Here is a 115,343-nt window from a genome sequence, read left to right as displayed (position 1 = left end):
AAGACTGATCTAAATACAGAAGTTACTATCAAGGGAATATTATAGTAGTTAGTAAGCACATAATACTTTTGGTTCGTTGTGTTTTTCTTACTCAAAATATCATCATACACCTTAATAACATCGTATAGACTTTCTATCAAATTGCTTAATGACTTGATATTTAAACTATTCTCTAACTCTTTTATCTCTTCCTTTAATGAGCAACTATATTTATCACGGAGCTGACTTACCTTAGTTAAAACTCTATTTATGGTCTCATCTCTACACCTATTATTTTCCATACTAGCAAAATCTAACTTAAAATTATTTGCAGCCTTAATAAGTTCCAAAGCCTTACTTGATAAACATAAATAGTTATTTGATTTTAATCCCTCATATTTAGCTCCAGTTAAATTATTATCGAAAGCAACAAGAGTAGACAGTATCTTTTGAATATGCTTATCGTACTCATCTCTTTCACTCTGATACTTTAATACCGCTTCTAATAAGTCAAAACTCTGATCAACTATAGTCTTACAATCCTTACTTAGAGTATCTATAATTTTTTTTGGGAAAAATAAGTAGTTAACAGCGGTTGCACAAGCAGCCCCAATAAGAATTTGTTCTAATCTAGAGTGTACTGTTAGGAATATACTATAACCAGAAATGTTTGGTGCGCCTACAACAGAATCTAACACCACTATTATACAAGTGACATTAGCCATAGTGAAAGCATAAATAAGGTTTATATTTGTAATTGTTGAGGATAAGGTAGCCATGAAAGCTAAATATAGTGCTAAACAACTTAATGCTAATGATGGGTATGGTAAAAATAAACCAAGTATAGAAAAACTAACAACTACAGCAATAGCAGTTATAAGAACTTTTATTGCTGCTTTTTGAGCAATGAAACCAGTTTCTGAACGAGTATGTAAAAATAAAGCCGTAAGAAAAGCCCACAGTGGTTGACCCAAATCAAAAGCCATGGATATGTATATAGCCAGAAAAGATGCTATAAAACCTTTCAATGCATATATTAATGCTTCTTTACTAAAAAAAAGCTCTACCTGTTTCCCAATAGCTACATAGTTCATACTCATTCTACTGTTACGGTAGCATTCATACCAGAACTTAATACAGTGTCTACTGGAACAGAAGTAAGCTTGATATTAACAGGAATCCTTGCTGACAACCTTACCCAGTTATACGTTGGTTGTACAGCTGGAAGAGCCTGTCTATTAGTATCAGTATTTCTATCAGCAACTCCTCGCCCTATACTTTCGACAACACCCGACAACTCTGTACCACTCATAAGGGTTATTCTTACTTTATTGCCAACTTTTATTCTAGGGATTTTTGTCTCTTCAAAATATCCGGTAATATAAAAAGAGTTTGTTTCAATTAACGATAAAATTGGAGCAGATGTTGTTACATAATTACCCTCTGTTAATGTAGTATTAGTAATATATCCATCAGCTGGTGCATAAATTTTTGTTCGATTATAGTTAATTTGTGCAATTTCTTCGGATGATTTAGCTTCATCAAAACTAGCTTTTTTCAAATCAACATTCATTTTTGCATTAGAATAATCCTCTCTACTTATGCCCTTATTAATGACTAAATTCTTTCTTCTATCAAATTGATCTTGAGCTTGATGTAACGCTATTTCTGCTTGAGCAACTCTAGCCTTAGCTCCATCTAACTGTGCTTTGTATCTAGAAGGATCTATTTCAAGAATCAAGTCACCTTTTTTTACAATTTGATTATCTTTAACATTTAATTTCACAATGAAACCTGACACATCTGGAGATATAGTAACAATTTTAGCTCTAACCCTACCATCTCTTGTCCATGGAGAATAAATATAATAGATCCAAACATAATAAAGAGAAAAAAGTGCTACTATAATTATCACTAATCCTAAGATTATTTTTTTTATCTTATCCATAAATTATACTTCCTAAAAATGTAGCTATTGCTAAACAGATAAAAAACAATGAAAAGTTAAACCAAGAGCGATTCAAAAAAACCTTTCCATAAAACGATTTTGGAATAAGTAGCTTTATTATTAACATTATTAACGCCGCGAACACCAATAATTCGACAAAAGGCGGAAAATTTAAACTTCCAAAAGCGACTACAGGCACAAAAAATTACTCAAGATATAACACATTTTTTGATTCTACAATAACTGTTGCCTAATTGTCAATTAACGAAAATAGAGATTAAATATGGAAGTATAATTAAATCTACTTAAAGTACCTTCTCTAGCTGTCAGCTAAAATCTAGTTTATAAAGTTTTGTAAGCTATATTTAGCTTCCAAAAACTCATAAATACCATCATCAGACCCTTCTCTACCAAGGCCTGATTGCTTAACCCCACCAAATGGTGCTTTCTCGTTTGAGATAGCTCCTGAATTTATACCTACCATTCCATAAGCTAAAGCATTTCTCACTCTTCTAATCTGGTTCATATCACTACTGAAGAAATAGCTTGCTAAACCATACTTGGTGTTATTAGCTCTTTGGACAACTTCATCTTCAGACTCAAAACTAAAAATAGCTATAACTGGTCCGAAGGTCTCTTCGCAACTGATGACCATACTATCTTGCATATTATCTAGAATAGTAGGCTCATAAAAGTTGCCTCCTAGCTCTGGATTTATCCTACCACCACAAACTAGCTTTGCTCCGCTATCTAAAGCATTATCAACATGAGACTGTACTTTATCGACAGCTGCGGCATTAATCAAAGGTCCTACTTTAATACCTTCATCTAACCCATTACCTTGTCTAAGATCAAGGACAGCTGACTTCAATCTAGCGATAAAATCTTCTTTTATAGACTGATGAACAAAAACACGATTTGGAGCTACACATACTTGACCAGCATTTCTTATTTTCGATGCTAGCAAACCTTCGATAGCTTTTTCGATATTAGCGCTTTTGAAGACTATAAATGGTGCATTACCTCCCAGCTCTAGAGAAACTTTCTTAACAGTATCCGCTGCTTGCTGCATTAGGAGTTTGCCAACTCTTGTTGATCCTGTGAAAGTGATTTTTCTGACTAAATTACTCTTCTGAAATTCATGACCGATGACCTTTGAATCCCCACAAACTATCTGTAGAAGATTCTCATCAGCTCCAGCCTCAACAAAAAGTTCGCGCGCAGCAAAAGCTGTCAAAGGCGTTAACTCAGCAGGTTTGACAATGACACTACAACCAGCAGCTATTGCAGGGGCTGCCTTACGAGTAATCATCGCAAGAGGAAAATTCCAAGGTGTAATTGCAGCAACCACACCAACAGGATAATAATCCACCCTTCCCTCAGAATTACTAATATTTGGATCAAAAATACGTGAATCTATTCTTTTTGCCTTTTCTGCATACCACTTGATAAAGCTAGCTCCATATCGAACTTCTATTTTTGCTTCAGCGAGAGGCTTACCGCTCTCTAGTGTGATAATCTCTGCTAAATCATCAGAATTTTCTATTATCAAATCAAACCATTTTTCTAATAACTTCGATTTTTCACTTGAAGGAATATTTTTAAATATATTTTGTGCATGTTTAGCTACTAGAATACTATCCTCAACATACTCTGAGGATTTCTCTTCTAAACGACAAATTGACTTATTTGTAGCAGGATTAACTACATTAAAACTTTTTGCACCAGAAAAAGAGTATTTATCTATCACTTTTTTTAGAAGCTTGTTAGACATATTTGCCTCCTAGGTTTATATTGCTTGAATAGCTGTTATCGCAATTGTATAAGTTATATCATCTACAGTTGCACCTCTAGATAGATCATTAACAGGCTTATTTATACCTTGTAGCACAGGACCAATACTTAATACATTTGCACTTCGTTGGACTGCTTTATAGACAGTGTTACCTGTGTTCAAATCAGGGAATATTAGTACAGTAGCTTTACCAGCAACTGGACTATTTGGAGCTTTTTTCTTCGCTACACTCTCGATCATAGCAGCATCATACTGAAGTGGTCCATCTACCAATAAATCAGGAGCACTTTGTTTAAGCAGCTCTGTTGCTTTACGCACCTTTTCAACTTGAACCCCAGAACCTGATGAACCTGTACTATAACTAATCATCGCAACACGAGGCTCAATGCCAAACTTCTTAGCGGATTCAGCACTTTGTATCGCGATGTCAACTAACTGCTCTGCTGTAGGATCTTGATTAACAGCGCAATCTCCGAATACTATCACCTCATCAGGCATACACATAAAAAATACTGATGATACTAGTGATGAATTTGGCTTAGTTTTGACTAATTGTAATGCTGGTCTAAGAACCGCTGCAGTAGTATGTTCAGCACCAGACACTAATCCATCAACCTCACCCAAATAAAGCATAAGTGTTGCTACAACTATTGGATCTTTTAGCGCATCTCTAGCCATACTTTCAGACAACCCTTTATGCTTTCTAAGCTCCACCAATGTTTTTAGGTATTTTGCCTCAGCTTCATCGACAACTGTTACAACTTCGATACTCTCAGGTAAGCTAAAACCATTCATCTCAGCGACTTTAAAGATTTCCTCTCTATCACCGATAAGTACACATTCAGCCAAGCCCTGTTCATGACAGTTTTTGGCTGCCTGCAAAGTTCTTGGCTCATAACTCTCTGGTAAAATGATTCTCTTTTTAGCTTTCCGCGCCATCTTCAAAAGATGATATCTAAATGCTGGAGGCGACATCACCTGATGCTCAGTGACATCTGAAGTAATACAATTAACTATCGCATCTCTATCTAGAGATGAAGATATTACTTCTTTAACTTTTTGAATACGCTCTTTATCATCAATAGGTATTCCCATTAGGTCTATATTTGCAAGTTTTAAAATTGTATTTACACTTTTATTTTTTGTTGTCAGAATTGCTAAACCTGATTTTTTAGCAGTTTCTACACATAACTCCCTGACTTTATCATTAAGATATTCTTCAGCTGTTAAGATAATTCCTGCTATTTTCATACCATTTTTCGCAGCTAAGCAAATTGTAACTAAAATATCAGATCTATCAGCAGCAGTTATAACCAGAGAATTTGGAGTCAAATCACTTATAAAATTATCAACTCCTCTCGAACACATCATTACCCTTTCAACTCGAGCCTCTAAGCCAACCTCTGATATGTGCTTCAGCTTAAGAATATTTTTGATGTCTAACACTCTTGGCGAAGTTCTTTCTTTATCCCACTCAACCACACCCAAAAGAGCTAACCCTTTTTGTTTAAATACTGATAACTCTTTGAGCTCCTCTATACTTACATGCTGTTGTTTGTCATAGCTAATATCTTCTTCAGTCAAACTAAAACTAACTCTTCCGTCATCATCATAAGGTGCGTTTAACTTTGTAATTACAGCACCCATAATGTTAACTTGCTTGGGCAGGCTTCGCATAACATAATCAAGCTCATCATTGATATCCTTTATAGGCTTATTACCATGGTATGAAGCTATTATCACTTCCAAACCAAGAGCTTTTATAATCTCTATATTCAACTCATCAACAACCACATTGATTGGATATAATCTATGGTAGTTATTACCTTGCCTAAATAGGCCCGATATTACAGCAAAATCCGAATCTTGACACTTCTCATAAAACTTACTTATGACTATTTCAACATAGTCTTTTACACGATTATTAAGCAAATACGATTCTATCTGTTCAATGCTCATACCCATATCGTAAATAGGGTGAAATGAGCCAACTTTTAATCCTTTCTGCTGTAGTGCATATAACACACTACTTGCCAAAATTCTAAGACCCGTATGTTTTGATGTTGGAAGGATAAATATTGATTTTTTCATAGCAAACTCTTATATCAAACTTTGTGTTTCTTGAGCTATCATAAGCTCTTCATTAGTTGCAATAACCATTATATTATGACTATTTCCTGTACTTATAAATGTTTCTGATCTCACATTTTTAGCATCATCTATCTCAAAACCTATATTCGCTAACTTAGAAGCTACATTTTTGCGAATATTAATGGCATTCTCACCAATCCCCCCTGTGAAAATCAAACCATCAAAGTCTTTAAAATAGATCATATAGCTACCAACAAATTTGGCAATCCTATGACAAAATATTTCAATAGCTAGCTTAGCTAGTTTATCACCTCTATCAGCAAGCTCAGAAACCTCTCGCATATCACTATGACCACAGATTCCTAATAGACCACTTTTTTTGTTTAGCATATTTGTGATATCTGCGATACTCCAGCCAAGATTATCTGCGATATATGCAAAAACACTAGGATCTATACAGCCAGAACGAGTTCCCATGACAAGCCCATCTAATGGAGTAAGCCCCATACTTGTATCAATGCTTTTACCATTAACAACAGCTGTAATACTGCAACCATTGCCTAAGTGAGCAACTATCACATTAGCAGCATCTTGATTTAATATTTTTGCAGCTTGTTGAGAAACGTATTTATGTGAAGTTCCATGGGCGCCATATTTACGTATATTATGCTCACACGTTAGCTCTCTAGGTATCGCATACTCTGCAACATACTCAGGCATAGTTTGGTGAAATGCTGTATCAAATACTGCTACTTGAGGTAGATTCGGGAAAATCTGCTGACAAAATGTGATACCTTCAATATGCGCTGGATTATGTAGAGGTGCTAAAGGTATACAATCTTTTATCTTCTGTAATGAATCTTTGTCTATAATTACAGATTTTGAAAAATACTGGCCCCCATGAACTACTCTATGACCAATCGCAGAAATTTTTTCTAAATAATTGTTCTCTACCAAAAAATCTTTTAAAAGCTCAAAAATATCTTTGTACTTACCATTTTCTATAAGCTTCTGAACTTTCTGCTGGGCTTTAAAAGTTATCTTACAATTACTAGCTCCGATATTCTCGGCAAGACCTGTAACAAGTGACTCTGATGTTTGGGGATTCATAAGCGCAAATTTGACTGATGAGCTCCCACAATTTAAGACTAATATGTATGACATAAACGAATTGAAGAATAAAATAAGAAGTAACTATATTATATAATAATCTTGTGAGTAGTGACAGTTAGTACACTATATTTCGATATGATTCTATATATGATTAAAATGGTATATCATCATCAAAGTTTGATGAATTAATCTCAGCAAAATCAGGCATTTTATCCTGTTTTGGTGCTGGTTGCTGATTATTTTGAGCAAAACTATTATTAGGCTGTTGGTTAAAGTTGGGATTAGGGTTGTTTTGGTAGTTTGAACTACCCTGAGAATTACCACCACCGACAAACTGGAAATTACTAACAACAACTTCTGTAGTATATTGCATATTACCGTTTTTATCTTGCCACTTGTTAGTACGAAGCCTACCTTCTATAAAAAGTTGTGTACCTTTATTTGCATATCTTTGGATAGCCTCTGCAGACTTACCAAACACAACAACTCTATGCCACTCAGTGGTTATATTCTCACCCATACCATCATTAGTTGCGATACTTAGTGTAGCTACTGTAGTACCGTTTTGAGTAGTTCTAACTTCTGGATCATTACCTAATCTACCTAACAAAATAACCTTATTTACTGTTCCTTTGGCCATCTTTAACTCCTATATTTTTTAATATTTCTAATAATAAAGCTTACAGTAAAAAAGCTTAAGAATAAAACTTATCTACTTAAATTTTCCCACTAATTACAAAATTTATCTCATCAAAATCAAAGCCATTATATAAGAGATAATTAATCGCTTTTTGCTTTAATTTCAAATCTTTTTGTAGCTTACTTAGATCTTTATATTTCTTATGCAAACACTGATGACAAATATCAATCCAGTCGACCTCAGCCTCTTGTAAAAAAACCTCTACTAATTCTTGTGACAAACCTTTTTGGTAAACAGCTGTATTTATAATTCTTCGTTTGCCTCGATACTTAGCAATTTCACTCATTATAAACACTCGCGCAAATCTCTCATCTGATAGCCACTTATTCTTTTCAAACTCATCTAATAGAGCTACTATTTGATCGCATGAAATATTATCACGAGTCGTAAGCTTATCAGAAAGTTGTTTGCGGGAATAATCTTGCTTAGCAAGTAGATATAAAAGATAATTTTTCTCTTTAGATAAGCTCATCTTGTGTAGCTTGTTTCGACTTAGATTGCTTTGCAGGTTTAGACTCTTCTTGAGGTTGTTCTTCTACAGCATATTTATGTGGCAATAAAAGTTCCAAAAGAGCTTTTTCTATCTCATCACGTTCTACTGTATTTTCTTTAAGGTAATCTTTTGATTTTTCTTTACCTTGACCAATCTTTTTACCTTTATAGCTATACCAAGCGCCAGACTTCTCTACAATTCCATGTTTAGCACCAAGGTCAATAAGCTCTGCTTCAAGCGAGATACCTTCTCCATAAATGAGCTCAAACTCAGCTTGCTTAAATGGAGGAGCAACCTTATTTTTAACAATCTTAACTTTTATTTCATTACCATTAACATCTACACCATCTTTAATAGCTCCACCCTTTCTAACTTCTAACCTAACAGAAGCATAAAATTTAAGGGCATTACCACCAGTGGTAGTTTCAGGATTGCCAAACATTACCCCGATTTTCATGCGTATTTGGTTAATGAACATTACCAAAGTATTTGAGCGTTTGATATTTGCTGTTAACTTTCTAAGCGCTTGAGACATTAGTCTTGCCTGAAGGCCCATGTGAGAGTCTCCCATATCACCTTCAATCTCTGCCTTAGGAGTGAGTGCTGCAACAGAGTCTATTACTACAATATCAACTCCCCCAGAACGAACTAACATATCTGCAATCTCTAATGCCTGCTCACCGGTATCTGGCTGAGAAACTATCAGATCATCTACATTTACACCCAAAAGCTTAGCATACTTAGGATCTAGAGCATGTTCTGCATCAACAAAGGCTGCTGTACCACCTTGTTTTTGGCACTGTGCAATTGCTAAGAGAGTAAGCGTAGTCTTACCAGATGATTCATGCCCATATATTTCAATAATACGCCCTTTAGGATATCCTCCTATGCCCAATGCAACATCAAGAGCAATAATACCTGAAGGGATAACATCTATATCATGAGCTGTCTCTTGATCACCCAATCTCATAATAGAGCCTTTACCAAACTGCTTCTCAATCTGTGAGAGCGCTGACTCTAGAGCTTTTTCTTTACTCATAACTAACTCAAACTCCTATTGTAATCTTAGTGTTGCTTATCATCGACAGGCTTTTCTAATGAATCCTGATACATAGCATCAAAATTCACAGCTGATAAACAAAGCTGAGGGAAACCGCCACTACTGACTAAATCAGAAATAGCTTCACGTGCATAATGGTACAAAATATTTGGGCAAAATGCTTTTTTTGCATGCTCAATTTGAGCCTCTTGCATATTTGATACTGTAAAAATACCTGCTTGCTTAACCTCTGCCTCAAAAGCAACCATACCTTCATTTTCAACCTTCACTTCAAGAGTTAAAACACTTTCATAAGTATTTTCTTCTGGTAGCTGTGTCGCTTCGATTTTCAGATCTGTATGCAACTCTGGCTTCCATGCTGTAGTCCAGATTTTATCAGAATTAGGAATAGAGAAAGACATATCCTTTACATAAACTTTTTGAATTTGAAACTGTGGTTGTGCTTGCTGATCCATTCTATGATCCTTAATATTTTTATTTTGATAATGATTTAACAGGGTAACTTGCCTGTAGCCATGCTGATAGACCACCTTTAAGTACAAAAACTTGTTCAAAGCCTTCCTTGCGTAACTCATGCATTGCTTTTTCGGCACCATCTCCATATATAACTATAGGCTTAGACTTGTACTTAGCTAACTTTTTATGCTTTTGAGCAATTTCTTCTAACTTGATATTATGAGCCCCAATTATATGAGCACTCGCAAAACTCTCTTGATCTCTTGTATCTAGATATACGCCTTTACCTCTATTTACAGTAATAACAGCATCCGCAACAGACAAAGTATATTGAGCTTTTTTAGTTTGAGTCAGCTCAAAAATTATATAAATTGCTAACAGAAGTATAAAAGACAAACAAAACAATAAGTTTTGCGATACAAAATAGCCTAAATTTTCCATAATTTGAATTTTCTTTTTTATTTAAATATTATTGACATCTAAGCTAAGATTATACATAGCTTTATAGTTAAAAAAAAGCGACTTTTAATTGTTATAAGTTTAAAAGAGATACTAGAAAAAATATATTAGAATTATATTACAGAGACTAAATTATTGCATTTTAGCAATAACATCTTTAGTCACATCAATACTATCAACATTATATAGGCTCATCTCAGCAGGTAAGATAGCATCTAATTGCTTATCTTTAGCAACTTGCGCAGAAGCTTTAGTCAAAGCATCTTTGAATGCATCAGCATCATCAGAAGCCATTTTTTGAACTTGATTCATTAGATCTTGGTACTCTCTCATTGCTTTCTCAAGATCAGCCTGAGCTTGTTGTTTATCTTGACCTTCTACCTTATCAGCTGCTTGAGCATCTTTAGTATCACCTTTAGAATCATCTGCTTGAACATCATCTTTTTCTTCAGTATAAGCATTTACTTTTTGTTGTAAAGATGTGATGTTTTGCTTAAGTTGATCCATTTGTGGTTTCAATTTCTTCTCATCAGCAGTAACTTTTGCTTTACCTAAAGGTGAAGTCTCAAAGATATCTTGAACATTAGCAAAACCTACTCCACCAGCCATAGCAGTAGTTGCAGATACCATTAGACCACCAGCGATCATTGCACCTAATATAGTCTTTTTCATAATTTCCATTCCTTAGTTATGTTTAGTTTTGAAAACTTAGTATAATATCGATTATAATCATGGTTATTATATGTTTCAACACTTAATGTATTTATTTTAGACTAAAGCTTGATTCTGAAAGCGCCTTATAATAAACACTATTTCCTAACTTATTTGACACTGCTGTCAAAAAGTCTAATGGCTGTGTATAGTCAACAATATCTATATTGTTAAACTTATCACGTTTAATTTGATTGACTGACGCAAAACCATCGATCAGCCCTATATTTTTTGCTTGAATACCACTAAAAGGCTCTCCTGAAAATGTTGTATTCATAGCTTTATCTTTCAATCTGTCACCTCTTGATTGCTCAACAGCCTCTATAAATACTTGATGCGTTTCATCCAAGAGCTTATTAAATTGTGCTGTTTGCTCTGGTCTTTTTGGAGAAAAAGGATCTAGAAAGTCCTTATTAGAGCCTGATGTGTATGTTCTACGTTCTATGCCTAGTTTATCCATAAGCCCAGTAAAGCCAAAACCACTACCTATAACACCTATTGAGCCAACAATTGTCATTTTATTAGCATAGATATCTTTTGCACCGGCAGCAATATAGTATCCTCCACTTGCACAAACATCTGTACATACAGCATACATAGGGATATTTGGGTATTTTTTCTGCAGATATCTCATATGAGAATATATCTCGTCAGATTGTACAGGTGAGCCTCCAGGACTATTTATTTCAACGATAACACCTTTAACCGCCTTACTAGCATAGGCATCATCTAAACTTTTATTAATCCTTTCTGCATTTGCCTCGGCATCTTCGGCTATTACACCATCAACTTTGACTAACCCTATGTGAGATGTAAGCTCTTTTGATGAGCTAAATAAGCCAGGTATAATCATAACTAAAACAACCAAAATAATTAGAGCTCTAGTAAAAAACTTCCAACGTCTCTTACTTTTGATATCTTTTAGATAAGCTTGAGCTAACTTTTCTAGCGTCTCTTTAGAAATGTTATTTTCCATTTTATCTCCATATTTGTTAATATTTTCTCAACAATTTTAAATCTATTTGTAATAAAATTATACTGTTTAAATTTAAGGGTAACTAAAATGTCAGTATCACTTGAAACCAAAGCAAAAAAACTAGGCTTAGACAATATTGAAAAACATATATTCCTATGTTGTGATCAAGAAAGACAAAAATGCTGTGCCGGCGATATTTCACTGAAATCTTGGGAATTCCTAAAGAAGAGGCTCCAAGAGCTAAAATTATCACAAAACGGTCATATTTATAGATCAAAGACATACTGCCTGAGAGTTTGTCAAAATGGCCCAATAGCAGTAGTACAACCTGATAATGTCTGGTATCACTCCTGTACTCCAGAGGTTCTAGAAAAAATCATTCAAAAACATCTAATTGGTGACAAAATAGTCAAAAAATACGCTTTTGCAAAAAGAGAGTCTTAAAGTACTAGGCTCGGTTTTTGACAACACATTGTACAAAAATCTCTCTAAAATGACTTTTTGGTTTAAATTATCTTTTTTAAAAAATATAGTTATCAAATTATTGCTATACATATAAGCAAAAGATATGCTGAAAGTAATTTCAAAATTTGTTTTAACTAAAAGAGGGGTTTATGAGTAAGAATATTAATGGTAAAAAAGTTTTCGATACTGCTAAAGATGCTACTAATGTGGCTGAATATGTAGTATCTAGATTAGTCGATTTGGGAATAGATCATTCATTCTCCGTACCTGGTGATTTTGCGTTTGCACTAGACCACGCACTTATCAATAATCCAAAACTTAATAATATCGTAAATGCTAACGAGCTTAATGCTAGCTATGCTGCAGATGGTTTTGCCAGAGTTAATGGAGCCGCTATCTTATGTACTACTTATGCTGTTGGTGAATTGAGCGCTCTAAATGGTGTCATGGGCTCAAAAGCAGAGAACTTAGTTGTTTTTCACTTAGTTGGTAGTCCAAATGATGCAGCGGTTGGAAAGAAAAAGCAAGTTCACCATACATTGGGAGATGGCGTTTTTGGAAACTTCTTTGACTTATCAGCTTCTGCAGCCTGTGTCTCAGCGGTCATCACCCCTGAAAACGCTCGCAGAGAAATGAATAGAATCATAGCAGAAGCATTCAAATACCGTAAACCAGCCTATATAAGTGTTTCATTAGATGGTGGCAATCGTCCTGTCACAGACATAACACCAGATAATATAGACTGCAGTTATCTAAAGACCAACCCTCAGCAGCTTGAGCTAGCTGTAAACCTAGTGTTAGAGCGCCTAAATAAGGCTAAAAAAGTTGTTGCTATCCCTGCTATTAAACTAGACAGATTTGGTGTAACCGAGAAAGCTATCAAACTCATAGAAAAGTTAAACATTCCTTTTGCTATTATGCCTCATGATAAGAGCGTGATATCTGAAACACATCCTAACTATATAGGATTCTATGCTGGTTTATTATCAGACACAAATACAGCAGAGATAGTTGAAGACGCTGATCTTGTAATTAATTTAGGCGACGCACTATGGTCTGACTTTAACACTGCTGGATTTACTAATAATTTGGACTTAGATAAGGTTCTGAATTTAGGACCTTTATTTGTCGAAGATAAAAAGACTTATCTAACTGATATCTATTTATCAGAGCTCCTTGATGCTTTATTAGAAAAAGCTGATAGCATAAACTATCGCCCTAAATACTCCAGAATGACAATACAGGATACCCCAACAACACAAGAAAACCTAACGCTTAGCGTGCTATACACTCAAGTTTTAAAATTCTTAAAAAACACAGATACTCTTGTGGTAGAAACGGGCTCATCTTCTCTTAATATGCCAAAATTACCTTTACCTGAAGGTGTAAAATATCATAATCAAACGTTATGGGGCTCTATTGGTTGGGCAACGCCAGCTACTCTTGGCGTAGCACTAGCTAATCCTGATTCTAAAACAGTATTAATTACAGGTGAGGGATCTCATCAACTAACACTTAATGAAATAGGAGTAATGGGAAGATATAAAATAAACCCTATTATATTATGCATAAACAATGATGGCTTTATGGTCGAAAGAGCATTAGAGTTAGACCCTAATCCAAGCTATGATGATCTCGCTCAATTAAACTATAAAGATTTACCTAAAGCTTTTGGCTGTAGTGATTGGCTAACAATCAAAGTGAAAACAGGTGAAGAGTTAGCGCAAGCACTGAAAAAAGCCAGAGAGCATAAGAGCGGTGTATATATAGAAGTCATTACAGGCAAATATGATTACTCAGATTCTTTAGAATTTTATAATAAACACCTTAAAGAAATGTACAGCTAAATCAACTACGATTATCTATTTCTTAGCATAAGCTTTCTCTAAAACTTTCCTGAAAGAAACTCCCTGTATAAATATTGATAACAATACTGCCACATAAATAATTGATGAGGTATGACTGTATCTATGCTCAAGAGGTATACTTAAAACCAATGCGATCGACACACCTCCTCTTAAACCAGCCCACGTCATCACAAGATTATTTCGCCAAAAATTATCTTGAGTTGTCTTATACACCATCAACATCGAAACAAAAATACTCAAATATCTAGCTACAAGTACAATAACGAACAAGATACAACCCGCGATCATAACCTCATTTGAGAAAGTCATCTTTAAGGCTTCTATACCTATCAAAACAAACAAAAATGTATTTAGAAGCTCATCAATAACTGCCCAGAAACTTGATAATACTTTTTTTGACTCCTCAGAAACTATACCTCTAGGTTTAGAGTTGCCAATAACTATGCCACAAACTACCATTGCCAAAGGCTCAGATACCTCAACTCTAGTTGCAATCCAAGATCCTACACTAACTATTGCTATTGATATAATTATAAGTGTATGTGGATCATCAGAGTTAGACATAAATTTAACTCCAATATAACCTAGCACCAGTCCCAAGCCAACACCTCCGACACCCTCTTGTAATAGCATCATCACAAAATTACTCAAGCTAATATCCTGATTACCACGAATTATTGATGATAGTAAAATCAAAAATAAAACTATCGAAAATACGTCATTGAATATAGCTTCTCCCGAAAGGATAGCTTTAACCTTCTCTGGAACATTTTTTGTAGTTTTAAATACAGCAAACACAGTCACCGGGTCTGTTGGCGATAAAATTGCTCCTACCATTAAACAATGAATATAACTAAGATTTACACCTATAATAACAGGAGCTAACAACCAGATTAAAGTACCGATAATAAAAGTTGAAATTACAACTCCTAAACTTGACAAAATACCTATATCAAGGGAGAAACCCCTAATCTTAGAAAAATCTAAGTGCATTGCTGATGCAAAAAGAAGGTAACCTAAAAGTATCTTTAAGACCAAAGTCTCGAAATTAACACTCTCCAGCATATCATATACAGGTGAAAAGAAATTTGGCTCTAATTTTATTAGCACCAATAATGATAATGATATAAAAGCACTAAGAGCTGTAAGACCTATGGCTTTAGGTAAGCCTAAAAACCTTAAATTAAAATAACTTGAATATGCTGCTATAACACAAAGTAAAACAAACAATGAATATAAACTCAAAATTAAATAACCTCTCCAATCAAACAGCTAAATTCCTAAGGCTTAATTATACTCACTTATAAGGTCTATATCTATATATACATAATCCCCAAACTATTCTCTAGCATAATATAACGGTACGTAAATTAATAAAACTTTACAAAAACATTGATTAAATAATACTTATCTAAAAACTTTCTTACTATATAAAGCTTAGAAGTGTTATAATTTCAAAATAATCTTCAGGGCAGGGCGAAATTCCCTACCGGCGGTAACTGTCTAACCACAGAAGCCCGCGAGCGCTTTTTAGATACTAAAAAGGTCAAGCAGATTTGGTGTAACTCCAAAGCCGACAGTATAGTCTGGATGAAAGAAGATTGAAGAAATTCATAAGTAGAACTTAGTAATAGCAACTGCTTTGTTGGCTGTTTGTGTATTATTTCGTTTTGCTATCCCTGCCCTAAGTGTAACTAACAATTTTAACTGGGCAAATGAAAAATATTGAAAACTATTATATGCAACAAGCTCTAACGCTAGCGAATAGAGGTAAGCTATCAGTATCTCCAAATCCTATGGTTGGATGCATAATAGTAAAAAATGGAGCCATTATTTCAGAAGGTTGGCACGAAGCTATAGGAGAGGCTCATGCAGAAATTCATGCACTGAAAAAAGCTGGAGACAAAGCAAAAGGTGCTACTGCATACGTAACCTTAGAGCCATGTTGCCATCACGGAAAAACTCCACCATGTACAGATGCCTTAATTAAAGCAGGCATACAAAAGGTAGTGGTCGCGACACTTGACCCTAACCCATTAGTTGCCGGCAAAGGCATACAAAAACTCAAAGATGCTGGAATAGAAGTCAAAGTTGGAGTCTTAGAAAAACAAGTTCAAGATCAAAATAAAATATTTTTCCACTATCAAAAAACTCAAAGACCTTTTGTATATGCAAAATGGGCAATGTCTCTTGATGGCAAAATAGCTGTAAATGGTAATGATTCAAAAAAAATCAGCTCTAACGAAGCATTTGTAGATACTCACCAGCTACGTAATATTTGTGATGCGATACTTATAGGAAAGCAAACTCTAATTGAAGACAACCCAAGTCTTGATGTAAGAATACAGCTAAACAAAAAGAAACACCCTACTAGATTTATTATATCCAACAACCTCTTAGAAATAGATAAGCGTTGGAAAGTTTTAGACCAAAATCATGTAAAAACTATTTTTGTTTGTTCAAAGATTTCTGCTCAAGTTGCCAGTGAACTAGATAATCTTGGTATTGAATACTGGCTACTGCCAACATTCCAGAATCAGGTTTGCTTAGACAGCCTTCTAAACAAAATGGGACAAACAGGGATAACAAGCCTTTTGGTTGAAGGTGGTAAAAAAACTCTAGAAAATTTTATAAATCAAAAACTAATTAATGAACTTGTAACATATTTATCGCCTGTTGTAATTGCAGGGTGCAATCCTAAAGAGAAGCTCATATTTCAAGATGTATCTTTTTTAGGCGAAGATTTACTAATAAATTCATATTTTAAGGAAACTACCAATGTTTAGTGGCATTGTCCAAGAACTAGGAACAATAGAAAGTATAATAGATAAAAGTAATATAAAAACCTTTTGTATAAAGTTTAATAATAGTACAAATTGCAATATTGGTGACAGCGTTGCTATCAATGGCACTTGTCTTACAGTAACTGAAATCGATAAACAAAATTTAACTGCGAATTTTGACGCAGTTCCAGAAACCCTACAAAGAACTAATCTAAATAGCCTAGTAGAAAATCAGTTAGTGAATACTGAGCTTGCTATGCGCTATGGCGATCATGTCGGTGGGCACATGGTACAAGGTCATATTGATGAAACTGGACAAATCATAAATATCACAGATGCCAGTGGAGCATGGCTAGTTGAGATTTCAGCATCCAAAGAATTACTTAAATATCTAGTCACAAAAGGATTTGTGACTATAGATGGCATGAGTATAACTGTAATCGATACTCTTGAAGACTCTTTTACAGTAACTTTGATACCGCATACTATTGAGGTCACTATTGCAAAGAACTATACTAAGGGCTCTATTGTAAATCTTGAAGCTGATGCAACAGGTAAGTATATCTACAAATATATACAAGGATTTAAAGAAAATGTTTAGACAAATAAAAGAAAATATTGAAAACGCAATACAAGCTCTCAAGCAAGGTACGCCTGTGGTTGTGCTCGATGATTATGATAGAGAAAATGAAGGAGACCTAATTCTACCAGGTGAGAAAGCCACAGAAGCAAATATTGCTTTTATGCTTGAATACACAAGTGGTATCGTTTGCTTAGCAATGGATTCAAAAAAAGCAAAGCAGTTAAATCTAACACCAATGGTAGCAGCTGATCAAAATAATAGTACATTTACAACCCCATTTACTATAACTATAGAAGCCAAAGAAGGTGTGACTACCGGAGTATCTGCAAAAGACAGAGCCCACACAATACAAGTAGCATCAAAAGCTGATGCAAAAGCCGAGGAGCTAGCTCGACCAGGACATATTTTCCCACTCATAGCAAACGATAAAGGTGTACTTGGTAGAAATGGTCATACTGAAGCAACCGTTGATCTTATGAAGCTAAGTGGCTTCAATAGTGCAGGTGTCCTATGTGAACTGATGAACAAAGATGGCACAATGATGAAAGCACCTGAATTAGAAGCATTTGCCAAAAAGTATAACTTACCTCTTTTAACTATTGCTGAACTTTATCAGTACCGTTTAGCAACTGAAATTTTTGTTAGTCGCTTAGTCGGAACAACTATACCTTTTAAGAATATAGGTGAGCTTGAGATGAGTGTTTATAGGGATAACTTTTCTAATGAAGAAGTTGTGGTCTTGTCAAAAGCCTATCAGGGTGAAACCCCTTTTGTTAGAATGCATTCCTCTTGTTTGACTGGTGATATCTTTGGATCACTACGCTGTGACTGCCAAGATCAACTTCAAAAAGGTATTGAGATGATTGCTCAAGAAGGTGGCTTCTTTATTTACCTTAATCAAGAAGGTAGAGGCATTGGCCTAACAAACAAGCTCAAAGCATATAACTTACAAATGCATGAAAATATGGATACTATAGAAGCCAATTTAGCTCTAGGTTTGCCAAGTGATGCAAGAAAATATGACTTAGCTATACAAGTCCTAAAGTATAATAAAGTAAATAAGTGTAAGCTTATCTCAAATAACCCTGAGAAATTAGCAGCCCTTAGAAATGTTGATATAGATGCAGAGCCTGTATATTGTGAAGCATTTGTAAATTCACATAACAGAAACTACTTAATAACCAAGAAAAATAAAGCAAAACATACAATCAAAGGAATATAGAGCATGAGAAAACTAGCTATTGTCGTAAGTGAATTTAACTCATTGATAACGGATAAGATGCTTGAAGGAGCCCTAGAAGAAGCATATGCTCAAGGTCTAAAAGATAGTCAAATATATATCAAAAAAGTTCCTGGTGCAGTAGAGTTGCCTTATGCTGCTAAACTTTTAGCAGAGACTAACCAAGTTGATGCGATTGTACTTCTTGGTTGTGTAATTAGGGGCGAGACAGATCACTATGATTATGTTTGTGATCAAGTAAGCTATGGTACGCAAAGAGTTATGCATGAGTATAACCTTCCAGTAATCTTTGGTATATTGACTACACACAATAAAGAACAAGCATTAGAAAGAGTTGGTGGCAAAAAAGGACACAAAGGCAAATACTGTGTTCAAACAGCCCTAACTATGACAAAAATGAAAAAAGATATATTAGAACAAGGAGTATAAAATATGTCTTTAGAGATCCTAAAGTATCCTCACCCAATACTCAAAGAGGTGGCACAAGAAGTTACACCAGAAGAAATCAATGATGATTTCCGAGCAACAATAGCAGAGATGCGCGATTTAATGATAGAAGCAAATGGTGTTGGCTTAGCTGCAGTACAAGTTGGTATCAAAAAAAGATTCTTTATCATGTATGATAACTTAGAGAGTGAGACTCCCGAAACAATTACAATCATCAATCCTGAGATAATCGACCAGAGTGGTAAGATAATTGATGAAGAAGGTTGTTTATCATTTCCTGGAGTTTCTGCTAAGGTTAATAGAGCAACAAGAGTTAGGATAAAAGCACTTAATGAGTTTGGGGAGGAGATTGAAATTGAAAAAGATGATTTCCTAGCAAGATGTATCCAACATGAAATAGATCATCTAAATGGTGTTACCTTTTTTGACCATCTTGGTTCACTTAAACGTAAAATGATAGAGAAAAAATATAAAAAACTGATGCAAGAAAATGCCAAAACTTAATTTTTAGTATTTTCCTGTAATCAAAGCTTTACTTTTTAGCGTCACTAAGCAAAAATTATGTCTTGAAATTGTTGTTAAATTATGGAATTTGAAATATGCGCAAGATATTAAGCAAAATATCACTATTACTACTAATTTTAACTGTTACTTCATGCGGAATGCTATCAAATGACCAGTTTGTTTATCTTGGTCATGGTGATAATACTCCTGATTACCAACTATACTACGATAAAACCAGAAAACTTTTTGTACTAATTGACAAAAGAAATGGTTGTTTCCAAAAAGATGATACTGGAACTTGTCTTGCATTTACTTTAAAGCAAACTAGAGAGTTTAGAGAGAAAGTACTTGCTAAGATGATTGAGATTGATCTTAAGTTAGCTAAAGACAATTATGGTAATCGTGCTATGGCAGAACTTCAAAAAGCCGGAATAACAACTGTTAACAAGCCTATAAAGACTGAAAGTGTATACGCAACTCCTGTCAGACAAATAGTACTAGATAGAAAACAACAGTATCACCTAGTTAGAAAACAGTATCCTATAGATTCAGATCTTGTTGCAATGTTAATAACTGATAGGGATGGTACAAAGCGCATAAAAGTAGCTTATACTGTTGATTTCCCTGAGCTAGAAAAAGAGTACAACACGTCCCTCAGACCATATATTATTGATCCAGAGTTTTTATATACTCATATGACTATTGATACAGTGCATGAAGCGCAATTTATGCAAAGAGACGTTTTGAAAAGCCAAAAAGATGTCAAAAAAGAAGTCGGTGTCTACTTGAATGATGTGGTTGATACATCTACTAAGAAGTCTAGTTATACTCGTCAAGAAATATCTAGTGATGCGGCAACCCTAGATCATGAGTTAATTACAAAAGCTGATCAAGATAATGATGATATTATTGCAAATAGCGGTAGTGCTATAGAAATAGCTACAAACGGTAGCTCTAATACTAGCCCATCCCAAGAAAAACAGACTGACTCAACAGATAATCAGAAAACCACATTAGCAAGTGATAATAATTAACATATAAATATTAACAAAAATCTAAATAATTATCCCTCCTCCTAAACAAATCTCACCATCATAAAAGACTACAGATTGTCCTGGAGTTATTGCTCTTTGTGACTCATCAAAAACCACATTAACTGAACCATCTTCATTTATTTGCACATTACAAGACTGATCTTTTTGCCTATAGCGAACTTTTGCACTACATCTAAAACTATCTGCTGGAGCAGATCCAGCTACCCAACTAAGGTCTATAGCTTGTAATGTATCTTTGAATAGCATTGGATGATCATGACCTTGAACAGCAACTAAAACATTATTTTCTAAATCCTTTTGGGCTGCGAACCATGGTATTTCAGGGCGATTTTTTACACCACCTATACCTAAACCTTGCCTTTGACCAATTGTGTAATACATAAGCCCATCATGCATACCAATTTTGATACCGTTTTCATCATGTATCTCGCCTCTTTGAGCTGGCAAAAACTTCGATAAAAAGTCTTTGAACTTACGCTCACCTATGAAACATATCCCTGTACTATCTTTCTTATCAAATGTTACTAGTTTATTCTCTTTAGCAACCTCACGTACTTTAGATTTTTCAATATCACCAATAGGAAACATTGTCTGCTTTAACTGCTCCTGACCAAGTGTGTATAAGAAATATGTTTGATCTTTACTATCATCAAGACCTTTGACTAACTGCACTGAACCATCTTCAGCCACTTTAGTACGAGCATAGTGTCCTGTAGCAATATAGTCACCTCCTAACAAATGCACATAGCTCAAAAAAGCTTTAAACTTGATTTCCTTGTTGCATAAAATATCTGGATTAGGTGTCCTACCAGCCTTATACTCTGTTAGAAAGTGCTCGAATACATTATCCCAATATTCAGCTGCGAAATTAATCTTTTTGAAAGGTATCCCAATAGAGTCACATACTGCTTGAGCATCAGCAATATCTTGTTCTGCTGAGCAAAAATCATCAGTATCATCTTCTTCCCAGTTTTTCATAAATACACCGGTTACATCATAGCCTTGCTGTTTTAACAACAAAGCAGAAACAGATGAATCAACTCCTCCTGATATACCTACTATTATTTTTTTATTTTGCATATTTAAATATTTTATACCCTTTTGTAGTGACAGCACAGTGTGCTGTCTTATGATAGATTAATATAGGCTAACAGATCAATGATCTGTCACTACAAATAGTAATAACTATAGAGACTATTTCTTCAAAACTGACAAGAAAGCTTCTTGAGGAATTTCAACAGAACCAATATTTTTCATTCTCTTTTTACCCTCTTTTTGCTTTTCTAGTAATTTTTTCTTACGCGAAACATCACCACCGTAGCATTTTGCCAGTACATTCTTACGCAGAGCTTTAACGGTACTTCTAGCTACAATAGTCCCACCTATAGCTGCTTGAATTGCTACTTCAAACATTTGTCTTGGAATTAGTTCTTTAAGGCGCTCAACAAGTTCTCTACCTTTGTACTTTGCTTGATCTTTATGAACTATACTTGCTAATGCGTCAACTTTATCTCCATTTATAAGCACATCTAGTCTAACCATATTTGCTGCTTCATAGCGAATTAGCTCGTAGTCTAATGAACCATAACCCTTCGTAACAGATTTGAGAGTATCAAAGAAGTCTGATACCACTTCAATCATTGGTAAATCGTAAGTTATAGACACTTGGTTACCAACATAGTTAAGATCGACTTGCACTCCTCTTTTTTCAACACATATTGTAATTACGCTACCAACATAGTCTTTTGGCACAAGAATATTCGCTCTTACAATTGGCTCATGTATTTCTGCTATAGCACCTGGTTCAGGGAGTTTTGATGGATTATCTACTTCTATAGTTTCACCATCTTTCTTGATTGCCTTATAGACAACTGTTGGTGCTGAAGTAATTAAATCAAGATTATATTCTCTTTCAAGCCTTTCTTGAATAATTTCCATATGTAGCATTCCTAGGAAGCCACATCTAAAGCCAAATCCTAATGCTTGTGAAACTTCTGGCTCGAAAAACAGTGAAGCGTCATTTAAACTTAGCTTATCCAAAGCTTCTCTAAAATCAGGATAATCATCAGAGCTTATAGTAAACATCCCTGCATAAACTTGTGGCTGGACTTTTTTAAATCCTGGAACAGGCTTATCAGTTGGATTATGCGTATGAGTTAGAGTATCACCTACAGGAGCTCCATGAATATCTTTAATACCTGCGATAATAAAACCAACCTCACCAGCTTTCAAGTGATCTAGATCTTTCATCTTTGGAGTAAATACCCCAACTCTATCAGCTTGATAAGAAACTCCCGTTGACATAACTTTAAATCTCTCACCTTTCTTGAGAGTTCCGTTTTTAATCCTCACAAGAGAAACAACACCTAGATAATTATCAAACCATGAATCTATTATTAAAGCTTGTAGTTTTGCATTAACATCGCCCTCTGGTGCTGGGACTTTAGCAACAATTGTCTCTAAAACATCTTCAACACCTATACCTGTTTTAGCACTACATGTAGTTGCTCCAGTAGCATCGATACCTATTATTTCTTCAATCTCTTCTGCGACTCTATCAGGCTCTGCAGATGGTAAATCAATTTTATTTAAAATTGGTATAACCTCTAAATCCTGATCAATAGCTGTGTAACAGTTAGCTACTGTCTGAGCTTCAACACCTTGTGCTGCATCCACCACCAGCAAGGCACCTTCACAGGCAGCTAATGAACGCGATACCTCATAAGAGAAATCAACATGTCCAGGAGTATCAATAAAGTTAAGCTGATATGTTTGACCATCTCTAGCTACATAATCTAAAGTTACAGATTGTGCCTTGATAGTGATTCCACGCTCTCTTTCTATATCCATAGAGTCTAGGACTTGCTCTTTCATTTCACGCTCAGTCAAACCATTACACACCTGTATAAATCTATCTGAAAGAGTAGACTTACCATGATCAATATGTGCAATTATCGAAAAGTTTCTGATATTTTTCATAATATTTAAGCTCTGTTGCTACTAAGAAGTAATTTTTTATTTAATAAATCTAGATACCTATTATGCTATAAAATAACTTTAAAATGTAGTGATTGCCATATTTAAATAACGAAATAATCATTAATAATATTACAAATTCTGTTGACAAAAATGTACAATGTATGCAAAATACTTTAGCTATTAAATTTATATATTTGTGTTTCTCACGTATCCCCCTAGAGAAGCCTAAGGTTATAAAAGTTAAAAAATTAAAACTGGAGAATTAAATTGGCTAACTCAAAACAAGCAAAAAAGAGAATTATTCAAGCTGAAAGAAATCGTCAACACAACGTTGCACGTCGTTCTATGATGAGAACTTTCTTAAAGAAAGCTGCTTATGCGATCGAGAAAGGTGATGTTGAAGCTGCTAAAGAGAACTTCGCAAAAGTAGTTCCTATTTTAGATAAATACGCTTCTAAAGGTCTAATCCATAAGAACAAAGCTGCTAGACATAAGTCTCGTCTAAGTGCTAAGATCAAAGCTCTTTCTACAGCTGCTTAATTATCTCTTTTTATCAAGTTTCTTCTATAAACATATTCCTTTCATTTATGTTACTATTTTCTGTATTAGCAGAAGATTGGTTATTTTGTGCCTACAATTAAAATTCACTATACAGATAATATTAAAATCTCGAATAAATTAGATGGCTTTTGTAGAAACCTACACTCTACACTTGTTGAAGTGATTAAAACAGACATTGATACATGTAGAACTCTTATCTACCCATGCAAAAGTTATGTAGTTGGCGACAGTTCGAGTAACTTTGATGGCTTTATTCAACTTGAGATTAACATTCTACCAGGTAGAAGTCCTAAACTAAGGAAATTATTAGGAAATATTTTATTGACTGACTTGAAATCCTTGTGTAATGACTCTGATATCTCTATAGATTATCGTGTAATCGTAAATGAAACAGATACTGAGTTTTATTTTGGTTTATAACTTATCTCTTTAATACAACACTATCAAAACCATAGTAATTAGCAAAGCCCTTATTTCTCCAATCATTTTTATTAAAAGTAATATCATCAAAGTAGACAAATCTATAATTTTTATCTAAATAGAGCCTATAATCTACCGGAAAAGATGCAGATTTGACATCATGCTCATGATAATAGTGTATTAGTTGCTGTCTTTGCGATTCATAATCATGTAACGAATCGTAAACTGAGAAAAGCATCCATAACTGAAATAAAAGTAAAATCAACAGCAGCCAGGATAACCTACAAAGAATTTCAATAAACCTTATAATAAAAACATTTTTAGAATTATATAATAATCCAAAAATAATCATAAAAAATAGTACATAATAAATCATTAAAACTCTTTGGTTTAATCCTCCATACTGGCCAACAATCGGAGTCAAAACGAACAAAGAACTAATCAATGCAGCAAAATAAATAAACTTTGTTTTAAACCTAATATCCTTATCTAGCATTAAAAGCAGCCCTATAAAAGCCAACATATAATGCAAAAGCTTCGCATAAGGATGATAAATCAATAGTTGCCACATAAACTTTATATTCTGTAACAAATCAATATTTCTCGAACCTGCTAAAACATCTAGTCTTTTATAATTACCAGGAGCTACTGCCAATACAATACCTCCTATTATAAGGGCGATAAAAAAGTAAACTACATTTCTATTGATACTCTTATTGTCCAACTTACAGTCAAGGAAATATGCTAATAAAAGGATAGTTAAAACTCCTACATATATTTCATTATATAAACCTATAAAAATTCCTACAAGAATACTAAAAGTTATAGAGTTTTTTTGCCTTATAAAAATAAAATAGTAATACCCTACCAACAATACAATTCCCCAGAAGTACTGAATTGCCGCTGTTTTCCATAAAGCATTACCTATCACCCCAGAGTATAAAAAAATAAAACTCAAGAAAAAGAAAAAAATCACAAAGCGTTTGGAGCTAAGTTCATATTGATCCTTACTTACAATTTTAAAACTGAGAATGATAAATATACTAAAAAGTATAGAGTTTGATATATCTATAATAAAGAGGCTTATAACAAGGTGATCTTTATTGAAAAGCAAGTAAGCCAAATACTCTGCAGATACCCTGCCTGTCCAGTTCAAATATTGGTTATATACTATACTTATCAAATTGCCTTTGGTTAAAGCTGAAGCAGATAATCTACCAAAATCATCTGCAAAGATAGGTTGACAAAAGTTGAAGAATAAAAATCCTACAGCAATAGCACTAATAATTAGGATATTAAATATATTTTGTTTTTTCATATTTTTATTAATTTAGAAAACTGGTTCATCAGTTGGTGGAGCATAATTACCTGATATACCTATCAATCTATCTTGATTATTAAAAGTTAGTATTAGTTTTGACTCACTATAATCAGTATCAGTCATATGTTTTTTATATGTATTTATATAAATATACTGGTTTGGATTAAATGTATCGATAATATCCGGCGAGCCTAATATATAAACAACCTCTCCTTTAGTCATATTAGGCTTGATATCAAAAAGTTTTTTATTCTTAATCTCTTTACCTTGAGGAACAGGAGCCGTATAAGGCTCAATAACTCCACAAGCTGATAAGCTTAAAAAGAACAAAACAATACATACACTCTTTAATATAGTTTTAAATGTCATTATATTAATCTTCTAAGCCTACAAATAATTTCTGGTCTATAATATCACACAAACAATGAATTATAAGAAAATGGTTCTCTTGAATATTTGCCATATTGTCAGAAGGAACCCTTAATTCGATATCATCTGCATTGTACATATCTTGTAATCTACCACCGCTTGCACCAGTCAATGCAACAACTTTCATATCTAAGTCATGTGCTTCTTCAACAGCATTGATAATATTTTGTGAGTCACCATTTGCAGATACAACTAATAAAATATCGTCTTCATTGCCTAATGCTGCTACTTGCTTAGAGAAAATATGGGCAAATCCATAGTGATCTCCAACAGCTGTAATTGTTGCAACATCCGCTGTTAAGGCTACTGCTGGTAAAGGAGGTCTCTCCATATCAAAATGATTTAGAAGCTTAGAGGTGAAATGCTGCGCTATAGCTGCTGATCCGCCATTACCACATACTAGAATTTTACCACCATTTTCTAAACAAGACACCATCGCTTTTGCAGCCTGTGCAATAGCTGGAGGTAAAATATTTGCTGTCTCAATCTTTGCTTGAATACTTGCTTCAAAAAAACCATTTACCCTTTCTAAAGATGACATATTAACGCAAAAAAGTAATTAATTGATATGGCTATGATTTTACTATATATAAAAACCTATAGCTAGGATATTACCAAGATTATTCCTTAGCAAAACCTTTTAGAAACAAAAAGAAAAATGCAGTAACTGACACCACTAAACAAATAACAACAAAACTATATATATAATCTAAGCTTATATAGCCCATGATGCTTACCGATAAAACTGCAACTGCCATGTTTATAAAATTCATCATTGCAGAAGCACTCGCTTTGTCATCAGCTAAAGCATTGGATGCTATATGTGATGCCGCCGGATATATAAAACTTGTAATAAAATACATCAGCGTAATAATACCAAAAAATATAATCGGCGTAATAATATCAAAATATGCCATAGAAGCTATAATCATAAAACTAACCAACAAAGTAGCAATTGCAATTTTCAAAACTAGAACATTATCATAACTATTGATAATTTTTGCTGCGCCAAATGAGCCCGCTATGATACCTACTATAGTCATAGCATTATAAGTACCTAATTCAGCACTATTAAAATCAAAAAGTTGCTGAGTAATAAATGGCGCAGCTGTCGTATAGCAATAACTAAATGTTGACATTACACCAATTATAAAAGCAAAAATCAAAAGTTTTGGACTTGATAATGCATTTATATACCCTGAAAAAATATTGCCAACATTAATCTTTGAAATACTAGGTGTTTCATTTTGATATAAATAAGTAAATAAATACATCGCAACCCCATGAGCTAATAGAACATAAAAGCAGTAGTTCCAATGTGAATAGTAATTAACAAAGCCACCTATCATGATAGCTAAAGTTACAGACAATGCAAAAGATATACTAGCAAATGACAGTGCTGTCTTTGCTCTAGATGGCTCTACAGAGTGATTCAAAATAATAAACGTACAAACCAATCCAACAGATGATCCTAAAGCCGTAATCAATCTACCTAAAAGCAATAACTCAAAAGATAAGTGAACCCCACCAAATATACAAACTATAATACCTATCAAATTAATAACTAAGCCTATTCGTAATGTACTTACACTACCAAACCTACGGGCAATTGGGCCATATATAAGTTGTCCAACAACATACCCTACCAGAAAAATACTCACAATCCACTCTACTTGCCCATTTGCAAGATTTAATTCACTACTGATGTGAGGTAAAGCCGGATTTAGTATCACAGCTGATGCGCTCGCTATACTTATATAACTAAGTAAGAGTATGATTTTATAATTTTTCATAGCCATTCCTTTTTTATCAAAAAATTTAACTATTGCTATAGTAAATTAAAAAATATATTTTACAATATCATCATTAATAAACTTATGTTTAGTAAAATTTGACAATTAAAAATAAAAAAAATATACCTATTAATTTTTTTGAAATTTTTTATAAATTAGTAACTTATGGAAGCTTTACAAATACTGCAGATGCTCTTGGTATAACAAAAGCTGCTGTAAGTCACACTATTAAGCAATTAGAAAAGGAACTCAAAGTTGACTTGCTAATTAGGACAACACGTAGACTTTCATTGACGCATGAAGGCAAGCTTTTATTTGAGTATTGTAAAACATTACAAAATGAAATTGAAAACATTCGTGATCTAGCAGAATCTTTTCATAGCGAACCATCAGGCATCCTAAAAGTAAATATTTCCTCATTTTTTGCCAAGAGTGTTCTGATAGGTCTGATCAAAGAATACTCCAAGAAATTTAGCAAGGTTAAAATTGAAGTAAATATTGAAGAGAGAATGCCTAATTTTAAAACTCAAGAAACAGATATAATTCTAGGAGTTAACTGGACTCCTCCTGAAGATATTATTGCTCGTAAAATAGCTACAACAAGATACATATTATGTGCAAGCCCTGTATATCTAGAACTTTATGGCATCCCCTCTAGCCTATCTGATCTAGTAAACCATAAGTATATTCGTCATAGTTCTAGAGCTACTGCTCTTGTAAATATTAGAGAAAGCAAAGTAAACGCTCAAATGCCTCCTTCTGATTTATCTGCGAATAACATGGAGTTTATGAAAGAATGTGTCTTAAATGATCTTGGAATTGCTCAGTTTCATGAATATATTGTAAAAGATGAAATACAGAGTGGTAAACTTGTAGAATTGCTTAAAGACGAGTTTTTAGATCATCAAGATATTTATATTTACTATCCTAAAAATAAATTTGTTCAACCCAAAGTTAAAGAGTTTGTAAAACTTGTTATGAATAGTCAAATTTTCACTTGATACAAGAAATGTGTATTTATATATTTTGTTATATCAATTATCCTTATCGTACTTTTCTAACGAAATAATAACCATGAAATCACATACAACATTAAAGCTAATAGTGCGTGAAAAAATAATTATAGAGTCTTTTTTATTGACAATACTGTTAGGTTTAGTTGCCCTCATAAGCTATCTTCTTCTACCTAAGGCCTTTGTTAATAGCCTAGTAGGTATTACAGCCTTGTGTACTGCTTCAATCCATGGAGTATATAGGAAAAGTTATCTATATATCATTATCACTGTTATCTCTATAAGTGCCGCTATGATTATTGGAACCGTTGCATCACAACTACCTATAGTTGTACCTTTTTGTACACTCATAATGGGTGGCTTGACTTTTTATCTACCAACAAAGTTTAGGATAATGCCAGAGATACTTACGAAGTTTTGTTTTATTGGATATGTCTCAAGTGCTTTCGGATATAGCCATGTAAGTATAGGTATAACTCTAGCTTGTGTAATAGTAGTAATGGTATTGCTTGTATTCTATTATGCTTTGATAAATATACTGCTATATAGAGATCAGCCATACTCTAACCGCGAGAGGATTCAAGACAAGTATCATCATGTGATGATTATTGCTCTTGCGTCACTTGCTATAGGATACTTGGTAACGAAATTTATGACTATATACCTACCAAATACTAATCCATGGTGGATTATGATGACTATAGTTTTGGTTCTTGGCTACTCTTATGAAAAAGTAAAGATAACTGCTCTTAAAAGAGGTTTTGCCAATATACTAGGTCCTCTCATAATCGCGATACTAATGATTCCATTAGAAAATCATTACTATTTACAAATAGCTCTACTACTGGCTCTTTTTTTCTTAGTTAACTGCTCTATATCATATTATCTACTACTGAATCTTTTTGTGTCATGTATGATTATTAGTTGGGATATAATTACCTTATCGTCAGCGACATCATACACAATAGCACTAGACAGAGCCTTTGAAACATTTGTAGCTGTATTTATAGTTTTAATAATTAATGAGATATATAAAAAACTACTTTCTAAATATATAAAGAAAATAATAGGCTAAGCCTCTCTAGTACCAAAAAGGCTACTTCCTATCCTAACATCTGTACTGCCATACTGTATAGCTAATTTATAATCAGCGCTCATCCCCATTGACAGTCTCGATAATTTTAACTCATTAGCTAAACTAGCATTAATAGTGTCAAAAAACATCTTCATTTTTGCAAAGCTTCTTTCTGGAGAGTTTGTTTTTGCAGGTATGCACATTAGTCCAACCACTTCTAGATTACTGAAGTTTTTCGCTTTATTTACAGCTTCAACAACACCCTCTAATTGAGTTGATTTAAAACCAGATTTATTAATATCATCATCTATATTTATTTGTAAAAAAACATCTATATGCTTATTTTCATTAATAGCGGCTTTATTTATTTTCTCAAGATGCTCTATTTTCTCTACACTTTGAATTGAATCAGCATACTTAACAATATGCTTTATTTTACGAGATTGCAGTGAACCAATAAAGTGCCATTTCAGATCTGGTAACTGCTTAGCTTTTTCTTCCAATTCTTGAAAATAATTCTCACCAAAATCTAACTGTCCAAGACTTGCTAAATATTCTATTTTGTCGATAGACTGATACTTACTGACAGCCAGAAGCCTAGCCTTTGAGTTTATATTTTTGATGATACTAGTATATGAGCTTTGAATAAATTCTTTATCAATCATTATTTTTTCTCATTACAATAAGGTTTCTCTCAGCATTCAAGAAAGGAACTTTTATGCTATGCTTTTCAATATCCAATGGCAAAGATGCTAAGTTCTGCTCCTCAAGATCTGGACCTTTCATGGCTAGCATTTGATTATCTTTAGTTAAGAAATGCTTACATAATTCATAAAACGTATCAACTGAGCTAAATGCACGCGAGATAATATTATCAAAGCTACCACCTAAGTTTTCAATGCGTATATTTAATGGATTAATGTTATCCAAGCCCAAGCTTTTTTTAACATTTTTGAGAAACATGATTTTTTTGCCAACACTATCAACCAGAGTAAACTGATGTTGCGGATATAGTATCGCCAAAACCACTCCTGGCAAACCTCCTCCAGTACCAACATCGACAGTTGAGCTACCTTTGATATACTTAGCTACAGCGAGACTATCAAATAAGTGCTTGACTAGCATATCATCAATCTTCTTAATAGCAGTCATATTATAAACTTTATTCCATTTCTCAAGAAGTTTTAAATACTCTAGCCATTGTTCAACCTGCTCTTCTGTTGCTAGAATATCAAGCTCAACCAAAGCTTGCCTAATTTTATCCTTCATACTATCCATTTTGTAGAAATAACAATCTTATCGGCTATAATAAATATATTATAAGCTTTAAATGGTAGAGTTGGGATTTAAAATTCCAGTTTTTTATACAATCTAATATGTTTTTATCAAGAAAATTTGGCGCAGCAATGATTATATCTGGCACATGTATTGGTGCTGGGATGTTAGCAATTCCTGCAACTGTAGCGAGCTGTGGCTTTTTTATAGGTTCTATTTTAATTATCAGTATATGGGCTTTGATGACATTTACAGCTCTGATATTAGCAGAAGTTAACCTAAAAATGGAAGATGGCGCTAATTTTGTAGAAATGACAAAACAGACCTTAGGTCCTGTTGGTGTTGGTATAGTTTGGATTTGTTATGTTCTTTTACTCTACTCTTTAGTAGCCGCATATACTGTCGGTGGTGGATACTTAATTTCAACAACACTAGGAAGTCTTGGTTTTAATATCTCAGAAAAACTCACAGGCATTATTTTTATACTGATACTAGGGGTTTTTATATATATCAGTACAAGGCTAGTTGATCATGTTAACAAAATTATGTTTACAGGCAAACTTTTAGCATTTCTACTACTAGTTGCTGTTCTTATCCCACACATTTCTACTGATCATCTAAATTATCAAATCAAGAATCCTAATTTTATTTGGGCAGCATTTCCCATACTTCTAACCTCATTTGGATTTCATCATATAATCCCCACATTAAGAACCTATGTGGGATCGAATAGAAAATCTCTACGCCAAGCTATTGTAATTGGTAGCACAATACCGCTGATAGTTTATATATTATGGATTTTTGCAACTCTTGGTTCACTTCCAGTTGCAACACCCACTGGCATCTTAGGTAAGCAATCTGGTGAAATCACATCAGTGATTATTGATCACTTCAGTACTAGCTCTGGATATATCTCGACAATATCTTTTCTATTTGGCTTCTTTGCCTTAGCAACATCTTTTCTTGGTGTTGCACTAGGGCTTTTTGATTTTAATAGGAATACTTATAAAATAGCTAAGAACTTACACAAACATAAAACGCTTGCTTTTGTAATAACATTCTTGCCGGCTTATATTTATGCGATTGCCTACCCAGATGGCTTTAAAACAGCTCTTGGCTATGCAAGTATTTTTGTAGCGATACTTCAGGTTGCTTTACCTGTTATGATGCTATGGGTTATAAACTACCGTAAACAAAAAGCTCTAGCTAGCTCTTCTCTAATAACTATGCTAATTGTGGTTATTGCAATTATTATTATTGCTCTCCAGATTCTAAACTCTTTTGGCTTACTACCGACTTTAAACTAGAGACTATGATTTTTAACCTTCATATTATAGGTTAGTAGAATCACGATACCAACAAAAATTGGTAATATGACTGATGGGAATAACATCAGGGTGAAGTAATCTCCCGTAATCTCAACCCAAATCACACCTACAGCATTACCAACGACAAACATTGTCATACATACAGCAAAAAATGGTATTTTCCATAAATTATCTGTTTTGCCTCGTAAGGCTCTACCAATTTCTATTCCCAGATCAGTAGTTGTACCCGTCATATGAGTTGTTCGGGCAAAACCTCCAAAAAATAGTGTAGTAAAACTATTTTGCATACCCATTGCCATAGCTAAAAATAAATCATCAATAACACGATGATTACTAAAGATATCTATCAATAAAGTACCTGTAAGCATTACAGCACTTTGTAGGACTAGTGTCTTAGTATGATCCTCTGAGATAACATAGGCATCTGTTTTCATAATGACCCCATTGACAGCAGCACCTACAACAAAGCCAAAAACAAGCACAGCTACTTTATACATAAATACCCAGTCACCACCAGCAATACTGTGTCCTAAAATCCTCAAGTTACCAGACATAACTGCCACACTGGCACCAAAAGAATTATATAAGACTATACTATCAATCCAGCCAGAATTAAAAATCAATATAACTGTAATAAAATAGGTGAAAGCCATTTTTTTAGTAAACACTTTCTTATCTCCTTTTCTAGTGTTTAGAAACTATTATATAGCTTTGATAGTAAAAATCATTTTTTAATTTTCTTTTCTTCAGCATTCTTTGTACTAGCTTGAAAACCTTGTGGTTTCGAGCTAAGAGTTTTCGCTAGAGAAACTTTTTTTGTAAATACTCGCGCTAACTTCATACTTACCCTCCTTTTTATATACATTCATTGCCTTTTTCAGATTTGAAAATAGGGAACCAATCAATATATCAAATAATAATTTCTTTTGTCAAGTGTTTACAATAGTATCCTGCCTAACAACATTTGACTTTTTAGGTATTAAAAAATAAAGTATCATCAATGCTTATGGTCTAAATTATAGATATAACAATTAATAGGTAAAACTTATGCAAATATCTGAAGCTATAAAGAATCGTAAGTGCGTTAGAGAGTTTCTTGATAAGCCTATAGACAAGAAAATACTAGAAAATCTTTTTGATACCACAAGGTGGACACCATCAAGTAAAAACACTCAACCATGGAAAATTGCTATAGTAAGCGGTGAAAAGAAGATTGCCCTGATGAGTAAGATACTATCTGCATGTGATAATCGCGAACCTCCAAGAATGGAGTATGATTATGATAGCGATATTCCATTAGATGGAGAACTTAAAGAACGTGCTGTTAAGTGTGGTCATGACTTATATAATGCGTTAAATATAGCGAGAGAAGATAAAGAAAGACGTATTGAGCAATGGAAAAAAAACTATTTATCGTTTAACTCACCTTCAGCCATATTCATATTTAAGCACACCAATACAGGAATTAGTGGCTATATGGACTGTGGTATGCTTATCCAATCAATAATGCTAGCTGCTCTAGACTTAGGACTTGCAACATGTCCTCAAGCCTCTCTAGGACACTATCCAGATATAGTCAAAAAAGAGCTACAAGGATTTGACGACTATACTTTGCTATGTGGTATAGCAATTGGTTATGAAGATACTAACGCTGCTGTAAATAACTATCGTACCGAAAGAGAGTCTATAGATAGTTTTGTTACATTCTTTTAGTGCTTTTGTAATACTTCTCATAATGATATTATAAATAGTAGGATTGACAAGTTTTTCTAATAAGATGAGTGGTATTAACAAAGATATTATTGAGGCTACACGCTACTTTCTAAAGTTAGTGGAATTAGGGTCTTATAGCTCAGTTAAAAAGTGCTACTCTGTAGAACTGAATACTATAAAAAATAAGATAGATGTACTAGAAAAATACTTAGATCTAAAACTTATTAGAAATGTACAAAATCGTATATCTCCAACTAGTGATGGCATGAAATATTTTCACTCTTGCAATAAAATTGTGACAGATCTGGAAAATACTATCCAAAATGTAAAACAAAGTGGCTTTAGGCAACGCCAGTCTATAAAAGTACTTGGTACTCCCCTATTTATCAAAATCATTATTGATTTAGCCTTACCACAGATACAACAGATTAATAATGATGCATTTAACTTCTCTCTAGATAGCTATCTAGCCGATAATATTAATGGTAGTCAGTTCCAGTTTGATTCATACAATGTCATACAAATATTTAACAAGCATCTTGAGTTTCTTGATTTAGATGATTGGATAGTTTGTACATCTGTAGATGCCGTTAAGCTTCCTGCACACTTATACGGAAACAAAGAGTTTGTAAAAGATCTACATAATAACCCTGAAAAAGTTCTTGAAGCTCCTCTAGTATTTAACAGATATGACTTTTCTCAAGGCACAAATGAGTTTAAACACGATAATAAAAGCTACAAATTTAATCTTGATAAAATTAAATTTACGGTTGATAACGAGATTCAAAAAGCTAACTTATTGATGAGTGAAAATACTATAGGATTTATGCCAAAATTTTATTATGATGCTGTCCTCAAGGAGTGTGAGGATGTTGTCAAAATAGAAGGCTTTGAAATAGATTTTCCATTAGAGTCTCACTTAATACTTATATACAAGCACTCTAAATATAAAGACGAGCTTCTAAAAATTGTTAGAGAAGGTATCAAAAAAATACAAGTCCAATATCAGTAGCTTTTAAGCTCTTCTACTACGAATGATATAATACTCAGTAATTGCTACTATTGCATGTATAAATATTACAGCTAGTCCAACATATGCAAAAACTTCATGGATTTCTTTGAGTCTGACGATACTAGCTCTTGAGAGCACATCCGTAATAGCTGGTAAACCAAAAGGAATAACATAAGTTCCTTTTGCACTTATCAAGCACCAACCTAATATTGGCATAGTAATTAACCAAAAATATAAAAATATGTGTACCAAATTAGCGACCATAGTCCTAAATTTATTATACTCAAGTCGTTGCCCTATAAATGGAAAACTTACAAACTTTCTTATAGCCAACCTTAGAATAGTAATAAACAGAATCAAAAAACCAATATATAAATGAGATGTTTTCATTACATCGTGAAATAATGAATGTTTACCAAATATACTTCTAAACTCTATTGATATAAAAGCTAGAAATATCAAGATAACCGTGGCCCAATGAAGATAAACCATAAACTTATTGATCTTTGTTTGCATTTAAGTATTAGGTAGTAAATTTAATTGCTTTGAATTATAGGCTTTTTATTTATTAAAAAAAGAGATTTATAGTAATTAACTTTTAGAAAGTACCAAAAATTTTGAAAAGAATAGTATATATAACACTAGTAACAACGATACATGCTGGAATTGTCAAAACCCATGCTGTTACCATTTTCTTAACAACTTTCCAGTTTACACCGGAATCGGCATAACCTGCCCCCATAATAGAACCCGATGCGACTTGAGTAGTACTAACGGGCAAACCTATGTGTGAAGCTCCTAAAACCAATATACCTGAACTTAATTCTGCAGAAACAGCATTAACCGGCTCTAGTTTTGATAGCTTTGCACTTAAAGTTTTAATTATCTTTTTACCTCCTGATAATGTCCCTAGCCCCATTGCAACACCACATAAAACGATAACCCAATCAGGAACCTGAGTAGTTTGCACAACTCCTGCACTTAGTAGCGCAAGTGTTATTATTGACATTGTTTTTTGAGCATCATTAGAACCGTGAGAAAAAGACAATAAGCTAGTAGATAGCACCTGCATTTCTCTTATGTATTTATTTGTAGTTCTAACCATAAAGAACCTCATAAAAATATTAAGCAGAATAATACATATTATAAGTGCTAAGAAGAATGCCATAATAGGTGAGCTTATCATTGGTATAATGACCTTATGAATTACGGTCACATAGTTAACATCTTGGTAACTAGAGCTAATAATCACAGCACCAACTAATGATCCGATCAGAGCATGTGATGAGCTCGACGGTATTCCAAAACTCCAAGTAAAAAAGTTCCAGCTAATAGCTCCTAATAAAGCAGATATTAGAACAATATCGGTAACAACACTTGTATCTACTAAGCCTTTTGATATTGTTGCAGCAACAGCTGTTCCAAAGAAAGCACCCAAAAAGTTAAAAAATGCTGCCAGACCAATAGCTTGATATGGTGTTAGAGATTTGGTTGCGATAGGTGTTGCAACTACATTTGCAGCATCGTGGAAACCATTTGTAAACTCAAAAAACAACGCTACTACAATGATGGCTATAAGCACTGATGTAATCATCTTTATTTACCTTGTTCGTTAAACTTCTTTTACATACAATCTCATAATTGATTCTGCTACAGATGTACACGTAGAGATAGCACTCTCTATAGCCTTATAAATATCTTTAACTTTCATGATAAATACTACATCCCCCTCATCATAGTGAGAGAATTTCTTAAGCGCATGACCTAGTTCTTCAAGTACATTCTCATCTAACGCTGTAATTCTAATATAGAAATTTTTAAGTTCTTTATTATCCCCTTTGACAAATGCTTTCATCATATCATCAAGTACTTTTGTCATTTTACGTAAAGTCTCGACACTAGTTGCTAGATATATATTTACGTTGCCACGCTCTTCTTCCATCAGTATCTGCATATATCTGTGGATTTTAACGATTCTTCTATTTAACTTTAGAAGTAAAGTAGTAATGTTATGTAACTCTACCCTATCAACAGGGGTTACAAAATAGCGAGCTAACTCATGATCCATTTTATTAGCTACTTCAACTGTTACAGTTCTTGTTAATCTTAGCTCTTCTGATAGCTCAGATATCGTTAGGTTATCTTCCTCTTTAACAAGTTTGTCAAGAATTCTAGCCGAATCTTCTACCGACTCAGTTGCTTCTATCATTAAATCAAAAAAAATTTTATCCTGACTTGGTATTAAAGTTTTAACCAGTTTACGTAGCATTTATGTGATCTCCCTAACTACAATGTTTCAACATCTATTTTAACATCACAAAGTCTACAATAAAAAAACAAAGAATAGCAATAAGAAATCACTTTAAAAAATATATCTAAATAAACATTGCTTTTATAATTAACTACATATATATTATCGTGCCTTTAATTACAAAACCCGCTATTTTGAGAAAAATAGCGAATACTATATAACAAGAGCTCTTAAAAATAAACATTTTTTTACAAAAAAAAATAACTGACTTTTTTATTAATTATTTTTTTTAGTTTTTATTATTATTGCTACTGAATTACACAACTCAAACAGATGGAGCAATAATGAAACGGAATAAGATTACCCTAGGAATTTTAAGCATAAGTATAATAACGACAGCTTTTGCATCAGGGGTAAATAATAGCAAACCAAATGATTATGGAAATCTTGTAAAAGTAGAACAAAAGTTATTCAACAACGCAAATACTCTAAAAACTACTACTCCAATAAAGCACTTAGTAATAATATTTCAAGAGAACAACTCCTTTGATAGATATTTTGGTATGTATCCTAATGCCAAGAATCCAGAGGGTGAACCAAAATTCATAGCTAAAGAAGACACTCCTAGTGTTAACGGTTTGACAAAACAACTATTAGAGAATAATCCAAATACAAAAAATCCTTATCGTTTAGATAGAAACTTCCAACCTTGTTCACAAAACCATGAGTACCATGAAGAGATCTCTTCTTTTAATGGTGGCTTAATGAACAAATTTGTTGAACATGGCGGTCATGATAATGATACCTATAAACAAAATTGCGATGGTCAAGTTATGGGATATTATGATGGTAATACTGTCACAGCATTATGGAATTACGCACAAAATTTCGCCCTAAATGATAATACATTTGGTACAACTTTTGGTCCATCAACACCTGGAGCACTTAACCTTGTAGCTGGTGCAAATGGTCCAGCAATGAGCCCAAGTGGTAATTTAGAAAATATTGAAAACAGCTATATCATTGATGATCCTAACCCATACTACGATGATTGCTCTTATGGCACAAGTAAATCTGGAGACACAAATACAGCTGTAGCAAAAATCACAGATGGTAAAAATATAGGGCACTATCTAACTCAAAAAGGTATTACTTGGGGCTGGTTCCAAGGTGGATTCAAACCAACAAGCTACTCCGGTAAAACAGCAATATGTGATGCCATGAGTACTAATAAATTCGGTGTAAAATCAAGAGACTATATACCTCACCATGAGCCTTTTAACTACTGGAAAGAGACATCAAATCCTCATCATCTAGCACCAAGTGATGAAAAATATATAGGTAGTAATGACCAGGCTAACCACCAATATGATATAAGTGAATTCTGGAAGGCTCTTGATCAAAGCAATATGCCAGCTGTAAGTTATTTAAAAGCCCCTGGATACCAAGATGGTCATGGAGGTTATTCAAATCCTCTAGATGAACAGGAGTGGTTAGTGAATACTATCAATAGAATTGAACAATCAAAAGACTGGGATAGTACAGCAATTATAATCATTTATGATGACTCTGATGGTGATTATGATCATGTTTATAGTCCAAAGTCACAGTTTAATGATATCAAAGGAAGGCAGGGTTATGGTCCAAGATTACCAATGCTTGTTATTTCTCCTTATGCTAAAGCAAACTATGTTGATCATTCACTACTTAATCAAGCATCTGTACTTAAGTTTGTAGAGTATAACTGGGGCATTGGCTCAGTTAGCAAGTATAGTAACGATAAATACTCAAACAATATCCTAAGCATGTTTGATTTTGGTAAAAAACAAAAAACTCCTAAACTGATATTAGACCCAAAAACAGGTACAGAAATTAAGTAGTTTTTTATATCAACATTAATTCTTGAGAAATTTTTATGAAAAAGTTTTTATTTGCTACTGCTATTGCTAGTTTTTTTTATAGCAGTATCGTTATAGCTGCATCAACTACAAATCAGACACCATCAGATGATGATAGATATGCGGCAATGCAACGTCAGATAGATATGCTAAGCAAAGAATTAAAAAACCTAAAAAAAAGTAACAACTCTAACACCGATGATACTACCGATGATTTCGCTACTTATAGCTCAAAAGTTGCTAGAACTAACAATATAACTTTTGATACTAAAAGTGCTAGCGTATTATCTTCTGATGAGATTGCAAATTTCTCATCAAGCAATCTTGATGGAGATATAACTAGCATCGGTGGAATAATAGATAGCCACGGAGGTATTGATATTGGAAATGCTGCTCCCATCACAACACAAGGTCAAATAACCTATATAGGAGGATACTCTGGTAACAACACCATACCTATAGCGCAGATATCATCAAACCTTTTTGCTTCAACACTTATGGGCCAAAGAGCTAAGTTCGATGATTATTCTGTATTTTTCGGTGGGTTTATTGAAGCTGATGCTCAGGCATGGTTAGGTACTAGAATAACTAATGCTGATAAAACAATTAGAGCAAATGGTGGTCAAAACATATATCTAACTAATGCTAAACTATACTTTCTATCAAACTTAGGGCACTATGTTACAGCCCAGTTTGACTTTGATACAGATGAGACTAATGGATTCAAACTAGGTAATGCCTTTGCAATCTTCGGTAATATGGACATATCTCCATTTTTTATGACAGTTGGTAGAAACAAACTATCTGTAGGTGCATTTGGTGGAGGTGGTCCTTGGACTCCTGGTGTTACTAAAGCACTATTTTCTCCAGGAAGTGTAACAAATGTATCTGTAAATTATAAGGATGCTACTTCAAACTTCAATATAGCTGTTTTTGGTGCTAATAATGAGAACGCAAGTTTTTCAACGGCCTACTTTTATGCTGCTCCAATTAATGATAGTACATCCCTTGGTTTTAATGTCGGCTATATATTCGATGCTAAGGGTGCAAACAAGAACTTTGCAACAATAACTGCCCTAAATCGAGTTGGCATGATTAACGCAGATGCAAACTTATCTTTCACCAATATCCTCCCAGGAATATGGCAAGTTGGAGCTGGCTGGGGTCAAACAACCAACAAAAGTAGTCAATATAGTGGAATATCAAATAATTATGCTGGTGCATTTACAATTCAGACATCTTATGGAGATGTTATTGCGGGTCGTAAAACGAACTTTAACTTTAGTTATGGCTCGTCGTATAATGCTAATAAAATCCCTATGGCGTTATCATCACCTGCAATTGGACCTAAAGCAGCAGCAGGAATTTCAAATCAATTCATAGCTTCTGCTCAACGAGCATATTTTGATAGCAACGTACTATTTGGTCCTGAATACTCATATCAAAAACTTTATGATAATCAGCACATGAATACTTTTACGCTCGATATGGTTGTTTATGTATAATTTATGGAGAATTTTATGTTAAGAATATACAGTTATTTAATACTTATAATTATATCTTTAGGCTTATGCTCTTGTCGCTCATTATCTGATGATAAATTTGTTTACTTAGGTCACGGTCCTGAATTCCCTAAGTATCAACTATATTATGATAACACTAGAGAATTATTTATCCTGGTAGACAAACAAAATGGATGCTACGCTAAAGATAATTCTGGGACATGTATGGCATTTACCACAGAAGAGGCTGAAAAATTTAGAAAAAATGTATTAGAAAAAATGATTGAAATTCAATCTAAAGTAGCTGATGATCATCATGGACAGGATAAAGTCAATAGTATAACCAAAACTGGAACTTCAGTAATTAATAAACAGATGCAAATAGAAGAAACAAAAGTCACTCCAGTAAAACAAGTATTTTCAGATCATAAACAACAATATTTGCTAGTAAACCAAGAATACAAAATCTCTGCAAATATAATAGCAAAAGTAGTAAATGATAATAAAAATCATATAAAACTTTATTTCACAGTTAATATACCTTCTATGGATAAAATGTCGATTACAAAGCCTTTTATAATTGAACCCGAATTTCTATACAATGCAATGAGACCTGAAAACAAAACATTTGCTCTAGAAACTCAAAAAAACATACAAAAAAATAATGAGGAAATGAATAAAGAAATTTCTGACTACCTTGATAAAATTAAGTACTAATAATTACCAATCAAAAAATTCAAATAAATAATCATAATCCAAACAATTAGCTCTATTACAAAAGATACAAAAACCAAAGCAGAACCTGCATCTTTAGCTTGCTTTGCTAATATATGATAGTCAGTTGTCACTAAATCAACTACCCTTTCAATAGCACTATTTATAATCTCTGCATAAATTGGCAACATTGATACAATCTGTAAAACAAACTTTGAAACTATACTAAAAGGCAGTACCCAAATAGTCACTGTCAAAATTATAAAAAGGAGTAACTGAAGACGAAAAGATTTTTCATTTTTAAAAATATCTACTAAGCCATTTAGTGCATATGAAGTATTTTTAAAAAGCGTATATTTAGGCTTATTTAACATCTAATCTACCCAGCGTTTCGACAATTTGCAAAAATATCTAGTTTTGGACTATATGCAGCTGTCTTGATATTCATAAGTCCTAAGAATGAGTCAAAAACATTGTCTTGAGAGAAAGTGTCTTCCCTCTTAGCTTCTTTAACTAAACAAGCTTTATTAAGCTTATTATCTTTTAAAAAATCTTTAGAGAACCACATAATCCACGGCACTCTTTTTTGATATAGTGGAGCTATACCATAAGGTGCAGCATGAAGGTATAAGCCGTCCTCTCCTAAAGACTCTCCATGATCAGATATGTAGACCATTGCACTGTCATATTTAGTAGTTACTTCTTTGCTATCTAAAGTATCAATAACTTTTGATAATATATAGTCAGTATAACGTATAGTATTGTCATAAGTATTTACTAGTTTTTCTCTGCTACATGCATTTATATCACCCTGGTCACATGTTGGAGTAAATTTCTTGAACTCTGCAGGATAACGCTGATAATAAGTTGGTCCATGACTTCCAACTAGATGTAAAACAATTACCTTACTTTTACCATCATCATTTTTTGCAAGATTCTCTTTTAGCTCTTTTAGTAACACTGAGTCATGACAAAATCCACCTGCACTATTACCCTTACAGTCACTAGTATTTATATAGATATTTTCTATTCGCTTACATACCCCAGTATATCTACAATCATAACCATTATTATTATACCAAGTGACATCTAAACCTGCTTTTTTCATAATATCTAAGACATTATCTCTAGCAGCAGCTTGCCTTGCATTGTAGTCAACTCTTGGCATATTAGATAGCATACAAGGTACTGACAATGCCGTATAAGTACCACATGATGCTACATCTTGTAACGCAATAACTCCAAGATTTTTAGTATAAGGATTTGTGTCTCTATCATATCCATTATACTGATAATTCTGCATTCTCGCTGTCTCGCCTAAGACAAATACCATTAGATTTGGCTTATCAGTATTTCTAACTTCTTTTGCACCATCACCAATTGGCTGGTACGGTAAAGGTGGAATAAACTTCTCTGCAATAATTGCTGAAGTGATACCTACGTAAATTATTGGATTAGGATAATCTCCTAATTCATTATGATTTCTAAAGAATGGGAAAATAGTTTTTACATTTGTAATTAAAATCATTACAACTAATATTAAAGTCCCTATGATATTAGCGATTCTAATCAAAGCGCTTTTACTAAATTTTGGATATACTATTTTAACTCTGAGAAGTATAACAATTGGTAAAACACCAAAAAATATAAAACTAGCAACACTCCCAATAGATAAATAGGATAGTGCCTCATGTGTATTTGTATCAAAAATACTCTCTACCACACCATAGGTAAAAGTAATTCCCAAGAACATCTCCGAGTAAAAAACAATTGCTCCAATTGCAATCAAAACAATCATTAATGGCTTAAATATATAACGAAAATTAATCAGATTAAAAATCAGAAAAAAAGCTAAGAAACAAACTGCAAAACAGCTAATTACAAACCACAAACTAAATGTACTATCTTGAGCAACATCTTGGAAAAATTTTATAATAAGTGGGATATTATATACATAGCCAAAAAGAATACTTAGTATAATTGTTGCTTTATAGACACCCACTTGTTTCGGGAATATTTTTTTTATCACGAGCACAGTACCTTACATTTTTTGATTTCTCTAAGAATAATATACTTAAATATAGAGTCTTTAAAGGTTACTATATCAGTTTATACCTTACTAATAAGGTCTTTGAGAATATTATTTACTTCACAAGCCTCTTCTAAACTAACCAACTTAAACCTTACCTTAGATCCAGGAGCATACTGTGATAATTTATTAATATCTGCTTCAATAACAGTTGCAATCCGCGGATATCCCCCCACTGTTTGTCGGTGTCGTAACAATACTATCGGACCACTTGGGGCTAGCTGTATTGTACCATCTGTTACAGGCTGGGATATCATTTCAATTTTTTGTGTATCAAGAAAAACTCCATCTAAAGGTAGCCCCATCTGACTTGAGTTTGTTGAAATAGTCCAACTACTCTCAAAAAAAGCACAATCTTTTAAAATATCACACTCAGGTCCCTTGATTACCCTTATGAAGCTATGACGATAATTTTGACTTATATAATCTTCTAATTCTAACGATCTCTGTTTGCGAACTAACCCAATAGTTTGAGATTGTTTTTTTACGGCAAAAACTATTGTGCGAAAGCCTTTTTTTGAACCTTTAAACTCTAACTTTTGACCTCTATTAAGCTCAAAAACTTGATTATAGTTTGCACAGGTATTTTCATCAATAAAAGTATTTGGATAGCTAGCCCCACATAAATAAACCAATATATCATCAGTAGCTACAATCTCGCTGGGATAAATCATTTCAATAGCTTGAAAATCTGTAGGTTGGTTAAAGATATTATAAGCTGTCATAAAGCTTAATTGATCTTGAGCCCCTTTAGGAGATACTCCTTTATCTTGCTTACCATATTCCCGCAATGAAATTGGAAAAAGTAACCCTCCTTTAGTCGAAAAGATATTCTCCATAATTTTAGCCTCTAATATCGTACATCTGTTGTGCTAACTCTAAAGCTATCTTACTATCAGAATGTATACATACAGTTTGTGACTCAAATAAGATATCTTGATCATCTATCTTAATAAATCCTTGTTTAAGCTGATTATATTGACCAACTGCCTCCATTACATTATGTATTTCAGCATTTGGTTGGCCTCGTGGTATTAGCATAGGGTTATTAACGCTATCAAGCATGTAGCCTCTCTCTGCAAAACTCTCTTTAACAATTTTTATACCATTTTCTTTGGCATACTCAGCAACTATACCAAAAGGGCTAACAACCAACTCTTGAATATCATTTTTAATACACCAGTCTATAAAAACTTTTGCTAGCTCTTGATTAACATTTAGCTCATTATATAAGGCTCCATGCGGTTTAACAGCCTTGATATCTTTATCAAAAAGTGCAAACTGCTCATCAAAAGATGAACATAAAATATCATTATCAATGCTTATTACCTTTCTACCAAAGTTTTCTTTATCTGGGTAGGAAATATGTGCTGTAATTTTGACATTGTGATCTCGACATAGATTCACATAGTAATCAACGCTTTCTTTATTACCTGCATGACCACCACAAGCAATATTAGCAATATCTATATATTCAACTAACTTATCATCAATAGGATGAGCAACACCCCTCTCTCCTAAATCACAGTTTATCAAAAGCATCACTTCTCCCTAAAAATTATCTTATCACCAGCACTAAAGTTAGAGAAATCTCTAAAATTAGATACTCCTATAATATTCCAACCACTCGGTGACTGCTCAGGAAAAATAGTTGTTTGAGAACCTCCAATTGCAACAGATCCAGCAGGTATTCTATTTCGTGGTGTTGCTAAGCGAGGTGCACTTAAACTTTTGTCTAAACCAAGTAGATATGGAAAATATGGCTTAAAACCTAACATCGCAATATGGTATTCAACCTGAGTATGTCTTTTTATAATCTCAGATATTTCTATTCCTAAAATCTCAGATATTTTGGGTAAATCCTCACCACTGTAGTCAACCGCTATATAATGTGTTTTTGAATCAATAATGGCACTAAAATCTATAGATTCCGTTTTGGCTAGAATAGCTTCCTGCAAGCAATCAAAATCTTTATAATCAAAATGAAACGCTATTGAATTATAAGATGGAACAATATCATAAATACCAAACTTTTGACAAAATGCTCTATCTCTAATAAAAGACTTATAGATATTTAAAATTTTGAGATTATAATCTAAAGATAATTTATTACTGATATTGTAAATAAAGCAGTTTTCACTCAAAAAATAATAACTCATTAGCAACTACCTTAAAGAAACTCTTTGAGTACTAGTTATCGTTTATTATAGACTTTTCAAGATTTTCTGGCTCGAATTTATATAGCGTTATCAAACCAACAAGCGCACTTATACAAATCATGCCCACAGCCATATAATCAGATATAGAGTAAGCTAAGAAGAAACATAAGAATGGCAATAAACCACCAAACACACCAAAACCAATATTATAAGCTAAAGCAAATCCAGTGTAACGAATCTCTCTAGGCAAGCACTCTGTAAACAACACCATGATATTACCATAGAATATTCCAAATATTGCTCCCATAGTCACAAAGAAGACTATCAATAAGTCACTATTAGCCTTATATAGCGCATACATTGGTAATGACAATATAAGCATCAAAACAAGACCAAATGCAGTAATCGTTTTTATTTTAAAATACTTAGTAAGTCTAGCAGCAATATTACATGTAACGATAAACATAATAATACTAATAGTTGTCAATACTGCGACATTAACATCTGCATGACCTAATATTTTCTTAATGATATTAGGCAGAATTGTAATCTGGAAATATGCAACAACTGCACCAGGAAAGCATAATAAAATCATATATATTAAGCTTTTATAATTTTTGAGTATCACTTTAGTTAGACTCACATTTGATTTTTCAGGCTCTTTTTCATCACCACTATGCTTAATGAAAAACGACAGAACAACCAATATAATTGCTATACCAAAAAGTATCCGCCAACCACCATTTGCCATAGTCTCATCTGGAATTAGATATCTAATAACTTGGAAAGTTACAATCGCTAACAATATCCCTCCAAAAGCACTAGTTATAACATTTACACCAGCTTTAGCTTTACCAAATAGAGTTGACTCAGCTTCGACAAGAATAACAACTGAACCGCTATACTGACCACCTATGGCTATACCTTGTAAAATTCTAAAAGCAACTAAAAGTAAAGGAGCCAAAATACCTATAGTTGCATACGGTGGTAATAGTGCCATCCCAACAGTAGGTACCCCCATAAAAAATGCCGCTAATGCTAAAGCTGTAGAGCGACTTTTTTTGTCCCCAATATAGCCAAATATTATTCCTCCTAGAGGTCTCGCTAAAAATCCTGCAGCAAATGCCCCGAAGGCAGCTAAAAATTTTATAAAATGATCACCTGGGAAAAATGCTGCACCAATATATCCCGCACAGAATGAATATACAGTAAACTCATACCACTCTGCTGAGCTTGCTAAAAGTACTAATAATTTTTTCATAAAAAGTATTTATTTTTTTGTCCGATTCTTTTATTTAAATATATTTTTCAAAACAAATACACTTTTTTGAGTCTTTTTATGAGTTTTTTTAGAATTTAATTATTATGAAAAAAGAGAAAAACGGTAATTACTTAAGTCTTACAACTAAGACATCAACATTAGCTTCATGTAAGATACTATTTGCTGTAGAGCCTAAGAAAAATCTACCAATAGCACTTCTTCTGTGACTTCCCACAACTATCAAATCATTTTTATTTTCAGCTGCTTTTTCTAATAAACTGTTAGCGATACCACCAATCATCACAGACTTCTCTCCAGTGATACCATTTTTATCTGCAAACTTCTCTATTGCATGCTCAACCTTCTCTGTTTCATATGTCATCAAAGAGATACTATCATTTGGTATAACAAACGCAGTATCAATTTTTGAACCATACAGCTTTGCAACATCTTTTGCCTTTTCAACAACGGAACATGAGTCATTTTCAAGATCAGTAGGTACAAGAAGTCTTTGATAGTTATGCGCTTTACTTGCTTCTTTTTCATTCTCACTAACTCTTACAGTTAGCACGTCACATTTTGCTTTATGTAGAACAGCATTCGCTACTGAACCTAGAAGTAAATTTATACCATGAGTTGCATGAGAACCTAAAACTATCACATCACAGCTGCTCTCTTCAGCATAATCAACGATTTCAACTGCAGGGTTACCAACAAGTACTTCATGCTCAACCTTGATACCTGAAATCTTAGCTACAAGCTTATCTAAAGCTTCTTTTGCTTCTTGCTCTATAGAGTGTTGAAAATCAACTATAGATGGTGCAAATGGAGCTACACAATCAATAACTGTAACAACCTTTAAAACTTCTGTATTATTCTTTTTAGCGAAGTCTACTGCAGAGTTAATAACGATGTCTGCATTTTCATAAACATTCACAGCTAATAAAACTTTTTTGTATGCCATTAGGATTCTCCAAATTTGTTCTTCCTTCAATTTCCATTATAACAAACAAAAATAAAAAATCATTTAATTAAGCATCAAATCTTGGTTTTATAAACAGCCTTAAAATACTGCCAGATTTCTTTTGTTAAAGGCTTTTCTAATTCAAAGATATATTCAACAAACTTTTTTTCAGCCATTATTTCTTTAGCAACTAGACACTTGGCAACTATACCAAGATAAATATAACTATTATCTTTGTTTACTCGTGCAAAAACATAGCTTTCATATCGATTTTGGCTAAGAGCACTTTCTAAACGATCACCAAGAGTCTTACCTTTTTTTGAGTAATATGAAAAGGTCTGTTTTGAGAGAAACTTATTATCATATGTATCAATTTTTTTATTCTCATCAAATGTCATAAACAGTAGTACTTTATCTTCAAAAGATCTATATCCAGCAAGATTAACTCCTCCATTGGCATAATCTTGATTAAATAGATGGGCAATTTCTTTTTTAGAGTATTTTGCATATAACGATAATCCATGAGACTTATTGAGACTATATTTTTCAAAAAAAACTTTTTTATTATAGTCTATTAAATCTTTAACTTGCTCATACAAGAATCCGCTTTCATCAATAATATCTGATATCAGTAGCCTAATCTCTTGTCCATCCACAGATATTAGAGGCTCATAATCTGCTCTACCGGCATTTACTGTAAATATTTTTAGAGACAAATGCTCTAGTGCATTTGCAAAACTTATAATATCAAAATCATCTAAACTATCACGTAACACTGCTTCTAAATAAGCTTTATTAATAGTTTTGGATTTCAAAAGCTCCTCTAAAATTAAAATTTCATAAAGCCTTTTTGCAGGAGTAAACTCCTTAGAAATAAACTTTATAATATTGTATTGTCGTTGATTTAAACTCACTACACTTTCTTTAAAAGCTTGCAAAATATCATAGTAAGTATCTTTAGTCGATAGAATAACCTCTGGTGAGATAAAGTTATATTCCTGAAAGTCTACTAATCTAGGAATTCTACCTAGTTCTTTCTTTAACTGAACATAATCTTTTTTTATATTTTTTAGTTGCGAGAAGTTTGTCCTTTGAATATTTTTATAGATTATTTCCTTAGCAATATTACTAAAGGTAACTGTGCTTTCACCAGCTAAATAATTATTTGGTGAGACTACAAACTTTTTAAGCTCGTCCTTGTCATAACTATTATCTCCACTTAATGCCACAGGAATGAGAAAATTGTTATTATAATTTGCGATAAAGTCCAAAATCACAACAAAGTCTTTAGACTTATACTTACGCAGTCCACGCCCTAATTGCTGTATATAGACTATAGCGCTTTGAGTAGGCCTTAGAAGGATAACCTGATTAACACATGGAATATCAATACCCTCATTAAAAATATCTACTGTAACAATAATCTCAAGTAACCCACTCTCAAGTTCACCAATAGTTTCTTGTCTTATACGCTCTGAGTCTTGACTTGATAAAGCTTTAGCTTTGATACCTCTTTGACTGAGCTTAGTCGCAAGCTGTACTGCCTCATCAACATTACTAACAAACATTAAAGCTGATCGCGATTTGCCACTATAACCATAAAAATTAGCCTTATCAATAATATGCTCAACCCGTTGGTCACTAATTAATTTAGAAAAATCTTTCGCAAAAACCTGTTCTGATTCTAAATAAAAATCCTCTATAGCAAAATAGTGAAATGGACAAAGAAAATTATATTCTAATGCCTTATGAAGCCTAATTTCATAAGCAATGTTATAATCAAAAAGCTTAAAGATATCAGCATTATCACTCCGCTCTGGAGTAGCAGTCATCCCAAGTAAAAATTTTGGCTTAAAGTGTGATAAAACTTTTTTATAACTTTGTGCTTCTGCATGATGAACTTCATCAACTATAATATAGTCAAACTCATTTGTCTCAAAGCTTGCTAATGTTTTAGGATTTTTTAGCGTTTGTACCGTAGCAAATAGATAATCTGCAGGATCTTTAACTTCTCCTGTATACAAACCAAGTGTTTTATCTTTTACTACTTTTTCAAAAGTCTCTTTTGACTTTATTGCGATATTTGTACGATGTACTATAAACAAACACCTTTTCGGCTTTACTTTTGCTACATCAAAGGCACTCAAAAAAGTTTTTCCAGTCCCAGTGGCACTAATTATTAATGCTTTATTTTTGCTTTGCTGTCTTAATCGATCTAAATTCTGAAGTGCATCTTGTTGAACCTTATTGGGAGATATTTTAGTGTCGATAAACCTATAGCTAGCAATATCACTACTTATTTGTTGATATATTTGACTATATTCCTGAATGATATCTCTAGCATACTCTGCTTTAGCAAAAAGATAATCAAATTCTGCTAAAATTTGCTTCGTTGTTGAGTCATTATTAGAAGTTTCAAAAAGCAGATTCCATTCATTATTTACTGTAAGTGCTGACTGAGTAAGGTTTGAGCTACCAAGAATTATTCGCCAACTATCCTTATTACGAAAAAAGAAACCTTTGGCATGGAAGTTATCATCACTAAGAACTTTTAGCTCGATGTTATCAAACTCCATGAGCTTCTCAAGAGCTTTAGGTTCTGTAAAATTCAGATAACATCCTGTTAAGACTTTGCCCTTTACCCCTTGAGTGTTTAATTGACGCAAAGTCTCTAAAATACAAATAACCCCACCTAAAGTCACAAAAGCAACACTTATAACAAACTCTTCACAATCTTCAAGTTGATTAATAATTTCAGTAAGTATCTTAGAACTTTTAGAATTTGTAAGAAATCGCTTTGTATCGTGAGGCATTTGTGGCTACATTTTTACAGGTACAGTTGAATCAAGATTTTTTTGACCATTTTGACTTTTACCCCAACAATATAGATCATTTGTATCTTTTTCAATACCACAGGTATAAGTAGTCGCCATGCTTAATCTGCTAAATTCGATATCTGTCTGGACTTTCTGTGGTTTATCAAAAAGACCTTTTTTACCATTACCAACCTCACCATTACTTCCATCACCCCAACAATATGCATGACCCTCTTCATCTAAAGCGCACGCATAGTGAGCTTTTGTATACACCTTCTTGAAGTTAATACTATTATCTATGTCTACTCTTAGAGGCTTTTTAACTTTTTTCGCACCAGTATCACTTCCTAGCTGTCCTCTCTTATTATCACCCCAACAGTAAACATCGTTATTATCATCAAGGGCACAGTTAAAGTCATCACCCTTACTCACACCTTTGACATCCTGAAGTTTTTTATAATGTCGAGATATCTTTTTAGCCATATCTTTGTCTTTAAGTTTAGGAGTTTTAATCTGATAATCTCCGCACCTTACTTCTCCAGAGCTGGTAAAAGCACAATTATAATTTTCTGAATCATCCTTACTAAAATCATGATTATATATTTTTATTTTCGCATCATTTCGATAGCCATGATTCTTGACCGCAAAGTTTCCTTCAGTCGAGTAATCATGGTCATCAAAAAAAGTTTGAGTAAAGGTAGGATTAGAAAACCCAACACCCCAAAAGAGCATTGAAGCCAACCAGAAAATTCTTTTTGTCATAAGTAAATTTTAATTTAAAGCTACTAATATAATATTAAGTAATAATCAAACAAAATACTAGTGATTACGGTTTAGGTGGAAATATTTTTTGCTCGCAATAGCGAAGAAAACCAAAGAATCTCTCTTCTTTTGTGTAATTATCTCTATCAACATAGGGAGTAGTTACCAGTATCGGATAACAACCTGCTATCAAGCAAGCAAGACATCCTGTTAACAACCTATCATCAACAAGCGCTAACTCACCAGGCTGGCAACCAACCAATTCTAGTATTTTATTAAGTCCATCTGGATAAGGTTTTTTTGCAACACCAGATATAAATCTTATCTGAGGAAAATGTTTGTCAAAATATTTTAGTCGTTCTTGAGTAGGCTTATTAGAAAGAATAAAAACTCTATCTTCTGAAAATTTAGCAACAAATTTCGTAAGCCAACCCATAACTTCAGGATGCATTTCAGGCTTACCGTGACTTGCTAAAACTCCATCAAAATCTAAAGCAAGATATTTTACTTGATTCTTAACTAGCATCTCAGGAGTTAAATTTATTATAGTCTCCAAATGATTAGTATCTGATAGCCTAAGAGCTTTTCGCCATTTAAACATCTGACCTAAAGTATAAAACACGCGCTGTAGCATAATATTTTATTTTTATAGTTTTATATTTATAGTATAGCAACAAAACAATCTATTAGCACAAATGTGTTTTTGAATTTATGCTAACCAAAATTCTTAAAAATTTATATATATATCTAATTTGTATACTAAGCGTCTCCTTAGGTATCAGCTCACAAATAGAAAATACAAGCTCTCAAAATTATTTCAATAACGCTGTCAGTCTTGCAAAAGAGCTCAAAGATAAAAACATCTGTGGTACGTATAAAAAATACTCTTTAGAGGAGTTCTATAAAGGTCTAAGAGATAAAATAAATAATCAAGATAGTATTTACTTAAAAGATTATGATACAGAAGAAGTTAGTTTCTCGATGGGGTATAGAACTGGTGAAAGTAGCCTTAAAAAAGGCTTCCTGTTTACTCCCAAACCGAAAAGTGATCTATACAATCCACAAGCAGTTATAGCTGGAATATCTGATCATTATAATAGCGCTAAACCAAAATTTAAGCTTATAGAAAACACAAAACTCAGAGAAATACTGAAAAGCAATACTCAAGCTCTTCCTAAAGATATCAGCAAAGATCAATTTAGCTATAGCTTAGGTTTTAATTTGTTTAAAATACCCAAAAACCATAATCCATCAACTCTAGATGAAAAATCATTTATTAGTGGCATGAAAGCAGGTTTAAATAACAAAAAATATACCCTTTCAAAACAACAAGTCGCTGAGTTTAGTTATATCATGGGCGCATTCTATAGCGCTAATCTAGAAAACCAGCAAGATAAAGACTCTTTTTTAAAAGGCTTTGAAAGCCAGCTCCCTAAGAATATTCAGAGTCAATATGCTAAGAGTACAAATACAGAGATTCAAAACTAGTAAATAAACTAACCAGTTACTTCTTTTTTTATGACTAATGCCCTTTCGTATATATCGTTCTTTTTTGCACCAGTTAGTTTAACTACCAGCTTCACTGCTTTTTTGACAGGAATATATTCAAGCAAATCTTTTAATAGGTCATCGATATCAACTTTTAAATTGTTTTGCTCGTCAACTTCGCCATTATTACAATCAATAATAACGACAAACTCACCTCTTACGACATCTTGATTATCCTTAAAAAACTTATGCACCTCTTCTACTGAACCACCAACAAATTTTTCAAACTGCTTAGTAAGTTCCTTAGCAACAACGATATTATTATGAGGCATTATCTCCAACAAATCATTCAAAAGATATGTAATTCTATGTACAGACTCATATATTACTACTGTTGTATTTGCTTGTTGGAAGTCACGGATTTGCTGCTGCCTTTTAGCTTGTTTTGCTGACAAAAATCCTTTAAACATAAAACTATCAGACGGTATGCCTGCAGCAGATAGTGCTGTGATAACAGCACTAACACCTGGTATTGGAATTACTTTATAACCGTCCTTGCGTAAGCTCGCAACTATTTTATAACCAGGATCTGAAATTAATGGTGTACCTGCATCACTTACCAAAGCTATGCTATTATCATTACCTAAAAGCTCTTTGACATACTCAACTCGTGACCCTTCATTAAAATCATGGCAAGAAATTAACTTCTGATTACCACGAATATTAAGGCTAGCCAATAGTTTAGCTGTCATTCGTGTATCTTCTGCTAGAATCACATCAACATCACTCAGAATGTTCATAGCTCTGTAAGTTATATCTTGTAAATTACCAATAGGCGTTGATACAACATAAAGAGTTCCTTTTTCTATACTATTCACCTATCATACCCACCAAATTTGTAATATCTCCCGCTCCTTGAATTAGCACAACCGTATTATCATCCACAAGCTTCTCTAAGAGAGAAAGCACATGATCAAAACTATCAGCCATAAGCGCTTTGGGGATATTTCTGATAAGATCTTGGCTCTCAGCTCCCTGTATAACCTGCTCTCCCGCTGAATATGTTGGAAGTATTATTAGCTGATCGGCTAAAGATAAGGCTTTTGACCAGTCCGTTAACAAATCCCTATTACGCGTATATCTATGTGGCTGAAAGACATGTATTATTTTTTTATCCGGATACCTATCTCTCACAGCTCCAATGCTACTTACAACTTCTACAGGATGGTGTCCATAATCATCAACAACAGGAGTCTCATAACCCAATATTCGCTTAGTATATATATCAAATCTTCTCACAACACCTTTCACAGTAATTAATGCTTTATAAATATCCTCATATCTAAACCCCAAGTCTAGACATGTTATTACACATGCTGCAGCATTTTGAACATTATATTTGCCAGGCAACTCTAATTTAAAATCATATTTGCTAGACTTATATTTAATAGAGAACGAGGTTAAGCTTCCATTTACCCTGTAGTCATATATTTGAGCGCTTGCGTTTGTAGCAAACCCATAAGATACAATATTTCCTATTACTTGCGAACGATACTTCTCTAGCAAATCATTGCAGCCACAATCATCAACACACAAATATATATTTTCGATACTTTCTTTCATCAAAAAATTTGCAAAGTTCTCAAGTAAGTTGTCATAGCTATTTTTATATGTCGACATATGATCAAGATCAATATTCGTAACTATTGCGACATTTGGGTTTAGATATAAAAATGAAGCATCACTTTCATCTGCTTCTATAACTAATCTGTCGGTACCATTAACCTGAATATTAGAGTCAGCATATTTAACTACACCACCAACAACAAAACTACTAGTTATATCAAGCTTACATAGCAATGTAGCTAAAATACTTGATGTTGTAGTCTTACCATGAGTTCCTGTGACTGCGATACTATACCTAAAATCTTTCATTAATAACGCTAAAAACATGGCTCTTTGTAAACACTGCACCCCTAAAGCACGTGCCTTTGACAACAATGGATGGCTATCAAGAATTGCACTTGAGTATACTACAGTATCATAGACTGAAACATCAATACTAGTGGGACTTGAAAATATTGAAATACCTGAAGATTCTAACTTAGCAGTTAGCTTATTCGGTACACTATCATAACCAGCAACATCTGCACCTAACCTTTTAGCTGCAATAGCCAGCGCTGAAACTCCAATACCACCGACTCCAAGGAATAATATCTTTTTTTTCAACTTAACCTTCAGAAGCAGTTATGCTAGTAGATACTACATAGAAATATTTTAGCACAATGACTACATTAGTCATAATCCTCGCCAATACTTAAATACTGCAAGACTAAGCTCTTTTAACATTCCTTTACCATCTGCAGCCTTAATACCGTTATCTTCGCACCATTTTGTAAAAATAGTCCCACCATCTGAACTATACATCAAATCATAAGCAAATGCGTTTCTATTAAAATTTGTTTTCTGTAAAGGAAGCAATTCACCATAAATACTTGATGATGTTGAATTAATCACGATATCAAATGATTCTTTGATATCATCAAAATCAATCACATCTATTTTATCATCTAGCCCGAATAGACCTTTTACTGCATCTGCCTTTACTTTGGTTCTATTAGTAATACTCACAGATAATGGGAACTCTTTGATAACTGCTGCAATAACTGCTTTGGCAGCTCCTCCAGCACCTACAACAAGAACCTTTTTACCTACAAAACCTATTTTGTAGTTATTCTTAATATCATTAACTATACCCAAACCATCATAGTTTAGAGCTATCATTTTACGATCTTTGGTAAAAACAACATTACTAGCAGCTTTAACAGCCTTAGCAGTATCATCTGCATCATCTGCCAGATCGTATACTTTTTCCTTATGTGGTACAGTTACACTTAACCCTTTAATTTGAGAATTATCACGGAACTCTTGAATCTTTGTTTCTAGATTCTCTGGCTTAATTTCAACAGCTGTAAAAAGTATATCTTGATGATATTGCTCAGCCAATTCCATCTGAATTTTGGGAGATAAACTATGTTTAACCGGATAACCAATTACATGATACAAATCTTGCATAAAATAAAAAACCTTGTAAATTTTGTACGAATTATATCATAGCAAGAATCATTAACTTGAATACTGGAAAGAAAATAAATATTATATGGGTTATATAAATTGACATACTTGTTATAAGAAAATGAAAAAAATATGTACTTTCTTTGTGGCTGCGCTGTATGTTTCTATTGGTTTTTCTGCAAATGCCACAATAGACAACAGCTTAGCTAGTAGTGGCTCCAATGTTAACGTTAATCCTGCCCTAACGGAAGCTAACTCAGTCAAACCCAATGATCATGCAACACCTATGGCAATGAATGCTACACCATCTCCTTTAAGTAAGGAAGCTAAAGAGGGTAACATACCAGCCATAGACCAACCTAAGCAACAAGAACAACTAGTTGGCTCAAACTCCGCAACTTGGACACCTGCATACCTCAGCGTCAAAAAGTTCAAAAAATGTTTAGAGGTTGAAAACTATAGAGGGTGGCAAGGTTACTGCTTCCCCTCTGAAAAACCTAAAAACTGTCCTGATAAATCTTGGAAACAATTATCAGAGATGAATCTAATACCATGCTCCAACTCTAGCAATTAGTATTTGACTAACTAAGGTTTTTTCTATAGAATACCGAAACTATTTCTGTAATGTATTAAATAAAGATTAGAATTTTAAAGAGGAAATTAAAATGAAAAGAACATTCCAACCTTCAAACTTAAAAAGAAAAAGAACTCATGGCTTCCGTGCTCGCATGAAAACATTAAGCGGAAGAAAAGTTATTAGAAACAGAAGAGCTAAAGGTAGAGCAAAGCTTGCAGCGTAACTTTTGCCTAACAAAGCAAAATATACTCGATAAAAGTGAGATTAAACAAGCCTTTGGTAATGTAGATAAAAAACTCAGCACACTACATTTCACATTCCTTTTAAGTCACAGAACTCATAAAGAGCCAGGTATTTGTGCAATCTTACCAAAAAAAAGCATCAAAAAGGCTACTAAAAGAAATCTTTGTAGAAGACTTATTAAAGAATCTTTTCGTTTACACAAAGATATCTTAGAACACAAATGCTTGATAGTTTTAAGTAAAAAACCAGCTGCTCAAGCGACTAAGGAAGAATTGTGGCACTCGATAAAAAATTTCGAAAATTTTTTAAAAGAATTACACTAGTTCCTTTTATAGCTCTAATCAATTTATACCGCTATTGTATAAGCCCCTTTATACCTGCTAGATGCAGATATTATCCTACTTGTTCAGAATATGCTCTAGAAGCTCTAAAAACTCATGGTATACTAAAGGGATTATATTTAAGTACCCGTAGGCTCTTAAGATGTCACCCGTTTGCAAAAAGAGACTACTACGATCCGGTTCCTTGTAAAAATAAAAAGGTTAATAATAAACAATGAAAGCTAATCATATAAGAATACTACTATTAGTCACGATAGCTATAATGCTTATCTCATTGATGGGTAGATGGGAGCAAACTTTCCCATCAAAAAGCAGTCAATCACAAACGACTCAAACTCAACAAGACAATAGTCACTATAATAGTGATACTCCTGCCACAACGAACGTGTCAACATCTGATGCAAAAGCATCATTAACGAAAACTACAAGTTTCTCAAAATATGATGATGCTAAAAGCGTAACTATTAACACAGATGTATTCAAAAATCTTAAGGTCAGCTTACTTGATGGTGCTATTATTTCAGCATCATTAGAAGATTATAGCATTAGTCTTGATGATAAAACCCCAATGTCTCTGCTTACAAATAAGCAAGGTTCAGAATATATTGCCAAAAGTACTATTGTTATCAACAAAAAGCCTACTGATGTCAATTTTGAAAGCCAGGGAATCAAAAAAGAAAATGGAAAACAGGTACTAACTCTTACTGGAAATGTTGATGGGTTAGAAATAACTAGAACATATACTTTTGATGATGCTAAATACAATATATCTGTATCTCAGAATATTAAAAATACAACTTCAGCACCTGTAAATGTTATTATTGATGACTCATTAGCTAGAGACTTTAATCCAGCGGGCGATAGCTTTAGCCTATTAAATGCTCACAGCTATACTTTTACTGGTGTCGCTTACTCAACAGCTAATGACTCTTTCAGAAAAGAATCTTTCAAAGACATTTCAAAAACTAACGGTCAGCCAACGGTTATAAGTAGTCAAGGTCTAGGTTGGGTTGCTTTCATACAACATTACTTTATGAGCGCTTGGATTCCACAATCAAATGACTCAAAAATTTACTATAAAAACCTAAATAATGATGTATTTGAAGCAGGTGCTTACACTGGACTTTCGATCGCACCTGGTCAATCAGAAAATATAGACTCAGTACTATATAGTGGACCAATTATTAAAGCCAACTTAGTGGATTTAGCTCCTAACCTAGAAAAAACTCTAGATTACGGAATGTTATCATTCTTCTCAGAAATAATTTTCTGGGTGATGAATCACATACATTCACTAGTAGGTAACTGGGGCTTAGCTATTATCCTTGTAACCTGCCTGATTAAGCTCATATTCTATCCTCTTTCTGCTAAGAGTTATCGCTCTATGGCAAAAATGAGAATGTTACAACCTAGAATCAAACGCTTACAAGAAACATATAAAGATGATCGTCAGGCTCTAGGTAAGAAAATGATGGAAATGTATAAAGAAGAGAAGGTAAACCCTCTAAGTGGTTGTTTACCAATGCTTATACAAATCCCAATATTCATTTCACTGTACTGGGTATTGCTAGAATCCGTAGAGTTAAGACAAGCTCCTTTTATCTTCTGGATTCATGACTTATCAATGAAAGATCCTTACTTTGTATTACCTATACTTATGGGTATATCAATGTTCTTACAGCAAAAACTATCACCAGCTCCTGCAGATCCTATGCAAGCTAAGATAATGATGTTCTTACCTGTGATATTTACATTCTTATTTGCTTCATTCCCATCTGGTCTAGTACTATACTGGTTAACTAACAACGTAATTAGTATCTTACAACAGTGGATTATTACAAGACATTACCAAGCTACTCATAAAAAGTAATATGGATAAATCTCTACTTAAACCAAAATATTGGGGTTTATGGATTATAATCTGGATTGCTAAGGTTTTAGTAAACACACTTCCTTACAGTGTGTTAATGCGAATTGCGTTAGGTATAGGTTTTTTGGCAAAACCTCTATTAAAAAAACGTCAACAGATTGCTATAACAAATCTTAAAATCGCATTCCCCGACAAATCGGATCAAGAGATAGAGAAGCTGGCTAATGAGAGTTACAAATCTGCAAGTATGGCAGGGTTTGAAAGTCTAATATCCTGGTTTATGTCTAAAAAAAACTTTAACAAAATTCCTTTTGACAATGACCTAAAAACATTTGATCAAATTCATTATGATAAAGATAAAACATTGCTAGTACTGGGTTTTCACTTCCATTGTCTTGAAATAGCTGGTAGATATATTGGTGAACACTATAGTCCATTTACCGTAATGTACCAATATCACAAAAATCCCCTAATGGAACACATAATCACCTCTTCCCGAAAGAGATATGTAACTGAATGCTTCCAAAGGAAAAATATTATTTCTGTCATAAAGAGTTTGAAGAGAAAAGTATCAATGTGGTATGCACCAGATCAAGACTTTAAGGAGCATGTGGTTTTTGCTCCATTTTTTGGTAAACTTTGCACCACTCTAACTGTAACACCGTGGTTAGCAAAAAAGACTGGCTCAACAGTAATCCCTGCATACTATATCAGAAAGCCAAATTTCTCTGGCTACAGTATTATAACAGGTGACCCAATCACATTTACTGGTGATGACTTTGAAGATGCAAAGCTGACAAATAAAATTCTTGAAGATATCATAAAAAAACATCCTGAGCAGTATCTATGGCAACATCGTCGCTATAAGACAAGACCTCCAGGAGAAGAAAAGATTTATTAATGTTTATGATTAAAAAAGTGTATGTTAAAATAGGTTTAAGATATTAATTTAAAGATACTGATGAATAGTAACAAGCTTAAACCGAAGAACTGGGGTATTTGGGTTATTGTAGGTATAATGAACTTTGGCTCCAAGTTACCTCTTTTCACTCATAAATATATAGTGCTTGCTATTGGTATTGTTATTAAACCATTCTTAAAAGGTAGGAATGAAATTGCAAGAGAGAATCTCAAGATTGCGTTCCCAGAAAAGTCTTTGAAAGAAATAAATAAACTAGTTAATAAAAGTTATTACTCAATGGTTTTATCAGGAGCTGAAACTACTGCTGCTTGGTTTTTATCAAAAAAAAGGTTCAGTAAAATAGAGTTTGAATGGGAAGAAAACTCATTAGAGATTTTTAAAAGATATCATGAAAACCCGAATACAAATGTTATATTCCTAGGTTTTCACTTTCACTGTATAGAAATAGTTGGACGTCATGTAGCAGAAAATCATCCCCCTCTTACAGTTATGTACCAAAAGAACACCAATGATCTTCTTGAAGAGCTAATCAAAAAATACCGTGAAAAAAATATCTATAGATGTCTAGATAGTAAAAACTTAATAAGTGTCATTAAAAGCTTAAAAAGAGGCTACTCTATGTGGTACGCTCCAGATCAAGACTTTGGCTTAGAAAGCACTGGACTTGAAAACTCTATTTTTGCTCCATTTTTTGGAACTTTATGTTCAACTTTGACAGTAACTCCATGGTTAGCTGAAAAAACAGACTCTGTAGTGTTACCTGTATATTATGTTAGGGAAAAGTGCCTAAAAAAATATAAAATTGTTACAGGTGAACCTCTAGAGTTCACAGGAGATGCGTATAAAGATGCTGAAATAACAAATAAGTTTTTAGAGGATGCTATAAGAAAATATCCAGAGCAATACTTATGGCAACATCGTCGCTATAGAACTAGACCAAATGGCGAACCTCAAATATATTAGAGTAGTGTTGATATGCCAATAAATAATAAAAAAAAAGGATTTTCATTAGTTGAGTTGATGGTTGTAATCGCGATAATAGCAATTCTCGCATCAATTGGCATACCAATGTATAACAACTATATACTGAGAAATCACCGAACTGAAGCAACCTCTGAGCTGCTTTCAGCAGCTAGTGCGGCTGATAATTTTGAAATCCGTTTTGGGTCTTTTCCTTCTGGTAGTACGATAAGTAGCTTTTATCATGAAAATACTCAAAATAATTACTATCGCCTTACATACTGCTCTGGTGAGCCGGAGTGCCCAGAAGTTAGCTATGTATTAACGGCAATTGCTCAGAATTCACAAACAGCTGATACTCCATGCAGAAATATAGAACTTGAAGTTGATGGGGGTATTGTAAATAAGACTCCTCAAGAATGTTGGAATTAGAATCTTACTAAACTAAATAAGGATTTAAAAATGGCTAGTTATAGTACTAATGAGTTTAAGGGTGGCCTGAAAGTTTTAATCGATGGCAACCCAATGGTTATTATTGAAAATGAATTTGTAAAACCGGGTAAAGGACAGGCATTTAATAGGGTTAAACTAAAAAACCTATTAAATGACAGAGTAGTTGAAAAAACTTTTAAATCTGGCGAATCTGTTGAGGCTGCAGATGTTGAAGAATTATCTGCTGTTTACTCATACTTTGATGGTGAGTGCTATGTCTTTATGCATCCAGAAACTTTTGAGCAATATATGGTTTCTCAAGATGCTCTTGGTGAAACAAAAAAATGGCTCAAGGATCAAGATGAATATCAAGTAATTCTTTTTAATGGCCAACCCATCTCCATCATCCCTCCGAACTTTGTTAACTTAGAAATTATTGAGACAGATCCTGGTCTTAAAGGTGATACTGCAGGCACAGGTGGCAAACCAGCAACACTATCTACTGGTGCGGTAGTTAGAGTGCCTCTTTTTGTACAAACTGGTGAAATCATAAAAGTTGACACTAGAACTTCGACCTATGTATCAAGAGTAAAGGATTAAGTAAATGCAATCTACAGATAACTTGATCTGGATTGACCTTGAAATGACGGGGTTAGATGTTGATAGTTGCGCAATTATTGAAATAGCTACAATTATTACAGATAAAGACCTAAATATCATTGCAGAAGCAGAGCCAATAGCAATCCATCAATCAGATGAAATTCTAAATACAATGAATGAGTGGTGTATAAAGGTTCATGGAGAAACAGGTCTAACTCAGAGAGTAAGAGATAGTAAGACTTCATTAAAAGAAGCTGAGCGAAAAACCTTAGATTTTATAAAGCAATATGTCCCTTATCAAAGTTCTCCTCTATGTGGTAATTCAATATGGCAGGATAGAAGATTCTTAGCAAAATATATGCCTGATATAGATGACTATTGCCATTATAGAATGCTTGATGTTACAAGCTTAAAGCTTCTCAATGAATATTGGGGGGATGGCGAGAGCTTCTATAAAAAATCTACACACCAAGCTCTAGATGACATTAGAGAGTCTATTTCTGAGTTAAAGTTCTATAGACAAAAACTTTTATCTGTTTAATAGTCCATTACTGAATTTCTAAAAGTTTTTTAAATACATCACAAAAAATCTTTAACCTAGCTCAGCAAATGTGCTATGATGAAGATTAGGTATACTTGAGAGTATGCTTAGTTTCAAATTAATTTTATGAAAAACTTGAGAGGAGTTTTTATGTCGAAATTTGTCTATGCCTTTAGCGAAGGTAATAAGTCTATGCGTGATTTGTTAGGTGGTAAAGGAGCTAATCTTAGTGAGATGCTTAATAGTGGATTGCCTGTACCAGATGGCTTTACAGTAACTACAGAAGCATGCCTAAAATACTATGATGACCGTCAAAAACTAAATGATCAGGTTAAAGAACAAATTTTTGCAAATGTTGCAGATTTAGAAAAAAGAACAGGCAAAACTTTTGGTGGAGGAAGTAATCCACTACTTGTATCCGTGCGTTCTGGTGCTAGAGTTTCTATGCCAGGTATGATGGACACAGTTCTAAACCTTGGTCTAAATGATGAAGTTGCAAGAGCTATGGTAGCAAAGACAAATAACGAGCAGTTTGTTTATGACAGCTACAGAAGATTCATAATGATGTTTGCAGATGTTGTTATGGACTGTGAGAAAAAACCTTTCGATAAAATACTTGATGATAAAAAAGAAAAGAGAAATGTCAAAAATGACTGCGATCTAAGTGCTCAAGACTATAAAGATATTGTTGCAGAATATAAGAAAGTCTACAAAGATCTAGTTGGTAAAGAATTCCCGACAGATCCTGTTGAACAACTTCTAGCAGCTGTAGAGGCTGTATTTAGATCTTGGAATGCTGAAAGAGCCATCATATACAGAGAAATCAATAATATCTCGAATAACTGGGGTACGGCTGTTAATGTCCAAGAAATGGTCTATGGTAACTCTGGAAATAACTCTGGTACAGGTGTTGCTTTTACAAGAAACCCTTCCACTGGAGAGAATGAACTTTTTGGTGAATATTTGATCAATGCTCAAGGTGAAGATGTAGTTGCAGGTACCAGAACTCCTGCACATATTTCAACTTTGAAAGACAAAATGCCAGAAGTATTTAATGACTTTGTAAAAATTGCTAAAAATTTAGAAAATGTCTACAAAGATATGCAGGATATGGAGTTCACTATCGAAGATGGTAAGCTTTTCATGCTGCAAACAAGAAACGGTAAAAGAACTGCAAAAGCAGCTTTGAAAATAGCTGTTGATATGGCTAAAGAAGGCCTAATCACAAACGAAGAGGCTGTGATGATGGTTGAACCTCACTTGCTAGAGCAACTACTACATCCTAAATTTGATGAAAAAGCTCTTGCTTCTAAGCGCCCTCTTGGTTCTGCACTAGGTGCTTCACCAGGTGCTGCAAGTGGTAGAATATATTTTGATGTTGAATCTTTGCTAGCAGCTAAAGCTCGTGGTGAGGAAAAAACTATCCTAGTTAGAGTTGAAACTTCTCCTGAAGATATAGCAGGTATGAATGCTTGTAATGGTATCTTAACTCTACGTGGTGGTATGACATCTCACGCTGCTGTAGTAGCTCGTGGAATGGGTAAATGTTGCGTATCTGGATTAGAAGCAGCTAGAATCGATGAAGATAAAAAAACTATTACTTTTGAGAGAGGTCAAGTTTTCTCTGAGGGTGATTATTTATCTCTTGACGGTACAAAAGGTACTGTATACAGAGGTATTATCAAAACTGTTGATCCTGAAGTTACTCAAGACTTTGAAGAGTTTATGAAATTTGTTGACAATGTTCGTAAGCTTCGTGTTAGATGTAATGCTGATACATTCAAAGATGCTTCTGTTGCTAGAGCGTATGGTGCTGAAGGTATCGGACTATGCCGTACAGAACACATGTTTTTTGAAGAGGATCGCATATCTTATGTTAGACAAATGATCTTAGCTAAAGATAAAAAAGAAAGACAAAAGGCTTTGGATAAGTTGCTTCCAGTACAGCAACAAGACTTTGAAGAGCTTTTTGAAGCTATGGATAATCTAGCTGTAACTATCAGATTTATAGATCCTCCTCTACATGAATTTTTACCTCATGAAGTTGATGAGATTGATGACCTAGCCCGCGAATTTAATATTAGCTACAGTGAGTTAGAAGCTCGTATAGAAGCTTTAAATGAAATGAATCCTATGATGGGTCATAGAGGCTGTAGACTCGCTGTGACATATCCAGAAATCATCGAGATGCAAACTAAAGCTATCATCTATGCGGCAATATCAAGCAAACGTATGGGAATTGAAGTTAAACCTGAGCTTATGATTCCATTAGTTAGCACTCTTGGAGAGTTCAAATTACTAAGCGGTATAGTTAGAGAAGTTGCTAACACAATTCTTAAACGTGAAAAAATAGATATCGACTATAAAGTTGGGGTAATGCTAGAAACTCCTCGTGGAGCTATTGGTGCAGGCCTGCTTGCTGAAGCTGGCAGTGAGTTCTTCTCATTCGGTACAAATGATTTAACTCAGATGACTTTTGGCTTTAGTAGAGACGATGCTAATAAATTCATTAAAGACTACCTTGAAAAGGGTATTTTAAGCTTCGATCCATTTGCTAGACTAGATCCCAAAGGTGTAGGTAAACTAATGGAAATAGCTAAAGAAGGTGTCAAAGCTGTTAACCCAAATGCTAAAATGGGTATATGTGGCGAGCATGGTGGTGAACCATACTCTGTTGGTTTCTGTCATGATTTGGATCTTGACTATGTATCTTGCTCTCCTTTTAGAGTTCCTATAGCAAGATTATCAGCTGCTCAAGCAAAAATTTATGCTGATCGCAGATAATTAACAATCTTTTAAATTCTTCCCTTTCAAAAAATTTCACTAGTTAAGCTAAATCAAGGTTTACTCTAAAATATTATATGGCTACAATAACTATATTGAGTTTTATATAGTGGTATTTTAAATAAAATATCCTTTAATCAAAAGCTAAGGGAAAATGCATAAAAAAGTAGATTCATGTATGCAGATACGAAGACAAAAAGGGAGTAATTTCTCTATAGTCGAAGCAATTGGTAGTGGTAAAACAGCCACTGCTATGTTTTCTCAAAAAATCAAATCTCAAAGTAACTCTTCTCAAGCACTCCTCTCCCTCAGCACAAAACTCCTCTGTCTATAATTTTAGACATTGTTGCATAAAAATATATTTTAAATAATTACAAAATATCGAGGGTCAATATGATAGATAAAATTTGGAAAAATGGCGAGATAATCTCCTATGAAAAAGCAAAAGTTGGTATAGATACTCACTCTTTGCATTACGGGTCATCTGTATTTGAAGGTATAAGAGCCTATGATACTCCTAATGGTGTAGGTGTTTTAAAACTAAAAGAGCATATGCAAAGATTTATGTACTCGATGAGTGTCCTAGGCATGACGTGTAAATATACCCTTGATGAACTATGCCAAGCTGTATTAGATACTATCAGAGCTAGTGGCAAAAAATCTTGCTATATAAGACCGTTGGCATATTTTGCTGAAGGAGGGGTTAGTGTTCTACCAGCGAAAGATCACCCTGTTGATATCACTATCTATTGCATAGATATGGGTAAATATATGGCTGCTGATAAAGTAGATATCAAAGTTAGTAAATATATAAGAATTCACCCTCGCTCTACTGTCTGTGATGCGAAAATTGGTGGTCACTATGTCAACAGTATATTAGCTTCTAGAGAGACTCTTGGTACGCATTACCATGAATCTCTGCTTCTAGATGTTGATGGCAATGTGGCTGAAGGTGCTGCTATGAATGTATTTTTTGTCAAAGATAATGAAGTTATAACAACTCCATTAGGAACTATACTAGATGGGATAACTCGTAAGCTTATAATCCAAATTGCTAAAGATTTGGGCTATAAAGTTACAGAGCGCTTGTTTAAAGTTGATGAGCTAATAAATGCAGATGAGGCTTTCTTCTGTGGAACTGCTGCTGAAATCACTCCTGTGGCAAGTATAGATGATAATAAGTTAAAAAGTAATGACCACACAATAACCAATCAAATAAAAGAAGTCTTTGAAAAACTTAAAAAAGGCGAAGCTTATAAAGATGCTTTAACTTATGTATAGGAGCCAGTGAAATGGATAAAAAGAAAATTTATATTTTTGATACAACTCTTAGAGATGGGCAACAGTCTCCTGGAGCTGGAATGTCTTTTGAAGATAATATTGCGTATGCAGATCTTGCAGATAAGCTAAATATCGATGTCCTAGAAGCAGGCTTCCCTTCAGCAAGTAATACAGATTTTGAAATAGTAAATACTATCTCAAAAAGAATGGCTGAGAAAAACTCTAATATGGTTATTGCTGGACTATGTCAGTTAAGAAAAAACCAAGTAGAGATCACAATGGATGCATTACGTCCATCATTAGCAATAGGTAAAGCTAGAGTTCATATGTATTTGCCTGTAGATCCAAATCTAGCTCAAGCTAGTCTTGGTAGCAAAAATGATAACGAGCAGAATATCAAAAATGTTTATGAGTTGATTAAGCTAGCTAGTGATCAAGGCTTTGAAGTCGAGTTTAGCGCAGAAGGATATTCAAGACTAGGTGATACTTTTGACTATGTTACTGATGTTTTTAGGGCTGCAGTATCTGCTGGTGTTACAGTTATCAACTGTCCTGACACTATTGGTGGAGCTTGTGAGCGTGAAAATGATAACTACTTTGTCAAAAATATGACTAAACATGCTGAAATCATCAAAAAAGAATTCCCTGATAAAAATATAATCTGGTCAGCACATTGTCATAATGATTTGGGATTAGCATTAGAGAACTCTATGAACGCTGTATTTGATGGTCCTGCAACACAAGTAGAGGGCTGTATCAATGGTGTTGGTGAAAGAGCTGGTAACGCATCATTAGAACAATGTGTGATGTTTATAAACCTTTTTGGTGAACAAAAAGATTGTCATTATTATAATGATATTAATATTGCTAATTTTAAAACTATTTCAGATTTTATTGGCAAAAGAATGTTATCAAGACAACCTCACCACCCTATCACAGGTCTAAACTCAGCACGACACACTTCTGGTGGGCACACCAATGCGATACTAAAAAACCCTCTAGCATATCAGCCATTCCACCCAGAATCTGTCGGTAATGAAATTAGCTTTATTTTTGGTCCATTATCAGGTGGTAACCATGCTAAGAAAATTATCGAAGAAAATGGTTATATTTGTGATGATAAAGAAAAAGCAGCTATAGCTCAGCAAATAAAAGATATTTATCATGAGCGTAGAAAAGGTATCACAGATGAAGAACTAATACAGGCTTATAAACAGATTAAATCTCCTATTAATGTATCAGCTATAGACTACGGTAAATCTAATGGTGAAACCTATGTTGAGCTTAAAGGAAAATTCTTTGGTAATACAGATTATAGAATTACTGATAATGGCGATAACTCAGCTCTTTCAGCACTATTAAAAGGTATACAGGAGCATATACCAGAGATAAATATTTCAGATTACTTCTCTAGGTCATTAAAAGATGCTGGGATTAACTCCAAATCTGAAACCACCATTATAATCAAAACTGGTGAAAATAGTCCGGTCGTTGAAGGGATTGCTGTAGATCAAGATATTGAGATATCCTCACTTAAAGCATTAATAACAGCGACTAATAAGCTATATATAGAAACAAACTATAGGAAATAAAATGGCAAAAAATATTATTGATAAAATCTGGGATGCTCACGTTGTAAAACATATACCTGACTTTCCTGATATTTTATATATAGATAGAATGCTAATGCATGAAGTAACATCTGCTCAAGCTTTTGATAAAATTAGAGAGTTAAATATACCTATCAATAACCCGAAATCGATTATTGCGACTGTAGATCATAGTATATCAACATCACCAATCAATAGATTAGAGATGAAAGATAAAACTGCTCAAGCTCAAGTTGAGAAATTACGAAGCAATGTTAAAGAATTTGGTATTGATTTTTATGATTTTGAAAGCCAACACCAAGGGATTGTCCATGTCATAGGTCCAGAGCTTGGCTTTACATTACCAGGTATAACTCTTGTATGTGGTGACTCTCATACTTCAACTCATGGTGCATTTGGAGCTTTAGCATTTGGTGTTGGAACATCTGAAGTTGGACATGTACTTGCTACTAACTGTATTTTGCAATATAGACCAAAGACAATGAAAGTAGAGTTTGTTGGTAAGCCGTCAAAGTCAGCTACTGCTAAAGATATTATCATGAAGCTAATCGCTAATATTGGTATTGGTGGTGCTGGTGGTTATGTCATCGAGTATGTTGGCCAAGCAATCAAAGATATGACTATGGAAGAGCGTATGACGTTATGTAATATGTCGATAGAATGTGGTGCAAGAGCGGGTTTGGTTTCTCCTGATGAGAAAACTTTTAGTTATCTAAAAGGTAAAAAATATGCGCCTCAAGGTAAGGATTTTGACAAATCTGTAGAATATTGGAATAGCTTTATCAGTGATGAAAACGCTCACTATGACAAAACTATCAAAGTCGATATTGAAGGACTTGAGCCAATGGTTACATGGGGAATAAACCCTCAACATGCTATCAGTATCTCAGCTAAGATTCCAAGCTTGAAGGATATACCTACTCATCAACACAAACTGGCTCAACAAGCTTATGACTATACTAAATTTAATGCCGATGAAGATATCTTTGGTAAAGAAATACAGTGGGCATTTGTTGGTAGCTGTACTAATGGTCGTATAGAAGATATGCGCGCTGTGGCTAATGTTTTAAAAGGCAAACAGGTTGCTAAAAATGTAACTATGTATATAGTTCCTGGGTCAGAGCAAGTACGAAATATTGCAATAGCAGAAGGTTTAGATAAGATCTTTGCGGATGCTGGTGCTGAATTTAGAATGCCTGGTTGCTCAATGTGTTTAGCAATGAATGATGATAAGGTTCCAGAAGGTCAAAGATGTATTAGTACCTCAAATAGAAACTTTATAGGCCGTCAAGGTAAAGGAAGTATAACTCATCTTGCTTCACCACAAACAGTTGCTGCTAGTGCTGTTATGGGTAAGATTTGTAGTGTTGATAAATTAGATAAGGAGCTATAAGAATGCAAGCTTTTAAAAAACTAACATCTAGCGCAATTCCTTTATGGCTAAGTGATATTGATACAGATATGATTATTCCTGCAAACTTTCTAACTCAAACAACAAAAGATGGTTATGGTAAAAGTTTATTTCATAACTTAAAGGAAAAAGATAGTGGTTTTGTTTTTAATAACCCTGACTACTCTAATTCTGAAATATTGATTGCTGGAGATAATTTTGGCTGTGGTTCATCAAGAGAGCATGCTGTTTGGGCATTAACTCAAGCAGGTATCAAAGTTATAATTGCACCATCATTTTCTGACATATTCTTCAATAATGCTGCTAAAAATGGCTTATTGTTAATCTCATTAGACAAAGATACTGTCAAAGAATTATGTGATAAGGCTGAAGATCCAAAATTTAGTATAACTATTGACTTACAAGAGCAAACGGTTAGTGCAGATGGTGATACTTATAATTTTGATTATGACCCTTTCCGTAAAGATTGCCTGATTAGAGGACTTGATGACATGACTTATCTTATTGAACATCTAGATATAATCAAACAATTTGAACAATCACAAAGAGGCTAAAATGGAAAAAAATATTGCTATATTAGCAGGTGATGGAATCGGACCTGAAGTAATGGAATCAGCAATCAAAGTTCTTGATTCTATTGCTAAAAAATATAATCATAAATTTAACTATATAGAAGCTCTTGTTGGTGGTGCTGCTTATGATAAATATAGAAGCCACTGTCCAGAAGAAACATTAGAGATATGTAAAAACTCTGATGCAATACTTTTTGGCTCTGTTGGCGGACCTGTTGAAGCTCAAAATGAAGAAAAATGGCAAGGCTGTGAGGCTAATAGTATCCTAGCTCTTAGAAAACACTTTGGTTTTAATATAAACATCCGTCCTAGCCAGATTTTTCCAGCACTCAAAGAAGCTTGTCCACTAAAGGATAGTTGTATTGCAAATGGTGCAGATATTGAAATCTTTAGAGAACTATCTAGAGATATCTACTTTGGTGAGCATAGAACTTTTACAGATGAACATGGTGTAAGATGTGCAACTGATATTGCTGAGTATGATGAACATACGATTAGAAATATTGTCGTACAAGCATTTGAAAGAGCCACTCAACGCTCAAATAGACTTACATCTGTAGATAAGGCTAATGTCTTAGATACATCAAGGCTGTGGAGAAATATTGTCAATGAAGTGGCTAAAAATTATCCAAATGTAAATGTTAATCATATGTATGTTGATAATTGTGCAATGCAAATGGTACTTAATCCTAGTCAATTTGATGTAATGGTTACTGGTAACCTTTTTGGTGATATTATTTCTGATTTAGCATCTGTATTACCTGGTTCTATTGGCTTAGTACCATCTATAAGCTTAAATAAAGATGGTTTTGGACTATATGAGCCTTCTGGTGGTTCTGCTTATGATATCAAAGGTCAGGGCAAAGCAAACCCAATTGCGCAGATTTTATCTGCATCATTAATGCTTTCTTATTCATTTGGCTTAGTAACAGAGGCAGAAGCCATTGCAAGTGCTATCAATAAGACTCTTGAAGATGGCTTTAGAACTTCAGATATATACACTCAAGGAACTAAACTAGCCTCAACAATAGAGTTTACCGATGAGATTATAAATAGACTATAAAACTCTTATTATATTATCCTAAAGAAATGTTATTCTTCTTGGCTATACTAGTAGCTAGTCTAGCTACCAAAGCATATACGATACCTAAAATGATAGTTATTACACCTAGCCATAAAAAGTAATTTTGATAGATATTTAAACTCATAATAGGATCAATCTTACCTTCTGGCATAGCTACAAGCTGACCTAGTTTACCAGATAATGCGCCGCCAAAAGCTAATGCAAGCATAAAAAAGCCCATGCCTAGCGTAACTATCTCTTTTCTAAAATAAATCGCTATCAAAGAAAAACCTAAAGCAGCAACCAACAATTCTGCTAATGCTCCAAAGAAGAAATAGATAATCATCCAATTACCATCAATAAAGCCATTTTTCTGCGTTAGCATAATCACTAAGTATAATGTTAATGGAGCTATCCCAGCTATCACTGTACCTATAGAATATTTATAAGGAATTGATAAATGACTCACACTCTTCTTATACAGTATTGCCAAAATAGGACTTAGAACCACTAACCAAAAAGAGTCTAGTGCCGCATAAGTTGCTGGAGAAACGTTGAACCCAATCAAATTAAGATTTACATTATGATCAGCAAATAAAACTAGTGTAGAAAACATCTGGTTATAAATAATAAAATAGATAACTGCTTCAATTACTAAAATCACACCTATTATCTGTAGTATTTTTTCTTTTTTACTCGAAGTATTTTTTGCGTCATTCAGCATGTACAAAAAAGTTAATAAACAGACAACTATTATCAAATACAGAGATATATCTGTCATCTGAAATAAAGCATAACAAATGACTATTTGTAATAAACATACCAATGAGACTAGAGCTTTAGTTTTATTGGTTATTTTTTTATTTTCAGGTTCAATATCTTTTAATAATCTTGCACGCCAAGCATAATTTGATAGTGCTAAAATCATACCTATAACACAAATTATAAAAGCATATGAATAACTAGTATATTTTGCAATAATAGGAGTAAATGCTATTGCTAAAAAGCTCCCTATATTTACACCCATATAATAAAGTGTAAATGCTGAATGTGACTGTGCAGGATTGTCATTAAAAATCTTTGAAATTAACGCTGTTGGAGCAGGCTTAAATAAACCATTACCAACAATAATTAATGATAACGCCCAGCTAATATGCTTAAGATCATTAGACATTGCTAATACAACATAGCCTAATAACAGTAGAATTGCACCAGTAACTAAAGCATTTTTTATACCGATAACTTTATCAGATATATATCCACCTATGGTTGGCGTAATATAAATTAATGAAGCAAATATCCCAAAAATTAGATATCCTTGTGACTCACTAATATGACTAGCTGTTATAAAAAGCATAAATAAAGCTTGGAAGCTATAAAAAGCATATCTCTCCCATAACTCTATAAACCACAATACCGAAAACTGCCTTACCTTTATATCTTTTATCAAAATCAATTCTCTTTACTAAATTTATAACAATATAATCTATAACACATTATGCAAAATAGTAAGCCTAATTTTGTTTTAATGATTATAAATTGACTATAGATATTTAGTCACTTAAACTTTTCTTATATACTTCTTTATTGTTTTGAAAATGCTTATAACAAAACTCAATGAAAATTCTTTTAGCCTAAGTGTCAAAACTAACTGTGTAATATCTTTTGACTATAATACCAATCAGCATGGGCAATTTAAGCTCTATCACAATGATATAGTTGTAGAATGTCACCCAATCCAAACAACTACATTAAAAACTAAGTATTATCATATTGAGTGGTTACTAGAAGCTAATAAGGAATATATCCTAAAAATTGTTTGTGATACCCAAAATGTAAGTATAGAGAACGGTTGGCTGTATGATGATTCTTTGCTTGAACAGGGAGGTATCTGCTTTAGCCTAAAACATGGTAAATGGCAGTCATGTCATTCTCATGATAATTCAAATATAAGAAATACTGAACGTCTACAATATCACTTCACTGCAAAAGAAGCTTGGTTAAATGATCCAAATGGCTTAGTTTACTTCAAGGGTAAATATCACATGTTTTACCAGCATTATCCTTATGGCAAGCATACACCAATGCTACACTGGGGACATGCTGTATCTGAAGATATGGTACACTGGCAACATCTACCTATTGCTATTTACCCACAAAACGATCTTGATGATAGATATATTGGTGGCGCCTTCTCAGGAAGTGCTACAGTTGTCAATAATGAGCTTTTTCTAACTTATACAGAGCATTTTGAAGATTTAGACAATACTCCAAATATCTTTATAGAAAAACAAAATCTCATCAAAAGCAAAGATGGTATTCACTTCTCAAAACCCAAAACCGTAATAAATCGTAAGCCAGATTTTTGTTCTTATGATTTTAGAGATACTAAAGTATGGTTTGATGAAAAATTTGGCTGTTACTACCTAATTATTGGCACCTATGCAAATGGATACCCAAGCGTTGTACTGTATAGATCTGATGATGCTGAGAGCTGGATTTATCATAGTATCTTATTTCAAGAAAAAACTCTCTCAGGTAGAACATTAGAGTGTCCAGATCTATTTTACCTTGATGGTAAATATGTTCTTATTTTGTCAATATTTGAAACTAAAGATAAAAAAGATTTTAATTATCAATCGTATTACTATATTGGTGATTTTGATGGTAAACATTTTATACCTAAGACTCCCCTTAGATACATAGATTCAGCGAAGGAATTTTATGCTCCACAAACTTTCGAAGCTAATGGTAATAGGTATGCTATAGGCTGGATGAACTGTTGGGAAGATTTTAAAAATCGCGCAAAAGAAGATTCTGCAGGTGCTATGAGCTTAATGAGACAGCTTAGAATGAACGAAGATAAACTTTTATCTTATCCTGTAGATAATTATAAAAACCTTAGAAATAAAACTATAGAACTCAGAAGCTTCGATCAAGATATTGCTCTGCTTTCAAATCTAATAGAACTAAATTTAGATTTTAGCTCTAAAGAGCAATGGCAACTAAATCTTCTTAAAACTAATCAAAATCATATCTTTAATATTAGCTATCAAAATAATCAGTTAATTGTAAAAAATAACTTCTCGGAAGTCATGACAGAGGCTTCTATAGTAGATATATCATCTCAAAATGTAAGTGTAGATATTTTCTTAGATACAACTAGTATAGAGCTTTTTGTTAATAAAGGTGAAGAGTCTATTACGATGCGATTTGATCCTTCTAATATAATAGAAAATACATTACAGATAAATGTAGCTAATAAAAATGATATAACTGTCAAGCTACATGAGCTTAGTTTAATATGGAAATGATTTAATCCTATAATGTTTAAGAGTATCTACCTCTTTTCATTGCAGTGAAGTTCGATTGATATTTTAATTAAATATTATTAGAATCATAAGTGTATATTAAAAAACTTAGGATGAAAGTTATGAAAAAATTTTTGATTCTTGGTGTACTTATCGCATCATATAGTGTCGCAAATGCTGAGAGTTTTCATATAAATGCTGCAAAGGAAAAGATTAATAGTATTTGTATTATCAATAATCCTAAAGTGACAGTCGATGGATTTGTTGATGAGACAACCTCTGTTCTAGAGAAACAAGGTGTAAAAGTTTACAATGGAGAAAGCAAAGATTGTCAAGCAAATTTAGAGTATGTTGCAGATATGCATTGGATGGGTGTTAAACACTTATCAAAAGTTGATTATAAACTTTCTGATGCTAAAACAAAAGAAATCCTCGCTACTGCTGAGTATGACTGTGGTAACTTTAGTTTAGATAAATATCACGCTAAAGTTGATGTTGTTGTACCTGAACTAATAGCAAAATTACTACCACAAAATAAGTAGTTTAATAAAAGACTCTATCATCTAATCTTACATTTGGTGTTTTTTGTTTGAAACTCATCTAGCAAAGATTAATAAATTTAATAAACAACTATAGAGACTCAAAATGGCATCAATTAATACAAGTAATCAATTATCAACTTTTATAGTCCCAGAAAACTTAAAAATAAAAGCCGTAAGTATTTGTTTCATAGCTGCTTTTATTACAGGTGGTTTTGGAGCTATATTAGGACTAGTATCACCTCAAATTTCTAGTCATTATCATGTAAATGTATCACATATTGTCTATATTGATGTGTTGAATATATTAGGTCTCTTGATAGGTAACGCCTTAAGCTCAAAAACAATGAGCTCTTTAGGTTGCAGAAATACCTTATTAATTGCCTTGATAATAGGCCTTATCGCTCAATTTACTATAGCAGCAGGATTTCCTTTATATATCTACGCTTTGTGTGCTCTTTTAAATGGTACTTGTGTAGGCTTTTTAGTTCCTGCTGTTAGTCAGACTATTCATGCAGCATACGCTAAAAGTGGCAAAAGTGAATCACGCCTAAATGTTCTAAATTTCTTCTTTGGCGCAGGATCTGCATTTGTACCCTTTATTGGTGGTCATATAGTTGAACACTTCTCATGGCGTGCAGTATTTATAGGCATGGGATGCTTATACTTAGTGTTATTAGTAATTATATTTTTGACTAAATTTGAAGATAAAAGTTCAATCAAAATTGATAACGTAGATAACAAGCTCGAATCATCTAAACCAAAACTTCTAAATCTTAGTGTAGTGCTGATTGCATTAGCGATAATGATTTATGTATATATCGAATATATTGTTTCATATTGGTTCTCACCATATTTACAAGAAGCTAAGCACCTAAAAGTCACCGATGTCGGTCTTATTATCGGCTTATTTTGGGGTATTATTGCTATTTCAAGATTGATTGTAGGACTATTCGTACTTACAAGAATTAAGCCTGCTGTTTATATTATGATAAGTTCATTTATTACTTTGATAGGATTTATAATATTCTTGATTGCTGAGAGTCTTTATGGATTTATATTAGGTGGTGTAGTATTAGGATTTGGATGTGCGGCGATGTTTCCTACACTTCTAGGCTATGGTATAAATAATGCTAATTACTCAAGTCCTAAAGTGTCTTCTTTCTTGATAATGTCTGGCTCAATCGGCGCTTCAATCTGCTTATTTATTTCTGGATTCTTAGGTCAACATATAGACAAACAGGTTCCCATTATACTTGGACCAGTTTTATGTGTAATTATTATAGTTATAATTTTTATGGCACATATAAGAAAGTCTACTTCTCAACAAAATAGAATGTAAAAGGTTTCTCTTGAGGTTTTATTTTATCTGTTAATTGTACATTTTGGCAAGTCTTATAAATAACCTTATAGCCGAGTGTTTTGATATCATTATCTATATAACCATATTCACCACCACAGCCAGGGAAAACCATAACCATAGTAGAGCCTTTAGAGCTTAACTTGTACCACTCTCTTACAAAGTTAGGGTGTTTACTCATAAATGCTGTCAGATAAAGTCCATAATCCCAGCTTCCTGATGCATACTCTGGGTAAGCTAAGTGATTATCTTTAATTAAATTATCGGCTACTACGGCAATACCATTGCCAATGTTATTATGCTCTATTCTATTATTTGTGAAAGTATTTATATTAAACACAATAAAATAAACCAGATTCACAATCAAACCGAACATCACTATTTTATATATAGAAATATTAGAAACTTTCAGCTTTAATAACACATATATAGCAGGAATAAATAATGCTGTAGCACACACTAACCACTCTGTTGGTAATGCTCCATTAAACACTTCTAATAAACAAAAAATTATATATGGAACAACTCCTATATAAACTATAGCCTTTTGGTTATTGACTAATTTAGAGTCACTTCTCACTAAATTCTTTCTAAAAGCTAAATATACAAGAATAACTATAGCAACAGCAAAATTAAGTAGCTGAAATATACTATCAAATAAACCATTAAATATATTAAAAAGCATACTAGAATTAGGCTCAGCAACTCTAGCTGCGGCATAATGTATAGTGATAAAGTTAAGCTCATACAAAGAAACCATACCTGGTATTAGTAATACAAAACCAAATATAGCTGATAACAAAATATTCTTAGTGTAACAAGCTTTATAATTAAATATTAAATACGCCAGCATTGCTACTGCTACTATAGCTATTTGAAACTTAGCATACACTGCTAAAGCAACTATTAAAGCAGTTAAAAGCCAATAGATAGTTCTATTAGAATCTATAGCTTTTATAAAAAAATAAGCACTTGCTGTCCAAAATGGTAGCAGTATTATATTTTGATTATATTGAAGAAAAAATTCTCCCATATAAAAAAAGCTTAATAATGATAGTAAGGTAACAAAAATAGCTTCTTTATGCTCAAAATATAGCCTCATTATCTTGTATACATAGAGCCATGTAACAACTATACAAATAGATGTTGCCAGTAGATTCGCTAATAATGGTGAAAAAAGTAATACAAATGACTTAAGGAATAGTGCTCCTAAACCAGGATGCTTATCATACATTAAACTTGGATGCATGCCCCACATAATATTTTCTGCAGTATCAGGAGAAATACTATAAGGCGAATGAATCAAGAGAGTTAGCCCATCCCATATCAAAAGATACAAAATGACAAAAAGAACCAAGGGAAATATTTTTTTCATTTAGAGATTTTATTTAGCAAATATTTTTGTAAGAGTATACAGATGTTTTTGATACAATTTAAGGATTGATTTAACAAAAACAATATATTGATATGCTTAGTATCATACAAAGAGTAAACTGCGCAAATGTAGTAGTTGATGGTCAAAAAGTTGCTGATATAGATAAAGGTATCTTAGCACTAGTCTGTGTTGAGAAAGAAGACACCCACCAAAACTTCGAAAAAATGACTGATAAAATCATCAAGTATCGTATATTTGAAGATGATGTAGGCAAGATGAACTTATCACTAGCAGATATTGATGGAGGGATAATTCTTGTACCACAATTTACACTTGCTGCTGATACAAAGAAAGGTAATAGGCCAAGCTTTAGTAGTGGTTGTCCTCCGGAAATTGCAAAAGAAAAATTCAAAGAGTTTGTAGATATATTCAAGAATAAATATGATAAAGTCCAAACAGGAATATTTGGTGCTGATATGAAAGTGTCTTTGACAAATGATGGTCCTGTAACTTTTACTTTTAAGGTATAAACATGCAAAAAAGAATTTGTATAGTTGGTGGTAATGGTGAAATGGGTCAAATGACTCAAAATATCTTTAGTAAATTCCTACCTGAGTATGCACTAACTATTTTTGATGAAAGTGATTGGGAAACGCCCGAGCAAAAACTTGCTAATCAAGACATTGTTATATTATCTGTACCAATATATTTAACTGATGAAATTATCAAAAAAACAATACCCTATCTTTCTGAAGGCACTATATTAGCTGACTATACTAGTATCAAAAAAGAACCTTTAGATAGTATGTTAGCTAATTATGATGGTCCTGTAGTGGGTCTACATCCCATATTTGGTCCAACTATTAGCTCTCCAGATAATCAGGTAATTGTAGTCTGTGCTGGTAAACAGCAAGATAAGTATCAATACTTTATCGATGATCTAGCGAGAATTGGCTTTAGTATCGAAAAGATGACTGCCGAAGAGCATGATGAAGCTATGACTTTTATCCAAGGTATTGAGCATTTTAGTGTCTACTGTCTAGGTCTATTTCTTAAACATAAGAATGTTGATATCCAAAAAATGCTAAAGCTAGCAAGCCCTGTATATAAAATGGAACTCAATATTGTTGGTAGACTTTTTAGCCAAGGTCCAGGCTTATATGCTGATATTATTATGTCAGATAAGCAAAGACAACAAACTATCGCCGAATTTGCTGAATTTGTAAACTCTAATGCTGAGAAAGTATCAGATGGCGATAAACAAACATTTATCGAGAACTTCAAAGCAGTTAAAGAATGGATGGGAGATTTTGCCCCTCAGTCTTATAAAAATACAGATAAGCTACTACTTAAAAAGAAAGGCTACTAACTTCTTACATAAGACTAATACTAGATAATTTAAGGCGCACATTAGCGATTAGTAGTGCTAGGCAGTTTTGCATACTTTTTTTGCCATGAAAAAAATAAGTAGCTAAATCAAATAATAAAGGCTTTTAAAAATTAATCTAACCAAAATTTTTAACAATCTCTTTAACTAATTTTTTACCCTTAATAGGATTAAACATTATAGAGCTTAGCGATAAATGATCCGCTCCAGTCTCGATATATTTCTTGGCATCATCTAGCGTGTAAATGCCACCACCGCCAATAATAGTGATACAATCGCCGAACTCTTCTCTAGCTTTTTTGATAGCAGGCAAACTATATTCATGTAAAGGATAACCTGAGATACCACCCTTAGCTGTAGGTATAGTATTACATAAATGAAAAGTTGTAATACCTACTGCAAGATACTCTCTAATCTTAGCATTATGATCTACAGTTGGTGGCATTTTGATACTGATATTTCTATCAGCAAATATCGAAGCTAATTCAGCTGGAAAATCAACAATACTAGCATTAGGACAACCTATATTTATCTCAATATTCTTATGATTGGCAAACTTTGGTAACTTTAAAGTCTCTGCAAAACTATTCCAGTCTGACATCTCTAATGCAGCCAAAGATATAATATCTTGCGACCTTTTCGGTGGCTTTGCATTTGCCAACCCTGGGTTACGCAAACCAATCTTATTACGCCAAGCATTTTTATCTATTTTACGGATAGTTTTAAGAGCTTGTTTGATAAGCCCCCAGCGTCTATTAACTGTAAAAGAACCATAAACATTAGAGGTTTCGGTAAATTTAAGATATTTGCCAAACGGTGGCGAGATTATTATTCTTTTAAGATCTTGATTTTGCATCTTAACACTCAAATTCTTTTAGCTTCTCAACAATATCATCTGCACGTAGAAGAGGTCTACCTACGATAATGTAGTCAACACCTAGCTCTTTAGCTTTTTTAGGTGTCAAAGCATTAAAGTGATCATCACTTAAGTCACTTTCAAGTCGTACACCGGGTACATACAATTTAATTTTATCCCCAAATTTTGCTCTAACATCTGCAACTAAATGTGGATGACATATAAAGTTTTCCACACCTAAATCCACACATCTCTGAAATTTTGCTAGACTATCTGCCTTATCAAAATTAGCATCACTACTAAGAGTAATCACAGCTAATGGTATTGCTTGAGTATCTGCTGTAAGTGCTGCTTTGACCATTTCATCACTAGCAGTACCGTGAAATGTGAAGTATTTAAAATTTGGGATAGCTTTTGAGTAGTTTTCTATTGCAGTTTTAACTGTATTAGGAATATCGTGTAATTTAAAATCCAAAAAAATATCTTTATCGCCAACTAATTGATGAATTTCTTTAAATGATAGAGTTGAACATAAAATATGACCAATTTTAACACAGTCAACATACTTTGAAACAGAGGCTGTTTTCTCTAAATCTGATTTAGAGATACCATCTGCTGAGAACATTATTTTCATTAAATTTCTCAAATGATTAATCGATGTTGAAACTATATATTAGTTTAATTTACGGTGATAGTAAACCATATTTTTACTTTGTTATTTCGACATATATCCAATCATGACAATTGAATATGAAAGCTTATAGTAAATTAGGTTTTCATATTTTTTATTTTGATACTATCTATTTTTTTTTATCTCTAGAAATCAACTTACTTTTCATAAAATCCTTAAAATTATGTATTATTAGATTATATAGATGATTATTTTTATCTATGTATCTCATTACAGAAGCATAAAAGGTAGGTTTATTATGGCTTTAAAAGTAGTTATTTCTCATAAAACTCAATATAAGTACGATAAGAAAATTTCATTATCTCCTCATATAATAAGATTAAGACCAGCTCCGCATAGCAGAACACCGATAGAATCTTACTCGCTTAAAATTAAGCCAAATAGCCATTTTATTAATTGGCAACAAGACCCTTTTGGAAACTATCTAGCAAGATTAGTCTTTCCTGAACGAACTGATGAGTTTAGTATTGATGTTGAGATTATTGCTGACATGATTACCATTAATCCTTTTGATTTCTTTGTTGAAGAAGGAGCAAAGGACTACCCTTTCCAGTACAAAAAAGATTTGAAAAAAGAGTTAGCACCATATCTAGAGTTAGAAGATGATTCAAAAGAATTAAGAGACTTTGTTGCATCAGTAGATAAGTCTAAGAAACCTATAATAGACTTCTTAGTGGAAATAAATCAAAAAATATACGACACTCTTGATTATACTATCCGCCTTGAGCCAGGTGTACAAACACCTAAAGAAACACTTGATAAGAAACTAGGTAGCTGTCGAGACTTCTCTTGGTTATTTGTACAGGTTCTAAGACATCTTGGACTTGCAGCAAGATTTGTATCTGGCTATTTAGTACAACTAAAAGCTGATGTTGATTCATTAGATGGACCTAATGGCCCAGAAGAAGATTTTACAGACTTACATGCTTGGACTGAAGTTTATGTACCTGGAGCAGGCTGGATTGGTCTAGACTCTACTAGTGGGCTTTTTGCTGGAGAAGGCCATATCCCTCTAGCGTGTACCCCTCACTATAATAGTGCTCATGCTATCGAGGGTGCTACTGATGTCTGTGAAACAGAGTTCTTCTACGAGAACAAGGTCACAAGAATATTTGAGTCTCCAAGAGTTACCAAACCATATACAGAAAACCAATGGCAAGATATTTACAATTTAGGCTTCAAAGTTGATAGGGACCTGGTTGAAAATGATGTGCGATTAACAATGGGAGGTGAGCCAACTTTCGTATCTATAGATGATATGGAATCAGCTCAGTGGAATACAGAAGCTGATGGTCCACACAAAAGAGAGCTGGCGAATAAACTATCTAGAAAACTATTATCATCTACAACCAACGGTGGATTATTACATCATGCTCAAGGTAAATGGTACCCAGGAGAGCCTCTTCCAAGATGGCAAACTACTGTCTATTGGCGAAAAGATGGCAATCCAGTATGGAAAAATCCTGAACTATTGGCAGATATGAGCAAATCATATCCATATAAAACTACTGATGCTAAAAAATTTCTATCTACACTATCTTTGATTTTGGGAGTTAGCGATCAAAATATCATAGCTGCTTATGAAGATCCTATCTACTACATAATGAAAGAAGCTGAGCTTCCTGTAGATGTCGATCCAATGAAATATAGTCTCAAAGATTCTTTAGAAAGACGTACTATAGCTGAGAAGTTGAGTTTTGGATTAGATGAAGAAGTTGGTTATGCCTTACCCTTAGATTTTGGTAAAACAAAATGGATAGGCTCCAAATGGGAGTTTAGAAGAGGAAATATGTTTTTATTAGCAGGTAATTCTCCGCTTGGCTTTAGACTTCCTTTAGACTCATTAATCCTTAAACCTCATGTCGAAATTGAAAAATCTGTCGAAACAGACTTGTTTGCATCATACCCTAACCTTGGCGACTATATAACTCCGGTTGAGCAAAGAGCAAAAGAGATTAACTCAAATACTACACCTCATAACACTTATAGTGCATTTGTAAGAACTGCTATTTCTACAGAAATTAGAAATAATAAGCTATGTATATTCTTACCACCGATAAATGATACTGAAGCATTCTTAGATCTGATAGCCTCTATAGAAGCAACTGCTAAGAAACTAAATATGGCAGTTATTATAGAGGGTTATGAGCCACCTCAAGATAATAGAACAGATAGAATAAAAGTAACTCCAGATCCAGGTGTTATAGAAGTAAACATCCAACCAGCACACTCATGGAAAGAGCTAAGTGATAATATACTTAGCTTATATGAAGATGCTAGACAGTGTAGACTTGGTACTGAGAAATTTGCAATTGATGGCAAACACACTGGTACTGGTGGCGGTAACCATGTTACTCTAGGTGCTGCCAAACCAAGTGATTCGCCACTTTTAAGAAGACCTAATTTACTTAGAAGTCTAATAACATTTTGGCAACATCACCCTGGTTTATCATACTTATTTAGTGGTGCATTTATTGGTCCTACTTCTCAAGCACCAAGAGTCGATGAAGGCAGATTAGAAAATCTATACGAATTAGAAATAGCCTTCTCACAAATACCAGATGATGATACAAATGTACCATTCTGGTTAGTTGATAGATTATTTAGACATATGCTGACTGATATTACTGGTAACACACACAGAAGTGAGTTTTGTATCGACAAACTTTACTCACCAGATAGTAGCTCAGGTAGGCTAGGTATTTTAGAGCTTAGAGCCTTTGATATGCCTCCTCATTCTCAGATGGCACTATTGCAAATGCTATTAGTAAGAGCATTGGTATCTTGTTTTTGGAAAAAACCATACAAGCATGACTTAGTACGCTGGGGGACAAGATTACATGATAAGTTCTTATTAGAGCATTATGTAAAAGAAGATATTAGAGAAGTTGTACAGTTTCTAAATGATGAAGGCTATGAGTTTAAACTTGAATGGTTTGATCCATTCTTTGAGTTTAGATTCCCTCTATATGGTATGACTACTATCAACAATATGCACTGCGAGATAAGAGCTGCTATAGAACCATGGCATGTATTAGGTGAAGAATCTAGCTCTCAAGGAACCGCAAGATATGTTGACTCTTCTGTAGAGAGATTACAGCTGAAAATCCAAAACTTTAACGATGAAAGATATGCTGTAACATGTAATGGTGTACAAATCCCATTATCAAAGACAAATATTGAAGGAGAGTATGTCAGTGGTGTTCGATACAAAGCATGGCAGCCGTGGTCAGCATTACATCCAACTATTGGTGTTGATACTCCATTAACTTTTGATATCGTTGATAAATGGAATAATAGATCTATAGGTGGCTTTAACTACTTTGTTTCTCATCCGGGTGGCAGAAGTTATGAGACATTCCCTGTTAACTCATACGAAGCGGAATCACGTAGAATTAACAGATACTGGGATTTCAATCATTCTCAAGGCGATCTTGTTGAAAATGATCCTGTTGTATCAGCTACTGGCAATACTACCTATAATAATGAAACCAATAGGGTTATTGTAGATAAAAAAGGTAGTTCTAAACAGTTTAACTACCATAAAATGCCTAAAAACAAAGAATATCCATTTACTTTAGACTTAAGACAAAAATGGATAAAAAATAATTAATAGCTTAAAGTTTTTTCTTTTAAATTATTCAAGTCAACTTATTGATCTACTTTGATACTTTGCAAACTATTTGCTAATAATTCTAGATAGCTTGGATCTTGAGGGATACCTTTAATATTTTGTTTTTTCACAAGCTCACTAAGCTTTTTAGTTAAGTCTTTATCTTTATTAATTTCGCTGATGTTTTGACTTATTGCCGGATAGAGTTGTTCATCAACTTTTTTAATCTTATCTCGATATATAGACAAACAATCTGAGCTTTGTTGCTCAAGCTGTTGCTGAGTTGCATTTTTCGCATAATAATCTTCTATTTGCTTAGATAAATCCATTTGTAATTGGATAAAAATCAGAAACGAGCTAGATTCTAAATGATTCTTTTTTGCTAAAGCTTGAGCATTTTGTAGTACTCTAAGCTCTTGATCTGCATCATATAGAGGACTATTAAGCTTATGCTTACATATTCCGACACCTTGCATCAAAGAAGCTCTTTCGACCAAAAGATTAAGAGGCTTTTCAACCGAAGCGTAAGAGGCTCCTACCATAACAGCAAGGAGCGCTATTATCTTGAGTAATTTAGTCATATTTAAACCTTATTTTATTTAAGTTTTGCACAGTTATAACAACGTAACCTTACAAAACTTTAACTCTTAGATAACCATATTGTGATTTATAATGACAAGTATAGATATCTTTTACAGCAAATTCTAAGGATTGTAAGATATGTTAAAAAAATCTTTATCGGTACTATCCGCTTTAGCATTATCATCTTGTAGCATAGTTGGAATTAATAATACTCCTCAAGCTAAATATACAAACATTAAAAAAGATGATGATTTTTCTGTTAGAGTTTATGCTCCTCTTACTGAAGCTCAAGTAACTGTCGAAGACTCTGACTATAAGTCTGCTGTCAACAAAGGTTTTGGCTACTTGTTTAGATACATAACTGGTGCAAACATTGCTAAACAAGATATACAAATGACTGCTCCTGTCAAAATAGAACAATCTTCACAAAAAATTCAGATGACAGCTCCAGTAATGATAGCTGGAGACGATAAATCATGGACTATAGCTTTTGTACTACCGGCTCAATATACTCTACAAAATGCTCCAAAACCAACTAGTGATAAAATCAAATTGGTTGAGAAACCTGAAACTAAAATGGCGGTAGTTACATTTAGTGGTTTCTTAAATAAAGACTCTATAGATAGCAATACGACTAAACTTAAAACATGGATAAAAGCCAACAACTACGAGATAGATGGTCAACCTGAGGCAGCTGGGTATAATCCGCCATGGACAATACCATTCTTACGTACTAATGAAGTTATGATACCGATAAAATAATACTAAGCTTAGAGAATATCTACATTCTCAAGCAAATATTCTGCAAGAATACGTCTCTTATCTTGTTTTGATGTTTGTAAAAAATAGCAATACAACTTAACATCTTCTTGAGCTTCATCCATCTTAATTTCTATCAGCTCTCCAGAATTAACCTCTTGTCTAACTAAGGGGTCAATCGACCAAATAATTCCCAGTCCGTGTATGGCTGCATTTTTTAATTCATCTGTTGAGCTAGATAAATAATCATAGTTCAGATTTACAGCTGATTTACCAAACTGCCAACCTTTGGGGTGAGTGAGGGTATTTACTAAAGTATTATGATGAGACAGTTCTGATAAAGATCTAGGGATTCCTTTTTTCTCAAGATATCTAGGTGATGCATACAATTTACGCTTAAACGAACAAAAAACATATTTAACCAGTCTAGGGTCAGCAACATCTATAGAACTTATGGAGACATCACATGTACCTTCTAATACTGTAAGTGGGGAATTAATATTATGTATATTGAGCTTTACTTGATCATATTTTGATAAAAAATTAGCAAAATGCTCAATAAAAAAAGCCACATTGAGTCCTGCTGTTATTGAGACTGCTATCTCACCTCTTGGCTGTATATCTCTATTCTCAATATCATTTTGTGCATCTTCGACACGCTTTACAATATCTTGTGCGTAGTCAAGAAATGCTTCTCCTTTGGCTGTTAACTCTACTTTTCTTGTAGTACGTATAAAAAGTGATGATGATAACCATTCTTCAAGAAAATTAATCTGTTTACTAACTTTTGCCAATCCAAAACCTTGTTTTCTAGCTGCTACCGTAAAACTACGATTCTTAGCTACTAGAATGAAACTTTTCATGCAATCAAACCTATCCACACTATTTCCAATTTGGAAATACATAATTATTATTTTATATGTTTTTCAAAGATAATTTTAGTGTGAAAATATATATTAGAAATTTTTTATAAAAATCTGCGATATATAGGAAATTACATTATGAAGAACTACTCCAAATCATTCCTAAGAATAACTCTAATAATACTCATAACTGTCATGAATACAAGCTGTGTCTCGATTGATGATACTGAGTATGAAAATGGATACTACATTACAGAACTTAATTATAATTTTGACAAAGTCTATCAGATGACAATCAATAGTATCAAGACAGGTATTACTTATAATGAGAATGGTCATCCTTACCATTTAGTAGAAAATAGTCAAACTAATGACAAAGCAACTATAGTAGCTATAGACAATAATGACCCTAGTGATCGACTAAAAATAATTATCTACAGAATCTCAAAAAATGTCACAAAGATTATGATCAAATATGATAGTAACGGAGACTCTATTAGATCTTCAGCTCTGCTAAATACTCTTAAAGAAGGGTTAGCCGTATAACAAATAATAATTCTTCATAAGATTTGCACCTGAAGCTGCTGTAATTCAATCAAAATTAAGTAAAAGAGTTTTACGATGAAAATATCTAAACTAATGGCTGCTGTAATAATATTATTTATTATTATTTTTCTTATATGTATTTTTTTATACTTTGATGCTAGCTTCGAGAGAGATGCTTATTTATATGCTAATTTTACCAGAGTAAATAGTGTAGAAAATGGACAGGTTCAGAAGATATACATCAAAAAAGGATCATATGTAAATAAAGGTGATACATTATTTGAGCTAGACTGTAGATACATAACAAAAGAGCTCAATATACTACAATCACAAGAAAAGAAAATAACTCTAGAACTTAAAGATGTTGTTATAAAAATAAAACTTGCTGAAAAGCAAAGAGATTTAGCCAGAGAAAGCCTAGTTGTTGAGAAAAGAAATTTTGAGAGATATAAGCGTCTAATAAGAGATGGTGCCGTATCTGATCAGCAAAAAGACTTAGCTGAAAAGAACTTAATATCTAGTGAGTCTCAATTTGTCAAAGCGTGTCAGAATGTAGATAACCTAAAAATCAGACAAAATGATCTTCTATCTGATGAAAAAATAACTCAATCAAAGATTGATCAAAAAAAGTACTCTTTGAGTAGATGTTCTATCAAAGCTACAACAAATGGATATATTTCAAACTTTATATTACAAAAAGGCGATTTCATTAATAAAGGAGAAGACTTATTTTCTATCGTTGATACTCATAAATGGTATGTTGTGGCAAATGTCAAAGAAAGTAATATTAGATACTTATCTGTTGGCCAGACTGTCAGTATGACTACAAGCCTAACAGGGTTTAAGAAATATACAGGTAGAATAGTTGATATCGAAAAAGGAATCACAAGACCGGAATATGACAACTTCTCAGCTCTCTACCATATTGAAAGAAATATAGACTGGGTTAGATTAGATTATAGATTTCCTGTACTCATAGAAGTTTTATCTAAAGATACAAAAGAGTTTAGACTTGGTGGAGATGTCCATGTATGGTTCTAAATTCTATGATATCAAAAAAGAAGAATCTCTAGAAATACTGCTAATATCTATAGTAATTTCTATATGTGGTGTAGTAGCAATTATCATTAATGATGCTCTAAATTTTGATTATCCTTTTTGGGCTGCTACAGCTGCCATCGTAATATTCTCAACAGGATCCTCTCTTACTATCTATAAGTCGTGGAGAAGAGTTGTTGCTACAATTATTGGCTCTATTATAGGTTTATACTTAAGTATACTTTTTGTTGAATTTTCATTTGTAGGCATACTTATTATTTTTATAGTAGGAGCTATATTCTTATTTTTTTCAAAAATCTATCCTCAAGAGGGCTATTTTCTACTGTTCATTGGTTTACATATATCTTTTATCGGGGCTGGTTGTATCGTAGAGCCTACCAATGCTTTTTATTTGACAGAGTATAGAATACTCACCAATATTCTTGGTGTTTTATGCGCCTTAATATTTGTACTTATATTACCCATTAAAAAAGGAAAAAGCTTCTCACCAGCAACCCCATTATCAGATCAAGACGCTCTATTAAATACCACTAGAATATTTATTGCAATGAGTTTGGCTGTACTATTTTGGATGTTTGTAAATGTCCCTGGTGGCTCAATCAATATGATTATAACTATCGTAATTATATCCGGAGTTGAGATAAATAAAACTGTCCTTGTATTTCATCGAAGATTCTTTGGGTGTTTACTAGGAGTATCATGCGGTATTGCTTGTATTGTAATATCAAGCTATTTACCAATTGTTATATTTCCATTATTTATACTTTTCTCAACAATCTTTACGTACTTTGCATTACAACATCCATTGTATGGATATGCTTATGAGCAAGCAAATAGAGCATTTATGATAGTCTGTTTCCCAACAAAACTTGAGTTTTTTAGTTTCTCTGATGGTGCATATAGAGCTTTAGGAATCTTTATCGCACTATTTATACTATTGTTGATTGAAGTTGGAGAAAGAGTTCTTAACATAATATCTGAGTCACTGGGCGATTATATTATTAGACAAATATTGGTATAAAAATCAGTAACTATAAGTTAATTAGCCAGCAGACTTTTCGCCTCAGATATCAAAACATGATTTCAACAAAGCTTTAACTTTATCTATTCCAAGCTTATTCATTAAGTCAATATTTCTTTGAGGAATATCATCAGGGTTTGGATAGTTTGCTATTGCTCTCTCAAGAGACTCTTCACGAATCAAATGCAACATCGGATAAGGCGAACGGTTTGTATAGTTCTCAACATCATCTAAGTCTACACCATCAAACTGATAATCAGGATGAAAACTTGCTATCTGATAAACTCCTTCTAATGACAGATCAATCAAAAGATTATCTGTATCATACAGAAAGTCATTGTAGTCGTAGAAGTCTTGTAAAATATACGGATGAATAACTAGAGTTGTCTCAATATTCGTGTCACTCTCTAATAGCTTAAGTTCTGCTTGTACTTCTGCTAATAATTGCTCTGTATTTGTTGCTTGTGAGACAAAATAGCGAACTCTATTTTTAACAACTTCACGTTTAGCGAATGGACAAAGATTCATTTCGACAACAAATGTCTTGACCCAATTTTGTGTAGCAGTAATTATTTGCTGTTTATCCATGTTCAATGTCAATAATAAGATTTACTTACACCTAGTATACTCTTTTGTCATAATAAGTTTGTATATAAAAATCTCTTCTACAAGTTACCACTCTTAATTTCTGCTAAAATAAAGTTACACAAGTATATAAACTAACAACTAGAAGAAATATGGAAAAAGTAAACTTCACATCTCATGGGTGTAATATATCAGCACAGCTATATAAACCTGAAAACTTTGATCAAAACAATAAATATCCCGCGATAATTTTATGTCATGGTTTTGCTGGGTTTAAAGAGGTATTGTTACCGGCATATGCAGAAGCTTTTGCAAAGGCTGGGTATGTTGTACTTAACTTTGACTATAGAGGCTTTGGCGAGAGCGAAGGCGAAAGAGGTCGACTAGTACCAAAACTACAAATTGAAGATATTCATTCTGCGATTGATTATGTTGCTGGTTTAGATTTTGTTGACTCCAATAAAATTGGACTTTGGGGTACTTCTTATGGTGGTGCTAACGCTATCACAGCAGCTGCACAAAATGATCTCATCAAATGTCTATCTGTTCAGCTAACTTTTGCTAATGGTGAGAGAGTAATCACAGGCGACATGTCAGATGAAGAAAAAGAGAAATTCCTTGGCATGATTGAAAAAATGTTAGCTAAAAAAGAAAAAACTGGTAAAGAGATGATGGTACCTTTACATAAGGTGCTAACAGATGAGCAGTCTAAAGGCTTTTATGAAAGATATAGTAAAGAGTATGATGCTTTTGATATTAAGATTCCATTTCTTACAGTTAATGAAACTATATCGCATAAACCTGAGAACTATATTGGTGATTTAAAAATCCCTGTACTAATAGTTGCTTCTGATACTGACTCTGTAAACCCAGTTGAAGAGTCACATATATTATATGAAAAAGCTAATGAGCCAAAAGAGCTAATGATTCTAGAAGGTATTAGTCACTATGAATGTTATGAAGGTGAGCCTTTAAAGAAAATACTAGCTAAGCAAATTGCTTGGTTTGATGAATTTATTAAATAATTCAGCTCTATAACAAACTTGCAACTAATTAAGAGTTAAATATAAGTGTTGATGTATAAATTTGATATTTTTATTTTATACAGTATAAAGTAGGAAGGAAATTAAGGGTTATAAGATGAAAAGGTTAGTTTTTTTAATCACTTCGGTCACATTTTGGGGTTCTGTTTTTGCAGATCAGTGCCATCCACAAATAGATAGTTCTCAACTAAATTTTATTGTTGGTTACGGTAGTTTAATGAATGATAGTTCAAGAATGAGAACAAATCCCCAGGCAAAAAATGTATACCCTGTGGAGGTTAAAAATTTTGAGAGAGTTTGGGGATTAAGAGCTGGTGGAAGCTATCGTACCACAGGCTTATTAGTAGTTCCTAAACCTGGTGAACATCTAAATGCTGTGTATTACCCTGTAGATTATAAGGGTGTAAAACAGGCAGATGAGAGAGAAAATTTTTACTGTAGGTATAAGATTCCTTCTAGTGATATTAAATCTTTAGGTCTGAAAAACCTTCAGAAGGGTGATTATTGGATATATGCAAAACAGCCTAAAGATATTCAAAAACCTACTACAGAGTTTCCGATCATTCAGTCATATGTTGATCTTTTTATAACTGGTTGCATGCAAATTCAAGACCGATACTTGATAAAAGGTTTTGTTAAAGAGTGTATTGCAACTACGAAATATTGGAACAATAATACTTGGATTAACGACCGAGTCAATCCTCGTAGACCTACAGATTCTACTCCAGAAGCATTACAGGTTGACAAGTATTTGGGTAAAGCTTTAGGAAGTAAGTATTATGACCACAAATATGAGTAGATAAGTTAGATATTAGTAGCAGTTTTAACTGCTCTTGACACACTGTTAAATGATTTAAAATTGACTCTGTAAATCCAGTTGAAGAGTCTCATATACTGTATAAAAACTAATAAGCCTAATAAACTATGAGTGTTACCTTTAAAGAAAATACTAGCTAAGCAAATTTCTTGGTTTGATGAGTATATAAAATAACTCGCTTTGTCATTCTAAGACTCGATCGTAGAATCTATTTCTTATCTTTAGTTTAAACCCTCTATGGATCCTATGGTCAAGCCATAGGATGACTAAAAACTACCCCATCTTGCTTCGCAAGCCACCCCTTCAATATTTGAAGGGGAATCAGCACATTAGCGGTTAGTAGTTTCAAAAGCAAATGATAAGAAAATAAAACTGTATGAACGAAGTGAGTTTTTTATTTTCCATTTGGTTTTGACTACGATAGCGTAGTGCTAGGCAGTTTTGCATACTTTTTCTGCCATGAAAAAAGTATGTCGCTATAACTTACGAAGTAAGTAGCGAAACTATTACTTAAAACTCATGATTAAACTCTAAGCATTGCCCTCTTTGATCGCTTACTACTTTACCTTTGTGATACTTAACTACACCATTGACAATAGTTGTTTGAACTTTTGATTTGAAAGTGCGTCCCGCAAATGGAGTCCAACCACACTTATAGTGACTAAGTTCATCCGTACGAGTATGAGGCTCATCTAAATTCACAAGTACTAAATCAGCAGCATAACCTTCGCGGATGAAGCCACGATCTTTTACCTTATATACTATAGCTGGAGCGTGAGCAGTTTTTTGAACAACTTGCTCTAGAGTTAAGAAACCATTGTGATAATGCTCTAATACAGATATAAGAGCTTCTTCAACTAACGGTAAGCCTGCTGGAGCTTTAAAGTAAGTTCCTTGCTTCTCTTCCCAAGTATGTGGGGCATGATCTGTCGCAATTACATCAATTGTGTCATTTGCAACACATTCTAGTAACTTCAAGCGATCAGATTCTTCTTTGATAGCTGGGTTACATTTGATTAGAGCACCTTTCTCTGCATAGTCTTTACGCGAGAAGAATAAATGATGAGCACACACCTCAGCTGTAATTCGCTTCTCTTCCAATGGAATAGAATTATCAAAATGTACCATCTCTTCTGCCGTAGTCAGATGAAGTACATGTAACCTTGAGTTGTACTTCTTAGCAAGACCTACTGCAAGCTCTGATGATTTAAAACAAGCTTCACGCGAGCGAATCTCTGGATGTAAATCAAAAGGTACATTTTCACCATATTTCTCACGAGCTTTATTCTCAAGCTCTGTAATCATAGGAGTATCTTCGCAATGAGTTACGATAAGAAGTGGACTATCTCTAAAGAAACCTTCTAAAGTCTCAGGATTGTTCACTAGCATATTACCAGTCGATGCTCCCATAAAGATTTTGATAGCACAAGCATCATTTGGTTTCAGGCGCTTTAGCTCTTCAACATTATCATTTGTCGCTCCAAGATAAAAAGCATAGTTAGCATGAGATCTAGCAGCAGCGCGTTCTTTTTTCTCAGCTAAACGCTCTACAACTGTAGTCGCTGGGTTTACATTTGGCATCTCCATATATGAAGTAATACCACCCATTACAGCGGCTTTTGATTCTGTCTCGATTTCACCCTTATGCATAAGACCAGGCTCTCTGAAATGCACCTGATCATCTATCATACCTGGTAGTAGATGTAGGCCTGTAGCATCTATAACTTTATCTGCGGGTTTGTCTATATTTGCAGCAACCTGTGCAATCTTGCCATTTTCAACCAAAACATCAGATTTAAATGTTTTGCCTTCATTTACAACTGTAGCATTTTTGATAAGTAAACTTTGATTTTGCATTTTTTCCTCCTTTATAATCTATCGAAATTATAAAGAACCATTATATAAATCGCCATATTTAAAAGTAATATTTATCTAATCACTCATGTTAATATTTCTTAATAGATTAAATAAATTACCAATTAAAGATAATATGAGCAAAGTCGAGATAAACCATAACCAATACTGGTTAGATAGATGGCAAAACAATGATGTCGATTTCTGTCAAGAGTCGCCAAATGAATTTCTAGTTAAGCATTTTTCTAAATTAAATATAAACAGCTCTTCAGTATGTTTAGTGCCAATGTGTGGAAGTAGTATAGATATGCTGTACTTTTTATCTAACGGCGTTAAGGTAGTTGGTATCGAATTATCAGAAAAAGCTGTTTTATCATTTTTTAGCCTAAATAATATCAAATATAAGGTTGTAGATGGCAATAACTATAGACTCTATAAAGGCGATGACATCGAGATATATGTAACAGATATCTTTAACTTACCTAAAATAGCCAAAAACCTACCTGCTTTTGATATTTGGTATGATAGAGGAGCTTATATTGCTTTGCCAGAAGATATAAGAGCTAGGTATGCAAAGATGATGCTACAAGTATGCTCTGATAATACTCAAATACTACTACTCGTTATGGAGCATGACAAAAAATCTCAGACTCCTCCATATAGTGTTACCCAAGCTGAGCTGATAAAGAACTTCTCTCCAAATATTGAGTTTGAACTAATTGATAGTAAGCAAAGAGAAAATATTCCAGACTACCGAAAGGCTGAGGGAATGACTGAGCAATATTACACCGCTTATCTAAGAAAATAATTAGAACTTATTTTTGAAATTTTTTATTAATACCCTGCATATATTTATTTAGAGCATCTAGTGTACAGCTGTCATCATCATCCATAATTGGTAATTTGACATACTTCCCATCATACCTAAGCTTAACCTTATAAGTATCGCTATCTTTGAAAAGCTCAAATTGCATATTACTTGCATAGCCTGGTGCTTCAGCTAGAGGTACTCCTAATGTCCCCATTACTTCCAAAATAGTCAAATCATGACCTGAGTAATAAGTCATTTTATATTTGGATTTACCTTCAGCAGCATTATTTAAATCTTGTATTATTCTATTAGTAAGTTCGCCACCCATAATATAGGCAACTTTTTGTGATTTGAATTGTTGTGCTAAGCCCCAATCTGTAAGAGCTATTATCTGATCAGCATCTTCTTGAGATAGCCCTTTTGGTAGAGGCTTACCATGTGCCTTAGCAACTATCAAAACATCGCCTACAGTGATCACATCATTTAACCCTGATATTTTATTACCTAATATTTGCTGCCATTTTGCAAAGTTAGGCTCTGCTTCTTTAGTCTTATCTTGCCATATTTTAGAGTTATAGACATACTCTCTCAACACAGCCAAATACTGCTCATAAGGAAATTGTATAAGCTTAGAATCTGCTGACAGAGTCATAATAGGAATTGGTTGAAAGCCTCCATTAATGGCGCGCTGTCCATTAGCCAAAACAGGTCCCGTACCTGCTGGATATAGCCCCATTAATAAACTCTGTGCACTCTCTACAGTACGATTAGTATGACTAGATAGTACAAAAATACTCTGATTCTTATATTTACATGAAAGTAACTTAAAGTTTTTGATATATCTTTGTCTTAATTTACTTCCTAGTATAAATTCTTGATGCATACCTATAGGAGTAAGCTCAGATAATTCTGTTCCCCAGTCATAGTCAGCATTTTTGATATTTGCAAATGGTGCTCTATCACCATGGCGTGTAATCATAGATACAAAAACTAGCTTACCTTCAGAGTATCCTAGCGGTATCAACAAAAATAGTAATGTGAATGTCGCAATAATTTTTTTCATAACTTGGTTTAGCAATATTACTAAATAATTCACATATATTATCATTTTAAAAAATGAAAACTATGATTTTATAACCTTATATTATTACTATGCTCACTAATCCCTACCAAATATCAATAAAATTTATATACAAAATAAAAATAACATATTTTTATTTATAAGCAATCTCTGCAATAATACTCACATCTCGATACAGAACATAATAAAAAAGGTAATCAAAATGAAAAAAGCAATATTAGTAATCACAATTAGTTTAGCAACTCTAAATTTTGGATTTAGTTTATATCAAGTAGGTGGTACAAGTTCTAACTCTTTTCCACCTCCCGTTATGCAATTAGCATAATCAGCATACTATACACCAAAAACTTATCTCTACTTATATTTAATACCTTATCTAAAACCAATATCATCATAGATAAATCATAAAAGATTAAATATTAATTTTTGTAGAAAAAAATGGATTTTTTTTGAAGAGATAAAAGTTAATTGTAGTATAAAAATAGCTTTAAAACTAGACCAAAATCAACTTTAGTCAAAACTTAAGAAAACAGTCTTTACATATAGGTCTCGAATGCCTACAATACTTTCAATTTGCCTATTAACTTTGTAAAAAGTAATGACAGAAAAAACTTTCAAACTCTTTTTTTCTTCCAATTCAATTTATCACAAAAAGGTTGTTTTATTATGATATTAGCTAACGATATGACTAATGCTATATTGGTTTTCCCAGATGGTACATACTATCTTGGTAGATCAATAGGAGTTCGTGGTTGGACAGACGGCGAAATTTGTTTCAACACTTCAATGACTGGTTACCAAGAAACATTAACAGATCCTTCTTATGCTGGTCAAATTATCACATTTACATTTCCACATATTGGTAATGTAGGTATCAATAACGAAGATAATGAATCACTTGGTGTATTTGCCAAAGGTCTAATTGTTAGAGAAAACCTAACTAGCCCATCAAATTTCAGATCAAAAAAACATATTGATACATGGTTAAAAAATAGAAATATCGTTGGTATATGTGGTGTGGACACTCGTGCAATTGTGCGTAAGATTCGCAAAGAAGGTGCCGTAAGGGTTGCTATACTGTCTGTAAAACCTGGTGAGTTTCTAGATGCTAACTATGTAAGATCACGTATCAAAAATAAATCTAACCTAAGTGGTAGAGATTTAGCAATAAGTGTAACTACTAATAGAGAATATGAGTGGGATGAGCATACCTTTGAACTGGGACAACAATCATATCGCCACCAACAAGAATACAAGTATAATGTTGTAGTCATCGACTATGGTGTTAAATATAACATCTTAAGAAATCTTGTAGATGCAGGGTTTAAAGTAACTGTAGTACCAGCTGATAGTACTTATGAAGATATTATGAAGCATAACCCTGATGGAGTATTCTTATCAAATGGTCCTGGAGATCCATTCGCTACTTCAGACTACACTATGCCAGTCATCAAAAAACTTCTAGAAATCAAAATGCCAATATTTGGTATCTGTCTAGGTAACCAGCTATTAGCGCTAGCAGCTGGCTTAAAAACTAAAAAAATGCACCAAGGTCATCGTGGTGTAAACCAACCTGTACTAGATGCTGATACTAAAAAAGTTCTCATTACCAGCCAAAACCATGGTTTTGTAGTATGTGATGATGTAGTTCCAGATAATATCGAGATTCATATGAGCTCACTTTTTGATGGCACTGTTGAAGGCTTGAGATTCAAAGATAAACCAGCTTTTGCAGTACAATATCACCCAGAGAGCTCGCCTGGCCCACATGACTGTAAGTATTTATTTAATGAATTTGCTGAGATGATAGCAGAAAGTAAGAAAGGGAATTAATAAAATGCCAAAAAGAACAGATATAAAAAGTATTTTAGTTTTAGGTGCGGGTCCAATTGTTATCGGTCAAGCATGTGAGTTTGACTACTCAGGAACTCAAGCATGTAAGGTTTTGAAAGAAGATGGCTACACAGTCTATCTGGTAAACTCAAACCCTGCAACTATCATGACAGACCCCACAACAGCAGATAAGATCTTCATTGAGCCAATTACAGTTGAGAGTGTTGGCAAAATTATTGCTAGAGAAAAACCAGATGCAATCTTACCTACAGTAGGTGGTCAAACTGCTCTTAACTGTGCGTTAGAGCTAGATGCTGCTGGTATACTAGAGAAGTATAGCGTTGAAATGCTAGGAGCAAAAGCTGACTCTATCGACAAAGCAGAGAATAGAGAGCGTTTTAACAAAGCCATGGCAAAAATTGGTCTTGATGTGCCAAGAAATGTCGTAGTGCAATCTATGGAGGAAGCTCGCAAAGCACTAGAAGATATTGGTTTGCCAGCTATTGTTAGACCATCATTTACACTTGGTGGAAGTGGTGGTGGTATCGCTTATACAAAAGAAGAGTTTGAATCAATTGTCAAAAATGGTCTAAGCCTATCACCAACAAATGAAGTGTTAATTGATGAGTCTATCCTAGGCTGGAAAGAGTATGAAATGGAGGTTATCCGTGATAAGGCTGATAACTCTATTATTATATGCTCAATTGAGAATATCGACCCAATGGGTATCCATACAGGTGATAGTATCACAGTAGCTCCAGCACTAACTCTAACAGATAAAGAATACCAAATCATGCGTGATGCTTCGATTGCTGTACTTAGAGAGATAGGTGTAGAGACTGGTGGATCAAATGTACAGTTTGCAGTAAACCCAGAGACTGGAAAGCTTGTAGTGATCGAGATGAATCCAAGAGTATCTCGCTCATCTGCACTAGCATCAAAAGCTACTGGCTACCCTATTGCAAAAGTTGCTGCTAGACTAGCTGTTGGCTATACTCTTGATGAGATTGATAATGACATAACAAAAGTTACTCCAGCATCATTTGAACCAACTATTGATTATATAGTTACTAAAATTCCTAGATTTACATTTGAGAAATTCCCTACTACACCGTCAAACTTATCTTCACAAATGAAATCAGTTGGCGAAGCTATGGCGATTGGTAGATCTTTTACAGAAAGTTTACAAAAAGCTCTAGTATCACTTGAGACAGATTTAAAGGGTCTAGATCAAGTTGAAATACCAGGTGTTAGTGAGTCAAACTCAACAGAAGAAAATAAAGTAGCTATTCTAAAATCATTAGAAGAGTTATCTCCTATGAGAATTCTAAGAGTAGCTCAAGCGCTCAGATTTGGTATATCTGAAGAAGATATTCATAATGCTTGTAAAATAGATCCTTGGTTTATTGAACAAATTGCAATTATTGTAGATGCTGAAGAAAAGCTTAAAAAAACAGGTTTGCCAAATAGCAAAGAAGAGTTCTCTGTTTATAAGAATCTAGGATTTTCTGATGCAAAAATTGCTGAGATTGTTGGTAGAACTGAAAGATATATTAGAAACTTCCGTTTCGGTAAAGAGATCTACCCTACTTTTAAGAGAGTAGATACTTGTGCTGCTGAATTTGAGTCTAAATCATCTTATCTATACTCGACTTATGAGCACTATAGCTATGAAGAAATCGTACGTGACTGTGAGTCAGAAATATCTGATAAGAAAAAAGTTATAATTTTAGGTGGTGGGCCTAACCGAATTGGTCAAGGTATTGAGTTTGATTATGCTTGTGTTCACGCTGCTAAATCTCTCAAAGAGGAAGGTATCGAAACTATCATGATTAACTGTAACCCTGAGACAGTTTCTACGGATTACGACACTTCTGATAAATTATACTTTGAACCTCTTTGCGCTGAGAATGTTCTTGATATTATCAAAAATGAAATGCGTAAAGGTGAAGTACTAGGAGTAATTGTACAGTTTGGTGGTCAGACACCTTTGAAACTTGTATCTGCCCTGCATGAGAATAATATTCCTATACTAGGTACAGATCCTGATAAGATTGATCTAGCAGAAGATAGAGAGAGATTCAAAGAACTATTAGATAAGGTTGGTTTAAAACAACCATTAAACACTATCGCATATACCATTAATGAACTTAAGAAAAAGATTGTTAATGTCGGCTATCCTGTTGTTGTAAGGCCATCTAATGTGCTAGGTGGCAGAGCTATGGAAATAGTTCACTCAAAAGAAGAATTAGATACATATATTGAAACAAATGCTAAATGTATTCTGGAAGGTCCTATTCTAATTGATAAATTCCTAGAAGATGCGATAGAACTAGACGTTGATGCTCTAGCTGATGGTGGTGATCGTGTATTTGTCGCAGGTATTATGGAACATATCGAGGAAGCGGGTATTCACTCTGGTGACTCGGCTTGCTCTATACCAACTCGTTCGCTATCTGATGAGCAAATCGAAGAGGTTAAACAAGCAACTATCAGACTAGCTAGAGAGTTAAATGTTATTGGTCTAATGAATATCCAATTTGCATATCAAAAGGATCAATTATATGTAATCGAGGTAAATCCAAGAGCATCGAGAACTGTACCATTTGTAGCAAAAGCTACTGGTAATAGTATCGCAAATATTGCTACTAAACTTATGCTTGGTAAAAAGCTATCAGAGTTTATCTTAAATAACCCTATACCTAGACATTTCTCTGTCAAAGAAGCGGTATTCCCATTTGGAAGATTTGCTGATGTAGACTGCTATTTAGGCCCTGAGATGAAATCTACAGGTGAAGCAATGGGTATGGATAGATCTTTTGGCGTAGCTTTTTATAAGGCTCAAGAGATGTCTTTTAATAAACTACCTCTAAAAGGAAATATTTTAATATCTGTAAGTAATGCTGATAAGCCTAAGATAATAGAGCCTGTTAAAGAGCTGATAGAACTAGGTTTTAATATATTTGCTACTAAGGGTACAGAAAGCTTCTTAAGAGAACATGGTATTGCTTGTAAGCTATTTGATAAAGCTTCGGACAATATTGGTAACAGCCAGGTTCATAGTACAGTTAATGCTATCGAAGCCGGCGAGGTTGATCTACTTGTTAATACATCAATTAGACAAGAGTTAAATATCAGCTTAGCTCTTAGAAGAGCTGCTATTATGAGTAGAGTACCATATGTGACGACGGCAGGTGCTTTTGAGGCTTTTGTTATTGCAGCTAAAGATATGCGCAAAATCAATAATGATTTTGATGTTAAAACTGTTAAAGAGTGGATTAATAGTTAAATTTTGGCTTATTAGAATACCTATCATTTAGGTAATAATTGATTAATATACTTAATGGATTTTTTTTGAATGAATTTAATTTTCGATATTGATGGAACAATTTGTAATAATGGAAAGCATATAGCAGAAAATATACAAGAAGAAATAAAATCTCTATATAACAAACACAATGTTATTTTTGCTTCTGCTCGACCAATAAGAGACATGTTACCAATCCTTAATAAAGAATTTCACTCATCTTTACTAATAGGATGTAATGGTGGTATTCATTATAAAAATAATGATTTTGGAAAAACCCATCACTTTAAAACTAACATAATAAAAGATGTGGTAAACTTTCTTAAAAAGGGAAATATCCCCTATGTACTAGATGGTGACTGGTATTATTCTCTATCTGAAGTCACACATCCATTCCACGATTATATTAAATCATTAAGTAATTATGAGTATCTAGAGAACGATTTAATAGAAAAAGGAATAACTAAACTACTCATATTAGATAATACAAAAGAGTTTGAAGTAGCTGATATTTTTGCTTCCTTTGATGAAAAGTTTAATTTAAATAAACACTCAAAAGATAACTTTTTTGATATAACACCCAACCATAATAATAAATATGTTGCACTTAAAGAGTGTAATATCAACATGCAAGAATCTATCTGTTTTGGTAATGATCATAATGATTTTATGATGCTAGATAATGCCCACATATCTGTTTTTGTTGGTGGTGAGAATACTTATAATGATGCAGATATTTATACTGACTTTGATGGTGTTCATAATGTCATAAGAAAACTTAAAAGTACTGGTGTACTATAGTAATTTAACTATACAAAAGGTATTAAAATGCTATCATTTCAAAAGCTTCTACGAGGCAATCAAATTACCAGAGATGACTTATATAAACTATTTCATCAAGCTGATATTTATAAAAATAAACTAGCTAATTCAGAACCCATCAAAGATTTAGAAGGCAAAATACTAGCGTCTCTTTTCTTTGAACCAAGTACTAGAACAAGATTCTCTTTTGAATCTGCCATGAATAGACTTGGTGGTAAGGTTATATCACTAGAAAACGGTGCTTCTAGCTCTACTCAAAAAGGCGAAACCCTTGATGACACAGGTAGAATGATGGATCAATATGCTGACATCATAGTTATGCGTCATCCTAAGCCTCACAGTGTTGAAGAGTTCTCAAAATATGTTTACTCACCTGTGATAAATGCTGGTGACGGTGAAAATGAGCACCCTACCCAGTCATTAGTTGATTTATATACTATCTATTCCGAGAAAGGCTCTCTTGATAACCTAAAAATTGGTTTCTTAGGAGATCTGAAATATGGTCGTACAGTTCATTCATTAACTAATATCTTAGCTAAATATAATGCTACATTTAAATTTATATCTTCAAAAGAACTGCAAATCCCTGAGAAACTTAGAGATTTTGTTGAGAAAAATGGTAATTCTTTTAGTGAACTAGAAGAGGTAAGCGCTGAAGCTCTGAAAGATTTAGATGTACTATATGTAACTCGTGTTCAAAGAGAGAGATTTCCAAATGAAGAGAGTTATTTAGAGAATAAAGATTTATGCTACTTAGATAGAAAACATATTTCCGCTACTAGCAACTTCATAATCCTTCATCCTCTACCAAGAGTTGATGAGATGGATAGATCTATAGATGAGCTTGAGTGTGCAAAATATTTTGATCAAATCAAATATAGTGTTCCTATTAGAATGTCTCTGCTATCATTACTTCTAAAATCACAAAACTAAATTTAATTAGATATTTATAGCTTTGTTTTTTTGACAATCTCTTCTTTTTACATTAAATTTTATTAACTAATTTTGAACCTGGCTTATAGATTGCTGATTATTAGCTTTCTGTAAGTACTTTTATTTTTAACTAGATATATATTTACTATGAAAAGAAATGAAGACTTTATGTGGTCTCTTAGCCTCTTTGGTACAGCTATTGGGGCTGGCATACTTTTTTTACCAATTCAAACTGGAATTTCAGGAATTATACCAATACTTGTAGTATTAGTTTTTATCTTTCCAATGGTGTTTTTGTCTCATCGTGCATTGTGTAGGTTTGTGATATCTAACCCAAATACTGACTCTGATATTACTGCCGTAGCAGATGACTACTTTGGTAAATTCGGTGGTATTATTTTTAATATTCTGTATTTATTTGCAATATTACCGATACTGTTGGTTTATAGTGTTGGTATTACAAATACTCTAGCTAGTTTTTTCAAATATCAGCTTCACTATGAGATACATAATAGATTTCTTTTGAGCTTCTTTACCATACTCTTATTAGTATTTATCATCAATTTTGGTCAGAAACTAATTATTCGCGTGATGAGCTTTTTGGTTTTCCCATTCATCATAGCATTATTAGTGCTTTCACTATGGATGATTCCATACTGGGACATAAATATACTACATAATAGCTTTGAATATAATCATACTTTTTCTGGTGTTTTATTAGCTATTTGGATAATTATGCCAATACTTATATTTTCATTTAACCACTCACCAATTATTTCATCTTTAGCTGTTTATACGAAAAGTAAATATAAGCAAAATGCTGATGAAAAAGCATCGAGAATTATTGCTTTTAGTAATATATTAATGATTGTTACAGTAGTCATATTTGTATTTAGCTCAATGCTAACTCTGTCTCCAGATGATTTAATGGCTGCCAAAGAAGAGAATGTTTCTATATTATCTTATCTAGCAAGTCATTTTGATAATTATTCTTTGGACTATATTGCTCCTCTGGTTGCTCTAGTTGCTATGAGTAAATCTTTTTTTGGACATTACTTAGGATCAAAAGAAGGTATAGATGGTATAGTTTGCAAAATTTCAAAAAACTCAATTAGTCAAAAAGCTATAAAACCCATTACCTTATCAGTGGTATTTTTATCATGTTGGTTAGTTGCTTACTTAAATCCAAATATATTAGATATGATATCTAGTATTGGTGGTCTTGTTTTGGCTGTAATACTATTTATTATGCCTATCTATAGTATCTATAAAATCAAATATTTAAAGCAATATAAAAATCTACTAGCTGATGGTTTCATACTTTTTGTTGGTATTGTTGCACTATCGTCAGCTATCTATGTTTTATTTTAGAGTCATACTTAACATTTGACATTTATCATAATAAAGTATAAATTGTATCCACCCAAATGGGGGCGAATATGGTTTCGACATGAATGTCAAAATCTAAGGTGCATGTCGAGGAAGTACCGTAACCTCGTTAATAACAGTACAAATGCCAATAATAACTGGCAACAAAAAAGCAAACCGCGTAGCGGCTAACGACAGCAACTTTGTTGCTGTTGCTAAAGCTGCCTAGTCTAGCTTAATAACCTAGAGACGCACGGATATGATAGTCTTTCTTATGACACTATCTTTACATCCGTTCATATTCCGCATAAGACGGTCTTTGCTTTTTGTCTGGGAGTTAAGGCTGTATTTAACAGACTCGCTAACTATTACCCTGGCTAGTTGGGGAATAGCTAAGCTAAACTCAAATAGATTAGCCTAAGCATGTAGATCCAAAGATGGAGAGTTTGTGGACGCGGGTTCAAGTCCCGCCGCCTCCACCAGTTGCATTCAAAAATTTTTTGAATAATAACTTTTAAATAGTTATCATTTAGCTATAGATATTTAGGTATAGATATATCATGAAAAAAACACTTATCACTACTCTTATAATTGTGTTCTTAAGCAGCTGTACCTTAATGAATCGCGGTGATGTAACTTCTAGCACAACACCTCTTGTTCAAAGACAATACAAATCATTACTTACAAATAAAACTCAAGGCAATAAAGACTTCTTTAACTTTTCTGAATATAATATTTATTAATTTTGGTCTTTATATGCATTAAAAAGCTGTTGTGATTGCTTGGATACTTGTTGCTTATTTTCATTATTATTTTGGTTAGTATTCTGATTTGCGTTTTGGATATTTTGTTGCATAAGCTCTAAGTTTTTTGCGTATATCGAATTAAATAACAATACAACTGCAAGACCGAGTAAAAACTTTTTCATAACTCTTCCTTTCTAATAAAACTATAATTAACAACTCTAACTAAGAAGATATAAACATGCAACTGATATTTTTTACAATAAAAAGTTTATGCTTTGTGAAAATATTTTATAGAATAATCATCAATTATTAATTTAAGATATTTATAAAAATGATTAAAAAATATTCTTTACTATTTGCCATAGGACTTATTTGGGGCTCACAATTTATCTTTCAAAAAGAAGCTATCGAACATTTTCCACCAATTTTGATTGCTTTTGCTAGATCATTTATTGGTTGTTTGATTCTTTGTTTTGTTTGTTATTTTTTAGGTTTAAAATCTAAATCATTCAAAAAAGATTTTGCTATTTACTCCTTAATAGCTTTTCTTGAAGCTACAATGCCTTTTATGCTAATACCATGGGGTCAAAAATTCACTAGTCCATCCATTACTGCTATTCTTACTGGAACAGTGCCTTTTTTTGTTGTTTTACTTGGACCATTAGTAGTTAATTCTAGAATAACTTTTGCTAATATTTTAAGTATTTCAGTCGGATTTATTGGTTTATTAATATTATTTTATCCAAATTTAGTAGCTGACAATCATTCAATAAATATATATGGGATATTAGCAATACTATTAGCAACTACATCCTTTGCGCTAGCTTTATTGCTTTTAAGTAAATCTTGTTTCCACGATAATCCCATTATTGTTTCAAGAAATATTCTTATTGCTTCAACTTTACAGTTATCTATCTTACTGATTATATTTAAGCCAAGCTATGCCAGCATTCATTCTTCTACTTTTGCACTGTCTTCTTTAGTATATTTAGGTATATTTTGTGCTGGTATTGTATATTTTCTTTATGCTTCTTTGATAAAAGTCGCTGGTCCAGTTTTTACCTCTTTTACTAACTACTTAGTACCTTTGTTTGGAGTTATCTTTGGTATATTAATCAACCATGATCCTTCTAACATAACTGTTTGGATATCTTTAATCATCATCCTATCTGCTGTTAGTCTTAACTATATAACTAAACATTAAACTAAATTTCTAACTTATTATTTACTATGATAGATCACTACTTCTTTGATAAAATATAAATGTCATTAAAAATCTTAGGAGAATACAAATGAAATGTCCATTTAAAGAAAATGATTCTTGCTGTAAGCAGTTTTGGTTTTGTGCGTTAGCTGTCTTTTTAACGGTATTGGGAGTTGCTGTCGCATTGAAAATTATAACGCTGATTTTATGTATATTTCCTGGTTCTGTGCACGAAAATACATGGCTTGTAGTTATATCTATCGTTTTAGTACTATTTGCCGCTAAATACCATAAAAAAGGCCACTGTGGCTGTGGTCCTAAATGTGACTGTCCTTGTAACAAAAATCAAGCTAGTAAATGTTGTGATTCAAATAAGGAAAACTCTGCTGAATAAATCTTCGGACATCTATTTTTCATAACTAATTACTATATTTATGTCTTATAATATCTATATATTCAAATTCTTTTTTCTAAAATTTCTCAATGCAATATTTAGAACAAAACTGTAAATTAACATTACACGAGAGTCTAGAAGAATATAATAAAAATTATTCTTTTCTAAACTCAAACAATGGACATGATGAAGCTAGCAAATGGTTTAGAAATCATGATATCACCCATATTTTATTTGGAACTGTTCCCTTTGAAATTAGAGGTGAAGCTATAAATGATACTTGGACTTTATTAGGTAGTAATGTCACAGTCAAGGGTTACAAAAAGTTTTTTAATTTTGTTGATTATAAAACTGTTATAGATAGTTATCTCAAAAAATATAAATATAAACTTATTGTCTATTTGGTAATGCTTAGGTATATTCCTATATGTTTATTAACTGTTTTTAGAGCTTCTAAAATGTCAAAAAAATGGGATTGGTATAATTATGATGAATATCTAAATATACCTCTTTCAGAAATTAGAAAAGAGTTTAATATAAAAATTATAAAGCCTTAATTTGTAACATTCGTATAACTTTTTTGATTTATCAATAAAACATATAAAGCAGCAGATATAACTACAAATACTAGCGTAAATAAGTTATAAGAAGATATATTTTCATATATATATCCAAATACTAATTCAGATACTAAGTATGCAAAAATAACCCATGATGAAGCAAATGCTTTTAAGATTTTAGAAAAATCTCCTTTGCTATCTATATATGCATATATTATAAAAAATACTATATGTAGAACTAGAGCAACCGCTAAATTAAGCACTCCTGCAATCATCAATAAATATGTCAAAAACATATATACTAAAAAAGCTATAGTTCTAGAAAAAGGTAGATAACTCAAAGGTAAAGGATCAGCTTTATTAGCTTTGAGTTTTGCGTATGCAATAGGTAGAGCTATACATGATACTAGTATAAAAGTCGTTGTTAAAGAAGCTATCATCTGCCAGTTTCTAAAGAAAAATATTAAAATAATCGAGCAGATAAATGAAAAAATTAACGAAGTACGCGAAACGTTTACACCCTCAGTTACTCTAGCAAAATAACCAGGCATTTGTTTTGCTTTTGACATTTCATTTAACATACGAGTACTAGCACCTAGATAGATAATACCTGTTCCTGATGGGCTAAGCAGAGCATCTGCATAAAGTACCAAAGCTAAAGCATTTAAACCTAATATTCCTGTTAATTGAGCTAAAGGAGATTCAAAATTTAAGCCACCCCAACCATTCTCTAGCATTTTTTCAGGTACGCCACCAATAAATGATATTTGTAATAATAAATATATGAATAATACTATCAATACACTACTAACTAATGCTATTGGAATATTTTTTCTAGGATTATCTAGCTCTGCTGAGAAACTAGCTGCCATCTGAAATCCAAAAAATGAATAAAATATACCACAAGTAACAATAGCATTAAAAATACCACTAACTCCATCTGGCATAAATTTAACATTTTCACCACCAAAATTACTTGAATGAAATGCTGCTATCATTATTATCACAGATGTAGCTATAGGTATTATTATCTTTAGAGATGTCAGTGAGTTATTGATTTTTGATAGAGATTTGATACCCCAATAGTTTATCAATGTATACAATAGCATAAATACTGCAACTACCAAAACACCTACAAAAGTAAGTTCACCATTGCTAAATACATAAGGAGTAATAGGCTCATATATAGAAGAAATATATTGTGTTGTAGCCATAGCTTCTGACGGTACAATTATAAGCCCTAGCATCCAGTTTGATAATCCTGTTACAAAACCAAAATGCTGATTATGTGATATAGTTACTAATCGCGTAAATAATCCATTTGTAGGATATTTCACAGCTAGTTCTGATAATAAGAAAGCCATTAAAAGAACTACAAAAGCTCCAATAATCCATGAGAAAATTGATGCTGCTCCTGCTGCTTGTGATGCATAATAAGAAGCATATAACCATCCACTACCAAGCATAGTACCAACGCTTAATGCTATAGCAGTAAATAAGCTAGGTTTTTTTGTATTTTTCATAATTTTATTTCACCTATTTTTTAAGATTTGTATCCAAAAACAAATATATTATTCTTAATAAATAGATTTTAATCAATAAAATTATTCAGTGACGATACGATAGTAAAAAATTAAGAAGATTAGTAAAATCTAGATTTTCATTGGCATTATGATGAACAAGCTATTATCTTTTTCATCCTTAACCAAAGCACTCATATTTGGATTATCAAGATAAATAGTCATAGTTTCTTCACTTAGAACATTTATAATATCTAGAATATACTTATAGTTAAAGCATATTTCCATATCATTATCATTATATTGAACTTCTACTTTATCTTCTGCTTTTTCATTATCAGGGTTATTTGCAGATAAAAGCACTTGTCCTTGAGATATATTCAAACGTACACCTTTGTATTTATCATTAGCTAAGATAGATGTTCTTAACAATGAATTTTTCAAAACTTGCTTATCTACAGCAAGAAGCTTAGTGTTATTTTTAGGAATTACTTTTTGATAATCTGGATAACGACCATCTATAAGTTTTGATATAAATGCATAATTACCAAATTCTGCTTTAAGATAGTTCTTACCTAAACATATTTTGATATTTTCTTCTGTTTTGCCAACTATTTTCTTGAGTTCTAAAATAGCCTTTTTAGGAATTATTGACTGCGAATCACTATCTAAAACTTTACTATCTACTATAGACTCTGTAATAGACATTCTGTGTCCATCTGTAGATACTGCTCTTAATAAATTTGAGTTAATTTCCCAAAACATCCCATTTAAGAAATATCTAGTATCATCATTAGCCATAGAAAAATCTACTTTTGAGATAATGTGATGAAAGTCTTGTTGAGAAAGATCAAAGCTTGCTTGCTCATTAATATTACTGTCAATTAAAGGATAATTATCAGCATTTAGTGATATAAGGTTAAATGTACTATTATTAGAAATAATTGTAACTTTATTATCATCTATTCTAAAGTCGATCATAGAGTTATCATTTAAACTTCTAACAATATTGTATATTTTGTCAGCATTTAACGCTAATTTTATGTTTGTATTACAACTAACAGCTATATTACATGATATTTCTGTATCAAGATCTGAAGCAGTAATTTTAAGATTATTGTTATCTATATCAAACAATATGCATGATAATAAAGGCATTGTACTTTTACTATTAGCCACTGATAACATTGACTGTAAAGGCTTTAGTAAGTCATCTCTATTTAGTACAAAATTCATTTTTAAAAACCCCTTTGATAATAGTTCCTATTTTTATTTAACGAGAAATCTTGTCTAAAAGCAACTCATAATCATCAGATATTGAAGTATTGCTTTGTCTTAATTTAGTTATAGCTTTGACTGCGTGCATAACAGTAGTGTGATCTCTACCTCCAAAAGCATTACCAATTTCTGGTAAACTATGAGATGTTAGTTCACGTGCTAAACTCATTGCTATTTGTCTTGGTCTAGCTATATTTCTACTTCTTTGATTAGAAGTTAAGTCTTTTACCCTTATTCTATAAAAATCAGCAACCACTTTTTGGATATTATCTATTTTCACTTTCTTTTCTTGTATTTTTATAACATCTCTTAAGCAAGCTTGTGCCACTTCTATAGTAGGATCTTTATGATTAAATTTAGAAGTCGTAAGTACTCTATTTAAAGCACCTTCTAACTCTCTAACATTCGTACGTACATTCTCAGCAATAAATGCTGCTGTTTCATTAGGTAGTTTTTGACCTAAATCATGTGCTTTTTTAAGCAAAATAGCTATTCTAGTTTCTAAATCTGGCATATCTACAGAAACTGTTAGACCATATCCAAAACGTGAAACTAATCTTTCTTCCAAACCTTCTATTTCATTTGGATACTTATCACTAGTCAAAATAATCTGTTTGCCACTCTCATATAATGCATTGAAAGTATGGAAAAACTCTTGAGCGGTACCTTCCTTACCTGCTATGAACTGAATATCATCTATAAGAAGAATATCTGCAGATCTATACACTCTCTGAAACTCATCTTGATCTTGTAATCTAATTGAATTTACATAATCTTTAATAAATTGTTCAGAGTTTGTGTATATGATTCGAGCATTTGGATTAACCTCTCTAGCATGATTACCAATAGCCTGCATCAAGTGAGTTTTACCAAGTCCACTGCCACCATATATAAATAATGGGTTATGCAATTTACCAGGATTAATAGATACTTGCATAGCTGCTGCTCTAGCTATTTTGTTTGCATCACCAACGACAAAATTATCAAAAACATATTTTTCTTTTAATGGTAAACCAAAAAAATATTCTTGATCATCTTTATCCGTGATAAGCATCGCTTCATCAAAACCAAATAATTCTTGGGAGGCAGATTTTTTGGAAGATAATTTCTTTTGATTCTTCTTAGGCTCTTGGTTTGAACTAACTTCTTCAGAATCATCTTTTATTTCAACACTTTTTTGATTGAAAAAATTAGCTTGTGGACCAACTGAAGTAACTTCTGGAGATTTTTCTCCAGAGAATTTTTTATTAGAATATTCTATAAGCAAATCACCACTATGGAACTCTTCTATTGTTGATAAAATAAGTGCTCCATACTTAGATTTTATATGTTTTTTAAAATATTCATTATTACAATAAATTGTGAATAAGTTACTATTTTGCTCTACATGAATAGGTTTAATCCACGTTTTGTATTCAAACGTAGAAAGGTTTTTTTTTATTTTTTTTAAACACTTATTCCATGTAGTCATAACAAAAAAATGTCCCAATAACCTTTAATTTATAAAGGATAACCAATAGTAGGCATAATAGATTAATTGAATGTGTTAGATTTTATTGCAATAAAAAAAAATAAGCAAACATAATTACTCAGACCTGTGGATAATCATGTTAATTAATTTGTTTATTTTTTGTCAAAACAGTTGTTAAATAACTTATTCACAAATATGTTAATAATTTTGTTGATAAATTTGATGATTAATTATCCACATTTTTATTCAGGCTCTTTCATCCACTTTTTTACATACTTATACATCTTTTGTAAAATACCCAAATCTATTGATATATTTGTGTTTTAAAGAGTTATCAACAAGAAAATATCCACATAATAAATAATAATATAAAGAAAAAGAAATTAAGTTATATATAAATAAGTAAAAGAAAAATGATCAAAAATATAAAAAAAAAATTTTTTCTTTATAATTGATGTTAATAAGATAAAAAACTTTTTTCTAATGTCATTAAATACTGAAATATTTTTAAACATAAATAAATATGAACAAAGAATAGCTATAAAAGAAAATAATATTCTTAAAGAAATTTTAATTGAAAGAGATAACCAAAAAAGAATAGTAGGAAATATTTATAAAGGTAAAATAATAAGAGTACTTCCTGGTATGCAAGCAGCATTTGTAGATATAGGATTAGAAAAAGCAGGTTTCTTACATTTATCAGAAGTTATACCTCTAGAAAAAGATGATGAAGAATCTGATGAAAATTTTAAATTAAACAAACTAAATACTGAAGATATAAATAAATGGTTACGAGAAGGCCAAGAAGTATTAGTTCAAGTTGTAAAAGAAAGTATAGGTAATAAAGGTGTAAAACTAACTTCACATTTATCTGTATCATCAAGATTTTTAGTTTTCTTGCCTGATTTAGATCATATAGGTATATCTCTTAAGATAAATAAAGAAGAAGAAAAACAAAGATTATTAGATTCTATTAAGAAAATAACTCAAAGTGAAAATCCTAGAGGTTACATATTAAGAACTGCTGCAGAAGGTGCAAGTTATGAAGAGCTAGAAAATGACATCAAGTTTTTAAATAACCTATGGCAAGATATTTTGGATATTTCAAGTACTATAATTAAACCAGGTGTTGTTTATGAGGATTTTAGTTTAATAATTAAAACAATTAATATTTTTGCTAATGACAATCCTGATAAAATTCATGTTGATAATATAGATTCATACAAAGAAATTTGTCAATTTGCTGATAAATACATTCCTGGATTAAGAGATAAAATAGAGCTTTATCAAAAACATAATATTTTTGAAGAATATGATATTGATACAGAAATAAACAAAGCTTTAGATAAAACAGTATATCTCAAATCAGGAGGATATCTGGTTATCGAACAGACTGAAGCAATGATAACTATCGATATAAATACAGGTGGTTTTATAGGAACAAAAAATCTAGAAGAAACTATATTTAAGACAAATTTAGAAGCTACAAAAGAAATAGCTAGACAGCTAAGGCTAAGAAATTTAGGTGGTATCATAATTATAGATTTCATTGATATGATGGATGAGTCACATAAAAATCAAGTTTTAGAGGCTCTGAAGAAAGAATTAGAGCTTGATAAGGCCAAGACTAGTGTCAGTGATATTTCAGAGCTAGGATTGGTCGAGATGACGCGTAAAAGGGTACATGAGAGTTTATTAAGAACACTATGCCAGCCATGTGATCACTGTAGAGGTAAAGGAAGCGTCAAAACATTACAGACAATTTGTTATGATATATTTAGAGAAATTAAATCAGAATCAAAAAATTATCCAAATTATAATAATTTCTTACTTATGTCTTCAAAAAAGATTATTGACTATATAGAAAAAGAAGAATCTATATGGTTAGCAGAACTGGAACTTGAAATCGATAAAAACATTCATCTAAAAGCTGAAAGTAGTCATATATACAATCAATACGATATAATTCCATTAAATTAAAAAAAAATACAAAACATTATTGACAGCTTAATAAAAAGAGCTATAATACTTACTCATAGTCGCCGACTTAGCTCAATAGGTAGAGCAACTGACTTGTAATCAGTAGGTCGCCAGTTCGATTCCGGCAGTCGGCACCATAAATACGGAGTGGTAGTTCAGTTTGGTTAGAATACCTGCCTGTCACGCAGGGGGTCGCGGGTTCGAGTCCCGTCCATTCCGCCATATTCTCATTAAGGTCTAGTTCTTAAAACTCAGTTTTCCCCTTTTTACTTCTGATATCTTGATCTAGACCTTAATTTTTTATATTTTCTTAAAAACTCAATAAATTTTAACTATTAAATATCTAAAAAAATATTTCGATAAAATCTATATTACTTTTTATTTGTATATAAAGATAAGTTGTTATCTTTAATGTAATGATGTACCATTACACAATTACATTAAAGATATTTTTTTATGAATTCAAATAAAGGATGGCAACAATTAGTAAATATCTTATCTGAAACTTCAGATTCCAAAGATATTGATATTATTTGTGATTTTTTATTAACTAAAGAAGAAAAAGAGCAATTAAATAAAAGAGTTCTTTTGACAAAAGAGTTATTAAAAAAAGAAAAATCACAAAGAGAAATATCTAAGGAAGTAGGTATAAGTATTTGTACAGTTACAAGATGTTCTAACGCTCTAAAAGATTGTTCTAAAAGAGTAAAAGAAATATTCTCTGATAATATAAAAGGTGATTAAATGTCAATAAAAAAGCCAGAAGAATTTTTAGCATCACATATCTATAATTTAGATTATCAAGAAGATTTAAATAGATGTTTTGCTAATTTATGTACTAACAAAAAAAATACTATATTGTTAGAATCAGCAGAAATAGATACAAAAGATAAACTCAAAAGTATTTTGGTACTAAATAGTGCCTTACGTATAGCTTGTATTGAAAACAAAGTTTTTATGAAACCATTGTCCAAAAATGGTGAATATGCACTAAAAGAGATACAAAAAAACATCAAAGATAATATTGAATATAAATATGATAACAAACAATTAATATTAACTTTTAAATCAATAAAAGATTATCAATTTAATGAACATCAAAAATTAAAAAAACAGTCAGTTTTTGATGCTTTAAGAATTATAAAAGATAGCTTTGAAATATATAATGAATTTAGTATTTTTTTGGCTGGTTTATTTGCTTATAATGTTGTTGGTAGTTTTGAAGAAATAGGTCAAGTAAAACGTAAGAATAAATGTCCCGACTATGTATTTTATCTAGCTGATACAATACTTGTAAGTGATCATCAAGAAAAAAATACATTTATACAAGTTAATAGTTTTGGACATCAAACAATATCAGAACTAGAGGATAGCGTTGCTGTAATTAAGCAAAATATAAATAATGATATAGAGTTAAAAGTTGAAAAATTTGGAAATTTAGAACCTAAAGAATCAATAAGTGATAGAGATTTTTGTGGTGTAGTAGATAAACTAAAATCACATATTATAAATGGTGATATATTCCAAGTTGTACCTTCAAGAAGTTTCTTTTTGCCATGTCAAAATTCTTTGGAAGTTTATAAAGAGCTTAAACGTACAAATCCTAGCCCGTATATGTTTTATATGCAAGATGAAGATTTTATTATTTTTGGAGCATCGCCAGAAAGTGCCTTAAAATATCAAAAATCTACGAATCAAGTAGAAATATATCCTATAGCAGGCACACGTAGAAGAGCAAAAAATCCAGATGGTAGTATTAATGCAGATTTAGATAGTAGGATTGAGCTAGAGCTTAGATTAGATGCTAAAGAAAATGCAGAGCATATGATGTTAGTAGATTTAGCACGTAATGATGTTGCAAGGATATCGAAAACTGGTACTCGCTATGTTGCTGATCTTTTAAAGGTTGATAGGTATAGTCATGTTATGCATTTGGTCTCTAG

At 32.9% G+C, this 115,343-nt stretch carries 110 protein-coding genes, 2 tRNA genes, 1 other RNA gene, 2 pseudogenes and 1 riboswitch (2 of these 116 cut by a window edge); of the genes and pseudogenes, 64 read left to right on the top strand and 51 right to left on the bottom strand.

Translation table 11 applies throughout. The features are described from left to right. The 12 genes from F3D59_RS00860 to F3D59_RS00800 form a co-directional block, all read right to left on the bottom strand. Positions 1–1,073, bottom strand: partial view of an FUSC family protein gene (locus F3D59_RS00860; protein WP_191092406.1) — the 5' portion only. 649 nt of this gene lie to the left of the window's left edge; 1,073 of the gene's 1,722 nt are visible here — the first part of the coding sequence; it begins with the start codon at positions 1,071–1,073; its stop codon lies beyond the left edge, outside the window. Between the two features lie 2 nt (positions 1,074–1,075). Further along, positions 1,076–1,927 carry an HlyD family secretion protein gene (locus F3D59_RS00855; protein WP_150463438.1) on the bottom strand — a complete coding sequence of 284 codons (852 nt, stop codon included), beginning with the start codon at positions 1,925–1,927 and terminating at the stop codon, positions 1,076–1,078. A gap of 337 nt (positions 1,928–2,264) precedes the next feature. Continuing rightward, positions 2,265–3,701, bottom strand: a complete 1,437-nt coding sequence (locus F3D59_RS00845; RefSeq protein WP_150463436.1) for an NAD-dependent succinate-semialdehyde dehydrogenase — start codon at positions 3,699–3,701, stop codon at positions 2,265–2,267. A 15-nt stretch (positions 3,702–3,716) separates the two neighbouring features. Continuing rightward, positions 3,717–5,813, bottom strand: coding sequence for a phosphate acetyltransferase (gene pta / locus F3D59_RS00840; protein WP_150463435.1), 2,097 nt, complete (start codon positions 5,811–5,813; stop codon positions 3,717–3,719). A gap of 9 nt (positions 5,814–5,822) precedes the next feature. Next, positions 5,823–6,977, bottom strand: coding sequence for an acetate/propionate family kinase (locus F3D59_RS00835; RefSeq protein WP_150463434.1), 1,155 nt, complete (start codon positions 6,975–6,977; stop codon positions 5,823–5,825). A gap of 100 nt (positions 6,978–7,077) precedes the next feature. Beyond that, positions 7,078–7,566, bottom strand: a complete 489-nt coding sequence (locus F3D59_RS00830; RefSeq protein ID WP_013921903.1) for a single-stranded DNA-binding protein — start codon at positions 7,564–7,566, stop codon at positions 7,078–7,080. A gap of 76 nt (positions 7,567–7,642) precedes the next feature. Beyond that, a complete protein-coding gene (locus tag F3D59_RS00825; RefSeq protein ID WP_013921902.1) occupies positions 7,643–8,098 on the bottom strand; it encodes a regulatory protein RecX in 456 nt (151 codons plus the stop codon). Continuing rightward, positions 8,085–9,158: a recombinase RecA gene (gene recA, locus F3D59_RS00820; RefSeq protein WP_013921901.1), complete on the bottom strand. Its 1,074-nt coding sequence runs from the start codon at positions 9,156–9,158 to the stop codon at positions 8,085–8,087. Before recA ends, F3D59_RS00825 begins: the two co-directional genes overlap by 14 nt. A gap of 26 nt (positions 9,159–9,184) precedes the next feature. Then, the gene (gene secB / locus F3D59_RS00815; protein ID WP_150463433.1) at positions 9,185–9,634 is read right to left on the bottom strand and encodes a protein-export chaperone SecB; all 450 of its coding nucleotides are present in this window, start codon (positions 9,632–9,634) and stop codon (positions 9,185–9,187) included. Between the two features lie 19 nt (positions 9,635–9,653). After that, entirely contained in the window at positions 9,654–10,076 is a 423-nt protein-coding gene (locus F3D59_RS00810; protein WP_149369061.1) for a rhodanese-like domain-containing protein, read from the bottom strand. 150 nt (positions 10,077–10,226) lie between these two features. Next, a complete protein-coding gene (locus tag F3D59_RS00805; protein WP_013921898.1) occupies positions 10,227–10,766 on the bottom strand; it encodes an OmpH family outer membrane protein in 540 nt (179 codons plus the stop codon). 91 nt (positions 10,767–10,857) lie between these two features. After that, positions 10,858–11,781, bottom strand: a complete 924-nt coding sequence (locus F3D59_RS00800) for a S49 family peptidase (protein ID WP_150463432.1) — start codon at positions 11,779–11,781, stop codon at positions 10,858–10,860. Positions 11,782–11,868: 87 nt separating this feature from the next. On the opposite strand from F3D59_RS00800, the gene F3D59_RS00795 reads away from it, so the two are divergent. Together F3D59_RS00795 and F3D59_RS00790 are read left to right on the top strand one after the other, a co-directional pair. Further along, positions 11,869–12,225: a (2Fe-2S) ferredoxin domain-containing protein gene (locus F3D59_RS00795; RefSeq protein ID WP_150463431.1), complete on the top strand. Its 357-nt coding sequence runs from the start codon at positions 11,869–11,871 to the stop codon at positions 12,223–12,225. A 170-nt stretch (positions 12,226–12,395) separates the two neighbouring features. Continuing rightward, positions 12,396–14,093, top strand: coding sequence for an alpha-keto acid decarboxylase family protein (locus F3D59_RS00790; RefSeq protein ID WP_150463430.1), 1,698 nt, complete (start codon positions 12,396–12,398; stop codon positions 14,091–14,093). Positions 14,094–14,108: 15 nt separating this feature from the next. Here the strand turns inward: F3D59_RS00790 and F3D59_RS00785 are convergent, their stop codons facing one another. Beyond that, positions 14,109–15,359 (bottom strand): cation:proton antiporter, encoded by a 1,251-nt coding sequence (locus F3D59_RS00785; protein ID WP_150463429.1) that lies wholly within the window; start codon positions 15,357–15,359, stop codon positions 14,109–14,111. A 213-nt stretch (positions 15,360–15,572) separates the two neighbouring features. After that, a riboswitch (FMN riboswitch) is annotated at positions 15,573–15,720 on the top strand. 109 nt (positions 15,721–15,829) lie between these two features. On the opposite strand from F3D59_RS00785, the gene ribD reads away from it, so the two are divergent. The 6 genes from ribD (at position 15,830) to F3D59_RS00755 (ending at position 20,705) form a co-directional block, all read left to right on the top strand. Next, on the top strand, positions 15,830–16,900 hold the full coding sequence (gene ribD / locus F3D59_RS00780; RefSeq protein WP_150463428.1) for a bifunctional diaminohydroxyphosphoribosylaminopyrimidine deaminase/5-amino-6-(5-phosphoribosylamino)uracil reductase RibD: 1,071 nt from the start codon (positions 15,830–15,832) through the stop codon (positions 16,898–16,900). Beyond that, complete coding sequence (locus F3D59_RS00775) at positions 16,893–17,498, top strand: riboflavin synthase (protein ID WP_149369055.1); 606 nt, start codon at positions 16,893–16,895, stop codon at positions 17,496–17,498. Before ribD ends, F3D59_RS00775 begins: the two co-directional genes overlap by 8 nt. Then, a complete protein-coding gene (ribB, locus tag F3D59_RS00770; protein ID WP_150463427.1) occupies positions 17,491–18,702 on the top strand; it encodes a 3,4-dihydroxy-2-butanone-4-phosphate synthase in 1,212 nt (403 codons plus the stop codon). The genes F3D59_RS00775 and ribB overlap by 8 nt, the downstream gene beginning before the upstream one ends. 3 nt (positions 18,703–18,705) lie before the next feature. Further along, positions 18,706–19,149 carry a 6,7-dimethyl-8-ribityllumazine synthase gene (ribH, locus tag F3D59_RS00765; protein WP_150463426.1) on the top strand — a complete coding sequence of 148 codons (444 nt, stop codon included), beginning with the start codon at positions 18,706–18,708 and terminating at the stop codon, positions 19,147–19,149. Positions 19,150–19,152: 3 nt separating this feature from the next. After that, positions 19,153–19,671 carry a peptide deformylase gene (gene def, locus F3D59_RS00760; protein WP_146421629.1) on the top strand — a complete coding sequence of 173 codons (519 nt, stop codon included), beginning with the start codon at positions 19,153–19,155 and terminating at the stop codon, positions 19,669–19,671. 95 nt (positions 19,672–19,766) lie between these two features. Next, a complete protein-coding gene (locus F3D59_RS00755) occupies positions 19,767–20,705 on the top strand; it encodes a hypothetical protein (protein ID WP_150463425.1) in 939 nt (312 codons plus the stop codon). Between the two features lie 21 nt (positions 20,706–20,726). Here the strand turns inward: F3D59_RS00755 and mnmA are convergent, their stop codons facing one another. Then, entirely contained in the window at positions 20,727–21,806 is a 1,080-nt protein-coding gene (gene mnmA / locus F3D59_RS00750; RefSeq protein ID WP_150463424.1) for a tRNA 2-thiouridine(34) synthase MnmA, read from the bottom strand. 114 nt (positions 21,807–21,920) lie between these two features. After that, a complete protein-coding gene (gene lepA, locus F3D59_RS00745; RefSeq protein WP_150463423.1) occupies positions 21,921–23,705 on the bottom strand; it encodes a translation elongation factor 4 in 1,785 nt (594 codons plus the stop codon). A gap of 267 nt (positions 23,706–23,972) precedes the next feature. Between lepA and rpsT the strand changes: the two genes are divergently transcribed. Together rpsT and F3D59_RS00735 are read left to right on the top strand one after the other, a co-directional pair. Beyond that, on the top strand, positions 23,973–24,245 hold the full coding sequence (rpsT, locus tag F3D59_RS00740; RefSeq protein WP_004286750.1) for a 30S ribosomal protein S20: 273 nt from the start codon (positions 23,973–23,975) through the stop codon (positions 24,243–24,245). Between the two features lie 87 nt (positions 24,246–24,332). Further along, positions 24,333–24,686 carry a 5-carboxymethyl-2-hydroxymuconate Delta-isomerase gene (locus tag F3D59_RS00735; protein ID WP_150463422.1) on the top strand — a complete coding sequence of 118 codons (354 nt, stop codon included), beginning with the start codon at positions 24,333–24,335 and terminating at the stop codon, positions 24,684–24,686. 1 nt (position 24,687) lies between these two features. Here the strand turns inward: F3D59_RS00735 and F3D59_RS00730 are convergent, their stop codons facing one another. The 4 genes from F3D59_RS00730 to F3D59_RS00715 form a co-directional block, all read right to left on the bottom strand. Beyond that, positions 24,688–26,004 carry a DUF6056 family protein gene (locus F3D59_RS00730; RefSeq protein WP_150463421.1) on the bottom strand — a complete coding sequence of 439 codons (1,317 nt, stop codon included), beginning with the start codon at positions 26,002–26,004 and terminating at the stop codon, positions 24,688–24,690. A gap of 12 nt (positions 26,005–26,016) precedes the next feature. After that, entirely contained in the window at positions 26,017–26,376 is a 360-nt protein-coding gene (locus F3D59_RS00725) for an outer membrane protein assembly factor BamE (RefSeq protein ID WP_013921884.1), read from the bottom strand. A 4-nt stretch (positions 26,377–26,380) separates the two neighbouring features. Further along, a complete protein-coding gene (locus F3D59_RS00720; protein WP_150463420.1) occupies positions 26,381–26,977 on the bottom strand; it encodes an SIS domain-containing protein in 597 nt (198 codons plus the stop codon). A gap of 79 nt (positions 26,978–27,056) precedes the next feature. After that, positions 27,057–28,229 carry an MFS transporter gene (locus F3D59_RS00715; protein ID WP_150463419.1) on the bottom strand — a complete coding sequence of 391 codons (1,173 nt, stop codon included), beginning with the start codon at positions 28,227–28,229 and terminating at the stop codon, positions 27,057–27,059. 104 nt (positions 28,230–28,333) lie between these two features. Between F3D59_RS00715 and F3D59_RS00710 the strand changes: the two genes are divergently transcribed. Both F3D59_RS00710 and F3D59_RS00705 read left to right on the top strand, forming a co-directional pair. Beyond that, positions 28,334–29,230 carry a LysR family transcriptional regulator gene (locus F3D59_RS00710; protein WP_191092420.1) on the top strand — a complete coding sequence of 299 codons (897 nt, stop codon included), beginning with the start codon at positions 28,334–28,336 and terminating at the stop codon, positions 29,228–29,230. Positions 29,231–29,303: 73 nt separating this feature from the next. Next, positions 29,304–30,317: an FUSC family protein gene (locus F3D59_RS00705; RefSeq protein ID WP_150463417.1), complete on the top strand. Its 1,014-nt coding sequence runs from the start codon at positions 29,304–29,306 to the stop codon at positions 30,315–30,317. Here the strand turns inward: F3D59_RS00705 and F3D59_RS00700 are convergent. Continuing rightward, positions 30,314–30,982, bottom strand: coding sequence for a YggS family pyridoxal phosphate-dependent enzyme (locus F3D59_RS00700; protein ID WP_150463416.1), 669 nt, complete (start codon positions 30,980–30,982; stop codon positions 30,314–30,316). The genes F3D59_RS00705 and F3D59_RS00700 overlap by 4 nt on opposite strands. Next, on the bottom strand, positions 30,975–31,595 hold the full coding sequence (gene rsmG / locus F3D59_RS00695) for a 16S rRNA (guanine(527)-N(7))-methyltransferase RsmG (protein ID WP_150463415.1): 621 nt from the start codon (positions 31,593–31,595) through the stop codon (positions 30,975–30,977). The genes F3D59_RS00700 and rsmG overlap by 8 nt, the downstream gene beginning before the upstream one ends. A 98-nt stretch (positions 31,596–31,693) precedes the next feature. Between rsmG and F3D59_RS00690 the strand changes: the two genes are divergently transcribed. Then, complete coding sequence (locus F3D59_RS00690) at positions 31,694–32,899, top strand: amino acid permease (RefSeq protein ID WP_150463414.1); 1,206 nt, start codon at positions 31,694–31,696, stop codon at positions 32,897–32,899. On the opposite strand, the gene F3D59_RS00685 is transcribed toward F3D59_RS00690, so the two are convergent. Beyond that, positions 32,896–33,588 (bottom strand): YoaK family protein, encoded by a 693-nt coding sequence (locus F3D59_RS00685; RefSeq protein WP_146421616.1) that lies wholly within the window; start codon positions 33,586–33,588, stop codon positions 32,896–32,898. The genes F3D59_RS00690 and F3D59_RS00685 overlap by 4 nt on opposite strands. A gap of 379 nt (positions 33,589–33,967) precedes the next feature. On the opposite strand from F3D59_RS00685, the gene F3D59_RS00680 reads away from it, so the two are divergent. Further along, complete coding sequence (locus F3D59_RS00680; RefSeq protein WP_150463413.1) at positions 33,968–34,633, top strand: nitroreductase; 666 nt, start codon at positions 33,968–33,970, stop codon at positions 34,631–34,633. Positions 34,634–34,697: 64 nt separating this feature from the next. Next, on the top strand, positions 34,698–35,645 hold the full coding sequence (locus tag F3D59_RS00675) for a LysR family transcriptional regulator (RefSeq protein WP_150463412.1): 948 nt from the start codon (positions 34,698–34,700) through the stop codon (positions 35,643–35,645). Between the two features lie 3 nt (positions 35,646–35,648). Here the strand turns inward: F3D59_RS00675 and F3D59_RS00670 are convergent, their stop codons facing one another. The 3 genes from F3D59_RS00670 to F3D59_RS00660 form a co-directional block, all read right to left on the bottom strand. Next, positions 35,649–36,161 (bottom strand): cytochrome b, encoded by a 513-nt coding sequence (locus tag F3D59_RS00670; protein ID WP_083817016.1) that lies wholly within the window; start codon positions 36,159–36,161, stop codon positions 35,649–35,651. Between the two features lie 82 nt (positions 36,162–36,243). After that, complete coding sequence (locus tag F3D59_RS00665; protein ID WP_150463411.1) at positions 36,244–37,239, bottom strand: inorganic phosphate transporter; 996 nt, start codon at positions 37,237–37,239, stop codon at positions 36,244–36,246. 18 nt (positions 37,240–37,257) lie between these two features. Beyond that, a complete protein-coding gene (locus tag F3D59_RS00660) occupies positions 37,258–37,914 on the bottom strand; it encodes a PhoU family transcriptional regulator (RefSeq protein WP_150463410.1) in 657 nt (218 codons plus the stop codon). Between the two features lie 326 nt (positions 37,915–38,240). Here F3D59_RS00660 and F3D59_RS00655 point away from each other — a divergent pair, with 326 nt between their 5' ends. Genes F3D59_RS00655 through F3D59_RS00645 form a run of 3 tightly spaced genes read left to right on the top strand, consistent with a single transcriptional unit; the run spans position 38,241 to position 42,013 of the window. Then, positions 38,241–39,776, top strand: coding sequence for an alkaline phosphatase family protein (locus tag F3D59_RS00655; protein ID WP_150463409.1), 1,536 nt, complete (start codon positions 38,241–38,243; stop codon positions 39,774–39,776). A 35-nt stretch (positions 39,777–39,811) separates the two neighbouring features. After that, positions 39,812–41,299 (top strand): DUF3573 domain-containing protein, encoded by a 1,488-nt coding sequence (locus F3D59_RS00650; RefSeq protein ID WP_150463408.1) that lies wholly within the window; start codon positions 39,812–39,814, stop codon positions 41,297–41,299. 15 nt (positions 41,300–41,314) lie between these two features. Further along, positions 41,315–42,013, top strand: coding sequence for a hypothetical protein (locus F3D59_RS00645; protein WP_012280171.1), 699 nt, complete (start codon positions 41,315–41,317; stop codon positions 42,011–42,013). Here the strand turns inward: F3D59_RS00645 and F3D59_RS00640 are convergent. The 10 genes from F3D59_RS00640 to F3D59_RS00595 all read right to left on the bottom strand — a co-directional run bounded on the left by F3D59_RS00640 (position 42,010) and on the right by F3D59_RS00595 (position 52,695). Further along, positions 42,010–42,384, bottom strand: coding sequence for a diacylglycerol kinase (locus F3D59_RS00640; RefSeq protein WP_150463407.1), 375 nt, complete (start codon positions 42,382–42,384; stop codon positions 42,010–42,012). The two genes, F3D59_RS00645 and F3D59_RS00640, sit on opposite strands and share 4 nt — an antisense overlap. A gap of 5 nt (positions 42,385–42,389) precedes the next feature. Then, entirely contained in the window at positions 42,390–44,039 is a 1,650-nt protein-coding gene (locus F3D59_RS00635; RefSeq protein ID WP_150463406.1) for a phosphoethanolamine transferase, read from the bottom strand. Positions 44,040–44,119: 80 nt separating this feature from the next. Beyond that, positions 44,120–44,938: a hydrolase gene (locus tag F3D59_RS00630; RefSeq protein WP_150463405.1), complete on the bottom strand. Its 819-nt coding sequence runs from the start codon at positions 44,936–44,938 to the stop codon at positions 44,120–44,122. Between the two features lie 4 nt (positions 44,939–44,942). Further along, positions 44,943–45,641: a 5-oxoprolinase subunit PxpA gene (locus tag F3D59_RS00625; RefSeq protein ID WP_150463404.1), complete on the bottom strand. Its 699-nt coding sequence runs from the start codon at positions 45,639–45,641 to the stop codon at positions 44,943–44,945. Then, positions 45,641–46,258 carry a 5-oxoprolinase subunit B family protein gene (locus F3D59_RS00620; RefSeq protein WP_150463403.1) on the bottom strand — a complete coding sequence of 206 codons (618 nt, stop codon included), beginning with the start codon at positions 46,256–46,258 and terminating at the stop codon, positions 45,641–45,643. The genes F3D59_RS00625 and F3D59_RS00620 overlap by 1 nt, the downstream gene beginning before the upstream one ends. 31 nt (positions 46,259–46,289) lie before the next feature. Further along, positions 46,290–47,519 (bottom strand): MFS transporter, encoded by a 1,230-nt coding sequence (locus F3D59_RS00615; RefSeq protein ID WP_150463402.1) that lies wholly within the window; start codon positions 47,517–47,519, stop codon positions 46,290–46,292. A gap of 127 nt (positions 47,520–47,646) precedes the next feature. Further along, a complete protein-coding gene (locus tag F3D59_RS00610; RefSeq protein ID WP_146421605.1) occupies positions 47,647–48,483 on the bottom strand; it encodes a universal stress protein in 837 nt (278 codons plus the stop codon). A gap of 74 nt (positions 48,484–48,557) precedes the next feature. Continuing rightward, positions 48,558–51,296: a DUF3427 domain-containing protein gene (locus F3D59_RS00605; RefSeq protein WP_150463401.1), complete on the bottom strand. Its 2,739-nt coding sequence runs from the start codon at positions 51,294–51,296 to the stop codon at positions 48,558–48,560. A 6-nt stretch (positions 51,297–51,302) separates the two neighbouring features. After that, positions 51,303–52,061 (bottom strand): RCC1 domain-containing protein, encoded by a 759-nt coding sequence (locus tag F3D59_RS00600; RefSeq protein ID WP_150463400.1) that lies wholly within the window; start codon positions 52,059–52,061, stop codon positions 51,303–51,305. Between the two features lie 64 nt (positions 52,062–52,125). After that, positions 52,126–52,695 carry a YqeG family HAD IIIA-type phosphatase gene (locus F3D59_RS00595; RefSeq protein ID WP_150463399.1) on the bottom strand — a complete coding sequence of 190 codons (570 nt, stop codon included), beginning with the start codon at positions 52,693–52,695 and terminating at the stop codon, positions 52,126–52,128. 77 nt (positions 52,696–52,772) lie between these two features. On the opposite strand from F3D59_RS00595, the gene F3D59_RS00590 reads away from it, so the two are divergent. Then, the gene (locus F3D59_RS00590; RefSeq protein WP_150463398.1) at positions 52,773–53,549 is read left to right on the top strand and encodes a hypothetical protein; all 777 of its coding nucleotides are present in this window, start codon (positions 52,773–52,775) and stop codon (positions 53,547–53,549) included. 8 nt (positions 53,550–53,557) lie between these two features. Here the strand turns inward: F3D59_RS00590 and rsmI are convergent, their stop codons facing one another. The 3 genes from rsmI to F3D59_RS00575 all read right to left on the bottom strand — a co-directional run bounded on the left by rsmI (position 53,558) and on the right by F3D59_RS00575 (position 56,624). Beyond that, on the bottom strand, positions 53,558–54,427 hold the full coding sequence (gene rsmI, locus F3D59_RS00585; protein WP_150463397.1) for a 16S rRNA (cytidine(1402)-2'-O)-methyltransferase: 870 nt from the start codon (positions 54,425–54,427) through the stop codon (positions 53,558–53,560). Beyond that, positions 54,420–55,778: a UDP-N-acetylmuramate--L-alanine ligase gene (murC, locus tag F3D59_RS00580; RefSeq protein WP_150463396.1), complete on the bottom strand. Its 1,359-nt coding sequence runs from the start codon at positions 55,776–55,778 to the stop codon at positions 54,420–54,422. The genes rsmI and murC overlap by 8 nt, the downstream gene beginning before the upstream one ends. A 69-nt stretch (positions 55,779–55,847) precedes the next feature. After that, positions 55,848–56,624 (bottom strand): shikimate dehydrogenase family protein, encoded by a 777-nt coding sequence (locus F3D59_RS00575; protein ID WP_150463395.1) that lies wholly within the window; start codon positions 56,622–56,624, stop codon positions 55,848–55,850. 121 nt (positions 56,625–56,745) lie between these two features. Here F3D59_RS00575 and F3D59_RS00570 point away from each other — a divergent pair, with 121 nt between their 5' ends. From F3D59_RS00570 to leuB, 16 genes are all read left to right on the top strand, one after another. Then, on the top strand, positions 56,746–57,198 hold the full coding sequence (locus tag F3D59_RS00570) for a hypothetical protein (protein ID WP_150463394.1): 453 nt from the start codon (positions 56,746–56,748) through the stop codon (positions 57,196–57,198). Between the two features lie 91 nt (positions 57,199–57,289). Next, entirely contained in the window at positions 57,290–57,424 is a 135-nt protein-coding gene (gene rpmH / locus F3D59_RS00565) for a 50S ribosomal protein L34 (RefSeq protein ID WP_003014180.1), read from the top strand. Further along, positions 57,414–57,767: a ribonuclease P protein component gene (gene rnpA, locus F3D59_RS00560; RefSeq protein ID WP_146421596.1), complete on the top strand. Its 354-nt coding sequence runs from the start codon at positions 57,414–57,416 to the stop codon at positions 57,765–57,767. The genes rpmH and rnpA overlap by 11 nt, the downstream gene beginning before the upstream one ends. Further along, entirely contained in the window at positions 57,719–58,003 is a 285-nt protein-coding gene (yidD, locus tag F3D59_RS00555) for a membrane protein insertion efficiency factor YidD (RefSeq protein WP_013921850.1), read from the top strand. Before rnpA ends, yidD begins: the two co-directional genes overlap by 49 nt. Continuing rightward, positions 58,000–59,655, top strand: a complete 1,656-nt coding sequence (gene yidC / locus F3D59_RS00550; protein ID WP_150463393.1) for a membrane protein insertase YidC — start codon at positions 58,000–58,002, stop codon at positions 59,653–59,655. The genes yidD and yidC overlap by 4 nt, the downstream gene beginning before the upstream one ends. Position 59,656: 1 nt before the next feature. Further along, positions 59,657–60,556, top strand: coding sequence for a lysophospholipid acyltransferase family protein (locus F3D59_RS00545; RefSeq protein WP_150463392.1), 900 nt, complete (start codon positions 59,657–59,659; stop codon positions 60,554–60,556). Positions 60,557–60,616: 60 nt separating this feature from the next. Continuing rightward, entirely contained in the window at positions 60,617–61,540 is a 924-nt protein-coding gene (locus tag F3D59_RS00540) for a lysophospholipid acyltransferase family protein (RefSeq protein ID WP_150463391.1), read from the top strand. A gap of 12 nt (positions 61,541–61,552) precedes the next feature. Next, on the top strand, positions 61,553–61,969 hold the full coding sequence (locus F3D59_RS00535) for a type IV pilin protein (protein WP_013921846.1): 417 nt from the start codon (positions 61,553–61,555) through the stop codon (positions 61,967–61,969). Positions 61,970–61,999: 30 nt separating this feature from the next. Next, a complete protein-coding gene (efp, locus tag F3D59_RS00530) occupies positions 62,000–62,569 on the top strand; it encodes an elongation factor P (RefSeq protein ID WP_013921845.1) in 570 nt (189 codons plus the stop codon). Between the two features lie 4 nt (positions 62,570–62,573). Next, on the top strand, positions 62,574–63,110 hold the full coding sequence (gene orn, locus F3D59_RS00525; protein WP_150463390.1) for an oligoribonuclease: 537 nt from the start codon (positions 62,574–62,576) through the stop codon (positions 63,108–63,110). Between the two features lie 150 nt (positions 63,111–63,260). Further along, entirely contained in the window at positions 63,261–65,894 is a 2,634-nt protein-coding gene (gene ppdK, locus F3D59_RS00520; RefSeq protein ID WP_150463389.1) for a pyruvate, phosphate dikinase, read from the top strand. 393 nt (positions 65,895–66,287) lie between these two features. After that, positions 66,288–67,175 carry a branched-chain amino acid transaminase gene (locus F3D59_RS00515; protein ID WP_150463388.1) on the top strand — a complete coding sequence of 296 codons (888 nt, stop codon included), beginning with the start codon at positions 66,288–66,290 and terminating at the stop codon, positions 67,173–67,175. Between the two features lie 11 nt (positions 67,176–67,186). Beyond that, positions 67,187–68,767, top strand: a complete 1,581-nt coding sequence (locus tag F3D59_RS00510) for an alpha-isopropylmalate synthase regulatory domain-containing protein (RefSeq protein ID WP_150463387.1) — start codon at positions 67,187–67,189, stop codon at positions 68,765–68,767. Position 68,768: 1 nt separating this feature from the next. After that, positions 68,769–70,178 carry a 3-isopropylmalate dehydratase large subunit gene (leuC, locus tag F3D59_RS00505; RefSeq protein WP_146421587.1) on the top strand — a complete coding sequence of 470 codons (1,410 nt, stop codon included), beginning with the start codon at positions 68,769–68,771 and terminating at the stop codon, positions 70,176–70,178. Between the two features lie 2 nt (positions 70,179–70,180). Further along, on the top strand, positions 70,181–70,750 hold the full coding sequence (gene leuD / locus F3D59_RS00500; RefSeq protein ID WP_150463386.1) for a 3-isopropylmalate dehydratase small subunit: 570 nt from the start codon (positions 70,181–70,183) through the stop codon (positions 70,748–70,750). Position 70,751: 1 nt separating this feature from the next. Continuing rightward, a complete protein-coding gene (gene leuB / locus F3D59_RS00495; RefSeq protein ID WP_150463385.1) occupies positions 70,752–71,831 on the top strand; it encodes a 3-isopropylmalate dehydrogenase in 1,080 nt (359 codons plus the stop codon). 13 nt (positions 71,832–71,844) lie between these two features. Here the strand turns inward: leuB and F3D59_RS00490 are convergent, their stop codons facing one another. Then, positions 71,845–73,281, bottom strand: coding sequence for a peptide MFS transporter (locus tag F3D59_RS00490; RefSeq protein WP_150463384.1), 1,437 nt, complete (start codon positions 73,279–73,281; stop codon positions 71,845–71,847). Between the two features lie 148 nt (positions 73,282–73,429). On the opposite strand from F3D59_RS00490, the gene F3D59_RS00485 reads away from it, so the two are divergent. The 3 genes from F3D59_RS00485 to F3D59_RS00475 all read left to right on the top strand — a co-directional run bounded on the left by F3D59_RS00485 (position 73,430) and on the right by F3D59_RS00475 (position 77,023). Then, positions 73,430–75,145, top strand: coding sequence for a glycoside hydrolase family 32 protein (locus F3D59_RS00485; protein WP_191092405.1), 1,716 nt, complete (start codon positions 73,430–73,432; stop codon positions 75,143–75,145). A gap of 119 nt (positions 75,146–75,264) precedes the next feature. Beyond that, positions 75,265–75,684 (top strand): hypothetical protein, encoded by a 420-nt coding sequence (locus F3D59_RS00480; protein ID WP_150463383.1) that lies wholly within the window; start codon positions 75,265–75,267, stop codon positions 75,682–75,684. Between the two features lie 103 nt (positions 75,685–75,787). Beyond that, positions 75,788–77,023, top strand: a complete 1,236-nt coding sequence (locus F3D59_RS00475) for an MFS transporter (protein ID WP_150463382.1) — start codon at positions 75,788–75,790, stop codon at positions 77,021–77,023. On the opposite strand, the gene F3D59_RS00470 is transcribed toward F3D59_RS00475, so the two are convergent. After that, a complete protein-coding gene (locus F3D59_RS00470) occupies positions 76,998–78,416 on the bottom strand; it encodes a glycosyltransferase family 39 protein (RefSeq protein WP_150463381.1) in 1,419 nt (472 codons plus the stop codon). The genes F3D59_RS00475 and F3D59_RS00470 overlap by 26 nt on opposite strands. Before the next feature lie 92 nt (positions 78,417–78,508). Here F3D59_RS00470 and dtd point away from each other — a divergent pair, with 92 nt between their 5' ends. After that, the gene (gene dtd / locus F3D59_RS00465) at positions 78,509–78,946 is read left to right on the top strand and encodes a D-aminoacyl-tRNA deacylase (protein ID WP_150463380.1); all 438 of its coding nucleotides are present in this window, start codon (positions 78,509–78,511) and stop codon (positions 78,944–78,946) included. Positions 78,947–78,948: 2 nt separating this feature from the next. Beyond that, positions 78,949–79,785 carry a bifunctional chorismate mutase/prephenate dehydrogenase gene (gene tyrA / locus F3D59_RS00460; protein WP_150463379.1) on the top strand — a complete coding sequence of 279 codons (837 nt, stop codon included), beginning with the start codon at positions 78,949–78,951 and terminating at the stop codon, positions 79,783–79,785. 131 nt (positions 79,786–79,916) lie between these two features. Here tyrA and F3D59_RS00455 read toward each other — a convergent pair. Both F3D59_RS00455 and pyrF read right to left on the bottom strand, forming a co-directional pair. Further along, positions 79,917–80,659 (bottom strand): annotated as a pseudogene (locus F3D59_RS00455) (diguanylate cyclase). A gap of 1 nt (position 80,660) precedes the next feature. After that, complete coding sequence (gene pyrF / locus F3D59_RS00450) at positions 80,661–81,293, bottom strand: orotidine-5'-phosphate decarboxylase (protein ID WP_187985986.1); 633 nt, start codon at positions 81,291–81,293, stop codon at positions 80,661–80,663. A gap of 295 nt (positions 81,294–81,588) precedes the next feature. Between pyrF and F3D59_RS00445 the strand changes: the two genes are divergently transcribed. Continuing rightward, positions 81,589–84,963, top strand: coding sequence for a DUF2126 domain-containing protein (locus F3D59_RS00445; protein ID WP_150463377.1), 3,375 nt, complete (start codon positions 81,589–81,591; stop codon positions 84,961–84,963). 38 nt (positions 84,964–85,001) lie between these two features. Here F3D59_RS00445 and F3D59_RS00440 read toward each other — a convergent pair whose 3' ends face one another. Then, positions 85,002–85,544 carry a chorismate mutase gene (locus tag F3D59_RS00440; RefSeq protein ID WP_150463376.1) on the bottom strand — a complete coding sequence of 181 codons (543 nt, stop codon included), beginning with the start codon at positions 85,542–85,544 and terminating at the stop codon, positions 85,002–85,004. Between the two features lie 139 nt (positions 85,545–85,683). On the opposite strand from F3D59_RS00440, the gene F3D59_RS00435 reads away from it, so the two are divergent. After that, positions 85,684–86,307 (top strand): SOUL family heme-binding protein, encoded by a 624-nt coding sequence (locus tag F3D59_RS00435; protein WP_150463375.1) that lies wholly within the window; start codon positions 85,684–85,686, stop codon positions 86,305–86,307. Between the two features lie 8 nt (positions 86,308–86,315). Here F3D59_RS00435 and F3D59_RS00430 read toward each other — a convergent pair whose 3' ends face one another. Next, a complete protein-coding gene (locus tag F3D59_RS00430) occupies positions 86,316–87,185 on the bottom strand; it encodes a LysR family transcriptional regulator (protein WP_150463675.1) in 870 nt (289 codons plus the stop codon). Between the two features lie 120 nt (positions 87,186–87,305). On the opposite strand from F3D59_RS00430, the gene F3D59_RS00425 reads away from it, so the two are divergent. From F3D59_RS00425 to F3D59_RS00415, 3 genes are all read left to right on the top strand, one after another. After that, complete coding sequence (locus F3D59_RS00425) at positions 87,306–87,713, top strand: DUF3568 family protein (protein ID WP_149368996.1); 408 nt, start codon at positions 87,306–87,308, stop codon at positions 87,711–87,713. Positions 87,714–87,788: 75 nt separating this feature from the next. Continuing rightward, positions 87,789–88,754 carry an HlyD family secretion protein gene (locus tag F3D59_RS00420; RefSeq protein ID WP_149368995.1) on the top strand — a complete coding sequence of 322 codons (966 nt, stop codon included), beginning with the start codon at positions 87,789–87,791 and terminating at the stop codon, positions 88,752–88,754. Further along, on the top strand, positions 88,741–89,793 hold the full coding sequence (locus tag F3D59_RS00415) for an FUSC family protein (RefSeq protein ID WP_191092404.1): 1,053 nt from the start codon (positions 88,741–88,743) through the stop codon (positions 89,791–89,793). The genes F3D59_RS00420 and F3D59_RS00415 overlap by 14 nt, the downstream gene beginning before the upstream one ends. 42 nt (positions 89,794–89,835) lie before the next feature. Here the strand turns inward: F3D59_RS00415 and F3D59_RS00410 are convergent, their stop codons facing one another. Then, positions 89,836–90,381: a DUF1415 domain-containing protein gene (locus tag F3D59_RS00410; RefSeq protein ID WP_150463373.1), complete on the bottom strand. Its 546-nt coding sequence runs from the start codon at positions 90,379–90,381 to the stop codon at positions 89,836–89,838. Between the two features lie 146 nt (positions 90,382–90,527). Between F3D59_RS00410 and uilS the strand changes: the two are divergent. Beyond that, a pseudogene (gene uilS, locus F3D59_RS00405) lies at positions 90,528–91,403 on the top strand (UilS family quorum-quenching N-acyl-homoserine lactonase); the annotation flags it as partial. 115 nt (positions 91,404–91,518) lie between these two features. Continuing rightward, on the top strand, positions 91,519–92,220 hold the full coding sequence (locus F3D59_RS00400; protein ID WP_150463371.1) for a gamma-glutamylcyclotransferase family protein: 702 nt from the start codon (positions 91,519–91,521) through the stop codon (positions 92,218–92,220). A gap of 528 nt (positions 92,221–92,748) precedes the next feature. On the opposite strand, the gene F3D59_RS00395 is transcribed toward F3D59_RS00400, so the two are convergent. Then, on the bottom strand, positions 92,749–94,095 hold the full coding sequence (locus F3D59_RS00395) for a dihydroorotase (protein WP_150463370.1): 1,347 nt from the start codon (positions 94,093–94,095) through the stop codon (positions 92,749–92,751). 133 nt (positions 94,096–94,228) lie between these two features. Here F3D59_RS00395 and F3D59_RS00390 point away from each other — a divergent pair, with 133 nt between their 5' ends. Then, positions 94,229–94,900 (top strand): thiopurine S-methyltransferase, encoded by a 672-nt coding sequence (locus F3D59_RS00390; RefSeq protein WP_150463369.1) that lies wholly within the window; start codon positions 94,229–94,231, stop codon positions 94,898–94,900. 7 nt (positions 94,901–94,907) lie between these two features. Here the strand turns inward: F3D59_RS00390 and F3D59_RS00385 are convergent, their stop codons facing one another. Beyond that, positions 94,908–95,966, bottom strand: a complete 1,059-nt coding sequence (locus F3D59_RS00385; RefSeq protein ID WP_191092403.1) for a histidine phosphatase family protein — start codon at positions 95,964–95,966, stop codon at positions 94,908–94,910. Between the two features lie 220 nt (positions 95,967–96,186). On the opposite strand from F3D59_RS00385, the gene F3D59_RS10155 reads away from it, so the two are divergent. The 8 genes from F3D59_RS10155 (at position 96,187) to F3D59_RS00350 (ending at position 104,990) form a co-directional block, all read left to right on the top strand. Further along, positions 96,187–96,309, top strand: coding sequence for a hypothetical protein (locus tag F3D59_RS10155; protein ID WP_013921814.1), 123 nt, complete (start codon positions 96,187–96,189; stop codon positions 96,307–96,309). A gap of 341 nt (positions 96,310–96,650) precedes the next feature. Further along, entirely contained in the window at positions 96,651–97,817 is a 1,167-nt protein-coding gene (carA, locus tag F3D59_RS00380; protein WP_146421557.1) for a glutamine-hydrolyzing carbamoyl-phosphate synthase small subunit, read from the top strand. 4 nt (positions 97,818–97,821) lie between these two features. Then, entirely contained in the window at positions 97,822–101,106 is a 3,285-nt protein-coding gene (gene carB / locus F3D59_RS00375) for a carbamoyl-phosphate synthase large subunit (RefSeq protein WP_150463367.1), read from the top strand. A 69-nt stretch (positions 101,107–101,175) separates the two neighbouring features. Beyond that, entirely contained in the window at positions 101,176–101,925 is a 750-nt protein-coding gene (locus F3D59_RS00370; RefSeq protein WP_150463366.1) for an HAD hydrolase family protein, read from the top strand. Between the two features lie 27 nt (positions 101,926–101,952). Beyond that, positions 101,953–102,879: an aspartate carbamoyltransferase gene (gene pyrB, locus F3D59_RS00365; RefSeq protein WP_150463365.1), complete on the top strand. Its 927-nt coding sequence runs from the start codon at positions 101,953–101,955 to the stop codon at positions 102,877–102,879. Between the two features lie 147 nt (positions 102,880–103,026). Then, positions 103,027–104,250, top strand: a complete 1,224-nt coding sequence (locus F3D59_RS00360) for an aromatic amino acid transport family protein (protein ID WP_150463364.1) — start codon at positions 103,027–103,029, stop codon at positions 104,248–104,250. A gap of 58 nt (positions 104,251–104,308) precedes the next feature. After that, positions 104,309–104,729: a transfer-messenger RNA gene (gene ssrA, locus F3D59_RS00355) on the top strand. Between the two features lie 78 nt (positions 104,730–104,807). Next, positions 104,808–104,990: a hypothetical protein gene (locus F3D59_RS00350; protein WP_146421553.1), complete on the top strand. Its 183-nt coding sequence runs from the start codon at positions 104,808–104,810 to the stop codon at positions 104,988–104,990. Here F3D59_RS00350 and F3D59_RS00345 read toward each other — a convergent pair. Continuing rightward, the gene (locus F3D59_RS00345; protein ID WP_149368987.1) at positions 104,987–105,175 is read right to left on the bottom strand and encodes a hypothetical protein; all 189 of its coding nucleotides are present in this window, start codon (positions 105,173–105,175) and stop codon (positions 104,987–104,989) included. The genes F3D59_RS00350 and F3D59_RS00345 overlap by 4 nt on opposite strands. Positions 105,176–105,324: 149 nt before the next feature. Here F3D59_RS00345 and F3D59_RS00340 point away from each other — a divergent pair, with 149 nt between their 5' ends. The 3 genes from F3D59_RS00340 to F3D59_RS00330 all read left to right on the top strand — a co-directional run bounded on the left by F3D59_RS00340 (position 105,325) and on the right by F3D59_RS00330 (position 107,148). Then, the gene (locus F3D59_RS00340) at positions 105,325–106,197 is read left to right on the top strand and encodes a DMT family transporter (RefSeq protein ID WP_150463363.1); all 873 of its coding nucleotides are present in this window, start codon (positions 105,325–105,327) and stop codon (positions 106,195–106,197) included. A gap of 88 nt (positions 106,198–106,285) precedes the next feature. After that, positions 106,286–106,591 (top strand): hypothetical protein, encoded by a 306-nt coding sequence (locus tag F3D59_RS00335; protein WP_004286827.1) that lies wholly within the window; start codon positions 106,286–106,288, stop codon positions 106,589–106,591. A gap of 89 nt (positions 106,592–106,680) precedes the next feature. Next, complete coding sequence (locus F3D59_RS00330; RefSeq protein WP_150463362.1) at positions 106,681–107,148, top strand: hypothetical protein; 468 nt, start codon at positions 106,681–106,683, stop codon at positions 107,146–107,148. Here F3D59_RS00330 and F3D59_RS00325 read toward each other — a convergent pair. The 3 genes from F3D59_RS00325 to dnaA all read right to left on the bottom strand — a co-directional run bounded on the left by F3D59_RS00325 (position 107,145) and on the right by dnaA (position 111,420). After that, positions 107,145–108,674, bottom strand: a complete 1,530-nt coding sequence (locus F3D59_RS00325) for an APC family permease (protein ID WP_149368985.1) — start codon at positions 108,672–108,674, stop codon at positions 107,145–107,147. The two genes, F3D59_RS00330 and F3D59_RS00325, sit on opposite strands and share 4 nt — an antisense overlap. A gap of 129 nt (positions 108,675–108,803) precedes the next feature. Continuing rightward, positions 108,804–109,907: a DNA polymerase III subunit beta gene (gene dnaN / locus F3D59_RS00320; protein ID WP_150463361.1), complete on the bottom strand. Its 1,104-nt coding sequence runs from the start codon at positions 109,905–109,907 to the stop codon at positions 108,804–108,806. Between the two features lie 37 nt (positions 109,908–109,944). Continuing rightward, a complete protein-coding gene (gene dnaA, locus F3D59_RS00315; RefSeq protein WP_150463360.1) occupies positions 109,945–111,420 on the bottom strand; it encodes a chromosomal replication initiator protein DnaA in 1,476 nt (491 codons plus the stop codon). Positions 111,421–111,903: 483 nt separating this feature from the next. Here dnaA and F3D59_RS00310 point away from each other — a divergent pair, with 483 nt between their 5' ends. The 5 genes from F3D59_RS00310 to F3D59_RS00290 all read left to right on the top strand — a co-directional run. Continuing rightward, entirely contained in the window at positions 111,904–113,400 is a 1,497-nt protein-coding gene (locus tag F3D59_RS00310) for a ribonuclease E/G (protein WP_013923729.1), read from the top strand. Positions 113,401–113,461: 61 nt separating this feature from the next. Next, positions 113,462–113,537, top strand: a tRNA-Thr gene (locus F3D59_RS00305). A gap of 7 nt (positions 113,538–113,544) precedes the next feature. After that, positions 113,545–113,622 (top strand) — tRNA-Asp (locus F3D59_RS00300). A gap of 234 nt (positions 113,623–113,856) precedes the next feature. Continuing rightward, positions 113,857–114,144: a trp operon repressor gene (gene trpR / locus F3D59_RS00295; RefSeq protein WP_146421547.1), complete on the top strand. Its 288-nt coding sequence runs from the start codon at positions 113,857–113,859 to the stop codon at positions 114,142–114,144. Further along, positions 114,145–115,343: the 5' portion of an anthranilate synthase component 1 gene (locus F3D59_RS00290; RefSeq protein WP_150463359.1), read on the top strand. The gene runs 346 nt beyond the window's last position; only the first 1,199 of its 1,545 coding nucleotides appear in the window; its start codon is at positions 114,145–114,147; its stop codon lies off the right edge, out of view. It begins immediately after the preceding gene.

It is taken from the genome of Francisella sp. XLW-1 (assembly GCF_008711455.1).
Classification (GTDB): Bacteria; Pseudomonadota; Gammaproteobacteria; order Francisellales; family Francisellaceae; genus Francisella; species Francisella salimarina.
The sequence above is the reverse complement of the archived record's forward strand: the minus strand, read 5'-3'. Positions and strand labels throughout refer to the sequence as shown.

What these genes read in the sequence shown, in the direction of transcription:
- F3D59_RS00675 (WP_150463412.1), top strand. Translation starts at nt 34,698, where the DNA reads ATGAGTGGTATTAACAAAGATATTATTGAGGCTACACGCTACTTTCTA.
- F3D59_RS00825 (WP_013921902.1), bottom strand. Translation starts at nt 8,098, where the DNA reads ATGAGCTTATCTAAAGAGAAAAATTATCTTTTATATCTACTTGCTAAG.
- F3D59_RS00775 (WP_149369055.1), top strand. Translation starts at nt 16,893, where the DNA reads ATGTTTAGTGGCATTGTCCAAGAACTAGGAACAATAGAAAGTATAATA.
- rsmG (WP_150463415.1), bottom strand. Translation starts at nt 31,595, where the DNA reads ATGGATAGTATGAAGGATAAAATTAGGCAAGCTTTGGTTGAGCTTGAT.
- F3D59_RS00700 (WP_150463416.1), bottom strand. Translation starts at nt 30,982, where the DNA reads ATGATTGATAAAGAATTTATTCAAAGCTCATATACTAGTATCATCAAA.
- F3D59_RS00485 (WP_191092405.1), top strand. Translation starts at nt 73,430, where the DNA reads ATGCTTATAACAAAACTCAATGAAAATTCTTTTAGCCTAAGTGTCAAA.
- F3D59_RS00630 (WP_150463405.1), bottom strand. Translation starts at nt 44,938, where the DNA reads ATGGAGAATATCTTTTCGACTAAAGGAGGGTTACTTTTTCCAATTTCA.
- F3D59_RS00790 (WP_150463430.1), top strand. Translation starts at nt 12,396, where the DNA reads ATGAGTAAGAATATTAATGGTAAAAAAGTTTTCGATACTGCTAAAGAT.
- F3D59_RS00620 (WP_150463403.1), bottom strand. Translation starts at nt 46,258, where the DNA reads ATGAGTTATTATTTTTTGAGTGAAAACTGCTTTATTTACAATATCAGT.
- efp (WP_013921845.1), top strand. Translation starts at nt 62,000, where the DNA reads ATGGCTAGTTATAGTACTAATGAGTTTAAGGGTGGCCTGAAAGTTTTA.
- F3D59_RS00645 (WP_012280171.1), top strand. Translation starts at nt 41,315, where the DNA reads ATGTTAAGAATATACAGTTATTTAATACTTATAATTATATCTTTAGGC.
- leuC (WP_146421587.1), top strand. Translation starts at nt 68,769, where the DNA reads ATGGCAAAAAATATTATTGATAAAATCTGGGATGCTCACGTTGTAAAA.
- F3D59_RS00605 (WP_150463401.1), bottom strand. Translation starts at nt 51,296, where the DNA reads ATGCCTCACGATACAAAGCGATTTCTTACAAATTCTAAAAGTTCTAAG.
- F3D59_RS00595 (WP_150463399.1), bottom strand. Translation starts at nt 52,695, where the DNA reads ATGCTACAGCGCGTGTTTTATACTTTAGGTCAGATGTTTAAATGGCGA.
- F3D59_RS00690 (WP_150463414.1), top strand. Translation starts at nt 31,694, where the DNA reads ATGTTTTTATCAAGAAAATTTGGCGCAGCAATGATTATATCTGGCACA.
- ribB (WP_150463427.1), top strand. Translation starts at nt 17,491, where the DNA reads ATGTTTAGACAAATAAAAGAAAATATTGAAAACGCAATACAAGCTCTC.
- yidC (WP_150463393.1), top strand. Translation starts at nt 58,000, where the DNA reads ATGAAAGCTAATCATATAAGAATACTACTATTAGTCACGATAGCTATA.
- F3D59_RS00805 (WP_013921898.1), bottom strand. Translation starts at nt 10,766, where the DNA reads ATGAAAAAGACTATATTAGGTGCAATGATCGCTGGTGGTCTAATGGTA.
- F3D59_RS00720 (WP_150463420.1), bottom strand. Translation starts at nt 26,977, where the DNA reads ATGTCATCTTTAGAAAGGGTAAATGGTTTTTTTGAAGCAAGTATTCAA.
- pyrB (WP_150463365.1), top strand. Translation starts at nt 101,953, where the DNA reads ATGCTATCATTTCAAAAGCTTCTACGAGGCAATCAAATTACCAGAGAT.
- F3D59_RS00755 (WP_150463425.1), top strand. Translation starts at nt 19,767, where the DNA reads ATGCGCAAGATATTAAGCAAAATATCACTATTACTACTAATTTTAACT.
- F3D59_RS00670 (WP_083817016.1), bottom strand. Translation starts at nt 36,161, where the DNA reads ATGCAAACAAAGATCAATAAGTTTATGGTTTATCTTCATTGGGCCACG.
- F3D59_RS00705 (WP_150463417.1), top strand. Translation starts at nt 29,304, where the DNA reads ATGAAATCACATACAACATTAAAGCTAATAGTGCGTGAAAAAATAATT.
- F3D59_RS00475 (WP_150463382.1), top strand. Translation starts at nt 75,788, where the DNA reads ATGGCATCAATTAATACAAGTAATCAATTATCAACTTTTATAGTCCCA.
- F3D59_RS00625 (WP_150463404.1), bottom strand. Translation starts at nt 45,641, where the DNA reads ATGCTTTTGATAAACTGTGATTTAGGAGAGAGGGGTGTTGCTCATCCT.
- F3D59_RS00665 (WP_150463411.1), bottom strand. Translation starts at nt 37,239, where the DNA reads ATGATTACATCAGTGCTTATAGCCATCATTGTAGTAGCGTTGTTTTTT.
- pta (WP_150463435.1), bottom strand. Translation starts at nt 5,813, where the DNA reads ATGAAAAAATCAATATTTATCCTTCCAACATCAAAACATACGGGTCTT.
- tyrA (WP_150463379.1), top strand. Translation starts at nt 78,949, where the DNA reads ATGCAAAAAAGAATTTGTATAGTTGGTGGTAATGGTGAAATGGGTCAA.
- dtd (WP_150463380.1), top strand. Translation starts at nt 78,509, where the DNA reads ATGCTTAGTATCATACAAAGAGTAAACTGCGCAAATGTAGTAGTTGAT.
- F3D59_RS00395 (WP_150463370.1), bottom strand. Translation starts at nt 94,095, where the DNA reads ATGCAAAATCAAAGTTTACTTATCAAAAATGCTACAGTTGTAAATGAA.
- F3D59_RS00545 (WP_150463392.1), top strand. Translation starts at nt 59,657, where the DNA reads ATGGATAAATCTCTACTTAAACCAAAATATTGGGGTTTATGGATTATA.
- F3D59_RS00730 (WP_150463421.1), bottom strand. Translation starts at nt 26,004, where the DNA reads ATGAAAAAACAAAATATATTTAATATCCTAATTATTAGTGCTATTGCT.
- carB (WP_150463367.1), top strand. Translation starts at nt 97,822, where the DNA reads ATGCCAAAAAGAACAGATATAAAAAGTATTTTAGTTTTAGGTGCGGGT.
- F3D59_RS00340 (WP_150463363.1), top strand. Translation starts at nt 105,325, where the DNA reads ATGATTAAAAAATATTCTTTACTATTTGCCATAGGACTTATTTGGGGC.
- F3D59_RS00610 (WP_146421605.1), bottom strand. Translation starts at nt 48,483, where the DNA reads ATGGCATACAAAAAAGTTTTATTAGCTGTGAATGTTTATGAAAATGCA.
- F3D59_RS00470 (WP_150463381.1), bottom strand. Translation starts at nt 78,416, where the DNA reads ATGAAAAAAATATTTCCCTTGGTTCTTTTTGTCATTTTGTATCTTTTG.
- F3D59_RS00680 (WP_150463413.1), top strand. Translation starts at nt 33,968, where the DNA reads ATGCAAATATCTGAAGCTATAAAGAATCGTAAGTGCGTTAGAGAGTTT.
- F3D59_RS00360 (WP_150463364.1), top strand. Translation starts at nt 103,027, where the DNA reads ATGAAAAGAAATGAAGACTTTATGTGGTCTCTTAGCCTCTTTGGTACA.
- F3D59_RS00855 (WP_150463438.1), bottom strand. Translation starts at nt 1,927, where the DNA reads ATGGATAAGATAAAAAAAATAATCTTAGGATTAGTGATAATTATAGTA.
- F3D59_RS00350 (WP_146421553.1), top strand. Translation starts at nt 104,808, where the DNA reads ATGAAAAAAACACTTATCACTACTCTTATAATTGTGTTCTTAAGCAGC.
- F3D59_RS00435 (WP_150463375.1), top strand. Translation starts at nt 85,684, where the DNA reads ATGTTAAAAAAATCTTTATCGGTACTATCCGCTTTAGCATTATCATCT.
- F3D59_RS00370 (WP_150463366.1), top strand. Translation starts at nt 101,176, where the DNA reads ATGAATTTAATTTTCGATATTGATGGAACAATTTGTAATAATGGAAAG.
- dnaN (WP_150463361.1), bottom strand. Translation starts at nt 109,907, where the DNA reads ATGAATTTTGTACTAAATAGAGATGACTTACTAAAGCCTTTACAGTCA.
- F3D59_RS00810 (WP_149369061.1), bottom strand. Translation starts at nt 10,076, where the DNA reads ATGGAAAATTTAGGCTATTTTGTATCGCAAAACTTATTGTTTTGTTTG.
- ribD (WP_150463428.1), top strand. Translation starts at nt 15,830, where the DNA reads ATGAAAAATATTGAAAACTATTATATGCAACAAGCTCTAACGCTAGCG.
- F3D59_RS00415 (WP_191092404.1), top strand. Translation starts at nt 88,741, where the DNA reads ATGTATGGTTCTAAATTCTATGATATCAAAAAAGAAGAATCTCTAGAA.
- trpR (WP_146421547.1), top strand. Translation starts at nt 113,857, where the DNA reads ATGAATTCAAATAAAGGATGGCAACAATTAGTAAATATCTTATCTGAA.
- F3D59_RS00515 (WP_150463388.1), top strand. Translation starts at nt 66,288, where the DNA reads ATGATAGATAAAATTTGGAAAAATGGCGAGATAATCTCCTATGAAAAA.
- F3D59_RS00615 (WP_150463402.1), bottom strand. Translation starts at nt 47,519, where the DNA reads ATGAAAAAATTATTAGTACTTTTAGCAAGCTCAGCAGAGTGGTATGAG.
- F3D59_RS00335 (WP_004286827.1), top strand. Translation starts at nt 106,286, where the DNA reads ATGAAATGTCCATTTAAAGAAAATGATTCTTGCTGTAAGCAGTTTTGG.
- F3D59_RS00345 (WP_149368987.1), bottom strand. Translation starts at nt 105,175, where the DNA reads ATGAAAAAGTTTTTACTCGGTCTTGCAGTTGTATTGTTATTTAATTCG.
- F3D59_RS00480 (WP_150463383.1), top strand. Translation starts at nt 75,265, where the DNA reads ATGAAAAAATTTTTGATTCTTGGTGTACTTATCGCATCATATAGTGTC.
- recA (WP_013921901.1), bottom strand. Translation starts at nt 9,158, where the DNA reads ATGAGTAAAGAAAAAGCTCTAGAGTCAGCGCTCTCACAGATTGAGAAG.
- F3D59_RS00800 (WP_150463432.1), bottom strand. Translation starts at nt 11,781, where the DNA reads ATGGAAAATAACATTTCTAAAGAGACGCTAGAAAAGTTAGCTCAAGCT.
- F3D59_RS00835 (WP_150463434.1), bottom strand. Translation starts at nt 6,977, where the DNA reads ATGTCATACATATTAGTCTTAAATTGTGGGAGCTCATCAGTCAAATTT.
- orn (WP_150463390.1), top strand. Translation starts at nt 62,574, where the DNA reads ATGCAATCTACAGATAACTTGATCTGGATTGACCTTGAAATGACGGGG.
- F3D59_RS00325 (WP_149368985.1), bottom strand. Translation starts at nt 108,674, where the DNA reads ATGAAAAATACAAAAAAACCTAGCTTATTTACTGCTATAGCATTAAGC.
- F3D59_RS00830 (WP_013921903.1), bottom strand. Translation starts at nt 7,566, where the DNA reads ATGGCCAAAGGAACAGTAAATAAGGTTATTTTGTTAGGTAGATTAGGT.
- F3D59_RS00535 (WP_013921846.1), top strand. Translation starts at nt 61,553, where the DNA reads ATGCCAATAAATAATAAAAAAAAAGGATTTTCATTAGTTGAGTTGATG.
- mnmA (WP_150463424.1), bottom strand. Translation starts at nt 21,806, where the DNA reads ATGCAAAATAAAAAAATAATAGTAGGTATATCAGGAGGAGTTGATTCA.
- F3D59_RS00445 (WP_150463377.1), top strand. Translation starts at nt 81,589, where the DNA reads ATGGCTTTAAAAGTAGTTATTTCTCATAAAACTCAATATAAGTACGAT.
- ribH (WP_150463426.1), top strand. Translation starts at nt 18,706, where the DNA reads ATGAGAAAACTAGCTATTGTCGTAAGTGAATTTAACTCATTGATAACG.
- F3D59_RS00310 (WP_013923729.1), top strand. Translation starts at nt 111,904, where the DNA reads ATGTCATTAAATACTGAAATATTTTTAAACATAAATAAATATGAACAA.
- leuD (WP_150463386.1), top strand. Translation starts at nt 70,181, where the DNA reads ATGCAAGCTTTTAAAAAACTAACATCTAGCGCAATTCCTTTATGGCTA.
- F3D59_RS00660 (WP_150463410.1), bottom strand. Translation starts at nt 37,914, where the DNA reads ATGCTACGTAAACTGGTTAAAACTTTAATACCAAGTCAGGATAAAATT.
- leuB (WP_150463385.1), top strand. Translation starts at nt 70,752, where the DNA reads ATGGAAAAAAATATTGCTATATTAGCAGGTGATGGAATCGGACCTGAA.
- F3D59_RS00575 (WP_150463395.1), bottom strand. Translation starts at nt 56,624, where the DNA reads ATGCAAGATTTGTATCATGTAATTGGTTATCCGGTTAAACATAGTTTA.
- F3D59_RS00725 (WP_013921884.1), bottom strand. Translation starts at nt 26,376, where the DNA reads ATGACATTTAAAACTATATTAAAGAGTGTATGTATTGTTTTGTTCTTT.
- F3D59_RS00420 (WP_149368995.1), top strand. Translation starts at nt 87,789, where the DNA reads ATGAAAATATCTAAACTAATGGCTGCTGTAATAATATTATTTATTATT.
- F3D59_RS00330 (WP_150463362.1), top strand. Translation starts at nt 106,681, where the DNA reads ATGCAATATTTAGAACAAAACTGTAAATTAACATTACACGAGAGTCTA.
- F3D59_RS10155 (WP_013921814.1), top strand. Translation starts at nt 96,187, where the DNA reads ATGAAAAAAGCAATATTAGTAATCACAATTAGTTTAGCAACTCTAAAT.
- carA (WP_146421557.1), top strand. Translation starts at nt 96,651, where the DNA reads ATGATATTAGCTAACGATATGACTAATGCTATATTGGTTTTCCCAGAT.
- lepA (WP_150463423.1), bottom strand. Translation starts at nt 23,705, where the DNA reads ATGAAAAATATCAGAAACTTTTCGATAATTGCACATATTGATCATGGT.
- F3D59_RS00410 (WP_150463373.1), bottom strand. Translation starts at nt 90,381, where the DNA reads ATGGATAAACAGCAAATAATTACTGCTACACAAAATTGGGTCAAGACA.
- def (WP_146421629.1), top strand. Translation starts at nt 19,153, where the DNA reads ATGTCTTTAGAGATCCTAAAGTATCCTCACCCAATACTCAAAGAGGTG.
- F3D59_RS00390 (WP_150463369.1), top strand. Translation starts at nt 94,229, where the DNA reads ATGAGCAAAGTCGAGATAAACCATAACCAATACTGGTTAGATAGATGG.
- F3D59_RS00715 (WP_150463419.1), bottom strand. Translation starts at nt 28,229, where the DNA reads ATGAAAAATTATAAAATCATACTCTTACTTAGTTATATAAGTATAGCG.
- pyrF (WP_187985986.1), bottom strand. Translation starts at nt 81,293, where the DNA reads ATGAAAATAATGTTCTCAGCAGATGGTATCTCTAAATCAGATTTAGAG.
- F3D59_RS00655 (WP_150463409.1), top strand. Translation starts at nt 38,241, where the DNA reads ATGAAACGGAATAAGATTACCCTAGGAATTTTAAGCATAAGTATAATA.
- F3D59_RS00845 (WP_150463436.1), bottom strand. Translation starts at nt 3,701, where the DNA reads ATGTCTAACAAGCTTCTAAAAAAAGTGATAGATAAATACTCTTTTTCT.
- dnaA (WP_150463360.1), bottom strand. Translation starts at nt 111,420, where the DNA reads ATGACTACATGGAATAAGTGTTTAAAAAAAATAAAAAAAAACCTTTCT.
- F3D59_RS00795 (WP_150463431.1), top strand. Translation starts at nt 11,869, where the DNA reads ATGTCAGTATCACTTGAAACCAAAGCAAAAAAACTAGGCTTAGACAAT.
- ppdK (WP_150463389.1), top strand. Translation starts at nt 63,261, where the DNA reads ATGTCGAAATTTGTCTATGCCTTTAGCGAAGGTAATAAGTCTATGCGT.
- F3D59_RS00400 (WP_150463371.1), top strand. Translation starts at nt 91,519, where the DNA reads ATGAAAAGGTTAGTTTTTTTAATCACTTCGGTCACATTTTGGGGTTCT.
- F3D59_RS00540 (WP_150463391.1), top strand. Translation starts at nt 60,617, where the DNA reads ATGAATAGTAACAAGCTTAAACCGAAGAACTGGGGTATTTGGGTTATT.
- F3D59_RS00385 (WP_191092403.1), bottom strand. Translation starts at nt 95,966, where the DNA reads ATGAAAAAAATTATTGCGACATTCACATTACTATTTTTGTTGATACCG.
- F3D59_RS00440 (WP_150463376.1), bottom strand. Translation starts at nt 85,544, where the DNA reads ATGACTAAATTACTCAAGATAATAGCGCTCCTTGCTGTTATGGTAGGA.
- F3D59_RS00425 (WP_149368996.1), top strand. Translation starts at nt 87,306, where the DNA reads ATGAAGAACTACTCCAAATCATTCCTAAGAATAACTCTAATAATACTC.
- rpmH (WP_003014180.1), top strand. Translation starts at nt 57,290, where the DNA reads ATGAAAAGAACATTCCAACCTTCAAACTTAAAAAGAAAAAGAACTCAT.
- F3D59_RS00590 (WP_150463398.1), top strand. Translation starts at nt 52,773, where the DNA reads ATGCTAACCAAAATTCTTAAAAATTTATATATATATCTAATTTGTATA.
- F3D59_RS00650 (WP_150463408.1), top strand. Translation starts at nt 39,812, where the DNA reads ATGAAAAAGTTTTTATTTGCTACTGCTATTGCTAGTTTTTTTTATAGC.
- F3D59_RS00640 (WP_150463407.1), bottom strand. Translation starts at nt 42,384, where the DNA reads ATGTTAAATAAGCCTAAATATACGCTTTTTAAAAATACTTCATATGCA.
- F3D59_RS00600 (WP_150463400.1), bottom strand. Translation starts at nt 52,061, where the DNA reads ATGACAAAAAGAATTTTCTGGTTGGCTTCAATGCTCTTTTGGGGTGTT.
- secB (WP_150463433.1), bottom strand. Translation starts at nt 9,634, where the DNA reads ATGGATCAGCAAGCACAACCACAGTTTCAAATTCAAAAAGTTTATGTA.
- F3D59_RS00510 (WP_150463387.1), top strand. Translation starts at nt 67,187, where the DNA reads ATGGATAAAAAGAAAATTTATATTTTTGATACAACTCTTAGAGATGGG.
- F3D59_RS00570 (WP_150463394.1), top strand. Translation starts at nt 56,746, where the DNA reads ATGAAAAAAATATGTACTTTCTTTGTGGCTGCGCTGTATGTTTCTATT.